The organism is Pseudomonas sp. X10 (genome assembly GCF_054889225.1).
Genome location: NZ_CM142677.1, coordinates 2,453,343 through 2,568,685, shown reverse-complemented (window position 1 = coordinate 2,568,685; position 115,343 = coordinate 2,453,343). Strand labels below are relative to the sequence as shown.

General features: G+C 63.1%; 91 protein-coding genes and 1 pseudogene (2 of these 92 cut by a window edge). 37 read left to right on the top strand and 55 right to left on the bottom strand.

Annotation, left to right across the window (positions count from 1 at the left end; all coding sequences use genetic code 11):
• Positions 1-386, top strand: partial view of a type II secretion system major pseudopilin GspG gene (gspG, locus tag ACYU03_RS11795; protein ID WP_461890906.1) — the 3' portion only. It extends 40 nt beyond the left edge of the window; 386 of the gene's 426 nt are visible here — the last part of the coding sequence; its start codon lies off the left edge, out of view; the stop codon is at positions 384-386.
• A 12-nt stretch (positions 387-398) separates the two neighbouring features.
• Positions 399-1,589: a type II secretion system F family protein gene (locus ACYU03_RS11790; RefSeq protein ID WP_461890904.1), complete on the top strand. Its 1,191-nt coding sequence runs from the start codon at positions 399-401 to the stop codon at positions 1,587-1,589.
• Positions 1,590-1,622: 33 nt separating this feature from the next.
• On the opposite strand, the gene ACYU03_RS11785 is transcribed toward ACYU03_RS11790, so the two are convergent.
• Complete coding sequence (locus tag ACYU03_RS11785) at positions 1,623-2,537, bottom strand: site-specific integrase (RefSeq protein ID WP_461890902.1); 915 nt, start codon at positions 2,535-2,537, stop codon at positions 1,623-1,625.
• A 320-nt stretch (positions 2,538-2,857) separates the two neighbouring features.
• Between ACYU03_RS11785 and ACYU03_RS11780 the strand changes: the two genes are divergently transcribed.
• Positions 2,858-3,505: a DUF1345 domain-containing protein gene (locus ACYU03_RS11780; RefSeq protein ID WP_461891447.1), complete on the top strand. Its 648-nt coding sequence runs from the start codon at positions 2,858-2,860 to the stop codon at positions 3,503-3,505.
• Positions 3,506-3,508: 3 nt separating this feature from the next.
• On the opposite strand, the pseudogene ACYU03_RS11775 reads toward ACYU03_RS11780, so the two are convergent.
• A pseudogene (locus ACYU03_RS11775) lies at positions 3,509-4,687 on the bottom strand (pyridoxal phosphate-dependent aminotransferase); the annotation flags it as partial.
• Between the two features lie 300 nt (positions 4,688-4,987).
• On the opposite strand from ACYU03_RS11775, the gene ACYU03_RS11770 reads away from it, so the two are divergent.
• Positions 4,988-5,248, top strand: coding sequence for a DUF1652 domain-containing protein (locus tag ACYU03_RS11770; RefSeq protein ID WP_461890900.1), 261 nt, complete (start codon positions 4,988-4,990; stop codon positions 5,246-5,248).
• A gap of 168 nt (positions 5,249-5,416) precedes the next feature.
• Here the strand turns inward: ACYU03_RS11770 and ACYU03_RS11765 are convergent, their stop codons facing one another.
• The 27 genes from ACYU03_RS11765 to ACYU03_RS11635 all read right to left on the bottom strand — a co-directional run bounded on the left by ACYU03_RS11765 (position 5,417) and on the right by ACYU03_RS11635 (position 45,650).
• Positions 5,417-6,574: an OmpA family protein gene (locus tag ACYU03_RS11765; protein WP_461890898.1), complete on the bottom strand. Its 1,158-nt coding sequence runs from the start codon at positions 6,572-6,574 to the stop codon at positions 5,417-5,419.
• 25 nt (positions 6,575-6,599) lie between these two features.
• On the bottom strand, positions 6,600-7,025 hold the full coding sequence (tssE, locus tag ACYU03_RS11760; protein ID WP_461890896.1) for a type VI secretion system baseplate subunit TssE: 426 nt from the start codon (positions 7,023-7,025) through the stop codon (positions 6,600-6,602).
• 3 nt (positions 7,026-7,028) lie between these two features.
• The gene (tssJ, locus tag ACYU03_RS11755; RefSeq protein WP_461890894.1) at positions 7,029-7,562 is read right to left on the bottom strand and encodes a type VI secretion system lipoprotein TssJ; all 534 of its coding nucleotides are present in this window, start codon (positions 7,560-7,562) and stop codon (positions 7,029-7,031) included.
• Positions 7,543-8,637: a type VI secretion system baseplate subunit TssG gene (gene tssG / locus ACYU03_RS11750; protein WP_461890892.1), complete on the bottom strand. Its 1,095-nt coding sequence runs from the start codon at positions 8,635-8,637 to the stop codon at positions 7,543-7,545. The genes tssJ and tssG overlap by 20 nt, the downstream gene beginning before the upstream one ends.
• Positions 8,601-10,370: a type VI secretion system baseplate subunit TssF gene (gene tssF / locus ACYU03_RS11745; protein ID WP_461890890.1), complete on the bottom strand. Its 1,770-nt coding sequence runs from the start codon at positions 10,368-10,370 to the stop codon at positions 8,601-8,603. Before tssF ends, tssG begins: the two co-directional genes overlap by 37 nt.
• 23 nt (positions 10,371-10,393) lie before the next feature.
• Positions 10,394-11,980 (bottom strand): type VI secretion system protein TssA, encoded by a 1,587-nt coding sequence (gene tssA / locus ACYU03_RS11740; protein ID WP_461890888.1) that lies wholly within the window; start codon positions 11,978-11,980, stop codon positions 10,394-10,396.
• Complete coding sequence (locus ACYU03_RS11735) at positions 11,977-15,282, bottom strand: ImcF-related family protein (protein ID WP_461890886.1); 3,306 nt, start codon at positions 15,280-15,282, stop codon at positions 11,977-11,979. Before ACYU03_RS11735 ends, tssA begins: the two co-directional genes overlap by 4 nt.
• Positions 15,279-16,490 (bottom strand): hypothetical protein, encoded by a 1,212-nt coding sequence (locus ACYU03_RS11730; protein WP_461890884.1) that lies wholly within the window; start codon positions 16,488-16,490, stop codon positions 15,279-15,281. The genes ACYU03_RS11735 and ACYU03_RS11730 overlap by 4 nt, the downstream gene beginning before the upstream one ends.
• A gap of 67 nt (positions 16,491-16,557) precedes the next feature.
• The gene (locus ACYU03_RS11725) at positions 16,558-17,256 is read right to left on the bottom strand and encodes a DUF3592 domain-containing protein (RefSeq protein ID WP_461890882.1); all 699 of its coding nucleotides are present in this window, start codon (positions 17,254-17,256) and stop codon (positions 16,558-16,560) included.
• Between the two features lie 289 nt (positions 17,257-17,545).
• Positions 17,546-18,478, bottom strand: coding sequence for a formylglycine-generating enzyme family protein (locus ACYU03_RS11720; RefSeq protein WP_461890880.1), 933 nt, complete (start codon positions 18,476-18,478; stop codon positions 17,546-17,548).
• Positions 18,479-18,957: 479 nt separating this feature from the next.
• Entirely contained in the window at positions 18,958-19,890 is a 933-nt protein-coding gene (locus ACYU03_RS11715; RefSeq protein ID WP_461890879.1) for a formylglycine-generating enzyme family protein, read from the bottom strand.
• 109 nt (positions 19,891-19,999) lie between these two features.
• Positions 20,000-22,330 (bottom strand): hypothetical protein, encoded by a 2,331-nt coding sequence (locus ACYU03_RS11710; protein ID WP_461890877.1) that lies wholly within the window; start codon positions 22,328-22,330, stop codon positions 20,000-20,002.
• Positions 22,327-24,843 carry a type VI secretion system Vgr family protein gene (locus ACYU03_RS11705; protein WP_461890875.1) on the bottom strand — a complete coding sequence of 839 codons (2,517 nt, stop codon included), beginning with the start codon at positions 24,841-24,843 and terminating at the stop codon, positions 22,327-22,329. Before ACYU03_RS11705 ends, ACYU03_RS11710 begins: the two co-directional genes overlap by 4 nt.
• A 173-nt stretch (positions 24,844-25,016) precedes the next feature.
• On the bottom strand, positions 25,017-25,517 hold the full coding sequence (locus tag ACYU03_RS11700; RefSeq protein ID WP_461890873.1) for an Hcp family type VI secretion system effector: 501 nt from the start codon (positions 25,515-25,517) through the stop codon (positions 25,017-25,019).
• A 17-nt stretch (positions 25,518-25,534) separates the two neighbouring features.
• Positions 25,535-27,205: an OmpA family protein gene (locus ACYU03_RS11695; protein WP_461890871.1), complete on the bottom strand. Its 1,671-nt coding sequence runs from the start codon at positions 27,203-27,205 to the stop codon at positions 25,535-25,537.
• A gap of 10 nt (positions 27,206-27,215) precedes the next feature.
• Positions 27,216-27,899 (bottom strand): type VI secretion system protein TssL, short form, encoded by a 684-nt coding sequence (gene tssL / locus ACYU03_RS11690; RefSeq protein ID WP_461890869.1) that lies wholly within the window; start codon positions 27,897-27,899, stop codon positions 27,216-27,218.
• Positions 27,896-29,248, bottom strand: a complete 1,353-nt coding sequence (gene tssK, locus ACYU03_RS11685; RefSeq protein ID WP_461890868.1) for a type VI secretion system baseplate subunit TssK — start codon at positions 29,246-29,248, stop codon at positions 27,896-27,898. Before tssK ends, tssL begins: the two co-directional genes overlap by 4 nt.
• 24 nt (positions 29,249-29,272) lie before the next feature.
• A complete protein-coding gene (gene tssC / locus ACYU03_RS11680; protein WP_461890866.1) occupies positions 29,273-30,811 on the bottom strand; it encodes a type VI secretion system contractile sheath large subunit in 1,539 nt (512 codons plus the stop codon).
• A gap of 33 nt (positions 30,812-30,844) precedes the next feature.
• A complete protein-coding gene (tssB, locus tag ACYU03_RS11675; RefSeq protein WP_461890864.1) occupies positions 30,845-31,348 on the bottom strand; it encodes a type VI secretion system contractile sheath small subunit in 504 nt (167 codons plus the stop codon).
• A 311-nt stretch (positions 31,349-31,659) separates the two neighbouring features.
• Entirely contained in the window at positions 31,660-33,147 is a 1,488-nt protein-coding gene (locus ACYU03_RS11670) for an efflux transporter outer membrane subunit (protein ID WP_461890862.1), read from the bottom strand.
• The gene (locus tag ACYU03_RS11665; RefSeq protein WP_461890860.1) at positions 33,144-36,254 is read right to left on the bottom strand and encodes an efflux RND transporter permease subunit; all 3,111 of its coding nucleotides are present in this window, start codon (positions 36,252-36,254) and stop codon (positions 33,144-33,146) included. The genes ACYU03_RS11670 and ACYU03_RS11665 overlap by 4 nt, the downstream gene beginning before the upstream one ends.
• A 115-nt stretch (positions 36,255-36,369) precedes the next feature.
• On the bottom strand, positions 36,370-39,465 hold the full coding sequence (locus ACYU03_RS11660) for an MdtB/MuxB family multidrug efflux RND transporter permease subunit (protein ID WP_461890858.1): 3,096 nt from the start codon (positions 39,463-39,465) through the stop codon (positions 36,370-36,372).
• Positions 39,462-40,733 (bottom strand): MdtA/MuxA family multidrug efflux RND transporter periplasmic adaptor subunit, encoded by a 1,272-nt coding sequence (locus ACYU03_RS11655; RefSeq protein WP_461890856.1) that lies wholly within the window; start codon positions 40,731-40,733, stop codon positions 39,462-39,464. The genes ACYU03_RS11660 and ACYU03_RS11655 overlap by 4 nt, the downstream gene beginning before the upstream one ends.
• 281 nt (positions 40,734-41,014) lie before the next feature.
• On the bottom strand, positions 41,015-41,515 hold the full coding sequence (gene tpx / locus ACYU03_RS11650) for a thiol peroxidase (protein WP_461890854.1): 501 nt from the start codon (positions 41,513-41,515) through the stop codon (positions 41,015-41,017).
• Between the two features lie 158 nt (positions 41,516-41,673).
• Entirely contained in the window at positions 41,674-42,966 is a 1,293-nt protein-coding gene (locus ACYU03_RS11645; protein ID WP_461890852.1) for a serine/threonine transporter, read from the bottom strand.
• 271 nt (positions 42,967-43,237) lie between these two features.
• On the bottom strand, positions 43,238-44,437 hold the full coding sequence (locus ACYU03_RS11640) for an amino acid aminotransferase (RefSeq protein ID WP_461890850.1): 1,200 nt from the start codon (positions 44,435-44,437) through the stop codon (positions 43,238-43,240).
• Between the two features lie 190 nt (positions 44,438-44,627).
• Complete coding sequence (locus tag ACYU03_RS11635) at positions 44,628-45,650, bottom strand: Ldh family oxidoreductase (protein ID WP_461890848.1); 1,023 nt, start codon at positions 45,648-45,650, stop codon at positions 44,628-44,630.
• Between the two features lie 146 nt (positions 45,651-45,796).
• On the opposite strand from ACYU03_RS11635, the gene ACYU03_RS11630 reads away from it, so the two are divergent.
• The 7 genes from ACYU03_RS11630 (at position 45,797) to ACYU03_RS11600 (ending at position 55,115) form a co-directional block, all read left to right on the top strand.
• Positions 45,797-46,669, top strand: coding sequence for a MurR/RpiR family transcriptional regulator (locus tag ACYU03_RS11630; RefSeq protein ID WP_461890846.1), 873 nt, complete (start codon positions 45,797-45,799; stop codon positions 46,667-46,669).
• Positions 46,670-46,695: 26 nt separating this feature from the next.
• Positions 46,696-47,940 carry an NAD(P)/FAD-dependent oxidoreductase gene (locus ACYU03_RS11625; protein WP_461890844.1) on the top strand — a complete coding sequence of 415 codons (1,245 nt, stop codon included), beginning with the start codon at positions 46,696-46,698 and terminating at the stop codon, positions 47,938-47,940.
• 385 nt (positions 47,941-48,325) lie between these two features.
• On the top strand, positions 48,326-49,138 hold the full coding sequence (locus ACYU03_RS11620; protein ID WP_461890842.1) for a gamma-glutamyl-gamma-aminobutyrate hydrolase family protein: 813 nt from the start codon (positions 48,326-48,328) through the stop codon (positions 49,136-49,138).
• Positions 49,139-49,459: 321 nt separating this feature from the next.
• The gene (kdgD, locus tag ACYU03_RS11615) at positions 49,460-50,371 is read left to right on the top strand and encodes a 5-dehydro-4-deoxyglucarate dehydratase (protein ID WP_461890840.1); all 912 of its coding nucleotides are present in this window, start codon (positions 49,460-49,462) and stop codon (positions 50,369-50,371) included.
• An 85-nt stretch (positions 50,372-50,456) separates the two neighbouring features.
• A complete protein-coding gene (locus ACYU03_RS11610; protein WP_461890838.1) occupies positions 50,457-51,830 on the top strand; it encodes an MFS transporter in 1,374 nt (457 codons plus the stop codon).
• 71 nt (positions 51,831-51,901) lie between these two features.
• On the top strand, positions 51,902-53,455 hold the full coding sequence (gene garD / locus ACYU03_RS11605; protein WP_461890836.1) for a galactarate dehydratase: 1,554 nt from the start codon (positions 51,902-51,904) through the stop codon (positions 53,453-53,455).
• Positions 53,456-53,534: 79 nt separating this feature from the next.
• Positions 53,535-55,115 (top strand): aldehyde dehydrogenase (NADP(+)), encoded by a 1,581-nt coding sequence (locus tag ACYU03_RS11600; RefSeq protein ID WP_461890834.1) that lies wholly within the window; start codon positions 53,535-53,537, stop codon positions 55,113-55,115.
• A 253-nt stretch (positions 55,116-55,368) separates the two neighbouring features.
• Here ACYU03_RS11600 and ACYU03_RS11595 read toward each other — a convergent pair whose 3' ends face one another.
• Together ACYU03_RS11595 and ACYU03_RS11590 are read right to left on the bottom strand one after the other, a co-directional pair.
• Positions 55,369-56,118, bottom strand: a complete 750-nt coding sequence (locus ACYU03_RS11595) for a FadR/GntR family transcriptional regulator (RefSeq protein WP_461890832.1) — start codon at positions 56,116-56,118, stop codon at positions 55,369-55,371.
• Between the two features lie 56 nt (positions 56,119-56,174).
• A complete protein-coding gene (locus ACYU03_RS11590) occupies positions 56,175-56,954 on the bottom strand; it encodes an AraC family transcriptional regulator (RefSeq protein ID WP_461890830.1) in 780 nt (259 codons plus the stop codon).
• A gap of 109 nt (positions 56,955-57,063) precedes the next feature.
• Here ACYU03_RS11590 and ACYU03_RS11585 point away from each other — a divergent pair, with 109 nt between their 5' ends.
• Both ACYU03_RS11585 and ACYU03_RS11580 read left to right on the top strand, forming a co-directional pair.
• Entirely contained in the window at positions 57,064-57,876 is an 813-nt protein-coding gene (locus ACYU03_RS11585) for a sulfite exporter TauE/SafE family protein (RefSeq protein WP_461891446.1), read from the top strand.
• Between the two features lie 135 nt (positions 57,877-58,011).
• Complete coding sequence (locus tag ACYU03_RS11580) at positions 58,012-58,341, top strand: hypothetical protein (RefSeq protein ID WP_461890828.1); 330 nt, start codon at positions 58,012-58,014, stop codon at positions 58,339-58,341.
• Between the two features lie 168 nt (positions 58,342-58,509).
• Here ACYU03_RS11580 and ACYU03_RS11575 read toward each other — a convergent pair whose 3' ends face one another.
• The gene (locus ACYU03_RS11575; RefSeq protein WP_461890826.1) at positions 58,510-59,724 is read right to left on the bottom strand and encodes a YeeE/YedE family protein; all 1,215 of its coding nucleotides are present in this window, start codon (positions 59,722-59,724) and stop codon (positions 58,510-58,512) included.
• Between the two features lie 180 nt (positions 59,725-59,904).
• Here ACYU03_RS11575 and ACYU03_RS11570 point away from each other — a divergent pair, with 180 nt between their 5' ends.
• Complete coding sequence (locus tag ACYU03_RS11570; protein ID WP_461890824.1) at positions 59,905-60,597, top strand: class I SAM-dependent methyltransferase; 693 nt, start codon at positions 59,905-59,907, stop codon at positions 60,595-60,597.
• A 49-nt stretch (positions 60,598-60,646) separates the two neighbouring features.
• On the opposite strand, the gene ACYU03_RS11565 is transcribed toward ACYU03_RS11570, so the two are convergent.
• Positions 60,647-61,558: an NHL repeat-containing protein gene (locus ACYU03_RS11565; protein ID WP_461890822.1), complete on the bottom strand. Its 912-nt coding sequence runs from the start codon at positions 61,556-61,558 to the stop codon at positions 60,647-60,649.
• 239 nt (positions 61,559-61,797) lie between these two features.
• On the opposite strand from ACYU03_RS11565, the gene ACYU03_RS11560 reads away from it, so the two are divergent.
• The 9 genes from ACYU03_RS11560 (at position 61,798) to ACYU03_RS11520 (ending at position 75,179) form a co-directional block, all read left to right on the top strand.
• On the top strand, positions 61,798-62,778 hold the full coding sequence (locus ACYU03_RS11560; RefSeq protein WP_461890820.1) for an aliphatic sulfonate ABC transporter substrate-binding protein: 981 nt from the start codon (positions 61,798-61,800) through the stop codon (positions 62,776-62,778).
• Between the two features lie 17 nt (positions 62,779-62,795).
• Entirely contained in the window at positions 62,796-64,175 is a 1,380-nt protein-coding gene (locus ACYU03_RS11555; RefSeq protein ID WP_461890818.1) for an LLM class flavin-dependent oxidoreductase, read from the top strand.
• A 131-nt stretch (positions 64,176-64,306) separates the two neighbouring features.
• Complete coding sequence (locus tag ACYU03_RS11550; protein WP_461890816.1) at positions 64,307-65,143, top strand: bifunctional allantoicase/(S)-ureidoglycine aminohydrolase; 837 nt, start codon at positions 64,307-64,309, stop codon at positions 65,141-65,143.
• A 103-nt stretch (positions 65,144-65,246) separates the two neighbouring features.
• Positions 65,247-65,852, top strand: coding sequence for an START domain-containing protein (locus tag ACYU03_RS11545; RefSeq protein WP_461890814.1), 606 nt, complete (start codon positions 65,247-65,249; stop codon positions 65,850-65,852).
• 177 nt (positions 65,853-66,029) lie between these two features.
• Positions 66,030-67,271 (top strand): multidrug efflux RND transporter periplasmic adaptor subunit MexE, encoded by a 1,242-nt coding sequence (gene mexE / locus ACYU03_RS11540; protein WP_461890812.1) that lies wholly within the window; start codon positions 66,030-66,032, stop codon positions 67,269-67,271.
• 12 nt (positions 67,272-67,283) lie between these two features.
• Positions 67,284-70,463 (top strand): efflux RND transporter permease subunit, encoded by a 3,180-nt coding sequence (locus tag ACYU03_RS11535; protein WP_461890810.1) that lies wholly within the window; start codon positions 67,284-67,286, stop codon positions 70,461-70,463.
• Positions 70,460-71,875: an efflux transporter outer membrane subunit gene (locus ACYU03_RS11530; protein WP_461890808.1), complete on the top strand. Its 1,416-nt coding sequence runs from the start codon at positions 70,460-70,462 to the stop codon at positions 71,873-71,875. The genes ACYU03_RS11535 and ACYU03_RS11530 overlap by 4 nt, the downstream gene beginning before the upstream one ends.
• A 469-nt stretch (positions 71,876-72,344) precedes the next feature.
• Positions 72,345-73,400, top strand: a complete 1,056-nt coding sequence (locus tag ACYU03_RS11525; RefSeq protein WP_461890806.1) for a tetratricopeptide repeat protein — start codon at positions 72,345-72,347, stop codon at positions 73,398-73,400.
• A gap of 105 nt (positions 73,401-73,505) precedes the next feature.
• Positions 73,506-75,179, top strand: a complete 1,674-nt coding sequence (locus ACYU03_RS11520; protein ID WP_461890804.1) for an ATP-binding protein — start codon at positions 73,506-73,508, stop codon at positions 75,177-75,179.
• Here the strand turns inward: ACYU03_RS11520 and ACYU03_RS11515 are convergent.
• Both ACYU03_RS11515 and ACYU03_RS11510 read right to left on the bottom strand, forming a co-directional pair.
• The gene (locus tag ACYU03_RS11515; RefSeq protein WP_461890802.1) at positions 75,130-77,202 is read right to left on the bottom strand and encodes a hybrid sensor histidine kinase/response regulator; all 2,073 of its coding nucleotides are present in this window, start codon (positions 77,200-77,202) and stop codon (positions 75,130-75,132) included. The two genes, ACYU03_RS11520 and ACYU03_RS11515, sit on opposite strands and share 50 nt — an antisense overlap.
• Positions 77,192-77,647: a nucleoside deaminase gene (locus ACYU03_RS11510; RefSeq protein WP_461890800.1), complete on the bottom strand. Its 456-nt coding sequence runs from the start codon at positions 77,645-77,647 to the stop codon at positions 77,192-77,194. Before ACYU03_RS11510 ends, ACYU03_RS11515 begins: the two co-directional genes overlap by 11 nt.
• 154 nt (positions 77,648-77,801) lie before the next feature.
• On the opposite strand from ACYU03_RS11510, the gene ACYU03_RS11505 reads away from it, so the two are divergent.
• Positions 77,802-78,479, top strand: coding sequence for a type 1 glutamine amidotransferase domain-containing protein (locus tag ACYU03_RS11505; protein WP_461890798.1), 678 nt, complete (start codon positions 77,802-77,804; stop codon positions 78,477-78,479).
• A 258-nt stretch (positions 78,480-78,737) separates the two neighbouring features.
• Positions 78,738-79,538, top strand: coding sequence for a CSS-motif domain-containing protein (locus ACYU03_RS11500; RefSeq protein ID WP_461890796.1), 801 nt, complete (start codon positions 78,738-78,740; stop codon positions 79,536-79,538).
• 27 nt (positions 79,539-79,565) lie between these two features.
• On the opposite strand, the gene hppD is transcribed toward ACYU03_RS11500, so the two are convergent.
• Positions 79,566-80,642, bottom strand: a complete 1,077-nt coding sequence (gene hppD / locus ACYU03_RS11495; RefSeq protein ID WP_461890794.1) for a 4-hydroxyphenylpyruvate dioxygenase — start codon at positions 80,640-80,642, stop codon at positions 79,566-79,568.
• A 318-nt stretch (positions 80,643-80,960) separates the two neighbouring features.
• On the opposite strand from hppD, the gene ACYU03_RS11490 reads away from it, so the two are divergent.
• Positions 80,961-82,547 carry an EAL domain-containing protein gene (locus tag ACYU03_RS11490; protein ID WP_461890792.1) on the top strand — a complete coding sequence of 529 codons (1,587 nt, stop codon included), beginning with the start codon at positions 80,961-80,963 and terminating at the stop codon, positions 82,545-82,547.
• A gap of 33 nt (positions 82,548-82,580) precedes the next feature.
• Complete coding sequence (gene rarD, locus ACYU03_RS11485) at positions 82,581-83,465, top strand: EamA family transporter RarD (RefSeq protein WP_461890790.1); 885 nt, start codon at positions 82,581-82,583, stop codon at positions 83,463-83,465.
• Here the strand turns inward: rarD and ACYU03_RS11480 are convergent.
• On the bottom strand, positions 83,431-84,999 hold the full coding sequence (locus ACYU03_RS11480; RefSeq protein ID WP_461890788.1) for a TerC family protein: 1,569 nt from the start codon (positions 84,997-84,999) through the stop codon (positions 83,431-83,433). The two genes, rarD and ACYU03_RS11480, sit on opposite strands and share 35 nt — an antisense overlap.
• 262 nt (positions 85,000-85,261) lie before the next feature.
• Between ACYU03_RS11480 and ACYU03_RS11475 the strand changes: the two genes are divergently transcribed.
• Positions 85,262-85,846, top strand: coding sequence for a LysE family translocator (locus tag ACYU03_RS11475; RefSeq protein WP_461890786.1), 585 nt, complete (start codon positions 85,262-85,264; stop codon positions 85,844-85,846).
• Here ACYU03_RS11475 and ACYU03_RS11470 read toward each other — a convergent pair.
• Positions 85,835-86,620: an AraC family transcriptional regulator gene (locus tag ACYU03_RS11470; protein ID WP_461890784.1), complete on the bottom strand. Its 786-nt coding sequence runs from the start codon at positions 86,618-86,620 to the stop codon at positions 85,835-85,837. The two genes, ACYU03_RS11475 and ACYU03_RS11470, sit on opposite strands and share 12 nt — an antisense overlap.
• A 10-nt stretch (positions 86,621-86,630) precedes the next feature.
• Positions 86,631-87,173 (bottom strand): helix-turn-helix domain-containing protein, encoded by a 543-nt coding sequence (locus tag ACYU03_RS11465; RefSeq protein ID WP_461890782.1) that lies wholly within the window; start codon positions 87,171-87,173, stop codon positions 86,631-86,633.
• 162 nt (positions 87,174-87,335) lie between these two features.
• Between ACYU03_RS11465 and ACYU03_RS11460 the strand changes: the two genes are divergently transcribed.
• Together ACYU03_RS11460 and ACYU03_RS11455 are read left to right on the top strand one after the other, a co-directional pair.
• Positions 87,336-88,118, top strand: coding sequence for an aldolase (locus tag ACYU03_RS11460; protein WP_461890780.1), 783 nt, complete (start codon positions 87,336-87,338; stop codon positions 88,116-88,118).
• Between the two features lie 32 nt (positions 88,119-88,150).
• Entirely contained in the window at positions 88,151-89,044 is an 894-nt protein-coding gene (locus tag ACYU03_RS11455) for a dihydrodipicolinate synthase family protein (RefSeq protein WP_461890778.1), read from the top strand.
• A gap of 75 nt (positions 89,045-89,119) precedes the next feature.
• On the opposite strand, the gene ACYU03_RS11450 is transcribed toward ACYU03_RS11455, so the two are convergent.
• From ACYU03_RS11450 to ACYU03_RS11435, 4 genes are all read right to left on the bottom strand, one after another.
• Positions 89,120-91,345 (bottom strand): TonB-dependent siderophore receptor, encoded by a 2,226-nt coding sequence (locus ACYU03_RS11450; protein ID WP_461890776.1) that lies wholly within the window; start codon positions 91,343-91,345, stop codon positions 89,120-89,122.
• A gap of 375 nt (positions 91,346-91,720) precedes the next feature.
• Positions 91,721-93,127 carry a short-chain fatty acid transporter gene (locus ACYU03_RS11445; protein ID WP_461891445.1) on the bottom strand — a complete coding sequence of 469 codons (1,407 nt, stop codon included), beginning with the start codon at positions 93,125-93,127 and terminating at the stop codon, positions 91,721-91,723.
• A gap of 146 nt (positions 93,128-93,273) precedes the next feature.
• Complete coding sequence (locus ACYU03_RS11440; RefSeq protein ID WP_461890774.1) at positions 93,274-93,930, bottom strand: CoA transferase subunit B; 657 nt, start codon at positions 93,928-93,930, stop codon at positions 93,274-93,276.
• A gap of 36 nt (positions 93,931-93,966) precedes the next feature.
• Positions 93,967-94,665 carry a CoA transferase subunit A gene (locus ACYU03_RS11435; RefSeq protein WP_461890772.1) on the bottom strand — a complete coding sequence of 233 codons (699 nt, stop codon included), beginning with the start codon at positions 94,663-94,665 and terminating at the stop codon, positions 93,967-93,969.
• Between the two features lie 137 nt (positions 94,666-94,802).
• Here ACYU03_RS11435 and ACYU03_RS11430 point away from each other — a divergent pair, with 137 nt between their 5' ends.
• Positions 94,803-95,708, top strand: a complete 906-nt coding sequence (locus ACYU03_RS11430; RefSeq protein WP_461890770.1) for a LysR family transcriptional regulator — start codon at positions 94,803-94,805, stop codon at positions 95,706-95,708.
• The gene (locus ACYU03_RS11425) at positions 95,696-96,517 is read left to right on the top strand and encodes an aldo/keto reductase (RefSeq protein WP_461890768.1); all 822 of its coding nucleotides are present in this window, start codon (positions 95,696-95,698) and stop codon (positions 96,515-96,517) included. The genes ACYU03_RS11430 and ACYU03_RS11425 overlap by 13 nt, the downstream gene beginning before the upstream one ends.
• A 101-nt stretch (positions 96,518-96,618) precedes the next feature.
• On the opposite strand, the gene ACYU03_RS11420 is transcribed toward ACYU03_RS11425, so the two are convergent.
• Positions 96,619-98,352: an ABC transporter ATP-binding protein gene (locus tag ACYU03_RS11420; protein ID WP_461890766.1), complete on the bottom strand. Its 1,734-nt coding sequence runs from the start codon at positions 98,350-98,352 to the stop codon at positions 96,619-96,621.
• A gap of 150 nt (positions 98,353-98,502) precedes the next feature.
• Positions 98,503-99,849, bottom strand: coding sequence for an MFS transporter (locus ACYU03_RS11415; RefSeq protein ID WP_461890764.1), 1,347 nt, complete (start codon positions 99,847-99,849; stop codon positions 98,503-98,505).
• Between the two features lie 280 nt (positions 99,850-100,129).
• Here ACYU03_RS11415 and ACYU03_RS11410 point away from each other — a divergent pair, with 280 nt between their 5' ends.
• Entirely contained in the window at positions 100,130-101,560 is a 1,431-nt protein-coding gene (locus ACYU03_RS11410; protein WP_461890762.1) for an aldehyde dehydrogenase family protein, read from the top strand.
• Positions 101,561-101,693: 133 nt separating this feature from the next.
• The gene (gene gcvA / locus ACYU03_RS11405) at positions 101,694-102,671 is read left to right on the top strand and encodes a transcriptional regulator GcvA (protein WP_461890760.1); all 978 of its coding nucleotides are present in this window, start codon (positions 101,694-101,696) and stop codon (positions 102,669-102,671) included.
• Here gcvA and ACYU03_RS11400 read toward each other — a convergent pair.
• The 9 genes from ACYU03_RS11400 to lexA form a co-directional block, all read right to left on the bottom strand.
• On the bottom strand, positions 102,607-103,812 hold the full coding sequence (locus ACYU03_RS11400; protein ID WP_461890758.1) for a CaiB/BaiF CoA transferase family protein: 1,206 nt from the start codon (positions 103,810-103,812) through the stop codon (positions 102,607-102,609). The genes gcvA and ACYU03_RS11400 overlap by 65 nt on opposite strands.
• Positions 103,813-103,851: 39 nt before the next feature.
• Entirely contained in the window at positions 103,852-104,658 is an 807-nt protein-coding gene (locus tag ACYU03_RS11395) for an enoyl-CoA hydratase/isomerase family protein (RefSeq protein WP_461890756.1), read from the bottom strand.
• 10 nt (positions 104,659-104,668) lie between these two features.
• Complete coding sequence (locus tag ACYU03_RS11390; protein ID WP_461890754.1) at positions 104,669-105,436, bottom strand: SDR family NAD(P)-dependent oxidoreductase; 768 nt, start codon at positions 105,434-105,436, stop codon at positions 104,669-104,671.
• A gap of 1 nt (position 105,437) precedes the next feature.
• Complete coding sequence (locus tag ACYU03_RS11385; RefSeq protein WP_461890752.1) at positions 105,438-106,580, bottom strand: thiolase family protein; 1,143 nt, start codon at positions 106,578-106,580, stop codon at positions 105,438-105,440.
• Positions 106,577-106,927 carry a Zn-ribbon domain-containing OB-fold protein gene (locus ACYU03_RS11380; protein ID WP_461890750.1) on the bottom strand — a complete coding sequence of 117 codons (351 nt, stop codon included), beginning with the start codon at positions 106,925-106,927 and terminating at the stop codon, positions 106,577-106,579. The genes ACYU03_RS11385 and ACYU03_RS11380 overlap by 4 nt, the downstream gene beginning before the upstream one ends.
• 164 nt (positions 106,928-107,091) lie before the next feature.
• Positions 107,092-110,193, bottom strand: a complete 3,102-nt coding sequence (locus ACYU03_RS11375; protein WP_461890748.1) for an error-prone DNA polymerase — start codon at positions 110,191-110,193, stop codon at positions 107,092-107,094.
• On the bottom strand, positions 110,169-111,590 hold the full coding sequence (locus ACYU03_RS11370) for a Y-family DNA polymerase (RefSeq protein ID WP_461890746.1): 1,422 nt from the start codon (positions 111,588-111,590) through the stop codon (positions 110,169-110,171). The genes ACYU03_RS11375 and ACYU03_RS11370 overlap by 25 nt, the downstream gene beginning before the upstream one ends.
• A gap of 6 nt (positions 111,591-111,596) precedes the next feature.
• Positions 111,597-112,217, bottom strand: coding sequence for a translesion DNA synthesis-associated protein ImuA (gene imuA / locus ACYU03_RS11365; protein WP_461890744.1), 621 nt, complete (start codon positions 112,215-112,217; stop codon positions 111,597-111,599).
• Complete coding sequence (gene lexA, locus ACYU03_RS11360; RefSeq protein WP_461890742.1) at positions 112,217-112,834, bottom strand: transcriptional repressor LexA; 618 nt, start codon at positions 112,832-112,834, stop codon at positions 112,217-112,219. The genes imuA and lexA overlap by 1 nt, the downstream gene beginning before the upstream one ends.
• Before the next feature lie 93 nt (positions 112,835-112,927).
• Here lexA and ACYU03_RS11355 point away from each other — a divergent pair, with 93 nt between their 5' ends.
• The 3 genes from ACYU03_RS11355 (at position 112,928) to ACYU03_RS11345 (ending at position 115,086) form a co-directional block, all read left to right on the top strand.
• Positions 112,928-113,584, top strand: coding sequence for an HAD family hydrolase (locus ACYU03_RS11355; RefSeq protein WP_461890740.1), 657 nt, complete (start codon positions 112,928-112,930; stop codon positions 113,582-113,584).
• Positions 113,585-113,677: 93 nt separating this feature from the next.
• On the top strand, positions 113,678-114,403 hold the full coding sequence (locus tag ACYU03_RS11350) for a DUF899 domain-containing protein (RefSeq protein WP_461890738.1): 726 nt from the start codon (positions 113,678-113,680) through the stop codon (positions 114,401-114,403).
• A 71-nt stretch (positions 114,404-114,474) separates the two neighbouring features.
• Complete coding sequence (locus ACYU03_RS11345; RefSeq protein WP_461890736.1) at positions 114,475-115,086, top strand: cell wall hydrolase; 612 nt, start codon at positions 114,475-114,477, stop codon at positions 115,084-115,086.
• Here the strand turns inward: ACYU03_RS11345 and ACYU03_RS11340 are convergent.
• Positions 115,083-115,343 carry the end of a TonB-dependent receptor gene (locus tag ACYU03_RS11340; protein ID WP_461890734.1) on the bottom strand. It continues 1,908 nt past the right edge of the window, so the window shows 261 of its 2,169 coding nt (coding positions 1,909-2,169); its start codon lies off the right edge, out of view; it ends in the stop codon at positions 115,083-115,085. The genes ACYU03_RS11345 and ACYU03_RS11340 overlap by 4 nt on opposite strands.

Here is a 115,343-nt window from a genome sequence, read left to right as displayed (position 1 = left end):
TGGAACTCTTGGTGGTACTGGTGGTATTGGGCCTGCTGGCCGGTATCGTCGCGCCCAAGTACTTCAGCCAGCTCGGCCGCTCCGAAGCCAAGGTGGCACGGGCGCAGATCGAAGGCCTGAGCAAAGCCCTGGACCTGTACCGCCTCGAGGTCGGCCATTACCCCAGCAGCGAGCAAGGCCTGGAGGCTCTGGTCGCCGCACCCAGTGGCGAGTCGCGCTGGTCCGGCCCGTACCTGCAGAAAAACGTGCCCCAGGACCCTTGGGGCCGTCCCTACATCTACCGGCAGCCCGGCGAGAACGGCGGTGAGTACGACCTGCTGTCCATGGGCAAGGACGGCCAGCCCGGTGGCGAAGGGGAAAACGCTGAAATCACCAGTTGGCAATGAGGACGACAGAGCATGCGCTATAGCCTCAAGGCCCTAGGCAAGAGCGGCGTGGTCCTGTTGCAGGTGGAGGCACAGGACAGCGAGCAGGCCCGCCAGCAGGCCGAAGACCAGGGCCTGCGGGTGGTCAGCGTGCGCAGCCATGGCCACGGCTTGGGCGCCCTGCCCTGGCGCCGGCCGGCCAGCTTCGACCTGGTGCTGTTCAGCCAGGAACTGGCAACCTTGCTCAACGCCGGCCTGCCGTTGATCGATGCGCTGGAGAGCCTGGCCGAGAAGGCTCCCGGCGCATCGGCACGCAAGGTGCTCGAGCGCCTGGTGCGCCTGCTCTACGAGGGCAAGTCGCTGTCCCAGGCCTTGGGGCAGCAACCTCTGGTGTTCCCCACCCTGTACGTGGCGCTGGTCCAGTCCAGTGAGCGCACCGGCGCACTGGGCGACGCCCTGGGCCGTTACATCAGCTATCGCCAACGCCTGGACCTGGTCCGGCAGAAGCTGGTCAGCGCCTCGATCTATCCGCTGTTGCTGTTGCTGGTCGGGGGCGGCGTGGTGCTGTTCTTGCTCGGCTACGTGGTGCCGCGCTTCAGCCTGGTGTTCGAAGGCATGGGTACCGAGCTGCCCTGGCTGTCGCGCCTGCTGATGCAGGCTGGCCTGTTCCTCCATGCCCAGCAACTGCCAATGGCGCTGGGCACGGGGCTGCTGGTCGCGGCGTTGGCTCTGCTGCGCCGCCAACCCGCCCTGCGCCGCTGGGCGGGCCGGCAACTGGAGCGCTGGCCGGCCCTGCACCAGCGCCTGGTGATGTATGAACTGGCGCGCTTCTACCGCTCGCTGGGGATACTCCTGCAGGGGGGCATTCCGATCCTCACTGCCATGGGCATGGCCCGGGGGTTGCTCGGGAGCGCAGCGGCGCGGCGCCTTGAACAGGCGAGCACCAGGGTCGGTGAAGGCTTGCCGCTGTCCGACGCGCTGGAGGCCGAGAAGCTGGTGACGCCGGTATCCCTGCGCCTGCTGCGCGCCGGGGAGCAGTCGGGCAACCTGGGCCAGATGCTCGAGCGCAGCGCCGACTTCTATGACGAAGAGATCGGTCGTTGGGTCGAATGGTTCGTGCGCCTGTTCGAGCCGTTGCTGATGACCTTCATCGGCCTGCTGATCGGCCTGATCGTGATCCTGATGTACATGCCGATCTTCGAGTTGGCATCGAGCATTCATTGAGCCGGGCTACCGGCCCTTCCTGGTCGCCCGGCTTCAGTAGTCGAAGCGCTCCACGGCACGGCGCCGTTCGTTATCGTCGCGGCGGTCGTAGCTTGCGGTGGTCTGGATGTTGACGTGGTGTGCCAGTTTCTGCGCGATGGACAGGTCGTGTTCTTCGATGACCCGGGTGATGAAGGCGCGGCGGAAGTCATGGGGCATGATCTTGGCCCCGACCTGGGCGCCGCGCTGGCGGGCGATGTAGTAGATGGCATGCTTGGTGATGCGTGCGCGGGTGATGTGGTTGCCACGGCGGATACGGTTGAACAGAAAGTCATCATCCGGCTCGCCGGCCGGCAGTTGCTCACGGCGAAAGTCCAGCCACGCCTGGAGTTTCTCGAAGGCCCAGGCCGGGGCGTACTTGATCAACTGGCGGTTGCCTTTGCCCAGCACCTGCAGGCTGCGCTCCTGGAAGTCCACTTGGTCCAGGGTCAGGTTGACCGACTCGGACTTGCGCATGCCGGTGCCGTACAACAACGCGATGATCGCCGCATCGCGCAAGCCCTGGGGACGAGGATCGGCGGCACAGGCCTCCATCAGCTCGCGGATCAGACTGCGGCGCAGGTTACGCCCAGGCGGCAAGCGACTGCCGCCAGCCGGCTTGACGGAACGGATCTTGAGCAGTTGCTCGTGGCTGATCAGGCTCAGGCGCCAGGCCTCGTTCATCACCCCGCGCACAGCGTTGACGTAGAGCGACGAGGTGTTCGGCGCATAACCGTCGCTGCGCAGGGCAGCCACCAACGCGGTGACGTGGCCAGGCTCGAGCCGGTGCCAGGGCACATCGGCGATGTCGCAGTCCTCGAAACCCAGACGGTCGGCGGCATCCTGGAGGATGTAGCGCATGGTCAGTTGGCTGGACGGTGCCAGCCGGGCCAAGTACTGCAGCAGGGGGTTTTGCAGTGAATCGGACACAGCGTGAATCCTGTAGCGCAAGCCCTGGTGGCACGCCTGAGCGAGAAGCTCAAAGCGCGTGAAGCCCCATCCAGAAGCTTGTCGTCATGACTATAAAACGGTCGAAGTGACCCTGTAATCATCGAGCCATTATGACTCTTGGCGTAGCCATCATCTTGATCGACAAGGGTTTTGCCGATGGCATGGTTCGTGATGGTACCTCATCCGTCCCCTCGCAATCGATCAAAGGTCTGCCATGCTGGCCACGGGTGGATGGCCGGCATGGTCGAGCCACACGATGGACTACAGTTGTTGCCAATGTCCCCTGGCAACGAGGCAGCATGGCTTTCCACCGCCTGACCCGCACCCACCCACGTTTGAGCCTCGCCGCCCTGGCCGGCCTTGCCGGTGGTTGGCTGATCCCCGCCGGGGACCTTATCCAGCGCATTCTTGCCGGCTGGAACCTCGGCGTCTGGCTTTACCTGGCGCTGGTGCTCTGGCTGACCTGGCACGCGACTCCAGAGCAGGTGCGCAAGGTCGCCCGTGTCGAAGACGAAAACGCCGGCCTGGTGCTCTTCACCGTCAGCATCGCGGCCATTGCCAGCTTGGCGGCGATCACCCTGCAACTGGTGGCCAGTCGTGGACTGGAAGGCAGCGCCCTGGCCTTGCGCTACACCTACACCGGCCTGACCGTGGCGGGCTCATGGCTGCTGATCGGCACCATCTTCAGCTTGCACTATGCTCGCCTGTTCTATACCTCGGACCGACACGAACCCCTGCTGCGTTTCCCTGACGGGGAGCGTAACCCTGACTACTGGGATTTCCACTACTTCGCCTTCACCCTCAGCGTGGCCGTGCAGACCTCGGATATCGGCGTGGCCGGGCGCGGCATGCGCCGGGTGGTGCTGGCCCACTCGCTGGTCGGCTTCCTTTTCAACACGGCGATCCTTGGCTTCACCATCAACATCGCCGCCGGCCTGCTCGGCTGAGGCGCGCTCGGCGAGCACCCGGCTGGCGCAACGGGCAACGCGCCGACAGGCTTCTTCGAGCTGCGCGCTGTCGAGCACCAGGCCCAAGCGCAAGTGGCCACCGGCGCTGGGACCGAAAGCATCCCCCGGCAGCAGCGACACTCCCTCCTCAACCAGCAAACGCTGGGCAAATGCCTGCGCGCCAAGCCCCACCTCGCGGATATCCAGCATGACGAACATCCCGCCCGCCGGGCGATGCACGCGTATCCCCGGGCAATCGGCCAAGGCCGCGCAGACCCGGTCGCGCCGCTCGCGGTAGGCCTCGCGCATCTGCCGCACCTGGGGCAGGTCCTGCTCCAGTGCCAGGCAAGCCGCGCGCATGACGAACTCCGGCAGGCCGAACAGCATGGCCATGGCCAGGTTGCCCAAGTGTCCCACCAGTTCCGGCGGGCCAATGACCCAGCCGACCCGCCAGCCGGACATGGCGTGGGACTTGGACACGCTGTTGATGGTCGCGCAACGCCCAGCCATCCCCGGCAGGCTGGCTGGGCTGACGTGCTCGCCTTCGTACAGCAGTTCGCTGTAGACCTCATCGCAAACCAGCCACAGATCATGCTCCCGACACAGCCCGGCCAATCGCTCCAGGTCACTGCGCGTCAGCGCCGCGCCCGTGGGATTGTGCGGACTGTTGAGCAACAGGCCGCGGGTACGTGGAGTGATCGCCGCAGCCACCGCCCGCGGATCGAGGCGAAAGCCCTGCTCCGGCGTCACCGCCACCGGCACCAAGCGTGCAGCGCAAGCCCCGAATACCGCCCGATAGGTGACATACAGCGGCTCGGCGACGATCACCTCGTCGCCCTCCTCGAACAGGCACTGGGCCACTGCGTACAAGGCACATTGCGCGCCGGCCATGACCACGACCTGGTCGGCCGCCACAGGCTGGCCGCTGTTCAGTTCCTGGCGCCGGGCAATGGCCTCGCGCAGCGCCCGGCTACCACGTACCTCGGCATAGTGGGTCTCGCCCTGGCGCAAGCTGGCGACCGCTGCCTCGATGATGGCCGGTGGTGTATCGAAGTCCGGATCGCCCACGGACAGCAGGAAGATCTCATGCCCTAGCCCGCGCAAGGCCAGGGCCTGGTAGTGGATGTCCCAGGCAGTGGCTGCCTCGCCGGCGATACGCTGGGTGAGCGTGGAATAGCGCATGACTGTCTCCTTGTCCGCCTTGGGCTGCACCGCTGGTCCGAAAGCACCAGGCGCCGACTGCCGGTAAAAGTAGCAGAACGCCAGCGGGCCCTCGGCTTCAGCCGCCGGGGCAAACGTTTGCAGCTCAAACGCCCAGCTGAACGGGATTGGCGAGCGCTTCATGACCTGCGTCACGCCTTAGCGCATCTGTCATGTTTTCCGGGGGACACTGCTGTGACAGGTGCTATCGTTAACATTCCCGCCAGGCTGCGCGACAGCCTGCAGATCACCCTGTGCACGTTGAAGAACATGGAGGCTGGCATGAACAAAATGACGTTCCCTAACGCCTGCCAGGTGATGCGCTGGCACTTTCACCCGCTAGGCTTCGAGGCGAGCATGGATGCCCCCCGCAGCATGGTGGCCAGGCTGTTCGACCGGGCGACCGGCGAAACCCTACTGGCCATTGCCGGCATCCCCTGCTCCACCATCATGGCCGCAACGGATGTCGAGCGCATCATCGAAGCGGTCGAGGCCGAACTGGATGCCTTCGTGCCTTTCTGCACCCTGCGTGACGCGGGCTAACCGGCCTGCACGGCTTCACGGCGTATTTCCTCCCTGATCCACAATGAACTGCTCGGCTAGCGGAAGCTGGCCGGGCAGTTGATGATTTCCGCATTTCGGCCAGCCTGGCAAAAACCGACGATCGTACTCAAACGTTCGCCCCCTATAAGCTATCTCGCCCTCAACGCCTCATGACGTCGCACTACCCGCGGCGTCAATGCCACACGCGCCCGCCTGTGGCACCAACTGAATATCGACACGGCGATTGGCCGCTCTCCCGGGCTCGCTGTCATTGCCTGTGAGCGGTTGCCGCGCGGCATGCCCCTGAACTGCGAAGCAGCTGTCAGGCAGGCCACCCACGCGTTGCATCCAGTCTCGCACGGCAAAGGCACGGGCCCGAGACAATTGCAGGTTCTGCTCAGGATCGCCCGTGATGTCAGCGTGGCCAGCGATGACGATCAGCCAACCAGGCTGGGCCTTGATGTCGATCAGGGCCTTGATCAGGGCGTCGTCGGAACCGGCCTTCAATTCAGCGCTGCCCGCATCGAACAAGGTCAGGCTGTCCAGGCGTATGGGCGTCGGTAGGGGCTTGGCCCGCCAAGGCAGGTTTGCCAAGCCCTCCTCCCCCTTCTGGCCCAGCCACCAGGCACCGACCGTCAGGCTGATAATTGCAGCCAGGATCAATAGGCGATAAGCAAGGTGTCGCGTGGAAGGTCTCGTTGAAACGATGAGTTGAGGCAGGCGCGGAGCTCCCGGCATGAACACTGGCAACCGGGTGGGCTCCAGACCGGTGGACAGCCGTAACGGTGCGGCATCGGCACAAAACTGCGGCGGCTGCGCGCGCTGTATCAAAATAGCCAACTGTTGGCGCAAGACCTGCAAGGCCACGGGTGCCTCTTCACTCCAGCGCTGCAATTGAGCATCCAGGCGGGCCAAATCACTGTCGAGCAATGCCAGTGTGGACAGGCTTTGCGCACCAGCCCCCAGGCGTCGTACCAATGGCACAAGATGTTCGAACAGCCAGACCATGATCTCCAAGCGCACACCCTGCGCCCGTGGCCACAGGCTAGGCCACTGGCAAACCAGCGCCTGGATCAACGCCACCCCCTGCGCCATGCCCGCGAAACCATGACACTGGCTACGTGCAAGAGTAAACGCTGCAGCTGTCTGCAGATCCGCGCCATTCTTGTGAAACAGAACCAGGCACAACTGCTCTGCCTTGGGCCAATCCACATCAGGACAGGCCGGGTGATTCAATTTGCTCAGCTCGTCGCGCAACACCAGGAACTCGCTGAAGCCACGTGGGTCCCCGCCCACTCGTACGTGCATATCCGATACAGCCGTCATCCGCTTCCTTTCCTTTTTCATTCAGCTAGGGTTGCTGCTTCAGGTGATGTACCAAGACCTCACCACCCGCTGCCAACGAGGTGCCCAAGCGCACTCTCAGGCCTGCCTTCAGGTGCAGGTCGAGGGCATAGTCCAGTTGGCCAGGTTGGCGTTGCGCCAGAAGCTGCACCTCCACCTTCGCCAACCGAGGTTCGTACTTGAGCAGGGTGGCGGCCAAGGTCGTCTTCAAGCCGTGGGCCGACGTCGGTAGCGTCTGCAGGATCAGGCTCATATCGGGTAGGCCATAGTCCGGCAGGTGGGCCAAGGTGCCGGCACGGCTGTTGAGCAGGCGGCGGACATTGTCCAGCACCGACAGGAGCAACTGGTCGTCTTCGGCCACTTGTGCAAGCTCCAGGTCGCCGTCGAAGTTCTGCAGGAGCATTTCGTAGAGCGAAGGATCGCGATCGGCCATGGGTCAGTCCCTCAACGGCTGCAACGTCAACTGATTGCCAGCCAGTTCGATGACCCGCGCCTGATCCGGGTCAAGCTCATCGCGGTCAAGGACCAGGCGCCAGCTGTCGCGCTGAATGTCCGGTTCCCGCAGCAAGGCCACCACCGCCACATAACGGGCCTTCTCTTCCAGTGGCGCGCTCAGCCGCGCACCTTCGCCAGGACGCAGCAGCACGGAGCGTTGGTGCAGCAAATCGTCCGCCAATAGACGCTCGCTCTCCTCGAGCAGTTGTTCGTAACCGAGCTGTTCCAGGGTCTGACGCTCGCGCAATTGGTAGACCCTGAGCAATACAGGCAGCGACAAATCGCTCATGTCTCGGCTGCTGGTGTTCATCGTTGCCCGTCCTTTGAAATCCAGGCGCAGTTCGGTCACCTGCTTGTAGAAGAGGGACTTCGCAGCGCTACTGGCACCGTCCGATAAGCGCTGGGTCAGGCCGCAACCGGTCAGCAGCAATGCAAACGCCGTGACCAGCACCTGCTTAGGAAAAGTACGTGACATGCTCTGCCTCTCTTTGTTGTGAAGGACCATGCAGACCTTGATAACGTCCCAAGTTGATGGCCAAACAGGGCGCGCCATAGCCTGCTTCGCGCTGCGGTTGCAGGCCGAGCAGCGCCGTCATGCCAAGCAACAGACGAGGTTCGCCCAGCCTTGGCTGTGGCAAACAGGCCTGCGGCAACGAAAGCCGCAGCTTTGCTGTAAAGCGCCAGCCCAGGTACACCCGGAGCAACACCAGCAGGTCGCGGTGCAGGCGAGCGCCGGGCAACCATTGGGCGGCTTCGTTCGTGTCTTCGGTGAGTAGCACCAACAGCAACTGGCTGTTGCCATCGCGTCCGGTCCGACCCAGTGGCACGCCCAGAGACAGACTCACTGGCTGCGACCTGCACAGGCTGGCGGGTGTATCGAGGCTAATGCGCTGTGGGTAATGAGGGACTACCCGCACCTGTGTAGCAGGCGCCAGCAGTCTCACCAGCGCCGCAATCCCTTCGGCATTGCGGGTCGGTAGCCTCATCACGCTCAACAGCGCGAGAAACCGTGACACCGGGGTGGAAACCCGCTCAGCGGTGCCGGGAATACCCAACCCGATCAACCCCAGCAGGCAGCGGGACGTCGCATCCCGGCCGCCCGCCTCGAACGACGCAGGATACGAATACTTGCGCCAGATCCGGTAGAACTGGGTGAAGATCCGGTGGTTGAAGATGTCGAGAAAGGCTTCCAGTGCCTCATGCCCCTCCCGGCGTTGGGTGATGTCATCCAAGTAGGCTGTTGGCAATGGCGAATCGACACCGTACAACCCCAACAAGCGGGTACGCACAGTGGCCGGCTGTTGCTGCTCATCGTTGAGTTCGATCGCCTTGAGCTCGCCAGCCGGAAACCCCATGCCGGGATCAGGCCGAAAGCGTACTGGGTCATCCGCTGGCGAGGCTGTGCTGCCCAAAGTCGGGTGACCCGGCAGGGTTCGCTCCAGCAACTGGCAGAAGCGGTAGAGGTCGGCTTCGGCCACGCGCCCCTTCAGGGCCTGCAGCAGCCCGCTGGCCTTCAGCCGGGAATACGCTGGCTGTGATTCTCGCTCCATCGCAGGCACTTTCCGGTGGGTTGCAAGACCAGCGTGAGCTGGTTGAACAGGTGGATATCGGCATACAAGGCAAAGAAGCGGCTGAGCATCTCGCCAAACAGGCAGATGTCGCCCTCCCCGCAAAAGCCGTCGGCATCCAGGGTGACTTCGATGTCCACCCCGCGTAGCAGCAGGCCGCACTCGAAGCGCTGGACCAGTTGATGACGGACATCGACAATCGCGGCCAGTCGGCGGCGGTTCAGCTCGCTGCCGGTCCAGTCGTACAGCGCTAAAGTGCCGCGCAGCACTTCCGCACTGTCGAGCATGGGCAGGAAGTTGGAGCCCAGATGGCTGAGTACGCGCCAGTGGAAGCGATCACTGTTGGGCGGGTAGCACGGCAAGGTAGGCGCGCACAGGTTGCGCACCTGCGCCCCAACCTGGGTGGACTGCGCCTGACTGTCGAGCAAGGTACTCTGCAAGGCCTTGCGCGAGAGCTGGCCATTGGTCCCGGTCAAGGACAGTGACAGAGTCTCGTCGCCGCCCTGCTCCCACCAGCCCCGATCGAACCCCTCGCCACCCAGGATCAGCCAGGTGTCATGCAGGCCGTTGGCACCACGCTTGAGCCGGGTATGGAAGTAATGCTCCGGCGCTTCGTCACGCAACATGCCGCCCTTGTGGCGAAAGCTGGAAAAAGGTACGTACTCATGGCGCTTACCGTCGCGCATGGCCGTGACACGGTCCACCGAGTAGATCTCCGTATGGCCATCCTGCAGGCGCATGGGCCGCAACAGGTAGTCCGTACGCAAGCGTTCGAGGGGCAAGGGGTCAGCCTCCAGTGCGAACAGGTTGATGACTGGCACGGCATGCAGGCGAATGTGTTCAGCGGTCGGGATGAAATCGTGTGCCCATGGTTCAGCCAGCACGGCCTCGAGTTCGAACCAGGGGACACCGTCGGGCATCTCCAGATGCTCCAGGCCAGAGAGGGTCACGAACATGAACTTCTCGCGGAACGTGAAGTACTCCAGCAGCAACTGATAGCCGCTGAAAGCACTGTCGCCCTTCGGCCAGAGCCGATCCTCGTCGGCAAAGCCCTTGGCCGTGAAACAGCCGTCCAGGACCTGGCGCTGCGTCCGGCCCGGCAGACGCACGTACAACTGCCGACTCTTGAGGGTCAAAGCTTGATGCAGCGTGCTGGCCAGCGAGGCATCGGCATTGAGGAACAGCGGGATGTGGCGCAAGTCGACCTGGCTCCAGTCAACCATGCGGCCGCAGGCAAAACGAAAACGCAGCAAGGCGCGACCATCGAGCTCATGGTCAAGGTGGACGGACTCGAGAGCCAGTGGCCGTAGGTCCAGATCCTGGGTGCTGGTATAGCGGCAGCGGGTGCGCTCAGGTCCGACCGGCCGCGACAGTACCTCAAAGCCCTTGGCGACCGTTTCACCCTGCTTCATTTGCTCCAGCTCAGGCGTCAACTCGATGACCGACAGCGAGGGAATGGTACGCAAATAGTGGGGCCACAGCAGGCTGACCAAACCTTCGGTCAGTTCCGGGAGGTCGTCGTCGAGCTTCTCGCGTAGCCGCCCCATGAGGAAGGCAAAGCCTTCGAACAGGCGCTCCACGAATGGGTCGTCAGCACCGGGTCGCCCCAGGTTCAGATGCGCGGCACGATCAGGAAAGGCATGCGCAAACTCCTTGCCAGCCTCGCGCAGGTAGCGCATCTCGGCGTCGAAATAACGCAGTGTAAGGTTGTCCATGTTGTGTTCGCTTCCAATCGGGGTCAGTCGCACAGCACTGCGGCACGGACAGGGTCAATGGCCACCAGCGCGGCGAGCAGGCTCTCCATGCGCTGGGTCAGGGCATGCTTGTCCGCGGCATTGCGTTGTGATTTCTGGCGCAATAGCTTGAGCAGCCGCGCCTTGACTTCGAAATCGAGGTCGGGCTCCCAGGCAGACAGGCGCTGGCGGTCAGCACAGGCCTGCAACTCGCCGAGCAGGTGAATGGCCAGTTCGGCCTTGCCGCACTGTTCAGCGACGCGCGCCATCACCAGGCGCAACAGCCAGTGTTGACGCCCTGGTTGAATACCTGGGTGCGCCGCCAGCCACGCCAAGGCCCGCTCCACGCTGCCGCTGTCGGCCTGAACCAGTGCTTCGGCCTCCAGGGCGTGGATCTGTGCGTCAGCACAAGTCGCCGCTACGTGGGGTTCAGGCAACCACTGCGCGGCACTATCCCCACGGACCTGCTCACTGATCCAGGCGCGGGTGACTTCGTCGGCGAACGGCGAGCCGTCGTTCCAGCACAGCGTCTCCAGGCCTGGCAACCGCTCGAGCAAGGCCTCCAGATCGAGCATGATGACTTTTGCCCAACCGTTCTGCGGCGGAGGTAGCTTGTCCAGGGCCTGATGCAAGTACCACTGCAAGTCCAGCCAGAAGTGGTTGACCGCCTCGGCATAAGCTCCGTCGGCCTGCTCGAGCAGTTCGCTCCAGCGCTGCTGCAGGTGCAGGCGCTTGAGGGCGGCACGCAGTTCGCCTCGCGGCGGTGTCAGCCGGGTGTGGCCTTTGACGTCCTGTGGGGGTGGCTGGTGAAGGGTATCCCAGCGCAAGGCCTTCATCAGTCGATGAGCCGCCAGCCAGCCCTGGGGTTGCTCGCGCAGGTAAGTGGCCAGAGTCCGCCCATTGTCCAGCAGGTCACGGCCAGAGGAGATCGTGGCACAGGCAGACGGTGCAACCGAGGCCTTGATCGTTGCCGGACTGCTGTGTTGAGGCACCATGGCATCGACCCCGCCCGATTGCGCCAGCCTGTCCGACAGAGCGCGATACAAGGTGCCCAGGGCTGGCCTCTGGTCCTCTGGCCACGCCAGCAGAGCACGTTCCAACCAGACCAACCCGGCCACGGTGCGCTCGGCCTCGCTTTTCACCACCTCCGGATGGCGCGACAGGCTGTCCAGCACCTTGGCGCCGGCAAGCCACTCCAGGGCCATACGCCGGCTGTTGGGGCGCGAGGGCAACAGGTTATCGGCAAATTGCTCGACCAGGGCCGCCAACAGCGCCAGGCCATCAGCCAAACCCGCTTCGCCATCGCGATGCAGACGCGCCCACAGGTAGTAGGTCGCCACGCGCAGGTCCTTACAACGCTGCTTCAGGAGCGTCTGCGCCAGTTGCATCACCCGCTGCACATCTGCCCCCGAAAGCTTATTGACCTCCTCGCGCATGCACTGGAAGTCATCGTCGTAGCCAGGATCTTCACCGACAGGGTGATCAGCGCTGATCGGCTGCAGCCAGTCCGCCCAGGCGACAGCCTGCTCACGCGCCAGCGCCAGGGCATCACGCGTACCCAGACAGTTGGTAATCAATTGCTCCAGGCTCATTCGAACACCTCATTACGTGCATAGATCTGTCGGCCCTCCTCCAAGAAGATCCGTTGCGGCAGCTCGAAACCGCGCAAGGCCAGCAATGCCAGGGGCCCTTCGCCAAGTTCGGTGCGCAGGTGCCACGTCAAAGCAAGGCCGTCAGGCGCCTCTATCACCAAGCGAAAGTGGCTGTCGCGGTCATCCAGTGGCGTGACCTGCGCCTGCTCCAGCAGGCGAATCAGGCCCCAGGTACCCGAGTAGTCGGCCAGCAGTCGCTCACCGCTGTACAGCCCGCTCCAGGTCAGGTTGATGCCTGGATAGTCGGTGCGGCCGGGCCAACTGAAGCGCTGCCAGCGTTCCTGCTGATTGAAGTAAAGGTGCTGCTCGCCATTGAGGGTCAGACGTGTCTGCACCAAATCGCGCACCGGCTTGGCCCGCAGCTCGAATGCCAGCCCCATGCCGCCGTCGGTGTAGAGCACATCGGCCAGGTGGCTGAGCTGGTTGATTGCCTCAAGAAAATGCGGGTCGACGCGCAGGCCCTGGCCCTGACGAGGATCGTCCACCCAGCGGCTACCCTCCTTGCGCAGCACGCCGCGCAATTCACGGATCAGGAACTGCTCGATGCGCCCCGTATCGGCACGGATCATCTGGCCCAGCATGGGCAGCGACGCATCACTGCCGGTGACAGCGAACGGGTAGCGCCCGACGAAGGCCTCCTGCCAGGGCTGGACAATGCTCCGCTGCCATTGGTTGTCGAGCCCGGCCGCCGAGGGCTGCAGCACGCGTTGCCAGGCCTGTTCCAAAGGCTGTACGAACAACGCCTGGGCGAAGCCATGCCATTGCGCCCCCAGGCTGGCGGCGATCAGGCCACCGTAGGCCTGGGTGCTGGTGAGATCGATGGCCTTGCCCTGGAACACGGTCTGCGCCAGGGATTGGGCCATCTCCCGGGAATCGGGCGCCTGGCTGACCTGCTGCAGTTGCAGGCGCACTTGGGTCACCCGGGTAAGGAAGGCCTGCAGGCTCAGCTTGTCATCAGCGCTACCTGTCTCAGGGCCCTTGCCCAGCAGCGCCAGCAGTGGTGCGAAGACCGTGTCCAGCGGGCCGCTAGCCCCCACTGGCGGTTGCTCGATGGCCGCGACCTTGTCCTGACCGATCAGTTTCTGCGCCGACTGCAGCAACGAGTTGGCCAAGGCCTGGCCGCGATGACCCGCTTGCCCCTGGTAGGCCAGGGTGTTCATCAGGGCGATCAGCGGCGACTGACGGGTATCGCTGACCAGCGTCAGTTGGTCGATGATCCCGACCAGGCTGTCGCTACGCCGCCAGCGCAGGCTGTTGAGAAAGTCCAACCAGGCATTGCCATAGTCGAGGAAGTAGCGCTCGGTGAGGCGTTCGCGCAGCTGTTCCGGCGTCAGTTGCACAGCAATGTCGTCGGGCTGGTCGCTGAGCACCCAGTCGATCTCCTGGCGCCGGGCCTCGGCCACGGCGTCAATGGCCGGACGCACCTGCGCTTCCCAGGCCTGGCGGGTGAACACTCCGGGGACCTCGCGGTCAGTGGTGAACAGCGCCGCAGCATCCGTCTCACCGACCAATTGCGCCAGGCCCAGCGGCGGGTACTGGTTGGCACTCGCGTCGAGCACTTGCTGGTACAGATTGGCTTCGACAGTGCGCTGCCCGATCTGCTCCAGCAAGACCCGGCGGACCTGAGCGACCAAGCGGGCATCGGCCTCGATGTGCCAGTCCGGGTTGATGGCCAACTGCTCAGCGTAGAACTGCCACAAACCCGGCTCATCACCGCCCAACTGGCGAACCAGAAAGGCCGGCTCCACTCGCTCGGGCCGCGCCAGCATCAGGTAGGCCTTGAGCTGGTCATAGCCGGCCTTGGCGCGACGAGGGCGTTCCGGACTGTTCACCGGCAGCTTGGCCAATTCGTTCAAGTCCCGCATCAGGCTTGCCAGCGCCGGGTCGCGCAGCAGTTGCTGGCTGGCCTGCACATAGTGCGGCCACATGGCCTCGCGCAGCTTGGGGTTCTGGTCCAAGCCGAAGCGCTGGTACCACGGAGCGCCTTGCGTCACCCGATGGTCCACCCGCGCCACCTCGCGCGCCCAGAAGTCCAGCGCCTGATGCCGAGAGATATCGCTGTCCACCTGCTTCAGCTCGGCCAGCGCCGATTGCATCTGCAGCACCTGCGCGCGGTTGCTGATGAACGATAGCAACAAGCCTGCCCCCCAGACCGCTGCCAATGTCAGTAGCAACACGCAGATTGCATGCGGGAAGCTCCAGCCCAAGCGCCTGGATGCCCTGTGCCGCCCGCCGAGAATGCCATCCCAGGCTGGCTGCGCTGGCCAATCGTGGGGCTCGCTGTCGACAGCGGACAACGGCAGACTGAACCACAGCCCACGTAGCGTTGCCTCCCGGGCAAGCGTCCTGGACAGTGGTTCCAGCGCCTGCCACGAGTTCGCCGTGCCTCCGGCCTGCAGATCGCGGGATAAGCGCAGCAAGAAATCGTGCGCCAGGTTGCCCTGCAGTTGGGCCAGCCCCGCTTCACGCAAGGGGTGTTGCAGCCCCTCCAGGCAGGCTTGTAGCTTCATGCCATCGAACCTTACGGGCAATTGGCAGCCTACCGCTTGCTCCGGGCGACCAGATTGAGGCCACTGACTGGCGCAGACCTGCCAAAGGTGCACAGGCAACTGCCAGCCGAGTTCACGGGCCAGTCTCTGCAACCCTTGGGCCCCGGCTCTCATCTGCCGCACGTCAGCGCTCTGCGCCTGATCCAGTGCCCAGACCACGCCATCCAAGCCGCGCCAACGGCACAGACGCTTGCAGATGCTGATTGCCACGGCGTCCGCTGCTTGCGCTGAGCCGCCCCAGAGCAGAAGCGTGTTCTCGCTGGCTTGCCAGCGCACACCCGCCAGGGTTGGGGCGATGCCCTGGAGTTGCTCGGGTTGGCCGAGGACGAGGTATACATGCAACCTGCGCCGAAACAGCCGTCGACCATCACGGCGAAGGTACTGGTGCAGCAACTGCACATTCGAGTCATGCAACAGCCCCACCTCGAGCACTGTGTCGCCCTTCGCCTGGTCTGGCCACTTCGCTTGTATTTTCGAAAGCAGCTCCTGCATGCCAAGTTTTTGCGCCACCCAAACACCAAGCCCATCCAGGGACAACAGCACCAGGCACATGGCCAAAAGCGCAGCTGAGTATTTCAACCGGCCTGACTCATGGGGCACTCGCACGATCGGGTTGTCTGTCCAGATCAACAACCCCCCAACAACCAACAGACATACCAGCACGATCCAGCTGCCGATTCGCTTTCCATTCATGACTGAACCTTCATTCGAGACCCACACACCGGCCGGACGACGCAAAGCTGCGCTGATGCATCTCGAAGCATCAGCAACTGTGGCTGCCCTTCATCGCCAGCCTGTTCGGCAGCGCTGATCAGCGCCATGTTGCCAACCGCACAACCGGCCAACCCAAAAGATCCGTCCAGGTCATGGCCACTGCCGCCAGTCGGCGGAAACCCTTGGGTGCTCAAGGCCTGCGCCAATTCATGCGACAGTTCATCAGGCATCTGCGTCTTCCAGCAGAAAAGCCCTCCTCTCTCGCCAGCGAGACAGCCCCAGTTCAGGCAGTCTTCCAAGGCTTGGGCCACCACCCCGATACGCACGGGTCGATGAACCCAAGCCAGCGGCGCCTGTACCTGTTGGTCGGGATGAGCCAGCAATACCGCGGATACCGACTCGGCCTCCCCTGCAACCGGGTCAAGATGAAGACTGATGGCCAGTGCAAGCACCAGCGGCGTGGGCTCAGGCTGGTCAAGCCACTCATCGAGCCACAGCCATCCATCATCCCGCATGGCGCAAAGCCCCTGATCCGAGGCCCACCCACTGGCGTCGACTGCTCGCCAAAGGTTCACCACCTCTTCATCCTCCAGTATCTGGTTGTGCCGGATACGAACCTGCACCGAGCGGTTGCCAGCTATGCCCTGCAACGCTGGGGCGAGCGTGCTCGCCACTCGCTCAAGGCAGCCTTGCAGGCGTTGCTTGTATTCATCCCTGGTGTAGCGCTCTGCGGCGGGTAGCAACCGGCTCAGTGGCAGCACAACGTCCCTGTGCTCCAGGTAGACCGGCTGAAGGCAACGCCTGCCCTCTCGCAATGCCTGGGCCATGCGGCTGCTGCCCAGTGGTGTGCAATAGGCCGCGTCCAGCAAGGCAACAGGCCGTTGGCCGCGTTGCAACCATTGCTGCTCCTGCTGTTCTCGGCAGCGGTTCCAGCTCTGGACATACTGGCAACGCCGCTCATGCGCCTTCAAACGCACCCCGTAGGTGAGCAGCCCCGTCATCACCGGCAAGCCGAGGACGCAGCTCCAGAACCAAGGCGTGCCGTACCATCTGTCCTGTGGCCAGAACAGAACGAGCAGACCAGCCACCATCAACGAACCCAAGAGAATGACCAGCCACCAACGTCCATGACGCGGTGCTGGAGGCATTGCCAACTTGGCAGGCAACGCCCTGAGATCGATGGGCATGTCATTTCCCCCCGTCACGGTTGGAAGCGGGTCCGGCCTTGGTCTCATTCACAACCAAAGCCGTGCCCTACTTCGCGATCTTCGGAAGAAACGAAAGGTCCACATGGTATTGCCGTGGGTTCCCTCTTTTGACGTAGACCCGCAGCTTTCCACCATCAATGAAATCCGAGGGGTCGAACCAGAGGTTATCGCTCTGGAAAATATGCAGTTCGGAGGTGGCCGGATTGAGCCAGCGACACACGATCTGATATGGATGGCGGCCATTGATGGATACACGACGATTGACCTCAACGCCCTGAAACCCTGCCTCTACGACCGCACCAGTGCGGATCAAATGGGTGTTGCGTCGGACTTTCCATTTACCGAATAGAATAATCAGCGAGCCCGCTAACACAAAAGAACCACCGATGGGCCCTAAGATCGTCGCCGCGCCCCAAACTTCGAAGAAGCTGTCTATCCTTGCCTCGTCTGGGTTCGTTGGCGAATAGAGAATCTCGACCACCTCGCCTACTGTGTAGAGAGGCGGATTGGTCGCCACCGAAGAAATGAGTTCAAAGGTCTGCCCCGCACCAGTTTCGAACTGCACTATCGCCTTGTATGCAGTCGAGTCGCTCCCCTGGGTACTCAATAAGTCAATGACATGCCCTTGGGAAGCAAGCGCATCGGAGAGGAAGGACTTGGTCCTCTGATAGGAGGAATAACCCGCCATCAGTATTGCAAGGCCTACAAAAACAAAAAGGTACTTCAGCACACTTGAAATCTTCATCTTTATATCCTTAGACAAAAACGCAGAGCCAATGCCGTCAGCGCGACTATTTGCCAATTGATGCTGCACCAACTAAGGCGTCACGGATCATTCACCACGCAGCTAGCCATATCGGAAGTTCCCCCTAGCCTCTCAGCAACCGCTTTCCGGGCACGGCAAATCACTGTTACGGGGGCAAAATGGGAAATTGTAGCTGGCGAACGCCGCCCCCCCAATGGAGACCGGCCGGTTGTTGGGATCGGGTTAGTGTCTATAACCACCGCCTATCACTCTCCAATCAAACGCATGACTATTGAGCGGTTTTATTAATGCGCTCCGGGCTATTTACTACACAGCGAGCTGTTTTGGAACTTAAGTACGGATCACCAAAGTCGCTATCAATTCCATTAGGACTTCCAAAGAGTCTATGAACATTGACCCCGCCTCCCCAGATGGGATTCGCATACTCCTGCCCACGTAAGACCTTTGTATATTGGCCAAGGTGATCTTTATGGACTGCTTCATCAGGTCCTTGTGGATCAAGAATGGGTGAGGTCTTATAATAGTCTGGATCATACCAATCTTTGATCCACTCCAAGCCATTATCCGACATGGCATAAACCCCCAACGGATTAGGTGGAAAACCATCGACCGGTAGCGGGGTTAGGGAATCTGTTTTCCATCCCATCTCCTTGGCAAACGCCTTCCTGTCCCACCGTGTAGAGATATTGATGCCTTTAGGGCCGTCTCTCCACCCTTCAGTTATCGGGTCTTTGGTAATTCTGTACGTACCATCATCTGTCGCCACTGCCATATATTGTCCACGGCTGCGCGCGGCATATTCCCATTGGGCCTCCGTCGGTAAGGAAAATGGCAAGCTCGTAACTTCCGCTAACCAGGCACAATATTTTTCTGCTTCATACCAGTCCATATGCGCTGGAAGATTGGATGGAACGCTGATTTTCTGCCAATCCTCTTGGTTTCCCGGCACCCCTTCTCGAAGCTCCAAGCCGTTGGACTCCAAATAAAACTGAAATTCCTGATTGGTCACCTTATACCTGGAAATAGAGAAAGATGTCAGAGACACCCGGTGCAATGGCTTGCTATCTTTATTCCTATCATAAGGCAATCCTTCTTTCCCAAACCTCGAACCGAAGTCCCCCATCAAGAACTCACCCCCTTCGACAAACACAAGCTGTTGCTTCACAACATCAGAAAACTCCCTCACTTTATCCAAGCTCACGTGCGATACCGCTTGCGTAGCAACTTTCTCGTCACATCCCGCAACCAAACCCAAGGCCAAGCCAAACACCCAGACTCTTATATTCATAGCACCCAAACAAATTCAAGAAAATTAAACATCCTTCCCTACACACGGACCGAAACTACCACATCGACAATGGTGCACATCAACAATGCTATTCACCCTAATCTTTATATCCTTAGACAAAAAACGCAGAGCCAATGCCATCAGCGCGACTATTTGCCAATTGATGCCACACCAACTAAGACATCACGAATCATTCACCACGCAGCTAGCCATAATCGGAAGTTCCCCTGGCCTCTCAGCAACCGCTTTCCGGGCACGGCAAATCACTGTTACGGTGGCAAAATGGGAAATTGTAGCTGGCGAACGCCGCCCCCCCAGTGGAGACCGGCCGGTTGTTGGGATCGGGTTAGTGTCTATAACCACCGCCTATCACTCTCCAATCAAACGCATGACTATTGAGCGGTTTTATTAATGCGCTCCGGGCTATTTACTACACAGCGAGCTGTTTTGGAACTTAAGTACGGATCACCAAAGTCGCTATCAATTCCATTAGGACTTCCAAACAGTCTATGAACATTGACTCCGCCTCCCCAGATGGGATTCGCATACTCCTGCCCACGTAAGACCTTTGTATATTGGCCAAGGTGATCTTTATGGACTGCCTCATCAGGCCCTTGTGGATCAAGAATGGGTGAGATCTTATAATAGTCTGGATCATACCAATCTTTGATCCACTCCAAGCCATTATCCGACATGGCATAAACCCCCAACGGATTAGGTGGAAATCCATCGACCGGTAGCGGGGTTAGGGAATCTGTTTTCCATCCCATCTCCTTGGCAAACGCCTTCCTATCCCACTCTGTAGATATATTGATGCCTTTAGGGCCGTCTCTCCACTCTTCAGTTATCGGGTCTTTGGTAATTCTGTACGTACCATCATCTGTCGCCACCGCCAGGTATTGTCCACGACTGCGCGCGGCATACTCCCACTGGGCCTCCGTCGGCAAGGAAAATGGCAAGCTCGTAACTTCCGCTAACCAGGCACAATATTTTTCTGCTTCATACCAGTCCATATGCGCAGGAAGATTGGATGGAACGCTGATTTTCTGCCAATTCTCTTGGCTTCCCGGCACCCCCTCTCGAAGTTCCAATCCGTTGGAGTCCAAATAAAACTGAAATTCCTGATTAGTCACCTTATACTTGGAAATAGAGAAAGATGTCAGAGACACCCGATGCAATGGCTTGCTATCTTTATTTCTATCATAAGGCAATCCTTCTTTCCCGAACTTCGAGCCGAAGTCCCCCATCAAAAACTCACCCCCTTCGACAAACACAAGCTGTTGCTTCACAACATCAGAAAACCCCCTCACTTTATCCAAGTTCACGTGCGATACCGCTTGCGTAGCAACTTTCTCGTCACATCCCGCAACCAGACCCAAAACCAAGCCAAACACCCAGACTTTTATATTCATAACACCCAAAAAAATTCAAAAATTAAACACCCATTTCTACACACGGACCGAAACTACCACGCCGGCAATAGTGCACATCAGCAATACTATTCACCCTATAATAAAAAGAATCATTCATTGCCAAGGCATACCCCCAAGCCACCTCTACTTTCAAGCGACCACGGATCGCCAGCAATTCCTCCTTGGCCTTGAGCAAATCATGATCACGATCAAACCCTTCCTTCAGAAAATTCACAAGATGTTGTTCTTGCGCATCTGCAGTAGAAAATTCATTACTTGAGCTAGCAAGAGTTGAGCCATCAGGTGTCATGCGGCACAAAACCTTTCGCCACTCAGCCTTCGTCTGAATACTGGTCAGGACCAGGATTACAGCCTCTTTTCTCTGCTGATAAATATCAGGAATTAAACCTTCACCATAATTCTCCAAGTCCATATGATCCCAAATTCCATGTCGCGTCAGTAAGTAAAGAAGAACCCCTTTCCCCTCTGGAGTAAACCTCAACAAATCGTTATGACTTCTAACCACTCTAGCCGCTAGATCATTTCTACGCCTAGAACCATTCAACCCATCATCCCCCGACTTCCAGAGACTTTCGACAAATTTGGATAAGTCTGCCACAACCTGGCCAACAGATCTGTTGACATCATTATAGGATCCATAAATCCCCCGCCTTGGGAATGCCATTTGCATTACGCAGATTGCGGTATAAGCCTTAAAAGCTCCTGAATCGATCAAATCCAAGAAACTATAATTCAGCCCATATAACTGATAAACCAACCAACTGCCGAACTCCACAATATTGGCGACACTTACCTCTCCAATTAACCCTCCCTTTGCACCCCGTCCCCAGCACAGACTGGCTGCAACATGAAAGCAGAACTTCCCATTGATAAAGGTGCAGTAAAACTTGCCGCCCGCCCCTACGCCGGCCAGACCGCCAACCTCGCTGGTGATGCTGCAGAAGTCGGTAAACTCTCCAGTCGATTTCAATATCGCTGCAGCGGGGCCATTCATGTCGGGCGGCGGCGCAGGTTTAAGCCACTGCAAAGCACCTTTGAGGCGGCCCTCCACCTGTATGCCGGCAAAGGTCTGGCTACTCAAGCTGAGGCCTTCATCTTCAGCCTCCATTTGTTGGTGGAAAGCCGCTCCCCTGGCCTTCCTTTCACTGAAACGGGGCAGGCGTCCGCCAGGCTGGCCCGCGAGTATCTGCTGATCGTCCTTCACCACCACCTGAAGCTGGCCTTCCAGCAAGACCGACGCGCCGATAAAACCCTTCAATTGCGGATTGATATGGGCACGCAACATGCCCATGTCGAATACCTGGCCGCGCTGGTTCGTGTACTTCAGAGACCAGCCAAGGCGATCCGGCACATAGGCTGAAAGCTGGGCGGTTCCGGACGCCAAGGCAAGATTGGTTTGGCCTTCACCCTTGAACAAAACCTGACCCGTGACGGGATCGTACTCAGCATTGACGCCCACGTTGCTGGCGTAGCGCATGAACTGTGCACTGGCGGAGACGTCCACGCTGTCCCCCCATTGATCCTCACCTTGCAGGCTTTCATTCCAACGCTCGGCCCAACTGAACAGTTCGAAGCCAAAGGGTTTCCAGTCCACCGTACCTTCGGTGTTCAAATCCGCTGTTGGATCCTCGAAACCGAACAGCCTGGCCACATCCTTCAGCCCCAGCTTGAGCGTCGGCGACTGCAGGGTCGTCAACTGCTTGCGCAGCTTGCCGGTGTCGATACGCATCTTGCCGTTCTTGTCCCTGCTGTAGATGCTTTCGCTGGCGCCCTGCTTGTCCTTGGCTTTCAGGGAAACCTTGTGCATGCGCTGCTGCTTGACGTCGTAGTAGCGTTTCTTGACATACACATAACGGTGCCCGCTCCGCCCCTTGCCAGATTGATTACTGCGTTTGCGGGTGTCGGCGATTGGCAGGAGTTCGATGACGTCGTCATAGCGCATGCCCTCGGCGGAGAATTGGCCCAAGTGCTCCTGCAAGGCGGTTCTTCGTTGCTCCAGCACTTCCTCCGCGGCCCTGAGCGCTTTCATCTCGGGCTCGACCACCAGCGCCAAGGCCCCTGGGCTGGAATACGCCTTGGCATAGCGCTCCAAGGCACTGGAGTAACCGGCATTGGCGCTGTGGAAAGCACTCATGCGAGTCAGCATTTCTTGCCAGTGGACTTCGAACTCACCGGCCTCGCTGTCGGCGAGGAAAACCAGCTCTTCTGTATCCGGTCGGAAGTAGCATTGCACCGACTGGTGTTCAACCACTGTGACGCTGCCCTGCCTGGACGTCCGTCCCTGCCCCGCGGGCGTCTCTGTTTGCGCCATGGGATCGATCTCCTTGATCATTCGAAAAACACCTTGATGTCTTGTGGCTCCAGGCCGTGGTGGCCTTGGGTGTAGCCGTGCCCATCGGTCACTCCTCGCACCACGCTGCCATCGCCGGTTTCGAGGCGGTACGCCACATGGGGTTTGGGTTGGCCATTCGCCTTGTCAAGTACCTGGAAACAGCCTTGATTCGGGAACCAATACACAGGGTCCTGAGGCGTCATGGCGCTCAGAGCCTTGTCGAGTGACGCTGCGCCTCCACATTCGATATGGTCATTACGGATACGAAGCTCACCGGGCGCACCGATTTCGATGGAGCCGTCCTTGAGCTTGATGTAGGCCCCCCGGCTGACCAATGTGATGCCATGCCGGGCGTTAAGGTGGATCTCACCATCGACGCTGGCCAGGCTCATGTCCTTATCAGCCTGTAAGGTCATCGCATCGGTCTGCGCCTGAATCTCCACTGGGCCGTGGGCGGCGAAGAACTTCAAGCCAAGTTTCTGGGCAAACAGGCTGATGGCCTCGCCTGCCGCAAGACTGAAGCGCCTGAACACGCTGATGTCGGTGCTGTCGCCAGCCGTTGCGGTCAGGTTGCGACCTGTCGAAAGCTGAAGGTTGCCCGCCGTGGTCAATGCCATGCCAGCAGGAGCCGAAGCCACCAGGCCGGCCCCGGCCATACGTGCAAGGACCTGTTTCAGTGCTTGCTGCCCCTCTACATCGGCCGTCAGCGCTCCGGATGCAGCTGCACTCCGAGCGAGTGAGGAAACCAGCGCCAACGCTGAATCGAGCTGAGCCACCGCAGCGCCCATATCGAGCACCTCGCCCTTCCCCTTGGGCTGTGGGTCGGCGCTGATGAACACCCCTTTACCCGCCCGAATCGCCCCCCAAGCATCGGTGCGCAGTTCGAACCCTTCCCCTCGCCTGTGCTTCTTCTCATTAACCAGATGCCCCAGGTTCAGTTGGCTCTTGCCACCCTGTTCGGTGCTCAGCTTGATGTGTTCCTGGCCACGGCTGTCGTCCAGGCGCAGTTTGTTGTTGGCCGGAGTGCGTAGGACGTTACGCTTATAGTTACCCAGGGTTACGTGGTCGGGGTGGCGGCTGTCGTGCAGGGCGTGGGCTATGTACGGGCGGTCAGGGTCACCCTGCTCGAAGGCCACCGCCACTTCGGTACCGGCCAGCAACGGCAGGTGCAGACCATAGGTGTCGCCGGCATAGGGACGGGCCAGGCGCAAGCAGGCACTCTCCTGGCCTGCCGCCCAACTATCGCGGTCGAACAGGAAGTTGACCCGGTAGCGGCCTTCGCCATCGATATGGGCATAGGGGTCGCCTTTGCGCGTACTGGTCACCCGCGCGGGCAGTGTGCCGGCGATGCGCGGCTTGGGCGGCACGGCCGGACGGAAGCACACGTCTTCCGAGTAAGGCATGGCCTCGAAGCTCACCTCGAGGCTGCGGTCACGAGCGGCACGGGTCTTCACGGCAGTGATCACGACCCGCGGTAGAAAAGCCTGGGGCGCGCCGCCGGTAATATTCAGCACTTGGCCGGCAGCCAGGCTGGCGCTGCTGCTCTGGCCACTGAGGCGGACCTGCTGGTTGAGATAGCGATCATGGCGCAGGCGGGCATGGAAGTAGCCGCTTTCGCAGGTCAACTGCTCATGCCGGGCCAGGGCATCACCAAGCTGAGTGTAAGGCTCGGCATAGTGATAGGCCTCGCCATAGGTGAGCATCGAACCACAGGTCTGGTCGACCTCGCCATCGAGGTGGCGGTAGGCATCCCGATGGTGATAGGCACGCACACTCACCGCCTGCTCCACCACCTGGTGGCGCGACTGCAACTGCCACACACCGTCCTGGCCCGTACTGCTCAAGCCGGACTGTGGACGATAGGGCAAGCTGACACCGAATTCGAGACCACGCTGGCCGTCATGGAACGCCACCACATCGATACTCAGCTTCTCGCTGCAGGTGAAGCGGTAGCAGATGCCGACCTCGGCCAACAGCCGGGCGATAAAGGCCAGGTCGCTCTCACCGTACTGCATTACCTGCTCCCGCCGTGGGTAATCGTGACCAAGATCAAAGGAGAAGTCCTGGCCTTGAAAACCGTGGCGCTCGCGCAGGATGTGCTCGACGATCTCCGGCACCGACTTGTTCTGATAGATCCGGTACTGGCAACCCCGCCCAAGCAGGGCCAAGCGAGGTTGCAGGGTGAGCGCGTAACGTGCCTCGTCTACCGATCCGGCTAAGCGTTGAAACCCAGTGACGACGCCCCGCAAGACGCGCAGCCGCGCCTGCTCGGGGACAGGCAGGCCGGGGATCGCCACCGACGACGACCCAAGCAGGCTGAAACACGCGGGCCGGTTGAGGACTAGGGCAACGTCAATATCAAGATCGCTGCTGGTGAATTCGATCCGACAGGTGAAGGGCTCACTCAGCGCCTCTTGGTGTTCGAAGGCCAGCACATCGAGAGGTGCCTTGACACCAATGACCTGGAGTCGGTGCTGACGGTGATCGAAAAATAGCTGTGGTGATTCGGACATATCAGGCAGCCGCGCTCATCGCATGCGCGCAATAGGGAGCGAACCGCCAAAGAAGGCAGGAAGCGTTGGATTCCATGGGCAGATCCTTTTGCGAGATCGGGAAAAGCACCGTGCCAGGCCAAGCATCCATCAACGAATGCTCGACCCAGTACCGGGGCTGCTAGGTACAGCGATCAGGCAGCAGGTGCTGCCTTGCGCTCATCCCAGGAGTCCGCGTGAATGATGTTGCCGTCCGTGTAGCCCCACGTGATCTTCTCGTAGCGCAACTCGACCTCCTCCAAGTGGTTGTGCTTTTCCTTGGCCGGGTCCTTTATGTCGTGCATCAGCGCGGACACCTTGACTACCTTGACGTTCTCCAGCTTGGTGTTGAAGTACTCCACTTCCTGCCCAGCATCATCGATCTTGTAGAACTTGAATTCGGCTGACTTGAGGGTCTGCCCGGTGGTCACCGCCTTGTACAGATAGGGAGTGGATGCATCGATCTCCTTGGTGATCAGGTACGGGGCATGAACACGCGTGCCAGTCAGCTTTCCAGTGCTGTTATCGGTCGGGATATTGAGGCCATGGTCCAGGGCAACCACTTCAATGCTCCCCTCGCGGTCCTTCACATTCACCGAACCGTTGATAGGTGAATCACCGTCATTTTTCAGCCAGAGGTAAACCGGAATTGCCATGTGAAACTCCTTTTTAGTTACATGAGGGCCGCGGCATGTGGCCCAGGTTGTGCACCCTCTCCCACGACAGGCGACTCACAGGCTCCTGCTGCGGGTATCAGGCGGATATCAACGCGCCGGTTGGCCTTGCGCCCGGCTTCACTGTCATTGCTGGCAACGGGCTGACTGGCGCCAAACCCCTGCACCGCGAAACAACTGTCCGGGATGTCGCCCATGCGGCGCATCCAGTCATGCACCGCTGCTGCCCTCGCCCGGGACAGCGCCAGATTGCGTTGAGGCTGGCCGCTGGCATCGGTATGCCCAGCGATAACGATCAGCCACCCTGGCCGTGCCTTGATACCGGCCAGGGCATTGACCAGCACCTTGGTCGCTGCCGGCTTGAGTTCGGCACTGCCCACCGCGAACAACGACAGGCTGTCTAGGCGGATCGAGCCAGGTATCGATGCCCGCGCGGGCACTTGCAACGATTGGCGGTGCCCGGCAATGGCTGCATGCACCAGGCCGCGCAGCGCTTCGCCGCGATACAGGCCAAACCCCAGTGCTAGTGGCTCGCCCTGGCGGTAGTAGTTGTCCAGCCGCAAAGCATCCTCATGCAGTGCCTGCAAGGCAGGCTCAAGCATCGACAGCGGCCCTACCGATGAGGCTCGGGCGTGGCGCTGAAGGTCGTCGCTGACCTGACGCACCAACAGGGTGTTCTGCCAGGCGGAGCTGGCCAATGCCACGACGCCGGCGAGTCCGAACAACCACAAGGCAATGCTGCTCGTGCGCCCGTCTGATCTGGGCCGGGTCCGAGGCAGCAGGTGCAAAAGCGGGTCGGGAAATGGCAATTGCGCCATGCTTGATTGCCGTGGCGCCCCGCACAGCGACACCCTCTCCAGCAGCCATTGCTGCCACAGGTTGCTCGGTAGGCCGGCCATCGAGGGCACAGGCTTGATGACCCAGGCCAGCACCGGGCAAGCCAGGTAGGGCAAGACCTGCTCGTTCAGCCAGGCCGAGGCAGCATCCAGTCGCACGCAGGCTTGTAACCGGGTTGCGCGCTGCACAGTCCCCACGCCATCCTGCTGCCAGTGCGCCAAGTCGCACCCCCTACTGGCCTCATGCACCAGCGGTCGTGACGCACCCGGTTGCCAACTGAACCAAGCCCCCTCGCTCTGCGGCATGTCCAGGTAGCTGAGCAGCATCAGCGGCAAAACGCGACGCCCGAGTAGGGACAAGCGTTGGCGCATCGCCCGCAGTTGACCGGCCAGCACCGCAGCGTCTTCATGCACGCCTGGGTTGATGACCAACATCACGCTGAAACGACTGCGCCACAGCGGACGCGCCGCTTCCAACCCGGTAAGGATCGGTTCGAGCCGGTCGATCGAAGCAACGCGCACGTAGCAGGCCCGATCCGTCACTCGCAAGGTCAACTGTTCATCGGATGCTTGGCCAAACAATGCCTCCAGGCCATCCCCACAAACCAGCACGATGGGTTGCGCATAGTCGTCAGCGGGCAAGGAGGCACCGCTCGCCAATCGAAGGCCGCCAATACCTCGCTCTGCTGTCCGCTGCCAGGCAAGCAAGACCACAATCGTGACCGCCAGTACGAGCATGGCACGCAGCCAAACAGGGCCCGGCATCACAACCAGCAGTACCAGGGCCAGGCTTGCCGCCCAAAGCCAAAGGGCGCGGATTTGCTTCAGCGTCACCTGAGCCTCCTCATGACAGCCCTCGCGCAAGCGAAGCCACCAGGGAGTCCAACCGATGGTCCAACATCCACCAGGTACCGATCAGCAACAGCATCACCACCCCGGCGTGGACCCAGGGTGAACGCAGACCACGCATAAGGGCTGAGCCTGTTCCGACGCTTGCCTGGGTGAGCATCGGTCGGGCTGGACTCAGTGGCGCGACCCGCGCCTGCAGGTCCTCCAGCAGTTGCACGCGCTCGGGATCGTCGATCTGGCTGTAGCGCCCACGGAAACCGAGCGCCAGCACACGCTGGAATGCGGTGAGGACATGAAGATCCGGGGAAGCCTCTCGCAGCACTTCGCGCAACTCTTCATAAAAGAATTCGCCCGCCTGGTAATGATTGAAAAACCTGGCCTGCAGGGGTTGGCCCACCCAGCCGGCATGGACCTGCCCCTTGGCGCAGTTCAGGACTGTCTCGTCCAGCAACGCACACAGGGCATGGCTAACCAGGTCGACGCTGCGCGAACCGAGACCTGCCTGCCCGAGCGCTTGGCGGAGCGTTTCGACCTGCTGGACGCAACGCACCCACAGTGCACTGTCTTCGACAGCCGTCGCCCCGTATTGAAGCTCGACAACCAGCAGGTAGCTGTTCTGCAACAAACTGTCGATCAGCGTAGCGGCTGCCAGTTGCTGTTCCGTGGCTGTCCGGCTCATGCGCGCAACACCGCGAACAGTTCGAGCTTCACATCAGCCAGCGTGCCCGGCACATAGACGGCACAGACCCCTTCAGCGAGCATCGCCCGTGCCTTGGCATGAGAGAGGTCGAGGGCAAAGTATTGGTTCTCCAGACGCAATGGCACAGCCGCCGGTACGTGCGCAAGCGATTGCAGGGGGACACCATCGAGCGCAGCGTTGACCAGACGGTCGACTTCGTCGGGTGTGCCGACCTTGCACAGGCGTGGGAACTGGCTTTGCACTTGCGCAGCAGGCAAGGCGCAGCGCACGGACAAATAAAAGTCGACCCCGTCGCTGTCACGCAAACGCATATCGTCCAGCGTGACCTGCCAGCGATGGGCACCGACGGCTTCCAGGCGCAAGGCGATCACACGCGAAGGCAAGCTGGCCTCGAGCAGGCTGGAAATGAGCCGCATCAAAGGCGGGAATACGGTTTCCAGCCGTTCGTGGTGATAGGCCGGGATCAGCTCGACGTCGTGCTCCAGGGAAAAGGTCAGCAGGCTCCCCGCCAACCGAACCAGTTCCAGATACACCTGTTCGGGGTGCCTGGCCGGATGGGCCCTGAGGTCTGCCAGCACCGGTTGGTAGGTGTTCATGGCGTTGAGCAACCAGAACAACGACACATCGGCCACCGCGAAGTCCGCCATGCGCTGGTTGCTTTCGCGACGCATGCTCATTAGGCGCTGCCGCCTGCTCGACAACTGGGTGAGCAGGTTGTCCAGTTGCATCAGTAGGCCCCCATGGGCGGAAAAGCTCAGCAGGGGTGGCACGTAGCCAGGATCCAGGCTCCAACGGCCCTGTCCGTCCCGCATCAGGCGGGCGAGCGGACAAGTTTGGTAGTCAGCATTGTCATCACTGGCCAAACGCAGGCTGAGCACATGCTCCAGCACGCCGATGGACTCACGTTCATCACCATACAGGTCCTGAACCTCTCGCCAAGCCTGGCGATACCGCATGGGCCGCTCGGCCCGGCCTTCGGCGAACTGGCAATTGCTGCCATTGGCCTGCTCCAGCGGCAGCGCCAGCACCACGGTCGCTTGCTGCTCTTGCGCCGGCAGACGCCACAAGTCCAGCGCTGGCGGCAAAGGGTCTACATAGGCACTGTCGACCAGCGTGCCGTCTGGCAGACGCAGGCGCAGTTGGCTGGCCTTGAGCTTGCCCAGGCGCAACGCCTCTAGGTCGAAGGCCACGGCCAGAACGCCCCAAGGGTGCATCAGGGACAAATGGGCAAGGCAGTCGTTGGTCCAGGCCTCCCAGCGCGCCTGCTGCTGGAATTGCTGGGGTGACAGCAAGGCGCCCGCAGCCCACAGGGGGCGGTCGATCATCATGGTGTCGATTCCTTACGAGTGGACTCAGGTCTTGGCCTTGGGCATCTGCGAAACCAGCGACAGGTTGATGTCCATGCCTTCCACCTGGAAGTGCGGCACGGCGAACAGCCTGATGCGAAAGAAACCGGGGTTGTCGTCTATGTCTTCGACGACCACCTTGGCCTCACGCAGCGGATGCGAAGCCTGCAGGTCATCGCCCGGGTCAGTCATTTCCGTAACCAGGCCACTCACCCACTTATTCAGTTCCAACTCCAGCAGGCGTCGATCCTTGGTCGTACCGATGTTCTCGCGCTGGATCAACTTGAGGTAATGGGCGATGCGCGACAGCAGGAAGACGTAGGGCAGTCGGGCGTTGATCCGGCTGTTGGCAGTGGCATCGGCGGTGTCGTACAAGGCTGGCTTCTGGGCCGAATTGGCCGAGAAGAAACAGGCGTAGTCACGGTTCTTGTAGTACGACAGAGGGATGAAACCGAGATTGGCGAACTCGAATTCGCGCGTCTCGGGGATCATCACCTCCGAAGGGATCTTGACCTGGTTGCCAGTGCCCAGGTCATAGAAGTGGATCGGCAGGTCGGTCACTGCGCCCCCCGCTTGCGGCCCGCGAATCTGTACGCACCAACCGTTGTTGATAAAGCTCTTGACCATGTTCGCGGCGAAGGCGAAGGCGGCATTGGTCCACAAGTACTTGCCGTGGTCCGGGCCCCTGACGTTCTCGATGTAGTTGAAGCTGCGTACTGGCACAGTATCGGGTCCATATGGCAGGCGCCCCAAGACCCGCGGCATGGTCAGTCCGATGTAGCGCGCATCATCGCTGTCGCGAAAAGACTTCCACTTGATGTATTCGGCACGGTCGAAATAGTTGCCGATGTCCTTGATGGCCGCGACCTCCTCCATCGAGGCCTTACCGAAGAAGGCGGGGCCAACTGCGCCAATGAAGGGCATGTGCGCCGCTGCCGCCACCTTGGCGATGTTGCGCAGCAAGGCGATATCTTGTGGGCTGCGGTCGAACTCGTAGTTGGAAATGGCTGCAGCGATCGGCTCTCCGCCCGGGGTGTCGTACTCCCGGGTATAGGTGTGCAGATACAAACCGCTCTGGGCGATTTCCGGCGCATCCTCGAAATCCTGGACCAGATGATCCTTGCTGACATCCAGCAGTTCGATGCGCACGTTCTGGCGAAAATCGGTCTGGTCGACCAAGGATTTGACACCACGCCAGGTCGACTCGACACGCTGAAACTCGGGATGGTGCATCACCGCGTCCAATTGCCTGCTGATCTGTGCATCCAGTGCCGCGATGTGCTGGTCCAGCAGAACTTTGTCCAGCCGTTCGACCTTCTGTGCGGATTGCTCCAGCAACCTCAGAAAGACACTCACGGCGGCGGTCACACGCTCATCGGCGGACACCTCGGAGAGTGCCTCGGGATGCTGGAAGACCTCGATCCCTCCCATCTGCGAAATGGGGCTGAGGTTGATCTTGCCGAACAACTCAGCGTAAACCCCGTGGCTTCCTTCAGACAGCACTGTAGCGCCGTGCGGAGGCACGGAAGTGTGTTCTACGGACATGAAATTAACTTCCTTGAAATGAACTGAAACTAGTTAGCGGTCTATTCGAGCAGGTAAAGCCGCCAGTTCTGTGCGCAACTCATTACTGAGTATTTCATCCTTCAGAATGTGTTCCAGCTCTCGTCGGAAAGTTGAGTTATCCAGCAAGTTTGACTTGAGATCGCGCAGTAGATTACGCATTGCCAGCAAGGCGCGAAGCTGTGGTATCTGGCGTGCCACCTGCTCGGGCTCGAAGTCTCTCATTCCCTCGAAACAGAGCTCGACAGCCATATCGGCTTCAGCGCTGGCAAGCGCGTCTGGCACCGACAGCCTGAGGCTCGGCGCATATTCAGCCAGGACACTGTCAAAGTTGTTCTTGTTGATGTCGACCTTCTCTCGCCCGGACAAAGAGCGCTGCTCCCTGCCATTGCTGTAGTCGCCCATCAACATCAGTTTCAGGGGTAGTTCGACACTCTTCTGCGCCCCACCTGTATGCAGGTCGAGCTTAATGTTGACCCGTGCCTTGGGCACCTCATTCTGAAAACTACTTGAAGCCATGTTCCCTCCAGTCCCGTCCATGGATTCGCCAAAAAAGTTGGCCAACGGATAATGGAGTGGCTCCCTGGGTATTTCCACCCCTGGAATACAGTTGAGAAATGCCCTACTGGCATGTAAGAACGAACTTACAAGCGAATATTTCCTAGATAGAGTAGGAACTTTTAACGTACTGACCCAGATCAATCAAACTTCAAGTTTTTTAGAGCAAGACAAACCTGACAGCCGATGCGGCTTATTTAAGAGATCTGCCGTTTGCTTTGGGATCGCTGCGCGCCCCCTGCATTGCACAAGGGGCAACGGCGACACACGTATCACTCAGCCTCGGCAAACGCCCCCTGCGCATCCCAGCCACCACCCAGCGCGGTGATCAGTTGCACACTGGCCAGCAAGCGGCCCTGCAGCAGGGTCAGCGCGCTGCGCTCGTTGCTCAGCGCGGTGGTCTGTACGTTGACCACGTCCAGGTAGCCGATCAGGCCGGCCTTGTACTGGTTCTCGGTCAGGCGTAAGGAGTCGCGCGCAGCAGCCAGGGCCTCGTCACGCACCACGGCTTCGTCGGCATATACCTTCAGTTGGACCAGGTAGTCCTCCACTTCCTTGAAACCGGTCAACACGGTCTGCCGGTACTGGGCCACGGTCTGGTCGTAGACGGCGACGGTGCGGTCGACTTCGGCGCTGCGCCGGCCACCGTCGAACAGGGTCATGGCCAGTTGCGGTCCGACCGACCAGAAGCGGTTGGGCAGGCTGATCCAGTCGTTGAAGCTACTGCTGCTGTAACCCCCGCTCATGCTCAGGGACAGGTCAGGGAAGTAGGCGGCGCGGGCGACACCGATACTGGCGTTGGCGGCCATGACCTTGCGCTCGGCCGAGGCGATGTCGGGGCGTCGCTCCAGCAGTTGCGAGGGCAGCGCCACGGGCACTTGCGGCAACGCCGGGATGTCGTCGCTGGCGGCCAGGGCGAAATCGGCCGGGGCTCTGCCCAGTAGCACGGCAATGGCATTCTCGTACTGGGCACGCTGCCAGGCCAGGTCGATCAGGTCGGCCTGGGTGCTTTTCAGTTGGGTCAGCGCCTGGGCCACCGCGTCACGTCCAGAAACGCCAGCGCGGTATTGGTTCTGAGTCATCTTCAGTGAACGTTCATAGGCCGCCACCGTGGCTTCCAGCAGGCGCTTCTGCTCATCGATGACCCGCAGTTGCAGGTAGTTCTGCACCAACTCCGACTGCAGGCTCAGGCGGATCGCCGCCAGGTCGGCCAGGCTGGCTTCGGCGCTCGCCTCATCCGACGCCAGGCCTTCACGCAGCTTGCCCCAGAGATCGAGCTCCCAGCTCACGCCCAGTTGCGCGTTGTAGGTGTCGCGTATACCGCTGCTGTTGTTGCTCAGGCTGGAGCTGCTGCTACCGGTGCCCTGGGCTGAGCGGGTCTTGCCGACGGAAAGGTCGAGGCTGGGGAACAACGCGCCGCGGCTGCTGCGCACCAGGGCCTGGGCCTGGCGGTACTGGGCCTCGTACTGGGCGACGGTCTGGTTGTTGCTGTTGAGCGCTTCGACCAGCGCGTTGAGTCCACTGTCGCCATACAACTCCCACCAGGCGCCACGGGCCATGGCGTCGGAAGGGTTGGCCTGGGTCCAGCCTTCGGCCTGTTTGAAGTGCGCCGGGGTACTCAGCTCGGGGCGGTGGTAATCCGGGCTCAGGGTACAGGCGCTGAGCATCACCAGGCACAGGCCGGCGCCGAGCAAGCGCGAACCGCGCCCTCGAGGCAAGCGCTGCAGGGCGCGGTGAAGAGGAGTCTGGGCAAAGGTCATAGCGGGGTTTCCAGGGCAGCGTCGGTGCGCACGCCGCGCCAACGGTTGAAACGGTGGCGCAGGCGGTCCAGGTACAGGTAGACCACCGGCGTGGTGTAAAGGGTCAGGACTTGGCTGAATACCAGGCCGCCGATGATGGTCAGGCCCAGCGGGCGGCGCATTTCCGCGCCCTCGGCGCTGCTCAGCAGCAGTGGCAAGGCGCCGAGGATGGCCGCCAGGGTCGTCATCAGGATCGGCCGCAGGCGCAGCAGGCAGGCGCGACGGATCGACTCCTCGGGGCTCAGGCCGTCATTTCGCTCGAACTGCAGGGCCAGGTCGATCATCAGGATGGCGTTTTTCTTCACCACACCGATCAGCAGGAACAGGCCCAGCAACGAGATCAGGCTGAACTCCCCCCCTGTCGCATAGAGGGCGAGCAAGGCGCCGACACCGGCTGACGGCAGGGTCGAAAGGATGGTCAGCGGATGGATGTAGCTTTCATAGAGGACCCCAAGGACCAGGTACACCAGCAGCAAGGCGCCGAGGATCATCAGCGGTTGGCCCTCCTGGGTCTTGGCGAAGGCGTCGGCGGTGCCGCCAAGCTTGGCGATCACCGACTCCGGCAGGCCGACTTTGGCCACTGCGCGCTCCACGGCCATCAGCGCCTGGTCAGGGCTGTAACCTTCGGCGACGTCGAAGGCGATGTCTTCGGAGGCGAACTGTCCCTCATGGCTGACCCGGTCATCGGCCAGGCTGTTCTCGTAATGGGCGAAGGACGACAGCGGCACCCGCGCGCCATCGACGGTGATCACCTGCACCTGCTCCAGAGTGCTGGGGTCCCAGGCGTATTTAGGGTTGATCTCCATGACCACCTGGTACTGGTTGAGGCTGTCATAGATGGTCGAGATCTGGCGCTGGCTGTAGGCGTTGTTCAGCACGGCGGTGACCATGTCCATGTCGATGCCCAGGCGCTTGGCCTGGTCGCGATCGACCACTAGGGTGATCTGCTGGGTACCTCTGCCCTCTCTGGCATCGATGGCGGTCAACTCCGGCAGCGCACGCACAGCCGCTACCACCTTCGGGTACCACTCGCGCAACGCCGCCAGGTCGCCGCTCTGCAGGGTGTAGAGGTACTGTGAGCTGCTCTGCTCGCGGCCGCCGCCGCCGAGCTGCAAGTCTTGGTCGGCCATCAGGAACAAGCGCCCGCCCGGCACCTTGGGCAACTCCTTGCGCAAGCGCTCGATCACCTGCTGCGCCGAGAGCTTGCGCTCCTTGATCGGCTTCAGGCGCACCAGCACCATGGCGTTGTTGGTGCCGCTGTTGCCGCCGATGAAGCCGGCAACGCTCTGCACCGCTGGGTCGGCCAGCAAGGCGCGGCGGTAGATCTCCATCTTCGGCTGCATGACGGTGAAGGACAGGCCGTCATCGCCACGGATGAAGCCCATCAATTGGCCGGTATCCTGCTGCGGCATCAGGGTCTTGGGCACCGCCACGTACAGGCCGATGTTGACGGCGATGGTCACCAGCAAGCTGATCAGGGTCAGGCGTTTATGGCGCAGGGCCCAGCCCAGGGTACGGTCGTAGCCGGCGACCATGCGTTTGTTGACCTGCTCGCTCCAGCGTTGCAGTCCGGTCTGGCGGGTGACTTGGTGCGGCTTGAGCCAGCGCGCGCAGAGCATCGGGGTCAGGGTCAGGGAGACCACCAACGAGACGACGATAGCCGCCGCCAGGGTGATGGAGAACTCCTGGAACAATGCCTTGACGATACCGCCCATGAACAGGATGGAAACGAACACCGCCACCAGCGAGACGTTCATCGACAGCAGGGTGAAGCCCACTTCCCTGGCCCCCAGGAAGGCCGCCCGCATCGGCGGCTGGCCCTCCTCGATGTGCCGGGAGATGTTCTCCAGGACCACGATGGCGTCATCCACCACCAGGCCGGTGGCCAGGATCAGAGCCATCAGCGACAGGTTGTTCAACGAGAAGCCGCACAGGTACATCACCGCGAAGGTGCCGACCAGCGACACCGGCACCGCCAGGCTCGGGATCAGCGAGGCACGCAGGTTGCCGAGGAACAGGTAGACCACCAGGATCACCAGGAACACAGCGATCAGCAGGGTGTGCTCGGCTTCCTGGAGAGTCGCCTTGATCACCGGTGAGCGGTCCATGGCCACGTCCAGCTTGACGCTGGCCGGCATCAGCGACTGTAGGGCCGGCAACTGTGCCTTGATCTGCTCGACGGTCTCAATGATGTTGGCGCCAGTCTGGCGGTTGACCACCAGCAGCACCGCGTCCTGGTCGTTGAAGAAACCACTGTTGTAGCGGTTCTCCACGCCGTCGGTGACCTTGGCCACATGGCTCAGTCGCAGCACCGAGCCATCCTGGTAGCGGATCACCAGTGGTTCGTAGTCCTTGGCCGTCTCCAACTGATCGTTGGCCCGTACCTGCCAGTTGCGCTCGGCATCCTCGACGAAGCCCATGGGCCGGCGCTGGTTGGCATTGGCCACGGCCGTGCGCACGTCATCCAGGGCGACCCCGTACTGGTTGAGCAACTGCGGTTCGAGCTCGATGCGCACCGCCGGAAGCGAACTGCCACCGATCTGCACCTCCCCTACCCCCGACACCTGGGACAGGCTCTGCGACAGGATGGTCGAAGCCAGGTCGTAGAGCTGGCCCTTCTGCAGCACGTCGGAAGTCAGCGACAGCACCATGATCGGTGCCTGGGAAGGGTTGATCTTGTTGTAGGTGGGCATGCTGCGCATGCCGCTGGGCAACAGATTGCGCGTGGCGTTGATCGCGGCCTGCACCTCCCGGGCAGCGCCATCGATATCGCGCCCCAGCTCGAAGCCCAGGATCACTCGGGTCGAGCCCTGGCTGGAGCGGCTGGTCAGGGTGGTGACCCCTGAGATGCTGCCCAGCTGGCGCTCCAGCGGCGTGGCCACGGTGGCGGCCATGACCTCGGGACTGGCGCCCGGCAGGTTGGCCTGGACCACGATCACCGGGAAATCCATCTGCGGCAGCGGCGCCACCGGCAGCAGGCCAAAGCTGACACCGCCGAGCAGCATGATCGCCAGGCTCAGCAGCATGGTCGCCACAGGACGGCGGATGAACGGACCGGACAGGTTCACAGGAAGCTCCTAGCTGCAAGCTTCGAGCTGCAAGTAGGTGTGAGTTCAGCCGTTGATTTCGCATACAGCTCGATCCGCTTGAAGCCTGTGGCTTGAAGCTTGTAGCTAACCCCATTCACGCCACTTCTCCTGCCAGGCCGCGCTTGCCGAAGCGGCGTGCAAGCCGGTCGAAATAGAGGTAGATCACCGGCGTGGTGAACAGTGTCAGCACCTGGCTGACCAACAGCCCGCCAACCATCACCAGGCCCAGGGGCTGGCGCAGCTCGGCGCCGGAACCGGTGGCGAGCATCAGCGGCACGGCGCCGAACAACGCCGCCAGGGTGGTCATCAGGATCGGCCGGAAGCGCAGCAGCGCCGCCTGGTAGATCGCCGCCTGTGGGTCCATGCCCTGGTTGCGCTCGGCCTCGAGGGCGAAGTCGATCATCATGATCGCGTTCTTCTTGACGATACCGATCAGCAGGATGATGCCGATGATGGCGATCATGCCCAGGTCGTTGCCACTGAGGATCAGCGCCAGCAAAGCGCCGACAGCCGCCGACGGCAAGGTCGAGAGAATGGTCACCGGGTGGATGTAGCTCTCGTAGAGCACGCCCAGGACGATGTACATGGTCACCACCGCCGCCAGGATCAGCAGCAAGGTGCTCGACAGCGAAGCCTGGAAGGCTTCGGCGGCGCCCTGGAAGCGGGTCTGCACGCCAATCGGCATGCCGATGTCCTGCTGCACCTGCTCGATCGCCTTGACCCCTTCACCCAGGGCCACGCCGGGCGCCAGGTTGAACGACATCATCACCGCCGGGAACTGGCCGATATGGGAGATCGCCAGTTGCGCCTGGCGCTGCTCGATGCGCGCCAGGCTCGACAGCCGCACCTGGCCGCCATCGCTGGTCTTGACGTGGATCTGCTCCAGCACCTGGGGGCCGAGAGTGGCCGCAGCCGCGGCCTGCAGCACCACGCGGTACTGGCTGGCCTGGGTGTAGATGGTGGAGATCTGCCGCTGGCCGAAGGCGTCATACAGGGCATTGGTGATCTGCGAGACATTGATGCCCAGGCGGCTGGCAGCGTCGCGGTCGATCAACAGGTACACCTGCAGGCCCTTGTCCTGCAGGTCGCTGGCCACGTCGGTCAGTTCGGGACGCTGCTGCAGGGCCTGAACCAGCTTGCCGCTCCACTGCGACAACAACTCGGCGTCCGGGGACGACAGGCTGAACTGATACTGGGTGCGACTGACCCTGTCCTCGATGCTCAGGTCCTGCACCGGCTGCATGAACAGACGGATGCCGACCAGCTTGTCCAACTGCGGCTGCAGGCGGGTGATTACTTGCATGGCGGTGACATCCCGCTCGCCATGGGGCTTGAGGTTGATCAGCAGGCGGCCGCTGTTGAGGGTTGCGTTGTCGCCGTCCACGCCGATATAGGACGACAGGCTCTGCACTGCCGGGTCCTGCAGGATCACCTTGCTCAGGGCCTGCTGGCGCTCGCTCATGGCGGTGAAGGAGGTCGACTGCGGCGCTTCGGAAATGCCCTGGATCACGCCGGTGTCCTGCACCGGGAAGAAGCCCTTGGGCACCGCCAGGTAGAGCAGCACGGTCAGTACCAGGCTGGCCACTGCCACCAGCAGGGTCAGCGGTTGGTGGCGCAATACCCACTGCAGGCCACGGCCATAGTGCTCGATCAGCCAGTCTATCCAGGCACCGCTGGCCCGGTAGAAGCGGCCCTGCTCTTCTTCCTTCGGCTCGCGCTTGAGCAGCCGCGCGCACATCATCGGAGTGAGGGTCAGGGACACCACCAGGGAAATCAGGATGGCCACTGCTAGGGTGATGGCGAACTCGCGGAACAACCGGCCGACCACATCGGCCATGAACAGCAGCGGGATCAGCACCGCGATCAGCGAGAAAGTCAGCGACACCAGGGTGAAGCCAATCTGCTTGGCACCCTTTAGCGCCGCCTGCATCGGTGTCTCCCCTTCCTCGATGTGCCGGGAGATGTTCTCCAGCATGACGATGGCGTCATCGACCACGAAGCCGGTGGCGATGGTCAGGGCCATGAGGGTCAGGTTGTTGATCGAGAAGCCGGCCAGGTACATCACCCCGAAGGTGCCGATCAGCGACAGCGGCACCGCGATCGAAGGAATGATGGTGGCGCTGAAGCGGCGCAGGAAGACGAAGGTAACCATCACCACCAGGACAATGGCGATCAACAGTTCGTGCTGCACGTCCTTCACGGCGGCGCGGATGGTCTGGGTCCGGTCGGTGAGCACCATGACATCGAGGCCGGCCGGCAGGTTGTCGGTGACCGATGGCAGCATCTGCTTGATCCGATCGACCACTTCGATGACGTTGGCCCCTGGTTGGCGCTGGATGTTCAGCAGCACGGCCTGGTTCTCGTTGGCCCAAGCCGCCAGGCGCTCGTTCTCGGCGCCATCGACGATCTCGGCGACGTCCTTCAGACGCAGTGGCGCGCCGTTGTTGTAGGCCAGGATAAGGTTGGCGTATTCCTCGGGAGAGCGCAGTTGGTCATTGGCGTCGAGCATCGACACCCGGGTCGGGCCATCGAAGTTGCCCTTGGGCTGGTTGACGTTGGAGGCACCGATCAGGCTACGCACGTCTTCCAGGTTGAGCCCGGCGGACGCCAGGGCATCGGGGTTGACCTTGATGCGCACGGCCTGGCGCTGGCCGCCGGCGATGCTGACCATGCCCACGCCACTGGTCTGGGCGATCTTCTGCGCCACGCGGGTATCGACCAGGTCGTTGAGCTTGGGCAACGGCATGGTCTTCGAGGTGATCGCCAGCGTCAGTACCGGCGTGTCGGCCGGGTTGACCTTGTTGTACACCGGCGGTGCCGGCAGGTCGCTGGGCAGCAGGTTAGTGGCCGCGTTGATCGCCGCCTGCACCTGCTGTTCGGCGACGTCCATGTTCATGTCCAGGCTGAAACGCAAGGTCAGCACCGAGGCGCCACCAGAGCTGGTCGAGGCCATCTGGGTCAGGCCTGGCATCTGGCCAAACTGGCGCTCCAGCGGCGCAGTGACCGCGCTGGTCATCACCTGAGGGCTGGCGCCGGGGTATAGGGTCATGACCCGGATGGTCGGGTAGTCGACCTGGGGCAAGGCCGCGACCGGCAGCAGCGTGTAGGCGATCAAGCCGGCCAGGACAATGGCCAGCATGCTCAGGGTCGTCGCTACCGGACGAAGGATGAACAGCCGCGAGAGGTTCATGCGCCCGCCTTGCGCTGCTCACCGGCACTGGCCGAGGCGTCTTTGGCATCCTGGCCTTGCAGGTGCTGGCCCGGGGTGGTCGGGACCTGCGAGCTGTCCTCCACCACCTCCACCAGGCTGCCCTCCCTCAGGCGGTCAGTGCCTTCGAGCACCACCCGGTCGCCAGCGGCCAGGCCTTCAAGGATCACGCTGTGCTCGCCATCGCTGGCGCCCACCTTGAGCTTGTGGATGTTGACCTTGTTCTCGCTGTTGACCACATAGGCAAACGTACCATCGTTGCCAAACTGGATCGCCGCGGAGGGCGCCAGGACCACCTGCTTGAGGGTGTCGGCCAACAGGCGCACGTTGACGAACTGATTGGGGAACAGCGCCTGGTCCTTGTTCTCGAAGTGGGCCTTGAACTTCAAGGTGCCGGTGGTGGTGTCGATCTGGTTGTCCAGGCTGCCCAGCACACCGGTGGCCTGCAGCTTGCTGTCGCCACGGTCCCAGGCTTCTACTGGCAAGGCGGCACCGGCGCGGTAGCGCTCCAGCACGGTCGGCAGCTCGGTTTCCGGCAAGGTGAAGGCGACGTTGATCGGTTCGGTCTGGGTGATCACCACCAGCGCGGCGGTGTCATTGGCTGCCACCAGGTTGCCGATGTCCAGTTGGCGCAGGCCCAGGCGGCCGCTGATCGGCGCGCGGATCTGGGTGAACTCCAGGTTCAGCCGCGCATCGTTCACCGCCGCCTGGTTGGTCTTGACGGTGCCCTGGTATTGCCCGACCAGCGCTTCAGCAGTGTCGAGGGTCTGCTTGGCGATGCTGTCTTCGGCATACAGGCCTTTATAGCGGGCCACGTCGACCTGGGCGTTCTTCAACTGCGCCTGGTTCTGCGCCAGCGTGCCCTCGGCCTGCTGCAAGGCGATGCGGTAGGGGCGTGGGTCGATCTCGGCCAGCAGGTCGCCGGCCTTGACCCGCTGGCCCTCCTGGAAGTTCACCTTGACCAGCTCGCCTGCCACGCGGCTGCGCACGTTCACCGTATTGGTCGCGGTCACGGTACCCAGTGCCTTGAAGTACAACGGGAAGTCGCCGACCCTGGTCGGCTCTACACGGACCGGCACCGGGTCGCTGGACATACCGAAACCCGGGCGCCCGCCCTTGCCGCCCCGGCCTGCCGGCTCCTTTTGCACGGTCGTGGCAGGCCACAACCACCAGGCCAAAGCGACCACCAGCAGCAGGATCAGCAGGCCGACAAGCCAGCGACGGGGGGAGCGGGAAACAGAAGCTTGCATGGGTTGAACGAACCTTGTTCGAGAATGACGTCTTCGGGAGGGTGAACGATAAGCACTCGTTCTGTTTTAGCAAAGGGCCTTTACCGGGACTTTACCTTCAACTGACGTTGCTAAAACGATGAACTGTAAATGAAAACGGCCTGGCGCAGGGGCCAGGCCGTTGAAACTTCGTGCTGATTGTCGATTACGGCGCGCCTTGGCTTGCCTGAAATCGGCGGGCGCCAGCATCCGTTAGCGCCTACCCCACTCGTGCAATCGACAACAGACAAGCCGCACCGCTGTTACTTCAGCACCGCCAGCGCCGCGTCATAGTTCGGCTCTTCGGCGATTTCACCGACCAGCTCGCTGTGCAGGACCTTGTCGTTCTCGTCCAGCACCACCACGGCGCGGGCGGCCAGGCCAGCCAGCGGACCGTCGGCGATGGCGACGCCGTAGTTCTCCAGGAACTCGCGGCCGCGCAGGGTCGACAGGTTCTTCACGTTCTCCAGGCCTTCGGCACCGCAGAAGCGCGCCTGGGCGAACGGCAGGTCGGCGGAGATGCACAGCACCACAGTGTTGGCCAGGTCATTGGCCTGGGCGTTGAACTTGCGCACGGAGGTGGCGCAGGTCGGAGTGTCGACGCTCGGGAAGATGTTCAGCACTTTGCGCTTGCCGGCAAAGTCCTTGAGCGACTTATCGGCCAGGCCATCACCGACCAGGGAGAACGCCGGGGCCTGGGCACCTGCCTGTGGCAGTTGACCGTTGACCTGGACCGGGTTGCCTTTGAGAGTCACTTGAGCCATGAACGGAATCCTTATGCGGAATTGAAAAGGACCCTGAGTTAAGCATGAAAGCGCCCAACTACCTACGGGCTGCGAAAAATTGTTGTATTGCCGGACAAATATTGTGGACAAAAAAATGCCCGGGTGGCGACAGCCGGCCCGGGCACCTTTACATGGCCTCAGCCCAGCAGCGCGTCAACCACCGAGTAGACCACCGAGGACATGGCCACCAGGCCCACCACTGCGACGAACACGTTAGACATGGCCCCACTGTACTTGCGCATGGCCGGTACACGACGGATAGCGTACATCGGCATCAGGAACAGGATGGCCGCGATCACCGGGCCGCCGAGCGACTCGATCATGCCCAGGATGCTCGGGTTGAGGGTGGCGACGATCCAGCACACCACCAACATCAACGCTGCGACCACGCGGTCCAGTGCCTTGGCCCCCGGACGCAGGCCGGTCTTGGCGATGATGCCCTTGAGCCCTTCGCTGGCACCGATGTAATGGCCGAGGAAGGACTTGGCGATGGCGACGAAGGCGATCAGCGGCGCCGCAAAAGCGATGCTCGGGTTGCTGAAGTGGTTGGCCAGGTACGACAGGATCGACAGGTTCTGTGCCTTGGCTTCGGCCAACTGGGCGCTGCTCAGGGTCAGCACGCAACTGAAGACGAAGAACAGCACCATGGCGACCATCAGCAGGTGGGCGCGGGCCAGAATCTGGCCGCTGCGCTCGTCGGCATTGGCACCGTAGCGGCGCTTCTGATCGACGGCGAAGGCCGAGATGATCGGCGAGTGGTTGAAGGAAAACACCATCACCGGGATCGCCAGCCACAGGGTATGCAGGAAGGCCGAGCCGGATGGGACCTGGCTGGCGCTATCGAGGATACCGCCGTTCCAGTGCGGGATCAGGTACAGGGCCAGCAGCGCCAAGGCGACGATGAACGGATAGACCAGCAGGCTCATGACCTTGACCGTGGCTTGCTCACCGCAGCGCACGATGGCCAGCAGGCCAAGGATCAGCACGAACGACAGCACCGCGCGGGGCGGCGGCGTCATGTGCAACTGGTGCTCCATGAAACTACCGACCGTGTTGGTCAGGGCCACGCTGTAGATCAGCAGGATGGGGAAGATGGCGAAGAAGTACAACACGGTGATCAAGGCGCCGGCCGTGATGCCGAAATGCTCCTCGACCACATCGGTGATGTCGCCGCCATCGCGCCCGGAAAGAACGAAACGGGTCAGCCCGCGGTGGGCGTAGTAGGTCATCGGGAAGGCCAGCAAGGCCAGGATCAGCAACGGCCAGAAACCGCCAAGGCCGGCGTTGATCGGCAGGAACAAGGTACCGGCGCCGATGGCCGTGCCGAACAGGCCCAGCATCCAGGTGGTGTCATGACGGGACCAACTGCCAAGGGCGGCAGCTGGGGTCGATTCGAAGCGCTGTTCAGCGCTTGGGGCCTGCTCATTCATCCGGGTGCAACTCCACTCGCAAGACTGCAACAGGCTGAGAGTGGCGAAACAGACGCTTCGCGCACCTCAACCGAAAAAAGAGGGGCGCGATTGTGCGCTGATTGGTTGCACTTGCAAAGCCCCGTCCGAGGGACGGTTGCACCTGGGTTGCATCCGTGTAGGAGTCAGCGCCATCTGACGATGCAAGGTGCAACCTTGCCAGAGGCGCGGCGCGATCGCCCCATCGCCAGCTGACGCGGGCTCCTACACAGGCCTGGTGTACGGGCCCGCGTCAGCGTGCCTGCACCGCAGCAAACGCCTTGGCCACTTGCTGCAGGTTGTCCGGACGCAGGCCGGCCATGCACACCCGACCGCTGTCGATCAGGTAGACGCCGAACTCGTCGCGCAGACGACGGACCTGCTCAACGCTGAAACCGGTGTAGCTGAACATGCCTCGTTGACGCAGGAAGAACTGGAAGTCCTGGCCCGGCAGTAGCTCGGCCAATGCATCGACCAGCCCCTGGCGCATGTCGAGGATACGCTGGCGCATCTGCTCTACTTCCGCGACCCACTGGGCGTTCAGGCCATCGTCCCCGAGCACGCCAGCCACCAGTTGGGCGCCGAAGTTGGGCGGGCTGGAGTAGTTGCGGCGCACGGTGGCCTTGAGCTGGCCGAGTACGCTCTGGGCGGTGTCGGTATCGTCGCAGACCACCGACAAGCCCCCTACCCGCTCACCGTACAGGGAGAAGATTTTCGAGAAGGAGTTGCTGACCAGGCACGGCACACCGGCACGGGCCATTTCGCGGATGGCGTAGGCGTCCTCGACCAGGCCCTCGCCGAAGCCCTGGTAGGCGATGTCGAGGAACGGGATCAGGTTGCGTGCCTTGACCACTTCCACCACTTGCTGCCATTGCCCTTGGTCCAGGTCGACGCCGGTGGGGTTGTGGCAGCACGGGTGCAGCAGCACGATGCTGTTGGCCGCCAGGCCCTGCAGGGTGGCGAGCATACCGGTGAAGTCCAGGCCACGGCTGGCCGTGTCGAAATAAGGATAGGTATGGACCTTGAACCCGGCGCCTTCGAAGATCGCACGGTGGTTGTCCCAGGTTGGGTCGCTGACCCAGACCTCGGCCTGCGGGAAGTAGCGCTTGAGGAAGTCGGCGCCGACCTTCAGCGCGCCGGAACCGCCGACGGTCTGCACCGTGGCGACACGGCCTTCGCTCACCGCCGGATGCCCGGCCCCGAACAGCAGCGCCTGGATCGCCTGGCGGTAGCTGGCCAGGCCTTCCATCGGCAGGTACAGCGAGGCCTCGTGAGGCTTGTCGGCCAAGCGGCGCTCGGCCTCGCCCACCGCTGCCAACTGCGGCACCACGCCAGCAGCATCGTAGTACAGGCCGATACTCAGGTTGACCTTGTCGGCGCGGGGATCGGCCTTGAAGGTCTCCATCAGCGAGAGGATCGGATCGCCGGCATAGGCATCGACATGTTTGAACACAGCGCACAGCTCCTTGAGTCAGGACAGTTCGGGGAAATGCTGCCCTGAGGATACCTGCAGCAGCGGCGAAGGAACATCTCCAGTGTGCAAGGGAGTCAGTGCAGGCGTGCATAACCAGGCGCAACCGGATACAGCGCCGAGCCGGGGATCAGTGCACCCCCTGCGGGGGGCGTGCCCACGAATGGCTGGCTTAGCCAAGCAAATTCCGCAACTCCTGCAGCTCCTGCTCCGTCACCGCCACCCCTTCGCGGTCCGCTACCGCCCGCTCGCGGTAACGCCGCTCACCCGGCATGCGTTGCAAGCCTGCCGCCTGCATCTGCTCCACCAACTCGCGGCTGCGCAGGGCGAAGCGCTCGCCTTGGGCCTTGCCCGGATCGATGACGATGATCAGTTGCCCGGTCCAAGGAGTCTTGGCGCCCGGATGCTTCGACCAGTCGAACTCCCAAGAGAAATGCCCGCCGGTCAATGCCGCCGCCAGCAGTTCGACCATCATCGACAGCGCCGAACCTTTGTGCCCGCCGAACGGCAGCAATGCGCCACCGTCCAGGATGGCCTTGGGATCACAGGTCGGCTTGCCCTCGGCGTCCACCCCTACACCTTCCGGCAATTGCTCGCCCTGGCGCGCGGCGATCTGCACATCGCCGTGGGCCATGGCGCTGGTGGCCATGTCGAACACGATCGGGTCGCTGCCAGCACAGGGGGCGGCAAAGGCGATGGGGTTGGTGCCGAACAACGGCTTGCGCGCGCCATGGGGCACCACGCAGGTCATGCTGTTAACCACGCTCAGGGCCACCAGGCCTTCATCGGCGAAGGGCTCGACGTCTGGCCAAAGCGCGGCGAAATGGTGGGAGTTGTGGATCGCCAGCACGGCAATCCCCGCCGCCCGCGCTTTCTCCACCAACAGCGCACGTGCCGCTGCCAGGGCCGGCTGGGCAAAGCCGCCAGCGGCATCGACCCGGATGAAGCCCGGCGCCACATCCTCGACCTGCGGCTGGGCCTGGCCATCGACCCAGCCACTGGCCAGGGTCGAGACATACCCGGGAATACGAAACACACCATGGCTGTGGGCCCCGTCGCGCTGAGCACTGGCACAGTTGTGGGCGAGCACGGCGGCCACTGCCTCGGTGCAACCGTGACGCTGGAAGATGCGCTGCAGCAACGTCTGCAGTTCGGCAAAAGGCACATGCACGGTACTGGCGGAAGGTGCGGACATCTGAAGCTCCCTTGTTGGAATTGGTCTGGGCAACAGCGTTTGCAACGACAAGACTTTCCCTCGATGACAGCTAACTGTCAAACATTGACCTGATAACAGAAAACATTCATCTTCATTCGCAAGCCTCATCCAGTCCGGAGCCGCCTGTGAGCCAACCGATCAAGCAACGCCTGGAACACAGCCTGCACAGCGCCACGGCCTCGGGCCGCAAGATCGCCACCTACATGCTCGCCAACCTGCATGAGCTGCCCTTCCAGACCTCGGCCAGCATCGCCGCCAAGATCGGTGTCAGCGAATCCAGTGTCGGACGCTTCTGCCGCTCGCTGGGCTATGCCCATTTCAAGGCGCTGAAACACGACCTACAGAACGACTTGGGTGACGGCCCCTGGCTGGTCGGCGATCGACTGCAAGAATTCCGCCAGAACCGCGAAGACTCGGACAGCTCCCGCAGCCTAGAACTGGAGGTGGCAGCCTTGGTGCGGGTCTACGAATACAGCCGCAGCGACGCCTGGCACCGGGTCGCGCAGCGTCTGGCACAAAAGTCACGGGTGTTCATCGCCGGCTTCCAGACCGAGCGCGGTATCGCCATGTGCATGACCCACCTGCTGCAATACCTGCGTGAGGGCGTGCACCGGGTCGACGGCAGCGCCGGGCATTTCAGCGACGTGCTGCTCAGCCGTGCCGAGGACTGTGCCTTGGTGGTGTTCGAGGCCCGGCGTTACTCGCGCCATGCCCTCCACTTGTGCCGCAAGGCCCGTGAAGCGGGCATCCCGGTGACACTGGTTACCGACACCTTCTGTGACTGGGCCGATGCCAACGCCGACGAGGTGTTCCGCATCCCCACCGAATTCAATCTGTTCTGGGAATCCACCGCGACCATGCTGTCGTGGGTGCACCTGATGGTCAACGAGGTCTGCAAGAAGCTCGGACCGGATGTTGAGAAACGCTTGGAAGCAACTGCCGCGCTACACAACGAGTTCGTCGGCTACACGTCGGCGCCGGCGGGCAAACAACAATAGCTAAGGCCTATATAGGAAGACGCTGCATGCATTGCCAAACCATTGTCCTGGGCGCCGGCATCGTTGGCGTCAGTACTGCGCTGCACCTGCAGGCGCGTGGGCGCCAGGTGATCCTGGTCGATCGTAACGAACCGGGCAGCGGCACCAGCCACGGCAACGCCGGGCTGATCGAGCGTTCCAGCGTGATTCCCTATGCTTTCCCCCGCGAGTTCGGCGCGCTGTTGCGCTACGGCCTGAACCGTCAGCCCGACGTACGCTACAGCCTGCTCCACCTGCCCAAGGTCGCGCCTTGGCTGCTGCGCTACTGGCAGCACTCGGCGCCCACGCCCCTGGCCACAGCGACTGCGGCCATGCTGCCGTTGGTGCAGCGCTGCGTAGAGGAACATGACGCGCTGATCGACGCCGCCGGCCTCGGCGACATGGTGCAAGCCAAGGGCTGGATCGAGGTGTACCGCGACAGCGCCCTGTTCGAGCGGGCCAAGGCGGATGCCAAGGGCCTGGGCCGCTATGGCCTGCAGTATGAAATCCTCGAACGTGGGCAACTGCAGGCCCGTGAACAGCAACTGGGTGGCGCGGTGGTCGGCGGCATTCACTGGCTCGACCCCAAGACAGTGAACAACCCAGGCGGCCTAACCCGGGGTTATGCGGCACTGTTCATCAAACGCGGTGGCCAGTTCATCCATGGCGACGCACGCAGTCTGCGCCAGGTCGCCGGCCAATGGCAGGTGAACACCCGCCGCGGCCCGGTCACCGCCCCGGAGGTGGTGGCCTGCCTCGGCCCGCAATCGGCCGACATCTATGCGCCGCTGGGCTACCGCATCCCCCTGGGCATCAAGCGTGGCTACCACATGCACTACGGCACCCGTGGCGGTGCCGAGCTGGGCCATTCGATCTGCGACAGCCAGGGCGGCTATGTACTGGCGCCCATGGCTCGTGGCGTGCGCCTGACCACCGGCATCGAGTTCGCCGCCAGCGACGCGCCCGGCAACGAAATCCAACTGCAACGCTGCGAAGCCCTGGCCCGCACGCTGTTCCCCGGCCTCGGCGAACGCCTGGACGACACGCCATGGCTGGGCCGCCGCCCCTGCCTGCCAGACATGCGCCCGGTGATCGGCCCGGCCAGCCGCCACAAGGGGTTGTGGTTCAACTTCGGCCATGCCCACCACGGCCTGACCCTGGGCCCGGTGAGTGGCCGCCTGCTGGCCGAGATGCTCACTGGCGAGCAGCCCTTCACCGACCCTACGCCCTACAGCGCGCAACGCTTCGAGTGATGACATTGCGGGAGAACAACAAGATGACGGCCTCACTCAGCCTTGCCAGTGTCATGCCCCTGTCCGCCCGCCGCCTCCCGCCGATCATTGCACCGCTGCAAAGACCCAACTGCATCGTTAAATATAATTGACCTACACTCCCGCCGGACCCTTGCCAATACAGGGCCAAGAGCACCTGAAGTCCCGGAAAACCGGAACCCCCCTCCCCAAACCCGCCGCAGGTCGTTTGACATATCGAACGGCTCTGGCAAGCTATGAATCAGGTTTCGACCGGAAACGGCCCCCTGCCGGGGCTTCCGGCAGTGCTCGAAACCCCAGGCAGCGCAGAGCCTTGAGCCGCGAGCCTGCACAACAATGACAGGCCGAGCCTGTCCCAAGGTGACATATGCCCAACAGCAACATTGGCAATAAGAATCAGACCCTGCGCAAACCCATCGTCCTGATGACCATGGGCACCCAGGAGCGCAAGGGCCATGACTATCAGGTCATGACCCACAAATACATCACGCCTCTGGTCGACTTCGCCGACTGCGTCCCTGTCCTGGTCCCCACCTGCTGCGGCACCGATGATCTGGAAACCTATCTGGACATGGCCGACGGTGTGTACCTGACCGGCGCCGGCAGCAATATCGACCCGGCCCTGTACGGCCAAGAGAACGAAACCCCCGGCAAGGCCCAGGACAAGGACCGCGACCTGTTCGACATCCCTCTGGTGCAACTGGCCATCGCCCGCGGCCTGCCGATCTTCGGCATCTGCCGTGGCATGCAGGAAATCAACGTCGCCCTGGGCGGCGATATCTACCAGAAGGTCTATGCCGAGCCCGGCTTCAACGATCACCGGGAAAACCCGGAAGATCCGGTCGAGGTCCAGTACCAGGCGGTGCACAGCGTCAAGATCAAGTCAGGCAGCTGGCTGCGCGAAACCCTTGGCACTGACGAGATCCGTGTCAACTCGTTGCACGGCCAGGGCCTGAAGAACCTGGGCGAAGGCCTGGAGCCAATCGCTCAAGCCGAAGACGGCCTGGTCGAGGCGATTCACGCGCCAGCCCTGTCGCCCTTCCTCTTCGCCGTGCAGTGGCACCCAGAGTGGCAAGCGGCCAAGAACCCAGACTCGATCAAGATGTTCAAGGCCTTCGGCGACGCCTGCCGCCAGCAGGTGCGCAAGGCCCAGGCGAGCAAGCAACGCCAGAGCGCCTGATAGCTTCAAGCTTTGATCGCGGGGCAAGCCCGCTCCCACAGACCCTCTGCTGGTCTCAGATGTTGCTGCTGTGGGAGCGGGTTTGTCCCGCGATCGTTTCCCGCCTCCCGGCTTGAGACATACGATAACTCCTCGCCTTTTCGCAAAACCCCATTCCAGAGCCGTTACTCCCCCTGAGCCACCTCGACTAGACGGGTGCGTTCGTCTGCCTGTGAGAAAAATCCTGCATTTGGGGGGTAGTCATTGCACAAGTTGTACGATAACTTACCTCCACCTTGGTTCCACCCTATCTTTTCCAAGCGCTACAGGATGCTCACAACAATGAATCCACAAGAACTGCAATCCATCCTTTCCCACGGCCTGCTGTCGTTCCCGGTCACCGACTTCAACGCCCAGGGCGACTTCAACCCAGCCGGCTACCGCAAGCGCCTGGAGTGGCTCGGCCCTTACGGCGCCAGCGCCCTGTTCGCCGCGGGTGGCACCGGCGAGTTCTTTTCCCTGGCGGCCAGTGAATACAGCCAGGTGATCAAGACCGCCGTCGACACTTGCGCCGGCTCGGTACCGATCCTCGCCGGTGTCGGCGGCGCCACCCGCCAAGCCATCGAGTACGCCCAGGAAGCCGAACGCCTGGGCGCCAAGGGTTTGCTGCTGCTCCCGCACTACCTGACCGAAGCCAGCCAGGACGGCGTCGCCGCCCACGTCGAGGCGGTGTGCAAGTCGGTGAACATCGGGGTGGTCGTGTACAACCGCAACGTCTGCCGCCTGAACGCTACGCAGCTAGAAATGCTGGCCGAGCGCTGCCCGAACCTGATCGGCTACAAGGACGGCCTAGGCGACATCGAGTTGATGGTGTCTATTCGTCGGCGCCTGGGTGATCGCTTCAGCTACCTGGGTGGTCTGCCGACCGCCGAAGTGTATGCTGCGGCCTACAAGGCCTTGGGCGTGCCGGTCTACTCCTCGGCGGTGTTCAACTTCATCCCGAAGACCGCGATGGACTTCTACAACGCCGTGGCCCAGGACGACCATGCCACCGTGGCCAGGCTGATCGATGATTTCTTCCTGCCCTACCTGGACATCCGCAACCGCAAGGCCGGCTACGCCGTGAGCATCGTCAAGGCCGGGGCGAAGATCGCCGGCTTCGATGCAGGTCCAGTGCGCACTCCACTGACCGACCTGAGCGCCGAAGAGTACGAGATGCTCGCCGCTCTGATGGACAAGCAAGGCGCCCAGTAACCACCGCTGCAGCCGAAGCGGCCCGCGCTGCTTCGGCCACGGACATACAAGCCCGCACAACAATAATTAGTGGGAGTTCACCAGCATGCAAGCGACGAAAAAGACGCATGTACGCTATCTGATCCTGTTCATGCTGTTCATCGTGACCACGATCAACTATGCCGACCGCGCCACCATCTCCATCGCCGGCTCCAGCCTGCAGAAAGACCTGGGCATCGACGCGGTGACCCTCGGCTACATCTTCTCCGCCTTCGGCTGGGCCTATGTGCTCGGCCAGATCCCCGGAGGCTGGCTGCTCGACCGCTTCGGTTCGAAGAAGGTCTATGCCTTCAGTATCTTCACCTGGTCGTTGTTCACTGTCCTGCAAGGGTTCGTCGGCTACCTGCCGCTGGCCAACGCCATCATTGCACTGTTCATGCTGCGCTTCCTGGTCGGCTTCGCCGAAGCACCGTCCTTCCCCGGCAATGCGCGCATCGTCGCGGCCTGGTTCCCCACCGCCGAGCGCGGGACCGCTTCGGCCATCTTCAACTCGGCGCAATACTTCGCCACCGTGCTGTTCGCGCCGCTGATGGGCTGGATCGTCCATGCCTGGGGTTGGGAGCATGTGTTCATCGTCATGGGCGTCATGGGCATCGCCTTCTCCCTGGCCTGGCTGAAGCTGATCTACAACCCCAAGGAACACCCGATGATCGGCGCCGAGGAGCTCGAGCACATCGAGAAGAACGGCGGCCTGGTGGACATGGACAAACCCCGAGGAGCCGGCGACAGCGGACCGAAGTGGGGCTACATCAAGCAGTTGCTGACCAGCCGCATGATGATTGGCGTCTACCTGGGCCAGTACTGCATCAATGCCATTACCTACTTCTTCCTTACCTGGTTCCCGGTGTACCTGGTGCAGGAACGCGGCATGTCGATCCTCAAGGCCGGCTTCATCGCCTCCCTGCCAGCGATCTGCGGGTTCATTGGTGGCGTGCTGGGTGGTGTGTTGTCTGACCACCTGCTGCGCCGTGGCAACTCGCTGACCTTCGCCCGCAAGGCGCCGATCGTGGTCGGGCTGTTGCTGTCCACTTCGATGGTGATCTGCAACTACGTGGACGCCGAGTGGATGGTGGTCGGCATCATGGCCCTGGCGTTCTTCGGCAAAGGCCTCGGTGCCTTGGGCTGGGCAGTGGTGTCAGACACCTCGCCCAAGCAAATCGCCGGCCTCTCGGGCGGTATGTTCAACACCTTCGGCAACATCGCCTCGATCACCACACCAATCATCATCGGCTACATCATCAGCGCCACCGGCTCGTTCAAGTGGGCGCTGGTGTACGTGGGTGCCAATGCTCTGGTGGCGGTGTTCAGCTATCTGGTGATCGTCGGTCCGATCAAACGCATCGAGCTGCGTGACAGCGTGAAGGATGAAGCAGCCCCAGCACAGGCCGCCAGCAGTGAACTGGCCGGCTCGCGCCACTGAAAGAATGCCGGCGCCCCGCTGTGGCGCCGGTTGCTGAACAAAGCCTGAGAGAAGACAAGAAGGGCCCAACCATGCAGTTGATCGAACACACCGACTCGCCCCGCTACGTCCGCCTGCACGACAACGACAATGTCGTGGTCGTGGTCAACGACCAGGGGCTGGGTGAAGGCAGCCGCTTCGCCGACGGCCTGACCTTGGTCGAAAGCGTGCCGCAGAGCCACAAGGTCGCGTTGGTGGACATCGCCAAGGGTGAGCCAGTGCGGCGTTACGGCCAGGTCATCGGCCATGCCTTGGAAGACCTGCGCCAGGGCAGTTGGGTCAAGGAAAACCAGCTGGCCATGCCCGCCGCCCCGGAACTGGACAGCCTGCCACGCTGCGATGCGATCCCCGAGGCGCTGCCAGCGCTGGAGGGCTACACCTTCGAAGGCTACCGCAATGCCGACGGCACCGTTGGCACCCGCAACATCCTCGGCATCACCACCACGGTACAGTGCGTCACCGGCGTGCTCGACCATGCGGTCAAGCGCATCCGTGACGAGCTGCTGCCCAAGTATCCCAACGTCGATGATGTGGTCGCCCTCACCCACAGCTACGGATGCGGCGTGGCGATCAACGCACGCGACGCGTACATCCCGATCCGCACCGTGCGCAACCTGGCACGCAACCCCAACCTGGGTGGCGAGGCCCTGGTCATCAGCCTGGGCTGCGAGAAGCTGCAAGCCGGCCAGGTGATGCACGACAACGACCCCTCCGTGGACCTGAGCGAACCCTGGCTGTACCGCCTGCAGGATGCCAGCCTCGGCTTCAGCGAAATGATCGAGCAGGTCATGGCCCTAGCCGAAGCCCGCCTGCAGAAGCTCGATCAGCGCCGCCGCGAGACGGTTCCTGCCAGCGAGCTGATCCTTGGCATGCAGTGCGGCGGCAGTGACGCCTTCTCCGGCATCACCGCCAACCCGGCCCTGGGCTATGCCGCCGACCTGCTGGTGCGCGCCGGCGCGACAGTGATGTTCTCGGAAGTCACCGAAGTCCGCGACGCCATCTACATGCTTACCTCCCGCGCCCAGACTCCGGAGGTGGCACAGGCCCTGATACGGGAGATGGACTGGTACGACCAGTACCTGCAACGCGGCGAAGCCGACCGCAGCGCCAACACCACCCCGGGCAACAAGAAGGGTGGCCTGTCCAACATCGTCGAAAAATCCCTGGGCTCGATCGTCAAGTCTGGCAGCGGCGCGATCCAGGGCGTGCTTGGCCCAGGCGAGCGGGTCAGCCACAAGGGCCTGATCTTCTGTGCGACCCCGGCCAGCGACTTCGTCTGCGGCACTCTGCAACTGGCCGCCGGGATGAACCTGCATGTATTCACTACCGGCCGGGGCACGCCCTATGGCCTGGCCATGGCGCCGGTGGTCAAGGTCTGTACCCGCAGCGAGCTGGCCGAGCGTTGGCCCGACCTGATCGACATCGATGCCGGGCGCATCGCCACGGGCCGCTCGACCATCGAGGCGCTGGGTTGGGAACTGTTCCACTACTACCTCGACGTCGCCAGCGGCCGCCAGAAGACCTGGGCAGAAAAGCACAGGCTGCACAACGACATCACCCTCTTCAACCCGGCGCCCATTACCTGAATGCACATGCTCCACTCCCGTGAGCTCAGTGCCTGCAAGGGCGCACCACATGTTTTCTCACTTCAAACAGGAACATCCCATGCCTGAGATCCTCGGCCACAACTTCATCGCCGGCCAGCGCAGCGCCGCCGGCACACAACGCCTGCAGAGCCTGGACGCCACCAGCGGCGAGGCTCTGCCCTACAGCTTCATCCAGGCCACCGAGGCTGAAGTAGACCTCGCCGCCCAAGCCGCTGCCGCCGCCTTTGCCGAATTCCGCCAACTGGCACCGGCCCGCCGCGCCGAGTTCCTCGACGCCATCGCCGCAGAACTGGATGAACTGGACGATGCCTTCGTCGCCATCGTCTGTCGCGAAACCGCCCTGCCCCCGGCCCGCATCCAGGGTGAGCGCGGCCGAACCAGTGGCCAGATGCGCCTGTTCGCCCAGGTGCTGCGCCGTGGCGACTTCCTCGGCGCCCGTATCGACCTGGCGCAGCCTGAACGCCAACCACTGCCACGGGTGGACATTCGCCAGATGCGTATCGGCGTCGGTCCGGTGGCGGTGTTCGGCGCCAGCAACTTCCCCCTGGCCTTCTCCACCGCTGGCGGTGACACCGCCGCCGCCCTGGCCGCTGGGTGTCCGGTGGTGTTCAAGGCACACAGTGGCCACATGGCCACCGCCGACTTGGTAGCCAGCGCCATCATCCGTGCCGCCGAGCGCACCGGCATGCCCAAGGGCGTATTCAACATGGTGTTCGGCGGTGGCGTCGGCGAGTGGCTGGTCAAGCACCCGGCGATCCAGGCCGTAGGCTTCACCGGTTCGCTCAAAGGCGGCGACGCGCTGTGCCGCATGGCCGCCGAGCGCCCACAGCCGATCCCAGTGTTCGCCGAGATGTCGAGCATCAACCCGGTGATCGTCCTGCCAACGGCCCTGGCCAGGCGCGGCGACGTCATCGCCCGCGAACTGGCCGGCTCGGTATGCCTGGGCGCCGGCCAGTTCTGCACCAACCCTGGCTTGGTGATCGGCCTGCAATCACCGGAGTACAGCCAACTGCTGACCGACCTCGGTCAGAGCCTGGACCAGCAGGCCGGACAGACCATGCTCAACGCTGGCGGACTGCGCAGCTATGCAAGCGGCCTGGAGCACTTGCACGCGCACGCCGGTATCCAGCACTTGGCCGGCCAGGCACAGCAAGGCAACCAGGCTTGCGCCCAGCTGTTCAAGGCCGATGCCCGCCTGCTGGTGGAAGCCGATCCACTGCTGCAGGAAGAAGTCTTCGGCCCAACCACCGTGGCGGTCGAAGTGGTCGATCAGGACCAATTGCGCGCCGCCTTGCAGGGCCTGCGTGGGCAATTGACCGCGACGCTGATCGGCGAGCCCGAGGACCTCGAGGCCTTCGCCTGGCTGGTGCCACTGCTGGAAGAGAAGGTCGGCCGGATCCTGGTCAACGGCTACCCCACCGGTGTGGAAGTGTGCGACGCCATGGTCCATGGCGGCCCCTACCCGGCGACCTCCGATGCCCGGGGCACTTCGGTCGGCACCTTGGCCATCGATCGTTTCCTGCGCCCGGTGTGCTACCAGAACTACCCACAAGCGCTGCTGCCCGAGGCGCTGCGCGATAGCAATCCGCTGGAACTGCGGCGGTTGGTGAATGGGCAGTGGAGCGACGGCGCGATCTGATCGCCCCGAGCAATGGAAAAGCCCCGCGATTGCGGTAATGGGGCTGCTTTGCAGCCCATCGCGACACAAGGCCGCTCCCACAAGGGGCTGGGGCCGATACATACGTAAATGCGTGGTTTGCAAGCTCTCTGTGGGAGCGGCCTTGTGTCGCGATGGGGCGCGCAGCGACCCCAACTGAAGTCAAGTGAACAGCATTACCGCGATTGCGGGGCTTTTCATGGCTAGCCCACTCAACTCCCCGCAAGCAAGAACCTCAGCTCTCCTGCGCCTCTGCCGCTTCATGGGCCTGGCGCAGCCGTTCCCGGCTGTTGGCCAGGTGCATGCGCATGGCCATCTTCGCCCCTTCGCTGTCACGCCGGGCAATGGCTTCGTAGATTGCCTCGTGCTCATGACTCAAACGGCTCATGTAGTGCGCCTGGTCGTCATGGGCCAGGCGCGCCGAATTGAGCCGGGTGCGCGGGATGATGCTGGTGCCCAGGTGGTTGAGGATGTCGGCGAAGTAATGGTTGCCACTGGCTTGGGCGATCTGCAGGTGGAACTGGAAGTCCGCCGCCACCGCATCGCAAGCATGGGCCGCACCCTCGTTCAGCTCATCCAGGGCCTGGCGCATGCCTGCCAGTTGCTCGGCGCTGCGCCGTTCGGCGGCCAGCCCGGCTGACTCGATCTCCAGGGCGATACGCAGCTCCAACACCGCCAGCACTTCACGCAGGGTGACGATGGTCGCCGGATCGATGCGGAACCCGCCCGACACCGGCGCGTCCAGCACGAAGGTGCCGATACCATGGCGCGTCTCCACCTGGCCGGCAGCCTGCAGCCGGGAAATCGCCTCACGCACCACGGTGCGGCTGACACCCTCCTCGGCCATGATCTGCGACTCGGTCGGCAGCTTGTCGCCACGCTTGAGCTGGCCACTGCGAATCCGTTCGGTCAGCACCGCGACCAGTTCCTGAGCCAGGCTGCGTGGCTTGCGCCGGGCCCGGGGTTGTACCTGCTGCTCTGTCATGCCCTGCACATTCGATTGGAAAGACAGCCGCCATAATAGCGCAATCAGTTGTACGATCACATACATCTACCACGGGCTTGCCCGAATCCCGACGGCGCCTGACCCATAGCCTTGCGGAACATACTGGAGAACGCGCTCGGGTTGTCATAGCCCAGGTCCAAGGCAATGCGGGTCACCGACTCCCCAGCCGAGAGCCTGGTCACCGCAGCCAACAGGCAGGCTTGCTGGCGCCAGGCGCCGAATGACAGGCCGGTCTGCTGGCGGAAGTGACGATTGAAGGTACGCAGGCTCTTGTTCTGGCACTGCGCCCAGTCCTGTGCCGTAACGAGGATGCTCGGCATCCGCAGGAACGCCTGGCACAAGCCCGCCAGCGCCGGATCAGCGGGAATCGGCGCGAACAGCGGCAGGCTGCGGGCACGGCGCAGCTCGTGAAGGATCAGTTCCAGGAGCAGCCCGTCACGCCCCTGCTCGTCATGCAACAGCGGCACTTCGGCGCTGGCCAGCAACAACTGGTGCAGCAACGGCTCGACTAGCAGGGCCTCGCATTGCTCCCCGGGGCGCGGTACGGCGGCGGGCTCGATATACAGGCTACGGGTGCTGACGCCGTGCATGCGCACCTGATGCCGCTTGCCTGGTGGAATCCACACGCCGTTGTACGGCGGGATGACCCAGGCGCCGTCGTCGGTTTCCACCTCCATCAGGCCGCTCATGCCATAGAGGAACTGCGCGCGCCGGTGGCGATGGCTAGCCAGCAGCGTACCCGGCGGGTAATCGGTGCCGATGGCCAGGACGTCCCGGGACAGATGATCGACCTGGGCCAAAGGAATATTGAGCATGAATACCTACTTGGCCGAAATTCAACGATTGTTGACCGAGGCACGCAAGTCAGCCACTGGTCAGCGGCTTAAGGTGCAACTTTCCCCTGTCTGCTGCAAGGTCTTTCCCATGCTCTATGTCCTGCTCGGTTGCTTCGGCGTGCTTGCCGGTATCACCACGGTGCTGTTCGGTTTCGGTGGCGGCTTCTTCGCTGTACCGGTCCTCTATACCCTGCTGATCGCCAGCCATGGCTCAACGTCCAGCATCGGACAGTCCGCCATGCAGGTGGCCGTGGCCACCTCGACCAGCGTGATGGTGTTCAGCGCCAGCCTGGCGACCCTGCGCCACCATCGCGCGGGCACCCTGCGCTGGGACTTGGTGAGTCCACTGCTGGGCTATATCGCCCTGGGCGCCTCGTTCGGCGCCATAGCGGCCATAAACCTTGAGGGGCACTGGCTGCGCTGGGCATTCATCGCCTATCTGGCATTGACCATTGTCGATGCGCTGTTGCGTCCGGGTTTCGTCCAGGAAGCGCCAAGCCTGGTCCAACCTATGGGGCGCGCAGGCAGCGCCTTGGCCGGAACGGCCATTGGTTGCCTGGCCGCACTGCTGGGTGTCGGCGGCAGCGTGATGACAGTACCGCTGATGCGCCGGCGCGGCGCCAGCATGACCACGGCCACCGCCATGGCCAATCCCCTGACCCTGCCCATGGCGCTGTCCGGCACCTTGGTCTATGCCTTGCTCGCCGGCCAAGGCCACGCGCTGGGCAGTGGTTATGCCGGCTATGTCGACCTGCCGGCTTTCGGCCTCCTGGCGCTTGGCTCCTGGCTCGGCATCCGCCTGGCCGCCCCCTTGATCGGACGGATTCCCGATGCCGTGCATGCCAAGGCTTACCTGGCGTTGTTGGCTGGCGTGCTGTTGGTGATGCTCATCGTGCGCTGAGAGTGCCTCGGCGCCCCACATCCGCGCCTGGACTGTGTGCGCTGAACTGAAGGCAATCTGACGGCAAATTGCTGGCCCCCTAAGTGCCTAAGCGAAGGCAAACTCTCTTTTCCTTCAGACGCTTAGGACAGCAACATGCGGGGAATTCTAGTAATGATGGCCGGCTGCCTGCTGGCCACGGCCGCCATCGGCGTCCAGGCCAAGGCCTTGAACAAGAACGATCGCTACGTCTGCAACTGGGGCTCGCAGATCGCTGCCGACGCACAGCACTCCAAGCTGTCCGGGGTGACCCTGTACGCCGCGCGCAAGAAGCTGCAAGTACGTAAATTCCCCAAACCGTGGATGCGCATGACCGCGTTTGGCATCACCGAGCAAACCTACAACAGCCGCTCGCGGCTAAAGCCGGCCGCGATCAAGCAGACGTATTACGAACAGTGCGTGCAGCATGCACTGGCAAAAAGATAAAAACCTTAAATTTCAATTAGTTGAAAAATAAAAAATAGAAAACAGATGAAGAAATCGCCAAATCAGAACAATTAAGCTGATTTTCTTTAAAATCAACAAGTTGAAATAACATCATGATGTAAAAATGAAAAGGCCGCCCCACGGCGGCCCTTTCCTTCTTCGATCGTTTCAGCATCCACTCAACGCAGGCGCACGCCGCTCACCGGCGAAGAACAGCGGCCGCAAGCGTACACCGATCAGGTTGCCGGCATAGGCGGCCACCAGCCACAACCAGCCGTGCACGCTGCCCGAAGCGATACCACTGAAGTACGCGCCGATGTTGCAGCCATAGGCCAGGCGCGAGCCATAGCCCAGCAGCAGGCCACCGATCACCGCGGCTACCAGCGAACGCAGGGGAATGTTCAGGCTCGGGGCGAAGCGCCCTGCCAGGCCGGCGGCGAGCAAGGCGCCGAGGACGATGCCGATGTCCATCACCGTGGTGATGTCCTGCCACAGCGGGGCAGCCAGGGCCTTGGCATTGGCCGGTGCCTGCCAGAAGGCCCAGGCGCTGACATCGACACCCAGGCCGGTCAGGGTCTTGGCGCCCCACAGGGCGAACGCCGAGGTGATGCCCCAAGGGCGGCCAGCCAGGGCCAGGGTGGCGTAGTTGAGCAGTGCCAGGGCGACCGCGCCCCACACCAATGGCCAGGGACCACGCAGGAAGCGGCGCAGGCCCTGGTGCTCGCTGCTGACCGGCGCTTCCAACTGGCCGTGACGACGCTTCTCCAACACCACGGTCAGCCAGGCGATCAGGCCGAACACCAGCAGGCTCACCAGCAGCGCTGGAACGACACCGAAAGCCTGGACGATGGAGGTGGCCGGGAACGACGGCAGAGCGAACCACCAATCGGCATGATGGGTCGCGGTCACCGAGCCGATGATGAAGAACAGCAGGGTCACCAGCATCCGCGCATTGCCGCCACCAACGGTGAACAGCGTGCCCGAGGCACAGCCTCCGCCCAACTGCATGCCAATGCCGAAGATGAATGCGCCAAACACCACCGATACCCCGGCCGGAGCCACCAGGCCGGTGACCGGCTGGCCGAACAGGCTGCCGGCGGACAACGCCGGGAAGAACAACAGCACCGCCAGGGCCAGCATAACCATCTGCGCACGCAGGCCAGCGCCACGGCGTTCGGTGATGAACACCCGCCAGGCCGAGGTGAAGCCAAAAGCGGCGTGGTAGAGCGTCAGGCCCAGCGCGGCGCCGACAATCAGCAGCAGCACCTGCTTGGCGCCAACGTTGCTGTTCAGGAACCAGGCGCCAACCAGGAGCAGCGCGAGCGCGAACAACGGCGCGCCGAGGCGACGCGGTTCGGGTGTAGCAGTAGCGGAAAGACCCATTGGAATACTCGGATACGGTGGAACGGCCCGCGAGTATAGCCTGTGCTGACGGGGCGAAAAACGCCGTGGTAGTGGGGTCAATCGCTGGCGCCAGGCATAGTGGCCGCAAGAGCTAAGGTACACAGGAGGCCAGGCTGGCCTATGATTGCATCCTGTCTCTCCACCTGCGGACACTCGCCCATGCCCTGCCCCGATGACCCCGAGGATGCCCTGCTGCACAGTTGGCAGCAGAACGCCGCCGCCTGGATCTCAGCGGTACGTGGTGGCGTCATCGAAAGCCGTCAGCAGGTCACCGACCAGGCCATCCTCCTGGCCGTACTCGGGCGTCAACCGCAGCGGGTGCTGGACCTGGGCTGTGGAGAAGGCTGGCTGCTGCGCGCCCTGGCCAGCCGTGGCGTGGCGGCGGTCGGAGTAGATGGTGATGCGACCCTGGTCGCGGCGGCGCGGGAGGCTAGTCCGGCGCCGGTACACCTGGCCAGCTACGCGCAACTGGTCGAGTCGGCAGTGCAGGTCGGTACGGGCTATGACGTGATCTGCGCCAACTTCGCCCTGCTCCAGCAAGACATCGTATCGTTGCTGTCAGCGCTCAACGCCCTGCTCACGCCCGGCGGCGCGCTGGTGATCCAGACCCTGCATCCCTGGAGCGCCGCCGCCGGCGACTACCAGGACGGCTGGCGCGAGGAAAGCTTCGCCACCTTCAGCGGCCAGTGGCACCCCATGCCCTGGTACTTCCGTACCCTCTCCAGCTGGCTGGCCGGGCTCGACCTGGCTGGCTACAAGCTCACCGGCCTGCAGGAGCCGCAGCACCCACAGAGTCCGCAGCCACAATCCCTGCTGCTGGTCGCAGAGCCGCAGCCCCAGGTCACCCCGTGAGCCTGTACAGCCCCAAGGCCATCCCCGCGGCCAGCAGCGACAAGGCTGATCAGGCTCCGGGCTTGCGGGCCGGGACGACAGCCTGGGCCGTGACCCGGTCATCGGCAAGCGGCGCCAGGTGCAGCACACGGTCGCGGCCGCCCTCGGCAAGCAGGTAGCCGCCCTTTCCATCCGGGACGATCGCCTGGGGCGCCTTGAGGAAGGACAGCACGGTATGCTGGCGCCCCTCGGCATCGACGCGCAGCAAACGGGCGCGGTGGGTGGAGTCTTCGCTGATCCACAGGCCGCGCTGGTCACAGAGCAGGAAGGTCGGGTTGCGCAAGCCATCGATCACCACCGGGTCCTGGCCATCGGCACTCAAGGCGCGGATCTGGCCGCTGGCCTTCTCGGTGTAGAGCAGGCGGCCATCGCTGCAGCGGGTCAGGCCTTCGGTCTCGGTCAACCCTGAACGCAGCACTTCGAGACGGCCGTCGTCCCAGCCGTAACGCATCAGGCGACCATTGCCCTTACGGTCTTCGATGGCGTAGAGGTGATCGCCATCATTCCACAGCCCCTGCACGTTCTCGCCCTCGAACAGCGCCGTAATCTGCCCGTCACGCAGCAAGCTCACCGGTGCCTTGCCGCCTTCCTGGCTGAAGACCCAACCCCCTTGGGCAGCGACCATGCCGTCAGGCTTGGACAGGCCATCGACCAGCACGACCCGGTCGCCCTGTGCAGTGATCTTCAGGATACTGCCCTTGCCGTCGTTCAACTCGCGGCTGACCAGCAGGCTGCCATCGGCCAGCGGCAGCAACGAGGCAGCCTTGGCAACCGAGCGGTGCAGCACCTGGTAATCCCAGCCCGTGGCGGCCTGCACCGGGTAGAAACTCTGCCAGGAGAAAAAGCCCAAGGCACCGACCACCAAGGCCGTGCTTGCCTTCAGTACCCACCGTACACCGCGCTTGCGCAAGATCTGGACCATTCTCTCGTCCCTTTGAAGAAGGCCGCGATCCTAGCAAGTCAATGTGAAAAAAATGTCGAGGGGCAAGCGCATCCGGCGGAGTTGCTGCCGACAGCGGCGACGGTGAACGAACGGCATGAAAATAAAAGGATATAAAAAGAACAAAACATTCTAACCAAATGGAATTAAGAAATTGAAACCAGCAAGCCGCCTCCTTAGGCTGAGTGGATGTTTTCCTACGCACCTCTAAGGAGATGACCGTGCCTGCCCGTCCCTTTTCCTCCCTGCGCCGCCTGCTACTCGGCGGTTTGCTGGCCAGCGTCGCCAGTGCCTTGCTGCCCCTGTCCAGCGCCCAGGCAGACAGCGACAAGACGCTGCGCATCGGCTACCAAAAGTTCAACAGCATCAACATCCTCAAGGGTAGCGGTGCCCTGGAAAAAGCGCTTGCCCCCCAGGGAGTCAAGGTCAGTTGGCATGAGTTCGCCGCGGGCCCGCAGTTGCTGGAGGCGTTGAGCACCGGCGCCATCGACCTCGGCCATGCCGCCGACGCGCCGTCGGTGTTCGCCCAGGCCGCCGGCAAGCCTGTGGTTTACCTGGCGGCCGAACAACCCTACCCACGCGGTATCGGCCTGGTGGTGCGTGAGCAGGACCACATCGCCGACATCAAGGCCCTCAAGGGCCAGCGCGTGGCCACCGGCCGAGGTTGGAACGCCCAGTACTTGCTGGCTGCCGCCCTGCAGGACGCAGGCCTGAGCTACCAGGACATCACCCCGGCCTACGTCAACAATGCCGCCGACGCCGTGGCCGCCTTGCAGTCGGGCAGCGTCCAGGCAGCCACCCTGTGGGACCCCTTCCTCGCCGCCGCCGAGCAACAAGCTGGCCTGAAGAACCTGCGTGATGGCAGTGGCCTGTCCAACAACCGCACCTTCTATCTGTCCACCGCAGCCTTTGCCGACCAGCACCGCGACCTGCTCAAGACCTTCTTCAGCGAGCTGTCCAAAGTCAGCCAGTGGGCCAATGCCAAGCCTGCCGAGGTCGCCACCCTGCTCGCGCCGCAACTGGGCATCAACGCCGGCGTGCTGGAAGTGGCCAGCGAACGGCGCAACTACAATGCCGTGGCCATCACTCCGGAAATCGTCGCCGAGCAGCAGAAGCTGGCTGACACCTTCCAGGGCCTGGGCCTGATCCCGCATAAGCTGCAAGTGGCCGACGCGGTCTACCCGGCTTCCGTGCTGCCTTGACGCCGGGGAGGCCGAGCATGTCCCGCCCTATCCGCTTCAACGCCTTCAGCATGAACGCCGCCAGTCACCAATCGCCTGGGCTATGGCGCCATCCACGCAATACCAGCGTGCGCTTCAACCACCTGGACTACTGGACCGATCTGGCCCGGTTGCTGGAGCGCGGGCTGTTCGACGCGCTGTTCATCGCCGATGTGCTGGGGATCTACGACGTTTACCAGGGCAGCCCCGATGCCGCACTGCGTGGCGGCGTCCAGGTGCCGGTCAACGACCCGTTGCTGCTGGTCCCGGCCATGGCCGGGGTGACCGAACACCTGGGTTTCGGCGTGACCTTCTCGCTGACCTACGAACACCCCTACCCCTTCGCCCGACGCATGTCGACCCTTGACCACCTGAGCAACGGTCGAGTCGGCTGGAACATCGTCACCGGCTACCTCGACAGCGCCGCGCGCAACCTGGGCCTGGCCCAACAGCTCGGCCACGACCAGCGCTACGACCTGGCCGAGGAATACCTGGAGGTGCTCTACAAGCTCTGGGAGAAGAGCTGGGACGACGATGCCGTGCTGCTGGAACGCGACACTGGGCGCTATATAGAGCCATCTCGGGTGCACCCCATCGGCCACGCCGGCGAGCACTTCCAGGTGCCGGGCATGCACTTGTGCCAGCCTTCGCCCCAGCGTACCCCGGTGTTGTTCCAGGCGGGGGCTTCGGCGCGCGGCCAGCAGTTCGCCGCGCAGCATGCCGAATGCGTGTTCATCAGCGGCCCGACGCCGACCGTGCTGCGTCGCTACGCCGACGGCATCCGCCAGGCCAGCGAAGCCGCCGGGCGGGGTCGCGACGAGGTGCTGATCTACGCCCAAGCCCTGCTGATCGTCGGCCGTACAAGTGCAGAAGCCCAGGCACGCTTCGACGAATACCGCCGCTACGTCGACCTGGACGCCGCCCTGGCGCTGCTCTCCGGCTGGACCGGCATCGACTTCGCTGGCCTCGACCCAGACGCGCCGATCGAGTACGTGGAAAACGACGCCGGCCGCGCCGCCCTGGCCGCCTTCACCGCCGCGGACCCGAACCGCCGCTGGAGCGTACGCGAAGCGGCCGAGTTCATCGGTCTTGGCGGACGCGGCCCGGTGCTGGTCGGCTCGGCCAACGAAATCGCCGACCAGTTGGAGGACTGGCTCGACCGCACTGGCATCGACGGCTTCAACCTCACTTACGCGGTACAACCAGACGACCTGCAAGCGGTGGTCGAACTGCTGGTGCCGGAGCTGCAGCGCCGTGGCCGCTACCCCTTGGCCTACGCGGACGGCAGCCTGCGCCACAAGCTGTTCGGCCAGGGTGACCGGTTGCCGGAAAGGCATGCCGGGAGACAGGTGAGACTCGCGGAGGATGGTATTCAGTAAGTAAATACCGGGTATTTCAACATTTAATTTGTGGATAGTGCGGACTGTTCTATATCGTGTCCTTCATCCCCCCCGCCGCACCGGCCGGTGCGGCCCCGGCACGGGGACACAACAACAAGTCGAGACTGTCCATGTCGAATTCTTCCTACTTTGCCCCTCACGGTGGGCACCCAGCTCAAACCGAGCTGCTGACAGACCGTGCCATGTTCACCGAAGCCTATGCCGTCATCCCCAAAGGCGTGATGCGTGACATCGTCACCAGCCACCTGCCGTTCTGGGACAAGATGCGCATGTGGGTCATCGCCCGCCCGCTGACCGGTTTCGCCGAAACCTTCTCGCAGTACATCGTCGAAGTCGCCCCCGAAGGCGGCAGCGAACGCCCTGAACTGGACTCGAACGCCGAAGCCGTGCTGTTCGTGGTCGAGGGCGAGATCGACATCACCCTCGAGGGCAAGCACCATACCCTGGCGCCAGGCGGCTACGCCTTCATCGCGCCGGGCGCCGAGTGGAGCCTGCGCAACAACAGCAAGGCCAACGTCACCTTCCACTGGCTGCGCAAGCACTACCAGAAGGTCGAAGGCTTGGCCGCTCCGGAATCCTTCGTCACCCATCGCGACAAGGCTCAGGTCATCGAGATGCCGGGTACCGAAGGCCGCTGGGTCACCACCCGTTTCGTCGACATGGCCGACATGCGCCATGACATGCACGTCAATATCGTGACCTTCCTGCCAGGCGGCGTTATCCCGTTCGCCGAGACCCATGTCATGGAGCACGGCCTGTACGTGCTGGAAGGCAAGGCGGTGTATCGCCTGAACCAGGACTGGGTCGAGGTCGAGGCCGGCGACTTCATGTGGCTGCGCGCCTTCTGCCCGCAGGCCTGCTATGCCGGCGGCCCAGGCCCGTTCAGCTACCTGCTGTACAAGGATGTCAACCGCCACGCGCACCTGACCCTCAACCCACAGCGTTGAGTCCAGGTCGCCACCTGCGAGCCCGCCTTTATGGCGGGCTTTCTGTTTCTGCCGTCCGCTCCTATGCTTGAACCCCAAGCCCCTGCCTGCGGTGGTCCGGATCATGAACCTGCGTTGCCTGCTGGCCGTCCTGCCGTTGCTGTTGCCACTGCCGCCGCTACTGGCCGACGACTGGCGCCTGGCTTATGAAGAACAAGGCATCCGCATCTACCTGAGCCCGGTGCAGGGCTCGGCCTACCAGCAATTTCGCGGCGTGGCGGTGATCAAAGCCAGCGTGCGCACCCTCAGCGACCTGCAGGAAAACCTGCGCGTAGCCTGCAAATGGCTGTACGCCTGTGCCGACATGCGTCTGCTGGAAGTCGATGGCGACAGCACCTGGGTCTATCTGACCACCGCGCTACCTTGGCCGGCCAGTCCACGCGACATGGTGCTGAGGGTGCGCACCGAACGCCTGGATGACGGCAGCCTGGTGCGGACCCTGAGCGCCGAACCCGGCAGGGTGCCCACCAGCCCGGGGCTGATCCGTGTACGCCGCTTGCAGGGCGAGTGGGTCCTGCGCCCGCTGGGCGAACGCGAGACCGAAGTAACCTACCAATTGCAGGCCGACCCGGCCGGCGATGTACCCGGCTGGCTGGCCAACCGCTTCGTCGTCGATGCTCCGCTGGTGAGTTTGCGCACCTTGCGCGCCGTGGCGCAGCGGCAACCCTGACAGAGCCGCCGTGTAGACGCCTAGCGGCCTGTGTCCGAGGGAAACATGCGTGCTCCGAGATAGAGCAGCCCTTCCTATCATTCCCAGTGATAATAACCTTCGGCTCGTTCGATTCGTTCCCGCCGCGCGTGCCCGCCAGAATCCGCCCACTATCTCTTTATATTGGCGGAGTTCTCCATGGAACACTCACTCAAACCCTTGCGCTATCCCCTGGCTGCCTTGGCAGTGCTGGTGATCAGCGCCTGCGGCCGGGGCCCGGATGCCGTGCAGGCTCCCGCCGCCCCCAAGGTCAGCGTAGCCAAGGTCATCGAGCAACCGATCAACGAATGGGATGAGTTCACCGGCCGCCTGGAGGCGCCGGAGACCGTCGAGGTGCGCCCGCGGGTGTCCGGGCAGATCGACCAGGTGGCCTTCACCGAAGGCGCCCAAGTGAAGAAAGGCGACCTGCTGTTCCAAATCGACCCACGCCCCTTCCAGGCCGAGGTCCGCCGCCTGGAAGCGCAGTTACAGCAAGCTCGCGCCACCGCCATCCGCAGCGAGAACGAGGCTCGCCGCGGCGAACGCCTGCGCAACAGCAACGCGATCTCCGCGGAACTGGCCGAATCGCGCAGCAGCGCTGCCGCCGAAGCCCGCGCCGGCGTCGCCGCGATCCAGGCACAACTGGACCTGGCCCGCCTGAACCTGAGCTTCACCCGCGTCACCGCACCGATCAGCGGTCGCGTCAGCCGCGCCGAGTTCACTGCCGGCAACATCGTCACTGCCGATGTCACGCCGCTGACCAGCGTGGTTTCGACCGACAAGGTCTACGCCTACTTCGACGCCGACGAACGCGTCTACCTCAAGTACACGCAACTGGCCCGCGACGGTCAGCGCGGCCAGACCACCCCGGTGTATTTGGGCCTGTCCAACGAGGAAGGCAACCCGCACCTGGGCCAGATGAACTTCGTCGACAACCAGGTCAACCCGCGCACCGGTACCATCCGTGGCCGTGCCGTGTTCGACAACCGTGACGGCCAGTTCACCCCTGGCCTGTACGCCCGCCTGAAACTGGTCGGCAGCGCCACCTACTCGGCCATGCTGATCAACGACGAAGCCGTGGGCACCGACCTTGGCAAGAAGTTCGTGCTGGTCATGGACGAGGACAACAAGGCCGCCTACCGCGCAGTAGAGCTGGGGCCGAAGCTGGAAGGCCTGCGCATCGTGCGCAACGGCCTGCACAAGGATGACCGCATCGTGGTCAAGGGTCTGCAGCGCGTGCGCCCAGGCTCGCCAGTCACGCCAGAAGAAACGCCGATGGCCAGCGATGCGACACTGGCCACCCTCGCCCGCCAACGCCAGGCCCTGGAAGCCAGCAACCCGGCGCCGGTCGCGGCCAGCCCCAGCGTGAAACTCGCCAGTGCCACAGCACCGCGCGGTTAAGGGACAGAACAGATGAATTTCTCCAGATTCTTTATTACCCGGCCAATCTTCGCTGCCGTGCTTTCGCTGGTGACGCTGATCGCCGGCAGCATCGCCCTGTTCCAACTGCCGATCAGCGAATACCCGGAGGTGGTGCCGCCAACCGTGGTGGTGCGCGCCAACTTCCCCGGCGCCAACCCCAAGGTCATCGGCGAGACCGTCGCCTCGCCCTTGGAGCAGGCCATCACCGGTGTGGAAGGCATGCTCTACATGTCTTCCCAGTCCACCTCCGATGGCAAGCTGACCCTGACCATCACCTTCGCCCTGGGCACCGACCTGGACAACGCCCAGGTACAGGTGCAGAACCGGGTCACCCGGACCCAGCCCAAGCTGCCGGAAGAAGTGACGCGTCTCGGTATTACCGTCGACAAGGCTTCGCCTGACCTGACCATGGTCGTGCACCTGACCTCGCCGGACAACCGCTACGACATGCTCTACCTGTCCAACTACGCCATTCTCAACATCAAGGATGAGCTGGCGCGCCTGGGCGGTGTCGGTGACGTGCAACTGTTCGGCATGGGCGATTACTCGCTGCGCGTCTGGCTCGATCCGAACAAGACCGCTTCGCGCAACCTCACCGCCAGCGACGTGGTCACCGCCATTCGCGAACAGAACCGTCAGGTCGCCGCCGGCCAGTTGGGCGCTCCGCCCGCTCCTGGTTCGACCAGCTTCCAGCTGTCGATCAACACCCAGGGCCGCCTGGTCAACGAAGAAGAGTTCGAGAACATCATCATCCGCGCAGGCGCCGACGGCGAGATCACCCGCCTGAAGGACATCGCCAGGGTCGAACTCGGCTCCAGCCAATACGCCCTGCGCTCGCTGCTGAACAACCAGCCGGCGGTGGCCATCCCGATCTTCCAGCGCCCAGGCTCCAACGCCATCGAGATCTCCGACGAAGTACGGGCGAAGATGGCCGAACTGAAGAAGGACTTCCCCGAGGGCATGGACTACAGCATCGTCTATGACCCGACCGTGTTCGTCCGTGGCTCCATCGAAGCAGTGGTGCACACCCTGTTCGAAGCGCTGATACTGGTCGTGCTGGTGGTGATCCTGTTCCTGCAGACCTGGCGTGCCTCGATCATCCCACTGATGGCCGTGCCGGTTTCGCTGATCGGCACCTTCGCGGTGATGCACCTGTTCGGCTTCTCGCTCAACGCGTTATCGCTGTTCGGCCTGGTGCTGGCCATCGGCATCGTGGTGGACGATGCCATCGTCGTGGTGGAGAACGTCGAGCGCAACATCGCCCTGGGCCTCAAGCCGATGGAGGCGACGCAGAAGGCCATGAGCGAAGTGACCGGGCCGATCATCGCCACCGCCCTGGTGCTGTGCGCGGTGTTCGTGCCGGCAGCGTTCATCTCCGGGCTCACCGGGCAGTTCTACAAGCAGTTCGCCCTGACCATCGCCATCTCCACAGTGATCTCGGCCTTCAACTCGCTGACCCTGTCGCCCGCGCTGGCCGCCGTACTGCTCAAGGAACACCATGCGCCCAAGGACCGCTTCTCGCGCTTGCTGGAGCGCCTATTCGGCCGTTGGCTGTTCACCCCGTTCAACCGCTTCTTCGAGCGCGCCAGCCACGGTTACGTGGGCGGCGTGCGACGAGTCATCCGTGGCAGCGGCATCGCCCTGTTCGTCTACGCCGGCCTGATCGGCCTGACCTACCTGGGCTTTTCCTCGACTCCGACCGGTTTCGTACCGGCCCAGGACAAACAGTACCTGGTGGCCTTCGCCCAACTGCCGGACGCGGCCAGCCTGGACCGTACCGAAGCGGTGATCAAGAGGATGAGCGAGATCGCCCTCAAGCAGCCGGGCGTGGCTGACTCGGTGGCCTTCCCTGGACTGTCGATCAACGGTTTCACCAACAGCCCGAACAGCGGCATCGTTTTCACCCCGCTCAAGCCGTTCGACGAACGCAAGGACCCAAGCCAATCGGCCCAGGCCATCGCGGCAGCGCTCAACGCCCAGTACGCCGACATCCAGGACGCCTACATCGCGATCTTCCCGCCTCCGCCGGTACAAGGCCTGGGCACCATCGGCGGCTTCCGCCTGCAGATCGAGGACCGTGGCAACCTGGGCTACGAGGCGCTGTACAAGGAAACCCAGAACATCATCGCCAAGAGCCAGAACGTGCCAGAGCTTGCCGGGCTGTTCACCAGCTACCAGGTCAACGTGCCCCAGGTCGATGCCGCCATCGACCGGGAAAAGGCCAAGACCCACGGCGTGGCCATCAACGACATCTTCGAGACGCTGCAAATCTACCTGGGCTCGTTGTACACCAACGACTTCAACCGCTTTGGCCGCACCTACCAGGTCAACGTCCAGGCTGAACAGCAGTTCCGCCTCGATGCCGAACAGATCGGCCAACTGAAGGTGCGCAACAACCTGGGCGAGATGATCCCCCTGGCGACCTTCCTCAAGGTCAGCGACACCTCCGGCCCCGACCGGGTCATGCACTACAACGGCTTTATCACTGCCGAGATCAACGGCGCCGCGGCTCCGGGTTACAGCTCAGGCCAGGCCGAACAGGCCATCGAGAAGCTGCTGAAAGAGGAACTGCCCAACGGCATGACCTTCGAGTGGACCGACCTGACCTACCAGCAGATCCTGGCCGGCAACACCGCGCTGTTCGTCTTCCCGCTCTGCGTGCTGCTGGCCTTCCTGGTGCTGGCCGCCCAGTACGAAAGCTGGAGCCTGCCGCTGGCGGTGATCCTGATCGTGCCGATGACCCTGCTGTCGGCCATCACCGGGGTGATCCTGTCCGGGAGTGACAACAACATCTTCACCCAGATCGGCCTGATCGTACTGGTGGGGCTGGCGTGCAAGAACGCGATCCTGATCGTCGAATTCGCCAAGGACAAGCAGGCCGAAGGCCTCGACCCGCTGGCCGCAGTGCTGGAAGCCTGCCGCCTGCGTCTGCGGCCGATCCTGATGACCTCGATCGCCTTCATCATGGGCGTGGTGCCGCTGGTGCTCTCCTCCGGCGCGGGTGCGGAAATGCGCCATGCCATGGGTGTAGCGGTGTTCTCGGGAATGATCGGCGTGACGGTGTTCGGCCTGTTCCTGACCCCGGTGTTCTTCTTCCTGATCCGTCGTTTCGTGGAGCGCAGGCAGGCCCGCAAGGCCGCCTTGGCACAGCCGCTGGAGAGCCATGCATGAACCTGCTCAAACCCTTGACCCCGAGCCTGCTGGCGCTGGCCCTGGCGGCCTGTGCGGTCGGCCCTGACTACAAGGCGCCGGATACCGCGCCAGCCAGCCTGGCCGCCGCGCAAGCGGCCAAGGTCTACGACCGCAGCCGTTTCGAGAGCAGTTGGTGGCGACAGTTCGATGACCCAGTGCTGAACCAACTGGTGCAAGCGTCGCTGGAAGGCAACCGTGACCTGCGCGTGGCCTTCGCCCGCCTCAAGGCGGCGCGGGCCATCCGCGAAGATATCGACAACGATGCCTTGCCCACCGTCACCAGCCGCGCCAGCAGTGAGATCGGCAAAGGCCAGGTGCCGGGGCAGACCGAGCGCCGGGTCAATAGCGAACGCTACGACCTGGGCCTGGACATGGCCTGGGAGCTGGACTTGTTCGGCCGTATCCAGCGCCAACTGGAAGCCAGCGAGGCCCAGGAAGCCGCGGCCGAGGCCGACCTGCAACAACTGCAGGTCAGCCTGATCGCCGAGCTGGTCGATGCCTATGGCCAACTGCGTGGCGCGCAACTGCGCGAGAAGATCGCCCTGGCCAACCTCAAGACCCAGCAAGACTCACGCAGCATCACCGAGACCCTGCGTGACGGCGGCATCGGCAACGACCTCGACGTGGTCCGCGCCGATGCCCGGCTGGCGGCGGTCGAAGCCACTGTCCCGCAGTTGCAGGCCGAACAGGAACGCGCGCGCAACCGCATCGCCACCCTGCTGGGCCAGCGCCCGGACAGCCTGAGCGTCGATCTCTCACCCGCGCAATTGCCAGCCATAGCCAAGGCCTTGCCGATTGGCGACCCAGGCGAGCTGCTGCGCCGCCGCCCGGACATCCGCAGCGCCGAACGCCAACTGGCCGCTGCCACTGCCAACGTCGGCGTGGCCACTGCCGACCTGTTCCCACGGGTCAGCCTCAGTGGCTTCCTCGGTTTCACCGCGGCGCGAGGCTCGCAACTGGGTTCTTCGGCAGCCAACGCTTGGGCACTGGGGCCCAGCATCACCTGGGCCGCCTTCGATCTCGGCAGCGTGCGGGCCCGCTTGCGCGGCGCCAAGGCCGATGCCGAAGGGGCCCTGGCCAACTATGAGCAGCAGGTCCTGCTGGCCCTGGAAGAGTCGGCCAATGCCTTCAGCGACTACGGCAAACGCCAGCAACGCCTGCTGGCCCTGATGCGCCAGAGCGACGCCAGCCGCAAGGCCGCCGACCTGGCCTCGGTGCGTTACCGCGAAGGCACGGTGGACTACCTGGTGCTGCTCGATGCCGAGCGTGAACGCCTGAGCGCCGAAGACGCCCAGGCCCTGGGCGAGGTCGAGCTGTACCGTGGCATCGTCGCCATCTACAAGGCCCTTGGCGGTGGCTGGCAGCCGCAGACCCTGGCCAGCGCGAACTGACTGATTCAACGACTCCTTTGGTTGGCCCTCCCCCAACCTGTTTGCCCCGCTGGCGCGAGCCCGCGGGGCTTTTTTTGGATTGCTGTGGGAAGCAGAGGGTTTGCGACTGCGTGAGGGCAAGCAGGTGCATGCCTTGAGTCTTTTGGTGCCCAGGAGAACCCGCGCCGCCCGCGAGTAGCCTTGGTGCTGGGCGAAAGATTGTATAGGGGCTTGTTGCGCCCACCTCAATATCTCTGTCGTACAAATACAGGCTAAAACTTCGGTCCATCAGGCCATGGTACGTTGCAATTGATGTGGGAGCGGCCTTGTGTCGCGATGCGCCGCGCGGGCGGCGCGGGATCTTGAGGTCACCGAAGAACTCTCGACATGCACAGCGAAGCACCGCAGACATCCACTCGACCCCGCCAAACAATTGCATTTACCGCCCGCCTGTCCCAAGCTCTGCCTTCCATGCGCCGCGGAATTCCTCATGCCCAGACAACGCCACTACCTGGTCGCCACTTTGCTTCTGGTTACCGTATTGGGTCTGATCGGCTATCTGTGGCGTGATGAAACCCCGGCACCTTCAGCGCTGCCCAAACACAGCTACAGCAAGGCGCTGCACCAAGCACACAACGGCCTGCCCGGCGCGGCACGCGTACTGTATCAACAGTTGCAACGCGAGGATCTGGCGCCGATTCGCCGCGCGGCGCTCTATGCCGAGCTGCCCAACTACCCCTCGCCCCTGGCCCTGAAACTGGCCAGCCAGGACCTCAAGCACGAAGACCCGCTGGTACGCCGCGCGGCTATCGCCAGCGTCCAGCGCATGCTGCCGGACGCCCAGCGCAGCCTGGTGCTCGGTCCGCTGCTCGACGACCCAGAGCAAAGCGTACGCTTCGCGGTGGTCGACGCGCTGCTCGGCCTCGGCCCAGAGGCCATCGGCCTGTACTTCGGCCCCCTGCAGGACGCCCTGGAGCAATACCAGCACGCGTTGCAGCAACAGCCAGAGGATGCTGGCGCCCAGCTCCACCTGGCGCGCTTGTACCTGCATGAAAACGATTTTGCGCAAGCAGCGCAGGCCTTGGAGCAGAGCCTCAGGGTGGAGCCCGACAGCCTGGACGCCCTGGCCACCCAGGTGCGCTTGCTGGAGCGCCAGGGCCAGCATGACGCCTCGCGCCAGGTGCTGGCCAAGGCCCTGGCCTTGCAGCCCGACTCAGCCTTTCTACAACACGAACTGGGCCTTTGGCTGATGCGCCATGACCAGCACGAGTATGCCTTGTTGGCCCTCTCCCGGGCGGTCGAACTGGAGCCGGAGAACACCATTTACCGCTATGACCTGTCCATTACCCTGCACCAACTGGAGCAACTCGAAGCAGCGCAGAAGCAGTTGGAAACCCTGCTGAGCCAGCAACCGGCCAACCGCCGGGCACGAGTCCTGCTGATCGAGTACTGGAAGGAGACCGGGCAGTTACAGAATGTGCAGGTCCTGCTGGCGCAACTGGAACAGCAGAACCCTGACGACCCCCTGGTTCAACAGGGTCTGTAGAGACCCGGTGCAACCGTGTTGAACCCTCGAGGCTGGCCTGTGGTCCAGTGATTAGGACAGCAGGCAGGCCGCTCACGGCCTGCCCACGATCACAGGAGAGTCATCTTGGCCGGTTCGTTGTCACTTGACGAGCGCGCCCTGATCCTGGCACCGGCGCAGTTGCGGGGCGAAACCTCGAAGCTGTTAACCACGGCAGGTATCGGGTGCCTCGCCGTGACAGATTTTTCCCATCTGGGGCAACTGCTGAAGGAAGGTGCCGGCCTGGTGGTCATTGCCGAGCAGGCCTTGCCAGACGATGATCCAGCGCCGTTGCACAACTTCATCGGCCAGCAAGCAGCCTGGTCGGACCTGCCCGTGCTGCTCCTGGCCGCCCCCCACAGCCCAGCGCATGCCAAGCCCGATGAGCGCTTCGCCAGTTTTGGCAACCTGTTCCTGCTACCCAGCCCCTTTCTCCCCGAACAACTGCTATCCCTGGCCCGGGCCGCCTTGCGCGGACGACGCCGCCAATATCAAGAGCGCGACCAGGCATTACGCCTGCAACAGCTCATGGAGGAACAGGACCGCCGCCTGCGGGCTGAACAGCAGGCCTTGCACCAGACGCGCAAGATGGAAGCCATCGGCCAGTTGGCCGGAGGCGTGGCGCATGACTTCAACAACTTGCTCACCAGTATCGGCGGTAGCCTCGAGCTAATGGATAAACGCCTGGCTCGCGGCCAGACCGAAGGGCTCGGCAACCTGCTGCGTCTGGGGCAGGATGCCGTAGGGCGCGCGGCACGCCTGACCCACCGGCTGCTGGCCTTCTCCAGCCGGCAGTCACTGGAGAGCCAAGCCGTCGACCTGCATACCCTGCTGGACGTGCAACGGCTGAGCGAAGCCCTCGCCCCCCAGATCGACCTAAAGGTCCATATGGCGCCAGGCCTGTGGCAAGCCGAGGTCGACAACCAGCAGTTACAGGAAGCCCTGGACAACCTGCTGCACAATGCCTGCGAGGCCATGCCCAACGGTGGCGAGCTGCATATCAAGGCCAGTAACCAGCAGATCGACGACGCTAGCTTCTCAGGAGAAGGACTCGTCAGCGGCGATTACCTGCGCCTGAGCATCCGCGATAACGGCCAGGGCATGTCGCAAAGCACACTGGAGCGGGCCTTCGAGCCGTTCTTCACCACCAAGCCCGTAGGCCAGGGTATCGGCCTGGGCCTTTCGATGGTCTATGGCTTCAGCAAACAGTCTCGCGGCCATGTCAGCCTGCGCAGCCAGATTGGCCGTGGCACCCAGGTGGACCTGTACCTACCCCGCTACTGTGGCGAGTCCAGCGCGCAGACAGTCGCTATGCCGCCCGTAAACGCCCCGGCCAGCCGTGACGTGCTAATCGTGGAGGATGACCCTCAAGTGCGTCAGGTACTGTGCCAGGCCTTGACTGAAGAAGGTTATGAGTGCGGCCTCGCTGGTGATGCCTCCGAAGCGCTGCAGATCTTGCGCTCGACACGGCCAGTCGCCTTGCTGATCAGCGATGTCGGGCTCCCAGGCATGAGCGGGCGGCAATTGGCGGAGATCGCACGCAAGCTTCGCCCACAGTTGCAGATTCTCTTCATCACCGGTTATGCCGAAGCGGCCATGGTCCGCAGCGGCTTTCTCGACCCCGGCATGCAACTGATCTGCAAGCCGTTCGAACTGAAACAACTGCAGCGCCTGGTGGCCCAGATCCTCGGCGAGCCAGGATCAGCCAAAGTCAAGGCTCCAGCATCGCCTGCACCTGCCATACCAACGTCTCGAGACTGAAGGGCTTGGACAACAGCGCGGTGCCAGGCTCATCGAGCATGCGTTGCTCGATCGGCGTCTCGGTGTGGCCGCTGATGAACAGGACCTTCTGGTGCGCCTGCAGCAAGCGTACGGCATTGGCCACCTGGCGCCCACTGAAGCCGCCCGGCAGGCAGATATCGGTGATTACCAGGTCGAAATGGCCACGGGTGCGGTAGAGGCGCAGCGCACTGTTGGCATCCGCCGCATCGTGCACATCGTAGCCATGGTCGAGCAGGATCTCCTTCATCAAGGCGCGCAGGTTGGCTTCGCTGTCGATGAGCAGCACCCGGCCACCCTGCACCTGCGCCGACCTGGCCATCATGGGCATGGCGACCGGCAAATTGGGCTGCTCGCCTTCATAACGCGGGAACAGCATGGTGACCCGGGTTCCCTGGTCAATGGTCGAGTCTATCCATGCCCGCCCACCGGACTGGCGGACGAAGCCATACACCATCGGTAGTCCAAGCCCCGAAGCCTGCCCCTTGGGCTTGGTACTGAAGAAAGGCTCGAACGCCCGGGCCAGGTCTTCAGCCGACATGCCATGGCCATTGTCTTCGACAACGACTGCGACATAGTCACCAGCAGGTAGACCCTCTTCGTTATCCGGTGTGACAGTGAGACGCTCATTGGCGCAGCGAATAGTTACCAACGCGTCGAGACCGCAGGCATCGCGGGCATTGGCACAGAGGTTTAACACGGTATGCTCTAGTTGGCTGGCATCCAGATTCACCAACCATGGCGCCACGTCCAATTGCCATTGCAGGCGCACGTGCGCGCCAAGGGTATGGCGGACCAACGGCTCCAGATCCATCAACACGTGGTTGAGCTCCAGCGGCCGAGGTGCCAGGGGCTGGCAGCTGGAAAATGCCAACAAGCGCTGGTTCAGCGCCACGGCACGCCGGGCGGAGTCCTGCGCCACCTGGACATAGCTATCCAGTTGGTCCGTGCGCCCTTGGGCAATCCGACGGTCGAGCAGTTCCAGGCTACCCATGATGCCCGCCAGCAGATTGTTGTACTCATGGACCATCCCGTACACCATCTGGCCGACGGCGCCTATCCTCTGGGTCCGGTGCAACAGGGTTTCGGCCTGGCGTATCGTTTCCTCCCGTTCCTGAGTGATATCGCGGCCAACGGCTGTCAGCACCTCATCGTCGGCCGTCGCGTCCCAGCGAAACCAACGGTAGTGGCCATCGTGGTGGCGCAAGCGCGTCTCCACTTGTTCAATCTTGCCTCCCCGCAGTATTCGCAGGATCTCCAGCTGGACCTCCGCCCGGTCCGCCGGATGGATCAGCTCCATGACCAGCCTGCCCGTGATCTGCTGCTCCTTCCACCCCAGCGCCTGGCACAGGATGTGGTTGGCCGCGCGCAAACGCAGGTCATGCCCGACCACGACCATCACTTCACGCGACAACTCCCGGAGGTGCTCACGTTCAGACATGAACAGGTCGATCTGCCGCTCGAAATTCAGGGCCAGTTCTCGCCACTGGCGTAAAGTCTCGATACTGGCTGTGGTTTCGACCACGGTGTACAGAAACCCCGTCACCACACCATCATCGTCGCGGACCGGAGTACAGGAAAAGGTGAGGTAGACCTGTTCTCGCACCCCATTGCGATTGATCGTCAAGGGCGCGTCCTCGATGAAGCTCGCCTCACCCTGGAGGGCCTTGAACACCTTGGGGCCCAGGGTCTCCCAGGCATCGCTCCAGAGCTGGTCGAAGCGACAGCCCAGGCTGGCCGACTGCTGCCCGATGATCTTCAGGTAGGCGTCATTGTGGATCACGCTCATTTCCGGCCCCCACACCAGGCAGCTGGGAAACCGCGAGAACAGCATCATGTCTACGGCAATACGCAGGTAGGCAGGCCATTGAGCCAAAGGCCCGAGTGGCGTGCGGCTCCATTCGAAGCTGCGCACCCGGTCATTCATCTGCCCTTCGAGCACCTGGGTAGGCGACAAGTGCACCACTTGGGTAGCCGTTGCCTGCTCCCGATGGTCAACGTCCAATGTCTTCGTTCCACAAATCCGGCTGGCTGGCAATGAAGTCACGCATCATCTGCTCGCAATCATGCGATTGCAGCACGCTGACCTCCACGCCCCGCGAGCGCAGAAGCTCCTCCTCGCCCATGAACGTCCTGTTCTCCCCTACCACCACCTGTCGAATGCCATAGAGCAGAATAGCGCCGCTGCACATGGCGCAAGGCGACAGGGTGGTGTACAAGACCGCTTCCCGGTACACTTCGGCACTCTGCCGTCCGGCGTTTTCCAAGGCATCCATCTCACCGTGGAGAATGGCACTGCCGGACTGCACCCGGCGGTTGTGTCCCCGACCGATGATCCGCCCTTGGTGCACCAGTACCGAGCCAATCGGAATGCCCCCCTCGGTCAGCCCCTGGCGCGCCTCATCGATAGCCGCCTGCATGAAATCAGGCGCAGCAGCGTTCGTGTCCATGATTCCCCCCATGCAACCGATGGTTTTCTTATTCGAGCAGGCTAGCATACTGCCGGTACGCCATGGCATCCCGGCAATCGACGGCTATGCTCAGTAGGTTTTCCTCAGGCGCCCTGGACGACCAGGCCCATTTCGATTAAAGGGGAGCGCAGTCATGAGCAAGAAGATCCTGGTGGTGCTGACCAACACGGCCAAGTATCCAACCTTGAAGCGTGCCACGGGCCTGTGGTTGGGCGAAGCGGTGCACTTCATCGACGAGGTGGAAAAGGCTGGCTACTCGGTGGACTACGTCAGCCCCAACGGCGGCTACGTTCCCATCGATCCGCACAGCCTGCAAATGGCCGAGGATATCGACTGGCAGTGGTATGGCAACAAAGCCTTCATGAACCGGCTGGGCACCACCCTGGCCCCAGGGCAGGTCAAGGCCTCCGACTATTGCGCCATCTACTATGCCGGTGGGCACGGCGTGATCTGGGACTTTCCGGACAACCACGCCCTCCAGGACCTGGCACGCGACATCTTCGAAGCCGGTGGCGTGGTCGCCTCGGTCTGCCATGGCGCTGTTGGCCTGCTCAATATCAAGCTGAGCGACAACAGCTTGCTGGTCCGGGGGCGCCAGGTGACCGGTTTTTCCAACATCGAAGAGAAGCTGGCAGAACTTGATAAAGACGTGCCCTTCTTGACCGAAAACGAGCTGGTTGCCCGTGGCGGCATTTATAGCAAGGCGGAAGAGCCCTGGGCCGCCTATACCGTAGTGGATGGACGCCTGGTGACAGGACAGAACCCGAAGTCCGGACGCTTGGTGGCCGAGCGGGTCTTGGCCACCTTGTAGAGCCAGGCCCTGTTGATGTTTCATTCCAGGTCGTGCCGGTGACCGCGTCCTGCGCCCAGTCAGGGTGGCATTTCTATCTACAACGCGGCCTGGAGTGAAACCTCAACAGCCCCCAACGACAACTCTTACAAAACACTATTTGGTTGGCCCCCTTACGGTAGCCCCAGGGACTACAGCCACTGGCCATCTCACTGCTTAGGCTAGGCCCTCTCGCTTCTGATGCCAGAAGCAATAGCGCTCAACCGGGTGGTGATACCAATGTCTAAAATTTCTCATGCTGGGCGCAGCCTGCTGGATATCCTGCTGCCCCTTGCCGTAGGCCTGGCACCGGTTGCTTGTGGCCTGCTGGTCATAATGCTCCAACTGGACAGGAAGCTCGACGACAACGCACGCATCTCTCTGCAGGAAGCCCACTATGCTATCGACCGGGTCCTCGCCACCCTGCAGGAAGTCAGTGCCAGGGCCCTGTACATGGCTGGCCGCCCCTGTGATGAAGTCATCCAGCCGTTACGCGTCCTGGCCATGAGCCAACCGAACGTACGGTCCCTGGTACTTACTGAGAACAACACGGCTTACTGCAGTACTGTGCTGGGTGGTTTCAACAAGATGATCGCACCAGAGGACTACTTGAAAGGCCGCTTGCACCTGATCTTCGACTCGCTCTCCTCGCCCGGCATACCGGTGTTGGCCCTGAGGATGCTGGACGGTGCGAAAGGAGTGCTGGCAACAGCCAATAGCCAGGCGCTCCAGGCTGAATTGCTGGGCTTCCAGGATGGCCTGGTGCTGGTGATGGAGTTCGACGACGATTTCATCTGGGCTCATGGCGACAGCCAGAGCGGGGACAGGCCGGATCAGAGCGAACATGCCCTGAGCACCACATCGTTCGCCTATGGCTACACGATACGCGCAGGCTATCCGCGGGGGCACGCCTTTCAGGAGCTTCGCCAGTCGATGTTCTTGACTATCCCCTCCCTAGCACTGGTCGGGCTGCTGACCTCTGCCTTTGCCTACTGGGGCCTGTTCAGAAAAAAACGCCCTGCAAGCACCAACGACCACTGAGGCGATCAGTGGCCGTTGGCGATTTGCTTACTCGACGCTCAATACGCCGCGTCGTACCTGGTCACGCTCGATCGACTCGAACAGCGCCTTGAAGTTGCCCTCGCCGAAGCCATCGTCGCCCTTGCGCTGGATGAATTCGAAGAACACCGGACCCATCAGGGTTTCCGAGAAGATCTGCAACAGCAAGCGCTTGTCGTTGGCATCCGAAGCACCATCGAGCAGGATGCCTCGGGCCTGCAGTTCGCCGACCGGTTCACCATGCCCAGGCAGGCGGCCTTCGAGCATCTCGTAGTAGGTGTCCGGCGGTGCCGTCATGAAGCGCATGCCCAGGGCCTTGAGCGCATCCCAGCTCTTGATCAGGTCGTCGGTGAGAAACGCCACATGCTGGATGCCCTCGCCGTTGAACTGCATCAGGAACTCTTCGATCTGACCAGCGCCTTTGGAGGATTCCTCGTTCAGCGGGATGCGGATCATACCATCAGGCGCGGTCATGGCCTTGGAGGTCAGGCCGGTATATTCACCCTTGATGTCGAAGTAACGGATTTCGCGGAAATTGAACAGCTTCTCGTAGAAGCCAGCCCAGTAGGACATGCGCCCGCGATAGACGTTGTGAGTGAGGTGGTCGATGATCTTCAGCCCCGCGCCGACCGGGTTACGGTCCACGCCTTCGAGGTAGTTGAAGTCGATGTCATAGATCGAGCTGCCTTCTTCGAAGCGGTCGATCAGGTACAGCGGCGCGCCGCCAATCCCTTTGATCGCCGGCAGGCGCAGTTCCATCGGACCGGTCTCGATTTCCACCGGCTGGGCGCCCAGCTCCAGGGCACGGGCGTAGGCTTCGTGGGCGTTGCGCACGCGGAAAGCCATGCCGCACACCGATGGGCCATGCTCTGCGGCGAAATAGGAGGCGATGCTCTTCGGTTCGTTGTTCAGGATCAGGTTGATGCCCCCCTGGCGATAGAGGTGCACATCCTTGGAACGGTGGGTCGCCACCTTGGTGAAGCCCATCATCTGGAAGATCGGCTCCAGGGTGCCTGGTGTCGGCGAGGCGAGCTCGATGAATTCGAAGCCCATCAGCCCCATCGGGTTGTCAAAGATATCAGCCATGTTCGTGTCCTCATCAAAAGCAGTAGAAAAACGGTCAACGCTTGCTATCGATGTCGAACAGAGGTGGCGCGCAGGAGATTCCCCTCACACTGCGTGCGAGGTAGTCACCATAGATCAGCTTGAACCCAAGACACTTCATATGAACCCATTCTCGGCGGGCTGATTTCCCGGAAGCGGGAAACCTTATTATTGTATTCGTAAAACGATTCTACATTGCGTAAACCATTTTGTCGCACACAAGTTCATCCGCAACATGCGACAAACGGCTATCCTCTGCCCCTACAGCTATTTTTCAGTACTCTTACAAGGTTAGTCAGTATGCCCCTCTCGGTAAAACGCCCTGGCCGCTGGAGCTGGCGCGCCCTCTTGCCCTGGGGTGTCGGCGTACTGCCGTTAGTCTGTGGCCTGGCCATCATGCACTGGCAGACCGGCCGCGAACTACAGGCCAGCAGCCACGCCACCGCACAGCAAGTGGTGGCGCATGTCGAGCATATCCTCGACAACATCTCCGGTGCCGCCGAGGCTCTCCTGCCCCTGGCAGGCCGCCCCTGCAAGGACGCCACCCTGGCGTTGCGAGCCCAGGTCACCCGTGTTTCCTTCGTGCGCTCGACCAACCTGTTCGAACACAACACCCTTTATTGCTCTTCCTTATTCGGAGACTACGACGAGCCGGTGGACGCCAGCGACTACACCGATGGCCGGCTGTGGCTGATGAACGGCAATTCGGTCACCCCTGGGCATCCGCTGCTGGTGTACCGTGCCAACCAGGGTGACCGGGGAGCGATCACCACGGTCGATGGCGATCACCTGCTCACCGCCCTGCGCCTGATCGGCCCGGAAAACGAACTGCGCCTGCAGGTCGGCAAGCACTGGATGGGCAAGGATGGCCTGGTCCACGATGGCGCCCCGCCGCCGTCGGCCAGTGCCGCCACTTTCCTGCGCTCGAGCCGTTATTCCTTCTCCGTCCATGGCGGCTATGGCCCGGGCAAGCTTAACGAACGGATGCGCAGCCACTACCCGGCCCTGCTCAGCCTGCTGCTGGGACTGGGGGTCCTGGCTGGGGTGGCGTGTCGCTGGCAGATCCGCCGCGCCTTGTCGCCTCGTGCCGAACTGCAGCGCGCGCTGGAGGCCGACGAGCTCCTGCCCTACTTCCAGCCGGTGGTACGCAAGGACGATTACCGCTGGGCTGGCGTCGAAGTGCTGATGCGCTGGCAACACCCGCGCGATGGCCTGGTGCGGCCGGACCTGTTCATCCCCTACGCCGAACACACCGGGCAGATCGTCGCCATGACCCGCGCACTGATGACGCACACCGCCCAAGACCTGGCACCCTACTCAGCCTTGCTCGAGGACGGCTTTCACATCGGCATCAACATTACCGCCGACCACTGCCGCGACCTGGCCCTGCTCGATGACTGCCGCACCTTCCTCCAGCACTTTCCGCCTGGCAGGGTGGTACTGACCCTGGAACTGACCGAACGCAAGTTGATCGAAGCCACGCCGATCACTCTGGAACTGTTCGAGAAACTGCATGCCATGGGGGTGATGATCGCCCTGGACGACTTCGGCACCGGCCAGTCGAGCCTCAACTACCTGCGCCAGTTCAAGGTCGATTACCTGAAGATCGACCAGAGCTTCGTCGCCATGATCGGCGGTGACGCCCTGTCCCAGCACATCCTCGACAGCATCATCGAACTGTCGGCCAAGCTGGAACTGGGCATCGTCGCCGAAGGGGTGGAGACCGAGGTCCAGCGTGATTACCTGGCGCGTCATGAGGTGGATTTCCAGCAAGGCTATCTGTTCGCCCGGCCAATGCCGGTAGATGCCTTCCTGCAGGCGCTGGCCGCCCAGCCCAGCGTCTCGAGGTTGCCGCAAGACTCGCCCCCTGAGATCATGCCCGGTTGATCCAACCGCCCCCCCCCTGCAACCGAGGCATACGTGTCAAAAGGCATTCTTTCATCGGTCATGGCGTCCTGTCTGTTCGCCGTGATGTACTTCTATACCTCCCTGCTGGCCCCGCTGGATGGCGAAGAGATCTTTGGCTGGCGCACCTTGTTGACCCTGCCCTGCCTCACGCTGTTCATGCTGCTAAGCAAAGACTGGCCGCTGGTCACCGCCCTACTGGGGCGGGTGCGGAAAAATCCGCTGCTGTTGCTGGGTATGCTCGGGACATCCTGGCTGATCGGTATCCAACTCTGGCTGTTCCTCTGGGCGCCACTACATGGCCGTAGCCTGGAGGTGTCGCTGGGCTACTTCCTGCTACCGCTGACCATGGTCCTGACCGGCCGCCTGGTGTACGGCGAGCGCCTGTCGCACCTGCAGAAAGTGGCCGTGCTGTGCGCAGCCTCCGGGGTCGGCCACGAACTCTACCAGCACGGCAGCTTCGCCTGGGAAACCCTGGTGGTCGCCATCGGCTACCCGATCTACTTCGTGTTGCGCCGCAAATGCCGCAACGACCATCTCGGCGGGCTGTGGAGCGATATGTTCCTGCTGCTGCCAGCAGCCCTCTACTTCGTCCTCAAGGGGCCGTTGTCAGCGGCCGACCTGGCCGAGCACCCCGGACTCTACGGGTTGATCCCGCTGCTCGGGGTGATCAGCGCCCTGGCGCTGGTCTGCTACGTCCTGGCCAGCCGCCTGCTGCCATTCAGCCTGTTCGGCTTGCTCAGCTATGTCGAACCAGTACTGCTGGTCGGCGTGGCCCTGCTGCTGGGTGAGACCATCGGCCCGGACCAGTGGCTGACCTACCTGCCGATCTGGGCCGCAGTGCTGGTGCTGGTGCTCGAAGGGATCAAGCACCTGCTGCGCCAGCGCCGTCCAGTGTAAGCCGCACCTGGCGCACACGACGCTCCTCCACTGCCACCACGGTCATCCGCCAGCCGTTCCAGGCCAGGCTGTCGCCGACCATCGGCAGGCGGTCGAGCAGGCTCATCACCAAGCCTGCCAGGGTCTGGTAGTCCTCGGTGGGAGCCGCGATGAAGCCAGTATGCGCCTGCACCTGGCGGAGGTTGAGGGCACCGCTGACGACAAAGCCACCAGCCTCTTCGACTATCCCAGGGCCTTCCACCTCACTGGCGTCCGGCAGCTCACCGGCAATCGACTCAAGAATGTCAGTCATGGTCAGCACTCCGGTGAAGTCGCCGAATTCGTTGACCACGAAGGCGATGTGCGTCGACTGGCCACGCATCTGCTCCAAGGCGTTGAGGATGCTAAAGCTCTCCAGCAGGTTCAACGGGACCCGGGCCAGGCTCTCCAGCTCCGGCGTGTTGCCGGCCAGCAGCTCCTTGAGCAGTTCCTTCTTGTGCACGAAACCCAACGGCTCTTCGATGTGGCCGTCACGGATCAGCGGCAGGCGCGAGTAAGGCGAATTCATCAGCGTCTGGGCAATGGCCTCGGGGCCCTGACTGAGCTCGATGGCGTCGACCTCGGCACGCACCGTCATCACCGTGCGAATCGGCCGCTCGGCCAGGTTCAGCACACCGCTGATCATCACCCGCTCGCGACGGTCGAACAGCACCTGCTCCTCTGCGCCCTCGACCAGATCGGCGATTTCCTCACCCACCTCGCCGGCCTCCACCTTGCGCCCACCCAGCAGACGCAGTACGGCATGGGCAGTACGCTCACGCAGTGGCCGGTGCTGCTGCAGGCTGCGCTTGCGACGGGCACGGGCCAGCTGGTTGAACAGCTCGATCAGGATCGAGAAACCGATGGCCGCATACAGGTAGCCTTTCGGGATGTGGAAGCCCAGGCCTTCGGCAGTCAGGCTGAAACCGATCATCATCAAAAAGCCCAGGCACAGCATGATCACCGTCGGGTGGGCATTGACGAAGCGGGTCAACGGCTTGCTGGCAACGATCATGATGCCGATGGAGAAGACCACCGCGATCATCATCACCGACAAGTGCTCGACCATGCCCACGGCAGTGATCACCGCATCCAGGGAGAACACCGCGTCGAGCACGACAATCTGCGCCACGATGGGCCAGAACGCAGCATGGCGCACGGCACCGCTGGCCTGGACGACATGCCCCTCAAGGCGCTCGTGCAGCTCCATAGTGGCCTTGAACAGGAGGAATACTCCGCCAAACAGCATGATCAGGTCACGCCCGGAGAAGCTCTTGCCGAACAGCTCGAACAGCGGCGCGGTCAGGGTGACCATCCAGGAGATGCTGGCCAGCAGGCCCAAGCGCATGACCAGCGCCAGCGTCAGGCCGATCACCCGGGCGCGGTCGCGCTGGTGCGGTGGCAGCTTGTCGGCAAGGATGGCGATGAACACCAGATTATCGATACCCAGCACCAGTTCAAGGACGATCAACGTGGCAAGGCCCAGCCAAGCCGTGGGGTCGGCTAGCCATTCCATGGGCGGGTACTCATGCGCAAGGTGTCACAGGGACAAGGGAAGAGGAAAGAAGGCCAGGACGGCCAGCTACTGGGGGGCTCCGCGAAGGTGCTCATAGGTACCTGAAATCAATTTTGGGATAGAGATCCTACAAGCACAGCAGGTTTTTCTTACAGTGAGAAAATATTACAAAAGCTGTAACAGATTTCGCTCGGGTACTTTTCTTCAATACCCCTGTCCAGGTGGCCGCTAGGATGGCGTGAACTCCAACAAGGAAGACAACATGAGCCTCTCACTCTCCATGGCCGCCTTTGCGCTGGCGGCGTCCATCTCACCCGGGCCGGTCAATATCGTCGCCCTCGGCAGCGGTGCCCGCCATGGCCTACGAGCCAGTCTGGCGCATGCCTGCGGCGCCACCCTGGGCTTCTGTGCGTTGCTGGTGCTGGTCGGCCTCGGCCTGCACGAGTTGCTGTCGCGTTGGCCGTTGACGGGACAGTTACTGCACTGGGGCGGGGTGCTGTTCCTACTGTATATGGCCTGGAAACTGGCCAGTGACAACGGTGAGTTGGGCGCCGAGCGCAAGCACAGGGCGCCCTCGGCATTGCATGGCGCGGCCATGCAATGGCTTAGCCCAAAAGCCTGGTTGGCAGGCGTTGCCGGCGTCGGCGCCTATACCGGCGGCGAGCAGCAATTACTCTGGCTGTTCACTTGGATCTACGCACCGATCTGCTTCCTCTCCGTCGCCAGCTGGGCCTGGGCCGGCAGCGTGATACGCCACTACCTTAGCAATGCGCGCCATATGCGATTGTTCAACCGCTGCCTGGCCGCGCTGCTGGCAGCCAGCGCGCTGTACCTACTACTGGGCTGAGCGATAGTGCCCAGGCGTAGCGGCCAAGTGCTGCTTGAAGGCCCGCTGCAAGTGGGCCTGGTCGGCGAAACCAGCCTCCACGGCTACCTCAGCGATCAACCGGCCACGGCGCAACTGCGCACGGGCGTACTGCACACGCTGGTCGAGCAGATAGCCATGGGGTGTCAGGCCGAACTGCCGGCCAAAAGCACGAATCAGGTAGGAACGTGACAACCCGGCCGCACCGCAGATCTCCTCCAAGCTCAGGGCATCGGTGCAATGGGCACGGATGAAGGCGGCAGCCACCTCCAAGCGTGGATTGCCCGGCCCTTCCGACATAGGCACCGCGCCCAACTGATCGGGCAGTGCGTGGAAAAATCTGGCCAGCATCGCCTCCTTCGCACAGGCCTCATGGTCGATGTCGAACAGCGCGGCGAACACCTGCAACAACTGGCTGTACAAGAGCGGTGAAGTGCTACAAGTGGCATGGGGCAACTCGAAGCCTTGCTCGCTCAGCCATGACAGGTCGACGAACAGCATCAGGTAGGACCAGGGCTCGCCAGCAATAGGATTGCAGGTGTGCACTACCCCGGGATTCATCAACACCACAGTACCGGCTTCCACCTCTCGGTGTATCCCGCCTGTGACGTACGTACTGCGCCCACCGGTGATGGCACCGATTGAAAAGCTCTCATGGGAATGAGGCGCATAACAGACCTGGCGTCCATCCCCTACCCGCCTTGCCTCCACAAAGGGAAGCGCTGGATCGCGCCAGAACCGCGAAACCTCGATCATCCCCCAGCCCTCACCCGTCGCTGTCGTGCACCACCACCAGCAACTGGGCCTGCTGCGGCCCGATCGAACGCAGGCGGTGAGGTGTCTGGGCGTTGAAATACAGGGCGTCGCCTTTTTCCAGCAGCACCCGCTCACTCATGAAATCGACCTCCACTTGCCCCTCATGGACGAAGAGGAATTCTTCACCCTGGTGCTCCTTGAAGGTCGAGTCGCTGAAATCGCTCGGCGGCTGGATGATGAATGGCAGCAGGCTGCGCTGGCCGACCTGGGTAGTCAGCACCGCATAACCCGGGCCTTGCGCATCCCCCACCAACGCCTGACGCTCCCCTTGGCGCACCAGGCTGTAGCGCTCTTGGCCTGGCTGGTCCTCGGCGAACAGTTCCTCGACATTGACGTTCAAGGCCCGGGCCAGCTTCAGCGCCGCGGCAATCGAAGGCGTGTTCAAACCGCGCTCGACCTTGGACAGGTAACTCTTGGTCATGCCGGCCTTCTCTGCCAGCACCTCCAGGGTGACCCCCAGTTTTTTTCTCAATAGTTTCAAACGGATAGACATGTGACGCGGATTTCCCCGGGCAGCGGGCGGATTTCTCCTTGCTTATGACACTTTGTGTCATATAGGATCTATTGTGTCATTCACCTGGCCGCCCTTCCACCGACCAAAGCAGCAGGGCGGGCAAGCACTGACATCCCATCACGCCACCGAGGACGTCCCCCAATGGCCAAGACCCTGACACACAGCAAAGACCAGCTGGTCCATCAGGCCCTGACGCAGATGCAAGGCTCGCTTGCCGATAATACGTGGACTGTACGGGAAAAGCTGGCCCTGACCTGCCGAATTCTCTTCGACCACGGCCACGACTCCGGCCTGGCCGGGCAGATCAGCGCCCGTGGCCCGCAGCCGGGCACCTTCTACACCCAACAACTGGGCCTGGGTTTCGACGAGATCAGCGCCAGCAATCTATTGCTGGTCAACGAAGACCTGGAAGTCCTCGAAGGCCAGGGCATGCCAAACCCAGCCAACCGCTTCCACAGCTGGGTATACCGTGCCCGCCCGGATGCGAATTGCATCATCCATACCCACCCGACCCACGTCGCCGCCCTGTCGATGCTGGAAGTACCGCTGCAGGTGTCGCATATGGACCTCTGCCCGCTGTACGACGACTGTGCCTTTCTCGAAGCCTGGCCAGGCGTACCGGTGGGTAATGAAGAAGGCGAGATCATTAGCCAGGCCCTGGGCGACAAGCGGGCCATCCTGCTGTCCCACCATGGCCAGCTGTCCACCGGTTCCAGCATCGAGCAAGCCTGCGTCTTCGCCCAACTGATCGAACGCGCCGCACGCCTGCAACTGCTGGCCATGTCCGCCGGGCAAATCAAGCCGATCGCACCCGAATTGGGCCGCGAAGCCCACGACTGGATCGACCGCCCCAAGCGCCACGCCGCTGCCTTCAACTACTTTGCCCGGCAGAGCCTGCGCAGCCACACCGACTGCCTGAACTGACCTTTTATAGCCTTGCTTGCGGAGTTACCCTCATGTCCACGATCTTTCACGGCATCATCGGCTACACCATCACCCCTTTCAGCGCTGGCGGCGAGCAGCTCGACCTGGCCGCCCTGGGCCAGTCCATCGACCGCCTGATCGAAGGCGGCGTCCAGGCCATCGCCCCCCTGGGCAGCACTGGCGAAGGCGCCTACCTCAGCGACAGCGAGTGGCAGCAGGTGGCCGAGTTCAGCTTGGCGCATATCGCCCGGCGCGTGCCGAGCATCGTCAGCGTCTCCGACCTGACCACCGCCAGCGCCGTGCGCCGCGCCCGCTTCGCCCAGGCCAAGGGCGCCGACGCGGTGATGGTGCTGCCGGCCGCTTACTGGAAGCTCAGCGAAGCCGAGATCATCCAGCACTACCGCGCCATCGGCAGCGCCATCGACATCCCGATCATGCTCTACAACAACCCTGCCACCAGTGGCACTGACCTGCCGGTGGAGCTAATCCTGCGGATCGTGCGCGAAGTGGACAACGTGACCATGGTCAAGGAGAGCACCGGCGACATCCAGCGCATGCACAAGCTGCACCTGCTCGGCGAAGGCCAGGTGCCCTTCTACAATGGCTGCAACCCCCTGGCCCTGGAAGCATTCGTCGCCGGTGCCAGCGGCTGGTGCACCGCCGCCGCCAACCTCATTCCCGACCTCAACCAGCAGTTGTACCAGGCGGTGCTGTCCGGCGACCTCGAGCAGGCCAAGGCACTGTTCTACCGACAACTGCCGTTGCTGGACTTCATCCTCAAAGGCGGCCTGCCAGCCACGGTCAAGGCGGGACTGGAGCTGACCGGCTTGCCGGTGGGCGAGCCGCGCAGGCCGGTGTTTGCGCTGGATGAAGCGGGACGTGGACAGTTGCAGGCGTTGTTGAACGAACTGCGTCAAGGCCGCTGACCGCAGCGCTGGACAGGTGCCAACCAGTACCCCTTTGGGCCGCATAGCGTCCCCAAGGGGTATCCCGCTATCCGGCTAGAGCCTCCAGTCCAAGCTCACCATCAAGGTGCGCGGCTCACCGTAGTACACGCCGTTATAGAACCCCACATTGTTGTAGTAGTGCTTGTCGAACAGGTTCTTCACGTTCACCGACGCCGACAGGTGCTCATCGAACTGGTAGCGGCCCATCAGCCCGACCACCGCGAAGGCGTCCTGGGTCATGCGCTCAGCAACCGTCACAATGTCTCCTTCGCTATCACGCCCCACCGGGCGCTTGCCCACGCCATAGGTATCGCTCTGCCAGTCCAGGGTGCCACCGACGGTCAGTGCTGGCCGCACCTTGTAGGTGGTGGAGAGACGCACCAGGTTCAGCGGTTGCTCGGTGCTCTTGCGCTGCTTATCGGCGGTGGCGGCATGGGTATAGCTATAGCCCAGGCTGAGGTTCCAGTCCGGCATCACTTCACCCGCGATCTCTGCCTCGAAGCCTTCGACCACAATGCCCTTGCCGCCAGACTTGTAGTACTGCTCGCCGTTCGGCCCCCGCGGGACCGAGTCGTCGATCTCGGGGACGTTATCCTGCTTGCTACGGAACACAGCCGTGCTCAGGTTGGCCCGGTCCTCGAACAGACTGCCCTTGAGGCCTATTTCATAGACCTTGCCGACTATCGGTTCCAGATATTTCTTGTCCACATCCTGCACAGTCTGTGGCTTGAAGATATCGGTGTAGCTGGCATAGACGGTGTACTGCTCGGTCAGGTCATAGAGCACCCCCGCGTATGGCGTCCACTGATCGTTGTGAGTCTGGCCGCCCGGCGTATGCTTGGTGACCGCCAGGTTGCCGTCGTACTGCCAGGAATGGCTCTTCACTTTCCAACTGCCATAGCGGCTGCCCAAAACCAGGTGCAAGTCATCGGTCAGGTTCAGGCGCGTGGCAATGTAGCCAGCCTTCTGCTCGGTGCGGTCGCGCGAGGCATCCAGGCCGGTGGTGGTGTCGTAGAACTTGGGAATCGAGCCCATGTACTTCCAGTCAGGAATCGAGGCGTAGTCCTCAGGCAGGGCGCCACTGATGATGTAGGGCGAACGGTTGCGCCGCTCCGACTCGCCATAGCCGATCATGAAGTCGTGACTACGTCCGAGCAGCTCATATGGGCCTGCCAGATTGAAGTCGATAGCGCTCATCTTCTCTTCCCCGGCAAAGTGGCTGTACCACGCGTGCATACCGCTGCGATCGGCTTCGGGAAAGCCATTGCCGCCGTAGTACACCTTGCCGTCCGTGTCGCTTTGCCGATAGGTATAGGCGGCCTTGAGCAACCAATCGTTGCCCAGTTGCTGGTCAAGGGTGACGAAGGCGGTCTTGTCCTTCAATGGCCAGGAAGACCAGGGCGCCGCCAGGTTGGTCGAGCGTGGCAGGTTGGCCTTGCTGCCATCGGCATTCCAGTACGGCACCGTGCCCCAGGATGAACCCTGCACATGCCTGTTCTGGTAGTCGTAGCCCACCGCCAGCACCGTGCTGTCGCTCAGGTCGGCCTCGAGGATACCGTAGGCCACTTCACGCTGGGACTGGTACTTGTCCATGAACGACTTGCTGTCGCGGTAGGCCAGCACCGTGCGCCCGCGCAAACGGCCATCGAAGCCCAGCGGGCCACCGACATCCAGGTAGCTGTAGTAGTTGTCGTAGCTGCCGGCACTGAGGCCGGTCTTCACCGCCAGCTCATGGGTCGGGCGCTTGCGCACCATGGCGATGGTGCCGGACGGGTCCCCTGCCCCCGTAGTCAGGCCAGTGGCCCCGCGCACGACCTCGATGCGGTCGTAGATAATAGTGTCCGAGTCCGACTTGAGCCCCGAGAAGGTATTGAGCATCCCATCGATCTGGAAGTTATTGATCGCATAACCACGCGAGTAATAGGTCGGCCGCTCCGAGTCGTTGCGTTGCACAGTAACCCCGGTCACATGGGCCAAGGCTTCGGAAAGCGTGTTGAGCTGGAAGTCGTCGAGCTGCTGGCGGGTCAGCACCGACACCGACTGCGGCGTTTCCTTGATCGACAGGTTCAGACGCGTAGCAGCGCTCATGCTGCCGGTGGTATAGGCGCCCGTGTGCTCGGTGGTGCTGCCCAATCCCTGGGCGAGGATCTCGGTGGAGCCCAGTTCCAGTGCCTTGTCCTCAGACCTCGGTTCGGTCTCCTCAGCCAGGGACAGTGGGCTGATGACAGTGGCACAAAGACCCAGGGTAAGGGTCATGGAACGGCTGATAGGTGCGAACATCGCTGCCTTTTCCTTGTTCTTGCGGTGAATTCCGTTTCTGCCGTGGAAGGCATCCATTTGATAACGAATATCGAATAGGAATAGTTATCGGAAATTCCAAAACAAGAAAAAGTCAGATCTATAGCAGCCCTCTGCATGCCTTATTCTTGCGGCTGACACTATCCGTAGGAGCCAGCGTCAGCCGGCGGGGCCTTGCCGGAAACAGCGCCACTACGCGTCCATCGCCAGCTGACGCTGGCTCCTACCTCGAGACTGCAGCACCAGAAAGCCTGATGCGAGACAAAGGCTGCGGTTGTGGCCTGTCGCGGCTCCACTGGCCTTGAGTGACTGGCATAGGTCGCATTGACCACCTTTGCACGGTGCCAGTATTGATCTCTACGGCATCACTGGCGCCGTGTACTGCAACGTCGTCCCCAACGCCCACAGCAGGACCAGCACCAGCGGCACGTGCACCAGCAACTGCACGAAGGAGAAGCCGATCAGGTCGCGTGCCTTGAGGCCCAGCACGCCCAGCAAGGGCAGCATGTAGAACGGGTTGATCAGGTTCGGCAGCGCCTCGGCGGCGTTGTAGATCTGTACGGCCCAGCCCAGGTGGTACTGCAGGTCGTTGGCCACCAGCATCACGTAGGGTGCTTCGATGATCCACTTGCCGCCACCGGAGGGGATGAAGAAGCCCAGCACGGCCGAGTACACGCCCATGAGCACGGCGTAGGTGTCATGGGAGGCGATCTGCACGAAGAAGGTGGAGATGTGGTGGGCCAGTGTCTGGGCGTCGCCACCCTTGACCTGGGTGAGGATGGCGGCGATCGAGCCATACAGCGGGAATTGGATCAACACCCCGGTGGTGGTCGGCACGGCGCGTGCCACTGCATCGAGGAAGCTGCGCGGGCGCCAGTGCAGCAAGGCACCGAGCATAATGAACAAGAAATTGTAGGTATTGAGGCCAGAAATCGCGGTGATGGCCGGCTTGGTGGAGAACTCATGGTAGAGCCAGCCCGCTGCCAGCACCACCAGCAGCAGGGTCAGGACCGGGCTGTATTCCAGCCACTCGCCCGGACGCGTGCGCTGAGGCGGTGGCGGCGCGCTGAAGCTCGGGTCGACGCCGCAATCTTCGGCGGAGCGGGCGCTGTTCGGCCCTGGCGCGGTGGCGTAGGCAACGATCAGCGAGATGACCACCAGTGCCGCCAACATGACGCCGGACTGCCAGAGGAAGATGGTTTCAGTGAAGGGGATCACACCGGTGATCGCCAGGATCGACGGCGGCAGGCTGGCCGGGTTGGCCTGCAACTGAGCTGCCGAGGACGACAGGCCCAGCGCCCATACGGCGCCCAGCCCCAGGTAGGCGGCGGCACCGGCGGCGCGGTAGTCCATCTTCAGGTCCTGGCGACGGGCCAAGGCGCGCACCAGCAGCCCGCCGAACACCAGCGACAAGCCCCAGTTGAGCAAGGACGCCAGCATCGAAATCAGCGCCACCCAGCACACGGCCGAGCGGCCATTCTTGGGCAGGCGCGCCAGGCGGTCGATCAGGCGTACGGCAGGTGGCGAACTGGCCACCACGTAACCGCCGATGACCACGAAGGCCATCTGCATGGTGAAGGGAATCAGGCTCCAGAAGCCATCGCCGAAGGCCGTGGCGGTGTCGGTAGGCTTGGCGCCCATGGCCAGGGCACCGAGGCTGACCAGGACCACGGCCAGGGCGGCGAACACCCAGGAGTCGGGGAACCAGCGTTCGGCCCAGTTCGAGCAACGCAGGGCAAAGCGGGCGGAGCGGCTGTCTTGCATATCAGCGGCCACAGGATTTTCCTTTTATTGGTTTTTTATGGAACGACACAGGCCCCATCGCGGGGCAAGCCTGCTTCCACGAAGGATGCGTGGTCCGTCGTGAGAGCAGGCTTGCCCCGCGATGGGGCCTTCGGAAACGACGTCTGTCAGAACGTCATTTCTTTCACATCGTCCGGCACGATCAGCTTGCCGGCGGTCTTTTCGATGATTTCTTCAACGCTGACCCCTGGCGCCGTCTCGCGCAGGATGAAGGCGCCATCCTCAATCTCCAGGTAGGCCAGGTCAGTCAACACCTTGCGGATGCAGCCGGCACCAGTCAGTGGCAGGCTGCAGCGGGGCAGCAGCTTGGATTCGCCATCCTTGGAGGCGTGGGTCATGGTGACGATGATGTTGTCGGCACCGGCTACCAGGTCCATCGCTCCGCCCATGCCCTTGACCAGCTTGCCGGGGATCATCCAGGAAGCGATGTTGCCCTCCACGTCCACCTCGAAGGCTCCCAGCACAGTGAGGTCGACATGGCCGCCACGGATCATGGCGAAGGACTCTGCCGAGTTGAAGATCGAGGCGCCACGGCGGGCGGTGACGGTCTGTTTGCCGGCATTGATCATGTCGGCGTCCAGTTGCCCCTCGGTGGGGAATTCACCCATGCCGAGCAGGCCATTTTCCGATTGCAACATTACGTCCATGTCAGCCGGGACGTAGTTGGCCACCAGGGTCGGGATACCAATGCCGAGGTTGACGTAGTAGCCGTCCTTGAGTTCACGGGCGACGCGTTGCGCCATTTGTTCGCGGGTAAGTGCCATGGTCTGGGTCTCTTTGTTGTTCTGTGCGAAGGCCGTTCAGGCTTTGACGGTGCGCTTTTCGATGCGCTTTTCGAAAGTGCCGACGATGACCCGGTCGACATAGATGCCCGGGGTGTGGATCTCGCTGGGCAGCAGCACGCCAGGCTCGACGATCTCCTCGACCTCGACCACGGTGATCTTGCCGGCGGTGGCGGCCAGCGGGTTGAAGTTCTGCGCAGTGTTGCGGTACACCACGTTGCCGTAGTGGTCGGCCTTCCAGCCCTTGACGATGGCGAAGTCACCGGTGATGGCTTCTTCGAGGATGTAGTGGCGGCCGTTGAACTCGCGCACTTCCTTGCCTTCGGCGACTGGCGTACCGTAACCGGTGGCAGTGAAGAAGGCTGGAATGCCGGCACCACCGGCGCGCATCTTCTCAGCCAGAGTGCCCTGGGGGGTCAGTTCCACTTCCAGCTCGCCACTGAGCAGTTGGCGTTCGAACTCGGCATTCTCGCCGACGTAGGAGGCGACCATCTTGCGGATCTGCCGGTCTTCGAGCAGCACACCCAGGCCGAAACCATCGACGCCACAGTTGTTCGAGACCACGGTCAGGCCCTTGACGCCACGGCGCTTGATCTCGGCAATCAGGTTTTCGGGGATACCGCAGAGACCGAAACCACCGGCCAGTACCGTCATGTTATCGGTCAGGCCATCGAGGGCCTCTTCATAGGTTGCTACGCGCTTGTCCAGTCCGGCCATGCTGATCCGCCTTTTGTAGTTGTGAACCGACGAGGCTGTCGGTGAGCGTCTGGCGCATCTTCACCCGTACCAACTAATTTGTTAATTTTGTTTTAATCATCGATTGATAATTTTTTCAAAACAGTGACCAGCCCCTTATGAACATCAAGCAACTGCGCGCCTTCGTCACCGTGGCCAAGTACCAGAGCTTCGCCCAGGCCGGCGAGCACTTGCACCTGTCTCAGCCGGCCCTGAGCCTGACCATCAAGGCGCTGGAGGAGAATCTCGGCGGCGCCCTGCTCGCCCGCACCACCCGTAGCGTCAGCCTGACCCCGGAAGGCGAAGTGCTGCTGCCCCTGGCCCGGCGCCTGCTGGCCGACTGGGACGACACCGAAGAACTGCTGCGCCAGCGCTTCACCCTGCAACTGGGGCGCGTGGCCATCGCCGCCATGCCGGCGTTCGCGGGCAACCTGCTGCCGGCCTCTCTCAAGGTGTTTCGCCAGCGCTACCCCCGGGTCAATGTCACGGTGCACGACGTGATCAACGAACAGGTACTGGAGCTGGTGCGTCACCGCCGCGTTGAACTGGGCATCGGCTTCGAGCCAGACAGTGGCGATGCCCTACACTTCCAACCGCTGTACCTGGACCGCTTTGTCGCCGTGGTCCCGGCCGACTCGGCACTGGCCCGACAGCCCCAGGTGACTTGGCACGAACTGCTGGGCGAAGAGTTCATCGCCCTGCAACGGCCGTCGGCGGTACGGCTGTTGCTGGAGCAGAACCTGGCCGCCGAGCACGGCAAGCTGACGGTAGCCTTCGAAAGCCACCAGCTCTCGACTATCGGCCGCATGGTTGCCAACGGCCTGGGGGTCAGCGCCGTCCCAGCCCTGTGCATCGGCCAGATGCAGGAACTCGGCGCGCGCTGCGTGCCATTGGTCGAACCCAGCGTGGAGCGGCGTATCGGCGTCATCTCGCTGACCGACCATAAACTCTCGACCGCAGCCCAGGCGCTGCTCGACGTGCTGCTTGAACATACCCGTCCTCAGGAGGTGACATGCGTACCGTGAAACTCGCAGGTTCCAGCGTTCCAGCCATTGGCCAGGGCACCTGGTACATGGGCGAAGACGCCCGCAACAAGGCCCGTGAAGTAGCCGCCCTGCAACAGGGCATCGAACAGGGCCTGACCCTGATCGACACGGCCGAGATGTATGCAGAAGGCGGCGCCGAAGAAGTGGTCGGCGAAGCGATTGCCGGTCGTCGCGACCAGGTGTTCCTGGTCAGCAAGGTCTACCCACACAATGCCAGCCGTAAGAGCACTCCTGCCGCCTGTGAGCGCAGCCTCCGGCGCCTGGGCACCGACTGCATCGACCTGTACCTGCTGCACTGGCGGGGCCAGTACCCACTGGAGGAAACGGTCGAAGCCTTCGAGCGCCTGCGCGAGGCCGGCAAGATCCGCCGCTGGGGCGTGTCCAACTTCGATGTCGATGACCTTCGCGAACTGCACAACCCCGACTGCGCCACCAACCAGGTGCTGTACAACCCGGCCCAGCGCAGCATCGAGTTCGACCTGCTGCCCTGGAGCCAAGCGCGTCAACTGCCGACCATGGCCTACTGCCCCCTGGCCCAGGCCGGTCGCCTGCTCACGCACCCGGTGCTGGCGCAGATCGCCGAGCGCCACGGGGCCACGCCGGCCCAGGTGAGCCTGGCCTGGGTGACGCGCAACGACGGGGTGATCGCCATTCCCAAAGCCGTGGAGCCGGAGCATGTGCGGCTCAACGCGGCAGCGGCCGGGCTAGTGCTCAGCAGCGAAGACCTGCGGGCCATCGACAAGGCGTTTCCGCCACCGACGCGCAAGCAGGGCTTGGCGATGGTCTGAACCCGGCGCGTGCTACAGGCTACCCGTCAACAGCAGCTTGGTGGGCCAGTCAGCACCGACCAACCACACTCAAAGCGGCCATCAGGATTGCCGTCGGATCGTCACGCCACCTGATCGGCAGCGCTGTCCTCCACCCTGCCCTGCGCTATCCACACTACCCGGTCGGCGGCCAACATGGCCGCCTGCCGGTGGGCGATGATGATCCGGGTCTGCTCCGGGCGCAGTGTTGCGATACCCGCAAGCACCCTGGCCTCCGTGGCACCGTCGAGGGCCGAGGTGGCCTCGTCCAGCACCAGGATCGGTGCATCCGCCAGCAAGGCCCGGGCCAGCGCCAAGCGCTGGCGTTGACCACCGGAAAGCAACGCCCCATGGCTGCCGACCTGGGTATCGTAACCCTGGGGCAGTTGCAGGATGAACTCATGGGCGCAAGCGGCGGTGGCGGCGCGGACGATCTGCTCCTGGGTGGCGCCAGGATGGGAATAAGCGATGTTGTCCCGGACTGACCGGCTGAGCAACGTCGCCTCCTGCCCTACCACAGCCACTTGGCGGCGCAGGCTGGCCAGAGGCAGGTCGGCAATGTCCTGGCCATCGACCAGAATCCGCCCGCCTTGGAGGCTGTAGAACCGCTGCAGCAAACGGGCCAGCGTGGACTTACCAGAGCCGCTGCTACCGGCGATAGCCACGCTCTCCCCTGGCCGCACGTGCAGGCTCAAACCCTGAAGCACTCGGCGTCCAGTCGAGGGATAGCTGAACTCGACCGCCTCGAAACGTACATCGCCCTTGAAGCTAGCCTGGGCATTGACCCGACCAGGTTCCTCAAGGGGCAGCGCCGTCAATTGCAGGGCGTCGGCGGCATCCTCTAGCCCCTTCTGGGCCACCCGCAGGTTCTCGCCAAAACTGCGCAGGTAACCGGCCATGAGCAGAAAGGTGGTCACCGCAAAAGCCACATCGCCCGCCCCCGTCGCGCCACGCGACCAGGCCAGCAGCGCGACACCGCTCAAACCAGCCAGAAGTACCAGCAGCAACAGGTTCTGCAGCAGGCCGAGATCGACGAAGCGCCGCCACGCGGTTGTCGAGGCCGCCCCCCAGGCACGGGCCATATCGGCCATCAAGGTGCGCTCCTGCTCCTCTCCCGTGAAGCTCTTTACTGTACTGGCAGCCGCCAGCACGTCGGCCGCCAGGCCGCTGAGCAAGCCATCGGAAAGGTTCGACTGCAGATGGGCGGGGCGAATCCAGTGCATGCCCAGCAACAGGTTGCTGCAGACGAATGCCAGGGCCATCACCAGGGCGAAGACACCCGCCAAAGGCTCGCGCCATCCGGTCATGATCACCAGGCCGAGCAGCACCATCAGCGCAGGCCCCAGGTGGATGGTCACCGCATCGGTCACCGCGTCATACCCCGCCATGGCCCGGCGCAAACGGCGCACGGTATCCCCTGTCGACTGCATGGCATGCCAGTCCGCCGGGGCATGCAGCACGTGCTCGAAGCTGCGTAACAAGACGGTCTGCATGTTACGTGAGGCCAAGGGAATCCATAACCGGTGCGCGAAGTTCCGGCTCAGGGCGAACCCTGCAAACGCCACGATCAACAGCCCCCAGCTTTGCCAGACATGGGGCGCGTCGACCTGTGCCGAAACCTTGTCGATGAGCCGGGCTGCCGCCCATGGCAACAGCAGATCGAAGCCCGTGGCCGCCAGCGTCAGGGCAATGCCCAGGGCGAAGGTCCTGCGCTGGCTCAACCAAAGGCCGGCAACGAAACCCAGCACCTGGCGATAGGCGCGTGGCGGTTGCATGTGGCGGATAGTCGGTGGCACGGCGCGGGTTGTCTGGCTCATGGTGTTCTCCGGGTATTCTCCAGTCAGAGGGGCCGGCAATCCGGCAGCGGGGTCAGATTAATTTCCCTTATGGATCTGAGTTACCCGATAAGTGCTGCCTTTTTGCCTGATCCTGTCACCTTGACGGGACGGCTTCCCGCAGAGCTCAGCTCAGCGCAGCGGCCGGCCCATCATCTCTGGCATGCGGATGTAGGTGATGCAGCTCACCAGGCTGATCAGCACCAGGTAGATCCAGAACAGATGACCGAAGCCCCAACCCGCCATAGCCGTCATGATGTAGGGCGAGGTGCCGCCGAACAGGGTCACCGACAGGGCATAAGGCAGGGCAATGCCCGTCACCCGGACTTCCGTAGGGAACTGCTCGGCCATGGTCACTGCCGAGGCCGCGCCAAAACCGGTCAGGATCACCATGGAGATGGTCTGCAACAGGGCCACCTCGGCCAGGCTGATGCCCTGGTACAGCAAGCCGAAACTCGGCCAGGCCCAGAGCATGGCCCCCACGGCAAAAGCGATCAGCACCGGACGGCGGCCGTAGCGGTCGGCCAGCTTGCCCACCAACGGCATCAGCAACAGCGAGACGCTCACGGCGATGGAACCGGCCAGCAGGGTCTCGCGTATCGACATGCCGGTGATCAAGTGGACCTGGCTGGGATAGCTGACCATCCACACGTAATTGAGCAGGTTGCCGGACATGGCCACACCGATCACCCGCAGCACGTCCTTGCGATGGGTGCTGAAGATGTCCCGCAGCGGCCGCTTTGCCACGGCCTTTTTTCCTGCCTGGGACTTGAATACCTCGGTCTCGCGCACCGACAGGCGAATCCAGAGAGTGATCAGGCCCAGCAGCGCGGCAATGACGAACGCCACGCGCCAGCCCCAGGTTTCCAAGGCCGTGTCACTGCCCAAGGACGCCAGGGTAAAGCCCAGCAGGAAGGACACCAGCGTCCCGGCATTGATCGCGAACCACTGCCATGATCCGGCGAAGGCCCGTCGGCTGGGGGCTGCCGATTCGATGAGAAAGGCCGACGCGGAACCGAACTCGCCACCGGCGGAAAAGCCCTGGGTCAGCCGTGCGAGCACCAGGATGATCGGGGCGGCGATGCCGATGCTTTCGTAGTTGGGGCACAGGCCTATCACCAGTGAGGCCAAGGACATCAGCAGGATCGACAGGGTCAGGCCTTTCTTGCGGCCGTAGCGGTCGGCGAACACACCGAGCACCGCGCCGCCGATGGGACGCATCAGAAAACCCACGGCGAACACCGCCAGTACCGACAGTAGCGAGCTCAGCTTGTCGTCCGAGGGGAAGAACTGGCGGGCGAGGATCGAAGAAAAGGTCGCGTAGATCACCCAGTCGGTGTACTCGACGATAGTGCCCAGCGTGGCGGCGACGATCGCCTTGCGTTCGGTGCGGGTCAGGACCCGTCCGCTATCGCCCGCGAGGGCAGTGGAGTTGGCTTGGGGCATGGGAGGGTATACCGCGCTATTGTCATTGTTCATCGTCTGGCTCCCTTGAGCACATGTTCTTTTTGTAAGGAAACGATGGCACCCGGGCCGCACGCGGTGAAGCGAGTTTTGCGCGTTACTGGCTTGAGGAAAAATCAAGGCTGGCAATAGGTTCCACACCGCATGGCGTGAGATTTTCTCAAGCCAAGACCGCTGAAAAATCCGTTGATGGGCGGCGCCCCGCAGGCGAATGATGCCCCTCATCAGCCGTCGCTCCCGCTGCCTGTGACGACCGGGAGTGCAGGCGCCTGTGTGCGATACGAGGAGTCTTGCAATGTTGAAAGTAGAGAGTTTCATCGGCGGGCGGTCATTGCCGCCCAGCGGCCTACAGTATGTCGACAAGATCGACCCGCGCACGGCGCAAAAGATGGGCGAAGTCGCCAATAGCAGCGCCGAAGACGTGGCGCTGGCCATCGACACTGCCCATGCCGCCTTCCCTGCCTGGCGCGATATGCGCCCCGCCGAGCGCGGCCGGATCCTGCTAGACATCGCACGGATCGTGCGCCGCAGCGAAGACCGCCTTGGCGTGCTGGAAAGCGCCGAGACCGGCAAACCTGGCCAGGAAATGGCCAGCCTGATGGACCTGACGGCCCAATACTTCGAGTTCTACGCAGGCCTGGTCAATGTGATGGACGGCGAGATCATCAACCAAGGCCCCGACTACCACGTCTACACGCGGCGCGACCCGTTCGGCGTAACGGGCGCCATCCTGCCTTGGAACGCCCCCTTGCACCAGGCCGCCCGGGCCATCGCCCCCGCCCTGGCCACCGGCAACACCATGGTCGCCAAACCCTCGGAGCACACCTCGGCATCTCTGGTTGAACTGGCCCGGATCGCCGTGGAAGCGGGCCTGCCCGTCGGCGTGTTCAACGTGGTGGTCGGCAAGGGCAGCGTAATCGGCCCTGTCATGGCCCGCCACCCGCTGATGCGCAAGATCTCCTTCACCGGCGGCCTGACCGCCGGCCAGGAACTGGGGCGCATCGCCGCTGAACGTATCCTGCCGCTGACCCTCGAACTGGGCGGCAAGTCGGCCAACATCGTCTTCGACGACGCCGACCTGCAGTCAGCCGCCAAGGGCGCCACCCGGGCCTTCACCTGGAACAGTGGCCAATGGTGCTGTGCCGGCACCCGCCTGCTGGTGCAGGAGAATGTCCATGACCGCTTCGTCGAGCTGCTGGTAGAGCAGGTGGCCGCCTTGAAGGTCGGGCCAGACTTCGACTGCACCTCCGGCCCCATCACCACCCTTGCCCAGTTCGAGAAGATCCAGAGCTACTTCGCCACTGCCAAGGAAGACGGCCTGGTGCCCGCCATTGGCGGCAAGGTGGCCGAAGGCGAACACCTGGGCCAGGGCTGGTATATCGAACCGACCGTCTACACGGGCGTGCACAATGACATGACCCTGGCGCGCGAGGAGATCTTCGGCCCTATTCTCTGCGTAATCCCGTTCAAGGATGAGGCCGATGCGCTGCGCCTGGCCAATGACAGCGAGTTCGGGCTCGGTGCCGGTATCTGGAGCCGCGATATCGGGCGTGTGCATCGGGTCGCTGCCGGGTTGGAAGCCGGGCGCATCGTGGTCAACGAGTACAGCGGCGGCTTCGTACAGACCCCCTGCGGCGGCTTCAAGCAAAGTGGCTACGGCCGGGAGCAGGGGATCGACGCCCTCTCCCACTACACGCAGCTCAAGTCGGTGATCATCCGCCTCTGACAGAGCGCTCCGTGGTCCTTCCCTCCCCCCGCGTTGGCATTCTGCCGCGCGGGGTTCGCCGTGTGTACACGGCCCCTCCCGCACCTATGGTTTAGAATGTCGCTCGTGCGTTCCCTCAAGAAGAAGATCCCCCATGAAGGACAAGCTTCCACCGCTCAATGCTGTCCGGGCCTTTGAGGCCGTAGCTCGTCACCTGAGCATCACCCTCGCCGCCGATGAGCTCAACGTCACGCCTGGCGCGGTGTCCCGGCAGATCCGCAGCCTCGAAGAGTTCATGGAGCAGCCGCTGTTCACCCGTGGCCACCGCCAGATCACCTTGACCCCTGCCGGCAAGCAGTACTTCGATGCCGTGGCGCGCATCATCGAGCAACTGCGCAGCGCTACCCGCAGTATCAAACGACCGCCGAAGCGGCGGCAGATCAAGGTACGTGCCTACACCACCTTCGCCATGCAGTGGCTGATCCCGCGGCTGGCCGGATTCCACCAGGAGAATCCCAAGATCGAGGTGCTCCTGACCGCCTCGCTGGACCCCGTGGACTTCCAGCGCGACGACCTGGATGCGGCGATCCGCCTGGGTGCGGGCGATTGGCCCAACTGCAACTGCCATGTGCTCAGCGACAACCTGCTGGCTCCGGTCTGCGCCCCTTCCCTGCTCGCCTCGCCGCCTGGCCTGCATGAACCGGCCGATGTGGTCGAGTACACCATGCTGCACTCGATCGCCCGTCCCGACGACTGGGCCCATTGGCTGCAGGCGGTCGGAGTGATCGACCGGGTGGATGCCAGGGCAGGCATGAGCTACCAGAGTTCATCCATGGCCTATGCGGCCGCCGTCGGCGGCCAGGGCATCGCCATGGCGCAATTGTTTCTGGTGGAAAAGGAACTGCGGGAAGGCACGCTGGTGCGCCCCTTCCCACAGACGGTCGACAAGGGCGCCTACACCTACTACCTTCTGATCCCGGCTCATAGGCCAGAGTCAGACGACATGAAGGTGTTTCGCCAGTGGTTGCTGGAGCAAGCGCGCCTGACCCGCAGCGAAAACGGACGCCTCAGCTCGGATGAGCCTGCTGCAGAACACCCTGGGCCAGCCAGCAGCCAACCTGCTCCTCGCTGAAGCCAAAGGCTTGCAGCACGCTGTGATTGTGTTCTCCCAAGGCCGGTGCCGGCAGATAGGGTTCAGCGGCGGCCTCTTCACTATTCACCGGAAACCCCACCACCCGCAGGGTGCCATGCCGAGGGTGCTCGACCTTGGCCAGCAAGCCATTGGCTACCAGTTGCGGGTGCTCCAACAGGTCGTCGTAACCTGCCACCCGAGCGCAGAGGATATCCGCTTCACCCAGACGCTGGAGCCACTCGGCGGTGGTGCGGGTGGCGAACACCGCGTTGAGTTCAGCCTGCATCCGCACCCGATTGTCGACCCGCAGCGCCGACGTCAGGTAACGGGGATCTTCGATCCAGTCGGGCCGCTCCAGCACCTGGCACAGGCGCGGCCAGCGGTTGCCGTTATACGCTGCGACCATGATCCAGCCATCCGCCGTGCTGAAGGCTTCGTTGGGCGCGGCATAAGGTGCGGCGCTGCCGATGGGGGTCGGCAACCTGCCGTCGCGGAGGAAGCTGTTGATCGACGACTGTTGTAGGGCCAGGGCCGAGTTCATCAGGCTGACGTCCAGGTGCCCGCCCTGGCCATCCCGCTGACGCGCCTGCAGCTTGGCCAGGATGGCCATGCCCGCCATATAGCCGGTGACCACGTCCACCACAGGCGCCTGGACCTTGCAGGGCGGCTGCCCCGGCAGTCCAATCAGACTCATCAGGCCCGAATCGGCCTGAAGAATGCCATCGACCCCGGCGCGGCCAGCGTAGGGCCCCTGCTGGCCATAGGCGGAAATGGAGCAGTAGATCAGCGCGGGGTTCACCCGCGCCAACGCCTCGTAGCCCAGCCCGAGACGAGTCATGACGCCTGGGCGCATGCTTTCGACCAGGACATCGGCTTCGGCCACCATGCGCTCGATGATGGCGAGGCTGTCCGGGTGTTTGAGGTCCAGGCAGATGCCCTGCTTGCCACGGTTGAAACCGTGGTACAGGGCGCTGTCCGTCCCCACCCAGGCCGGCCCCAGCCCTCGTCCCAGCTCACCTTGCGGTGGCTCTATCTTGATAACCCTGGCGCCCATGTCCGCCAGGAACATGGTGCAGGTAGGGCCGGCGGCGATCTGGGTGAAGTCCAGGACTGTCAGCCCTTTCAAGGCGTCACGCAACATGGCGGCAACCTCCCGGCAGTGGATGTTCGAGCGACATGGTCAGCACCCCTGGTACCTGGGGGCCCGTTTCTCGGCAAAGGCATTGCGGCCTTCGCGGCGGTCCTCGGTATCGCGCAGCACGCCCCAGTAAAGCTCGGTGAGGCGCTGGGCATCGCGGTCGGACAGATGCGCAGTCTGGGTCGACAGGGCTTGTAGGGCCTGTATCGCCAAGGGTGCAGCAGCAGCGATGCGCTCGGCCAGAGCGAACGCCCGATCGTGCAAGGCCGCCGGGGTCTCCAGCACTTCAGAGACCAGGCCGATACTGACCGCCTGTCGGGCGTCGATACGCTCCCCGGTCAGGGCCATTTGCATGGCATAGGCCGAAGGCACCGCCTTGAGCAGGCGGTGCAGGCCATTGACCGCTGGCACCGAACCGACTGCCGCCTCGGGCAGGCCGAAACTGGCATTGGCCGAGGCGATGCGCAGGCTGCATTGCAGGGCCAGCTCCAGGCCGCCGCCGAGGCAATGGCCGTTCACAGCCGCGATCAGCGGCTTGCGCAGCTCAAGGTCAGTCAAGTCCATGAGGCGGATGTACAACCCCGCGTCGGCGGCCTGCTCGTTGGCCAGGAACAAGCCCTGGGCATAGGAGGCCTCGCTGGTGCGGGTCGCCTTCAGGTCGGCCCCGACGCAAAAGGCCCGTTCGCCGCCGCCGGCAAGGATAGCGACACGCACCTCTGGGCGGTCACGGACCTCCGCCAGGTGCCTGCGCAAGGTTCTCAATGCATCGAGGTTCAAGGCGTTGAGCGCTTCGGGGCGGTCAAGGACGACCCGCGCCACCGCGCCTTGGATTTCCAGGGAAACAGCCATTTCGAGCTCCTTACACGCTGGCCGATGACAGGCTTCGCCCGCCACAGACGTAGAGGGTCTGGCCGGTGACATAGCCGCTGGCCGGGCTCAGGAAAAACGCCACGGCATTGGCGATATCGTCAGGCGTGCCGATGCGCTTGACCGGCACCGTATCTTTCAGCCGGGCCTGGACCTGTTCATCGAAGTTGCGGAACAGGGGCGTATCGACGATCCCCGGCGCCACGGTGTTGACCGTGATGCCCTTGGCGGCGAACTCGAGGGCCAGGCTGCGGGTCAAACTCACGACGCCGCCCTTGGCAGCGGAGTAGTTGGCCTGGCCGAAACCGCCGAGCCAGGCCCGAGATGACAGGTTGACGATGCGGCCGAAACGACGCTCGAGCATCAGTGGCAAGGCTGCGCGGCAACACAGGAACTGCGCACGCAGGTTGGTGTTCACCACCAGGTCCCAGTCTTCTTCGCTCATGCTGAGGAAACGCTTGTCGCGCACCACCCCGGCGTTATTGACGAGGAAGTCGAGAGCAGCATGGGCCTCAGCGACCTTCGCGAAGGCACTGTTGACCGCCTCGGCCTCGGTCAGGTCCAGGGCGATGCCTTCAACGCTCAGCCCTTCACCGCGCAGTTGCCGGAGCGCTTCCTCCAGTGCCGCCTCGTCCCGGTCGAACAAGTAGGTGGTGACCCCCGCCTGGGCCAGCCGGGCAGCGATACCCAGGCCTATACCCCGTGCGGCACCGGTGACAACGGCCACCTGGCCGCGATGGAAACCTTGTTGGCCAGTCATGTCACACCCCCAGTACGTGAACAGAGGACGCCGCATGGTCGACACCGGCAATGCCACCACCGGTGCATTGGGCCACGCCAATACATGGCGCATCGGCCTGACGCCGGCCGGCGCGACCTTGCAACTGCCACATCAGCTCGACCATCTGGGCAACACCGGTCGCGCCTAATGGGTGCCCCTTGGCCAGCAGGCCGCCGCTGGGGTTGACCGGCACGCGGCCACCCAAGCGGGTCGCACCGGACTTCAGCAAGGCAAGCGCCTCGCCCGGGGCTGCCAACCCGAGGGCCTCGTAGTAGAGAAGCTCGGCGATGGTGAAAGCATCGTGTAGTTCCACCACGCCGACGTCACGGGGATCGACACCGGCCTGCTCATAGGCCAGGCGCGCAGCGCGGGCGGTGATCTCGGCATCGAGGATGTCGTCCCGAGGCTCCTCGCACAGGCCCGACACCACAATCGAACCCAGCACTCGCACGTCCTTGTGAGGGCCAGGGCGCTTGCCCAATACCAGTGCCGCCGCGCCATCCACCTGGGATGGACAGCACTGCAGCAAGGTCAGGGGGTCGGCGATCATCCGCGAAGACAAGACCTCTTCAAGGGTCACTTCGCTCTGCTGCTGGGCGAATTCATTGAGCGAACCGTGGAACCGGTTCTTCACGGCCACGGCGGCGAGGTCCGCCGGCTGGCCGTCGCGCTCCTGCAGGAAGCGGGTGGCGCGCATGGCATAGACCGCCGGCAAGACCATGCCGGCACGAGCGAACAGATCGGTCTTTCCGTCGTTGCGCTGCATCGGGATGGTGCCGCCACCCAGTTGCGTAAGCTGCTCGATACCGAACACCAACACGGTGTCGTACTGGTTGGCCAGCAGGGCGTGGCGAGCCAGGTGAACGGCGGTGGCTCCACTGGCACAGGCGTTCTCGATGTTGTAGACCGGGATGCCCGCCAGGCCCAGGTCGCGCAGGATGACCTGGCCGAGGATCATGCCGCCAAGCACATTGGCGCAGTAAATCGCCTGGATATCCTTCAGCGCGACACCGGCGTCGGCTACAGCGGCGAGAATGGCCTGTTGGGCCAGTTCCGGGGCCATCACGCCCGGATGCTTGCCGAAGCGGGTCATGGCCCCACCCATTACGTGCATCTGGCTCATTGCCCAGCCTCCATCAGTTCGAACGAGTAGCCATAGGTGTCATCGGGGACAATCCGGCAGCGGTCACCGATCTGCGGCCGGCGGGTACCATTGATCCGGCCGAACAGGCGTGCAGGACCGTCGAGGTCCAGATAGCCCAGGGCGAATGGCGGCAGGCCGCTTTTCGGCGCGGGGTGGATGACGGTGAAGCTGTAGACGATGCCTTCTGCGGCCAGTTGCGCAGGCTCGTATTCAGGGCTCAGCGGCGAGTGGGCTGGCAGCGGTGGAAACACCAGAGCACCGGTCTGACGGTGACAGGATGCAAGCAGCCTTGGCGGAGCCGTTTCGCTCCACAGGGACGTGTTCATGGTTCGACCTCCGTTTGCAGTTGCCGCGGACGCGGCGCCATGGCCCTATGTTCTGCAGGCGGGAGGACGTCGACAAACGATATAAAAAGGGTATTCGGTTGATAAAAACTGAAGTGTACCGACCCCATCGTAGGGCCTGCCGCAGTTGCAGGTGCGGCGGTGACTCAATGAAAATCCCGGCTGCGCACATCCAGCCCCTGCAACAGCACGCTGATGTCCTCCAGCCGCCGTGCGATCAGGTGGCGCACACCACTCTCGTACTCCAGCCGACCAAACACCTTGAGCAGTCGCGAGCCCACCAGCGCCCGGCGCTGGCGCTCGGCCAGGTCGCGCCAGACCACCACGTTGACCATGCCGAACTCGTCTTCAAGGGTGATGAAGGTCACGCCAGTGGTGGTCTGCGGCCTTTGCCGCCCCACCACCAGCCCGGCCACGCTGACGTGGTCGCCATGGCTGACATCAGCCAAGGCCTGTGAACTGCGACAGCCATGGGCCGTCAGGCGCTGGCGCAGCAGGGCCAATGGGTGGGGGCCAAGGGTGGTGCCGAGGGTGGCATAGTCGGCGATCAGGTCTTCAGCGACCGTGGGCGGCGGCAGGTCCACGGCACATTCGGGCGTGGCCTCGACCTGGGCGAACAGCGGCAATTGCGCCTGCACCGCCGCCACCTGCCAGCGGGCCTGGTGGCGGTCACGAGCCAGGGCGCGCAAGGCGCCGGCGTCGGCCAGGCGCTCGCGGGCACGGCTGTCGAGCCCGGCCCGCAGGCACAGGTCCTCGACATCGCGCCATGGACGTTGCGCCCTCGCCTGCTCCAGGCGCCAGGCATCGGCCTCGGCAAAGCCACGGATCTGCCGCAACCCCAGGCGAATGGCCAGGTGACTCTCGTCCTGAGACTCCAGGCTGCAATCCCAGCCGCTGTGGCAAACGTCCACCGGACGTACCTCGATGCCTTGGCGCCGCGCCTCCTGCAACAACTGGTCTGGGCTATAGAACCCCATGGGCCAGCTGTTGACCAGGGCACAGGTGAAGATCGCCGGCTCATGGCACTTGAGCCAGCTGCTGGCGTAGGTCAGCAAGGCGAAGCTGGCCGCATGGGACTCGGGAAAGCCATAGTTACCGAAGCCCTTGATCTGCTCGAAGATGCGCTCGGCGAAGGCCTGCTCGTAACCGTTGCGCAACATGCCCTCGATCAGGCGCTTGCGGTGCGGCTCCAGGCCGCCGTGGCGTTTCCAGGCCGCCATGCTGCGGCGCAGCTGGTCGGCCTCGCCCGGCGTGTAGTCGGCGGCGACCATGGCCAGCTCCATCACCTGCTCCTGGAACAGCGGCACGCCCAGGGTGCGCTCGAACACGGCTTTCAGCTGTGGCGATGGGTAGGTAATCGGCTCTTCTCCCAGGCGTCGGCGCAGATACGGGTGGACCATATCGCCCTGGATCGGCCCAGGCCGCACGATCGCCACCTCGATCACCAGGTCGTAGAACTTCTGCGGCTTGAGCCTGGGCAGCATGGCCATCTGCGCCCGTGACTCGATCTGGAACACGCCGATAGTCTCGGCGCGGCTGATCATGTCGTAGGTCGGCTTGTCATCGCCGGGAATGTCCGCCAGGGTCAGGCGGTAGCCACGGTGGCGTTCAACCAGGTCGAAGCAGCGGCGCAAGGCGCTGAGCATGCCCAGGGCGAGGAGATCGACCTTGAGCAGGCCGACCAGGTCCAGGTCGTCCTTGTCCCACTGGATCACCGTGCGCTCCGCCATGGCGGCGTTTTCCACCGGCACCAGTTGCTCCAACGGCTGCTCGGAAATCACGAAGCCGCCGGGGTGCTGCGACAGGTGCCGGGGAAAGCCGATCAACTCGCCAGCCAGCACCAGGATCCGCCGCAATGAAGGGCTCTGTGCCTGAAAGCCCGACTCCTCCAGCTGTTCAGCCGATGGGATGCGGTCGCTCCAGCGCCCACAGCACTTGGCCAGGGCGTCGACCTGATCAGCCGGCAAGCCCAACACCCGGGCGATGTCACGTACCGCGCCAGCGGCGTGGTAGGTGCTGACCACCGCCGTCAGTGCCGCGCGATGGCGACCATAGCGGCGGAACACGTACTGGATCACTTCCTCACGCCGGTCGTGCTCGAAATCCACGTCGATGTCCGGCGGTTCGTTGCGCTCGCGGGACAGGAAGCGCTCGAACAGCAGCGTGTATTTCATCGGGTCGAGTTCGGTGATGCCCAGCACGAAGCACACCACCGAGTTGGCTGCCGACCCGCGCCCCTGGCAGAGAATGTGCTGGCTGCGGGCAAAGCTGACGATGTCATGAACCGTGAGGAAATAGCTTTCGTAGCCCAGCTCGGCAATCAGCTTCAGCTCACGCTCCAGGGTATCGCGTACCTTCTGGCTCGGTCCGGCCGGCCAGCGCAGGGGCAGGCGGCGTTCGCAGAGCTGACGCAGCCAACTGGCCGGAGAGTGACCTTCGGGCACCAACTCCCGTGGGTATTGGTATTGCAACTGGTCCAGGTCGAAGCGACAGCGCTCGGCGATGGCCAGGGTCTCGGCCAGCAGGTCGGATGGGTAGAGCTCGGCCAATTCCGTCAGCGTACGCAGGTGCCGCTCGCCATTGGCGAACAGGTACTGCCCAGCGTCTGCCACGGTGCAATGCTGGCGGATGGCGGTCATGCAGTCCTGCAGGGCCCGGCGCCGGCGCACATGCATATGCACATCGCCACAGGCCACCGCCGGGATCTCCAGCTGTGCGGCCAGGATGCGCAACCGATGCAGCCGGGCGCCATCGTCATTGCCCCGGTGCAGGTGCACAGCCAGCCAGAGCCGCTCGCCGAAATGCTGCCGCAGCCACTGTCCTGGAGCCCTGTCCGCAGGGTCGTCCGGCACCCAGAGAGCCAACAGGCCCTGGTGGTGGGCTTCGAGGTCCTCGGGCAGCAACTGGTAATCGCCCTTTTTCGCCCGGCGCCGGGCGCGGGTGACCAGGGCGCAGAGGTTCTGGTAGCCCAACTGGTCCTGCACCAGCAGGACCAGCTTCGGCCCCTGGTGCACGCGCACTTCACTGCCGACGATGAGCCTGACCCGTTGCGCCTTGGCCGCCTGCCAGGCACGGACGATGCCGGCCAAGGTGCACTCGTCGGTGACCGCCAAGGCCTGGTACCCCAGTTTATGGGCCCGCTGGAACAGTTCGTCGGCACTGGAGGCTCCGCGCTGGAAACTGAAGTTCGACAGGCAGTGCAGTTCGGCATAGGTCGGTGCATTCATGCGAACCAGCCCTGCAGCCACAGCGGCCCGGCCTCTTCGGCCAGGTCGCGGTAAGCCCAGCCCAGTTGGCCCGAGGGCATCTCGATACGGTAGTAATCACGGCGCACGTCGCCACCATCCCACCAGCCCGATTCGATCCGCTCAGGCTTGCCGAGCAGGCGCTGGCCGGCTATCGGCAAGGCCTGGGGTTGCTGCAGCAGCCAGCCCGGACGGCTGCCGGGCGCCACCGGCAATGGGCCCGGCGCTCCCTCCGTGCCAGGCTGCCATGCCCATTCGGGACGATGATCGGCGCATGCCTGCAGCCCCTTCACCGCCTCGTCGCCTAACCGGGCACGCAGCCGCTCGCGCAATTGGGCCCAAGGCTGGGCCTGCTGCGAGCGGGCTTCGAACAGCGCCTGATGCTGCGGCACGAAGGCCGGCAGATCCTCGGCCACTAGTCGCAGATTGCGCACCGGCGCTGGGATGCGCAGCGGTTCGAGGCGCCCACAGGCCAGTTCGAAAAGCATCCCCGCCTCGCGCTCGGCGGCCAACAGGCCGACCACAAGACGGGTGTCCGGCCCTTCGGCATGCTCCAGGTGCAGGCAGAAACGCTGCACGCCACAGTCACGCCCGGCGAGGAAGGCCGCCAGGTCGCTGATCAAGCGGCGCAAGGGGAATAGCAGGGCCTGGTGTGACTCGACATCGAAGTTCAATTCCAGCCGCGCATCGAAACGGTCTGGCGGCTGATAGAAGGCCAGGCCCAAGGTACGTTGGCCCAGCAGTTGGTCCAGGTGCAGTTGCACCTGAGCGGCAAACCGCCGGGCCAGGGCCTCGCGCGGCAAGGCCAGGACCTGGCCCAGTTGCCGCAATCCCATACGGGCGAAGGCATTGGCCGCCTCCACCGGCAAGCCGACCCGGTCGACCGGCATCCGCGCAAGGACCGCCGTGGTTTCGTCACGGCCAGTCAAAGCCAGGCCGTCATGGCCATTGGTGAGCATGCGCGCCGCCACCGGATTGCTGGCCAGGACGATGCGATGGCGTAGTCCAAGGCCACGCAACTCTTCACGCAGGCGCGCCTCGAACGACGGCCAGGGGCCGAACAGTTGCAGACTCGAACCCACTTCGAGCAGCAAGGCCCGTGGGTAATGCAGGCTGACCTGAGCGCTGAAACGGTAGGCCCAGGCCGCCAGCAATTGCTGCATCTGGTCGATCGCCACAGGGTCGGCCTCGACGCAGGCGAAACTGTCGGCCAGGGCGCGGGCGGTGTTGAGCGTTTGCCCGGCACGCAGACCCAGGCCCGCCGCCGCCGGGTTGACGGCCTGCAACACCCGCCGCTGGGCCGGCCCACCCAGCAGCACCAGCGGCGCCTCAGGATCGTCACGGCCGCGCAAGACGGTGTCGAGCGCCAGTTGCGGCAGGAGGATACAAGCCCAGGCCATGCCGCATCAGCCCCGCCCGGAGCAGGCAATGGGCGCGCTCGGTGGCAGGCCGCCACGGCACTTGAGCACCCGCCACTGGGCCGGACGGGTATCGATGGCAATGCGCAGCGCTGCTGGCGACGGGTTCAGGGCCGCCTGTTGCCCACGGCAGGCGAAAGCCAGGGCTTGGCCCGTCTCGGCGGCCACCTGCAGGCGGCGCAGGGCGCGATCATCGGCACGCTCCGGCCAGCACAGTACCGCTGCGCAACTGCCCGAGCGCAGGCACTGCTCGGCCGCCCACAAGGCCTCGGCCGGGGCCGCGTCGACCTGGGCCAGCCAGCGCAGGTCCACCCCCGCCGCCTGCCAGGCCGGAGCATAGGGAATGAACGGCGGCGCCACCAGCACCACGCGCCCGCCGCCTGCGCTCAGGCGTGCCAGGCTTGGCCAGAGCAACTGCAGCTCACCGCAGCCTGGCGCGGCCAGCAGTAACTCGGTGAGCGATGCCACCGGCCAACCGCCGTCGGGCAGGCAAGCGTCCAATGCCGCGTGCCCGCTTGGCTGCAGGCCGACCGGACGCGCCTGGACCGGGCGCCCACGCCATACCCGACGCTGATCGATCAGCCCGTCAAGGTCGACCACCGCGCCCATCAGTCACGCCTCAGCAGGCCGCAGAACACCCCTTCGATGACGAAGTCCCGGTCCGGCCCGACCTCTATCGGTGCGTAGGCCGGGTTGCGTGGCAGCAGGCGATAGCGCCCGCCGGCCCTCTGCAGGCGCTTGATGGTTACCTCGCCGTCGAGGCGGGCAACGACGATCTGGCCATCACCGGCCTCGCCCTGCTGGCGGATGCCGACCAGGTCGCCATCGAAGATGCCGTCGTCGACCATCGAGTCGCCGCACACCTTGAGCAGGTAGTCCGGGGTACGGCGGAAAAGGCTGGGGTCGAGCAGCAACTGCTCGTGAATGTCGAGGTCCGGGCCGATCGGCGCGCCGGCCGCCACCCGGCCTAGCACCGGGACCTCGAGGATCTCCGGGCGGCGCAGTGGCTCGGCCAGGCGGATGCCCCGCGCCTGGTTCGGCGTGACCTCGATGAAGCCGGCCTCGCACAAGGCCTGGATGTGCTTGCGGGCGACACTGCGCGAGGCGAAACCGAAGCGGCTGGCGATATCGGCCAGGCTCGGCGGCTGGCCGTGTTCGGCAATGCGCTCACGGATGAATTCGAGGATGGCGCGGCGTTTGGGGGATAATGTGCTCATGGAGTACATTTGTACTCTTTTTGGCAACCCCTGACCAGCCCCCTGCGTCGCCAGCTTTTTCGGTATCATCGCCGGGCCTTTTCGTTAGCCCACGGACGCCCCATGCTGACCGCCCTGCTGTTCGACCTCGATGGAACCCTGACCGATACCGACACCCTGCACCTGCAAGCCTTCCGCCAACTGCTGCGGGAGCATGGCCGCGACCTCACCCAGGACGAGTTCGGGGCACAGGTCAGCGGCCGGGCCAACCATGAGCTGTTCGCCGAGCTGTTCCCCCGTGCGCCCCTGGAACAGCGCCTGGCCCTGGCAGACCGCAAGGAGGCCCTGTTCCGGGCACTGTCGCCTGCCCTGCAGCCCATGCCCGGCCTGCTGCGCCTGCTGGAACATGCCAAGGCGCGGTCGATCGGCATGTGCGTGGTGACCAATGCGCCTCGCAACAATGCCGAGCACATGCTGGCAGCGATGGGCCTGGACGGGCATTTCGAGCATGTGCTGGTGGCCGAGGAACTGGCCCGCGCGAAACCCGATCCCCTGCCCTACCTGACCGCTCTGCAACGCCTGCAGGCCAGCGCCGCCCAGGCCTTGGCCTTCGAGGACTCGGTCCCAGGCGTGAGCGCTGCCAGCGGTGCCGACATCTTCACCGTTGGCCTTGCCACCAGCCTGCCAGCCGAGCGCCTGCTGGCCGCTGGCGCGCAACTGGTGATCGATGATTTCGACGACCCGCGCCTGTGGGCGCTGATCGAGCGGATGGAGGGCTGAGCGGGTATCCGTTCGTCGCAAAACCTCCTGGCCTGTCGAATCCGTCATCGTCTCAATCGACCAGTCGCACACACCTGATGTGGAGCGACTGTGATGAACAACGACATCAACCCCAAGGTGGTCTCGCGCAGCCAATGGCTCGCCGCCCGCCGCCAGTTGTGGCTGCATGAAAAGGCCTTCACCCACCAGCGCGATGAGCTCAGCGCGGCGCGCCGGGCCCTGCCCTGGGTCAAGGTCGAACAAGACTATCGCTTCGAGGGCCCCGAAGGTGAGTTGGGCCTGGACGATCTGTTCGCCGGGCGCAGCCAACTGCTGGTCTATCACTTCATGTTCGCCGAAGGCTGGAGCGAAGGCTGCCCGGGCTGCTCCTTCCTGGCCGATCACTTCGATGGCGCCAACCTGCACCTGGCGCACCATGACGTCACCCTGGTCGCCGTGTCACGCGCCCCTTACGCCGAATTCCAGGCCTTCAGGCAACGCATGGGCTGGCGCTTCCCCTGGTTCTCATCCCACGGCAGTAGCTTCAATCGCGACTTTGGCGTGAGTGTCGCCACCGATGGCAGTGACCAGTACAACTACGAGCCTTACAGCGCAGATGAAAGCGAACTGCCCGGCCTCAGCGTGTTCTACCGCGACAGCGACGCCAACCTGTACCACACCTACTCGACCTATGCCCGTGGCCTGGACATCCTGGTCGGTGCCTACAACTTCCTCGACTTGATGCCCAAGGGGCGCAATGAGGACGGGACCATGGATTGGGTGCGGCACCATGATCGCTATGAAGGCGCACCGGGCAAGCCGCATTGCTGTCATGAGTGAGCGACCAGGGGCCGCTGTGCCGGAATTGTCCAGCTAGAATGAGACACAGCCCACACGCGGAAGACCCGGCCATGCGCTTGACGTGGATGGTTATCGGCTTGACCCCGGCCCTGCTCGCAGGCCCTCTCCACGCAGCCAACACCGCGACGGCCGAAATCGCCGAAGACAAAGCCAGGGTGCTGGAAGGCAAAGTCGCCGACGAGGCCCCGCCCCCGAAACAGAGCGAGACCCTGACTCCTGGCGAGGTCCAGGCCATCGACCCAGCCGGCCAGGCGGCCCTGGACGACAGCATCACGTGCCTGGCGCGCACCCTGTACTGGGAGGCCAAGGGCACCGACGCCAAGGACATGGAGGGCGTGGCCAACGTGGTGCTCAACCGCGTGGGCCACGATGGTTTTCCGAACACCATCTGCGGCGTGGTCAAGCAAGGCATCGAAACCCGAAGCTGCCAGTTCTCCTGGTGGTGCGATGGCCGCCCCGACCAGGTCGAGGAAGAACAGCGCTACACCATCGCCAAGGAAGTCGCGCGCAAGGCGCTCAACCAGCAGCTCCCCGACCGCACCCAAGGCGCGCTGTACTTTCACGACCGCAACGTCCGCCCCGACTGGACCAAGGGCTACATCAAGACCGTCGAGACCCGGCACTTTCTGTTCTACAAACCGAGCCAGGCCCTGGCGCGCTAGAAGTCGATGGTCCCGGAAAACTTGACCAGGCGCGGGTCGCCCTGGGTCAGGTAGCCGCCGTTGGCCGAGGCCCAGTAGTTCTTGTCACTGACATTCTCCACGTTCATGCGCAGGGTGAGGTCCTTCTCCTGCAGCTTGAAGCGATAGCGCGCACCGACGTCGAAGCGGTTCCAGGTCGGCAGGCTGAGGGTATTGGCCGGGTCGGCGTACTGCCCGCCGGTGCGTAACATACGTGCGTTGAGCGCCAGGCCCTCCAG

What these genes read in the sequence shown, in the direction of transcription:
- ACYU03_RS11790 (WP_461890904.1), top strand. Translation starts at nt 399, where the DNA reads ATGCGCTATAGCCTCAAGGCCCTAGGCAAGAGCGGCGTGGTCCTGTTG.
- ACYU03_RS11780 (WP_461891447.1), top strand. Translation starts at nt 2,858, where the DNA reads ATGGCTTTCCACCGCCTGACCCGCACCCACCCACGTTTGAGCCTCGCC.
- ACYU03_RS11770 (WP_461890900.1), top strand. Translation starts at nt 4,988, where the DNA reads ATGAACAAAATGACGTTCCCTAACGCCTGCCAGGTGATGCGCTGGCAC.
- ACYU03_RS11765 (WP_461890898.1), bottom strand. Translation starts at nt 6,574, where the DNA reads ATGACGGCTGTATCGGATATGCACGTACGAGTGGGCGGGGACCCACGT.
- tssE (WP_461890896.1), bottom strand. Translation starts at nt 7,025, where the DNA reads ATGGCCGATCGCGATCCTTCGCTCTACGAAATGCTCCTGCAGAACTTC.
- tssJ (WP_461890894.1), bottom strand. Translation starts at nt 7,562, where the DNA reads ATGTCACGTACTTTTCCTAAGCAGGTGCTGGTCACGGCGTTTGCATTG.
- tssG (WP_461890892.1), bottom strand. Translation starts at nt 8,637, where the DNA reads ATGGAGCGAGAATCACAGCCAGCGTATTCCCGGCTGAAGGCCAGCGGG.
- tssF (WP_461890890.1), bottom strand. Translation starts at nt 10,370, where the DNA reads ATGGACAACCTTACACTGCGTTATTTCGACGCCGAGATGCGCTACCTG.
- tssA (WP_461890888.1), bottom strand. Translation starts at nt 11,980, where the DNA reads ATGAGCCTGGAGCAATTGATTACCAACTGTCTGGGTACGCGTGATGCC.
- ACYU03_RS11735 (WP_461890886.1), bottom strand. Translation starts at nt 15,282, where the DNA reads ATGAATGGAAAGCGAATCGGCAGCTGGATCGTGCTGGTATGTCTGTTG.
- ACYU03_RS11730 (WP_461890884.1), bottom strand. Translation starts at nt 16,490, where the DNA reads ATGCCCATCGATCTCAGGGCGTTGCCTGCCAAGTTGGCAATGCCTCCA.
- ACYU03_RS11725 (WP_461890882.1), bottom strand. Translation starts at nt 17,256, where the DNA reads ATGAAGATTTCAAGTGTGCTGAAGTACCTTTTTGTTTTTGTAGGCCTT.
- ACYU03_RS11710 (WP_461890877.1), bottom strand. Translation starts at nt 22,330, where the DNA reads ATGATCAAGGAGATCGATCCCATGGCGCAAACAGAGACGCCCGCGGGG.
- ACYU03_RS11705 (WP_461890875.1), bottom strand. Translation starts at nt 24,843, where the DNA reads ATGTCCGAATCACCACAGCTATTTTTCGATCACCGTCAGCACCGACTC.
- ACYU03_RS11700 (WP_461890873.1), bottom strand. Translation starts at nt 25,517, where the DNA reads ATGGCAATTCCGGTTTACCTCTGGCTGAAAAATGACGGTGATTCACCT.
- tssL (WP_461890869.1), bottom strand. Translation starts at nt 27,899, where the DNA reads ATGAGCCGGACAGCCACGGAACAGCAACTGGCAGCCGCTACGCTGATC.
- tssK (WP_461890868.1), bottom strand. Translation starts at nt 29,248, where the DNA reads ATGATGATCGACCGCCCCCTGTGGGCTGCGGGCGCCTTGCTGTCACCC.
- tssC (WP_461890866.1), bottom strand. Translation starts at nt 30,811, where the DNA reads ATGTCCGTAGAACACACTTCCGTGCCTCCGCACGGCGCTACAGTGCTG.
- tssB (WP_461890864.1), bottom strand. Translation starts at nt 31,348, where the DNA reads ATGGCTTCAAGTAGTTTTCAGAATGAGGTGCCCAAGGCACGGGTCAAC.
- ACYU03_RS11670 (WP_461890862.1), bottom strand. Translation starts at nt 33,147, where the DNA reads ATGACCTTTGCCCAGACTCCTCTTCACCGCGCCCTGCAGCGCTTGCCT.
- ACYU03_RS11660 (WP_461890858.1), bottom strand. Translation starts at nt 39,465, where the DNA reads ATGAACCTCTCGCGGCTGTTCATCCTTCGTCCGGTAGCGACGACCCTG.
- ACYU03_RS11655 (WP_461890856.1), bottom strand. Translation starts at nt 40,733, where the DNA reads ATGCAAGCTTCTGTTTCCCGCTCCCCCCGTCGCTGGCTTGTCGGCCTG.
- tpx (WP_461890854.1), bottom strand. Translation starts at nt 41,515, where the DNA reads ATGGCTCAAGTGACTCTCAAAGGCAACCCGGTCCAGGTCAACGGTCAA.
- ACYU03_RS11645 (WP_461890852.1), bottom strand. Translation starts at nt 42,966, where the DNA reads ATGAATGAGCAGGCCCCAAGCGCTGAACAGCGCTTCGAATCGACCCCA.
- ACYU03_RS11635 (WP_461890848.1), bottom strand. Translation starts at nt 45,650, where the DNA reads ATGTCCGCACCTTCCGCCAGTACCGTGCATGTGCCTTTTGCCGAACTG.
- ACYU03_RS11625 (WP_461890844.1), top strand. Translation starts at nt 46,696, where the DNA reads ATGCATTGCCAAACCATTGTCCTGGGCGCCGGCATCGTTGGCGTCAGT.
- ACYU03_RS11620 (WP_461890842.1), top strand. Translation starts at nt 48,326, where the DNA reads ATGCCCAACAGCAACATTGGCAATAAGAATCAGACCCTGCGCAAACCC.
- kdgD (WP_461890840.1), top strand. Translation starts at nt 49,460, where the DNA reads ATGAATCCACAAGAACTGCAATCCATCCTTTCCCACGGCCTGCTGTCG.
- ACYU03_RS11610 (WP_461890838.1), top strand. Translation starts at nt 50,457, where the DNA reads ATGCAAGCGACGAAAAAGACGCATGTACGCTATCTGATCCTGTTCATG.
- garD (WP_461890836.1), top strand. Translation starts at nt 51,902, where the DNA reads ATGCAGTTGATCGAACACACCGACTCGCCCCGCTACGTCCGCCTGCAC.
- ACYU03_RS11600 (WP_461890834.1), top strand. Translation starts at nt 53,535, where the DNA reads ATGCCTGAGATCCTCGGCCACAACTTCATCGCCGGCCAGCGCAGCGCC.
- ACYU03_RS11595 (WP_461890832.1), bottom strand. Translation starts at nt 56,118, where the DNA reads ATGACAGAGCAGCAGGTACAACCCCGGGCCCGGCGCAAGCCACGCAGC.
- ACYU03_RS11590 (WP_461890830.1), bottom strand. Translation starts at nt 56,954, where the DNA reads ATGCTCAATATTCCTTTGGCCCAGGTCGATCATCTGTCCCGGGACGTC.
- ACYU03_RS11585 (WP_461891446.1), top strand. Translation starts at nt 57,064, where the DNA reads ATGCTCTATGTCCTGCTCGGTTGCTTCGGCGTGCTTGCCGGTATCACC.
- ACYU03_RS11580 (WP_461890828.1), top strand. Translation starts at nt 58,012, where the DNA reads ATGCGGGGAATTCTAGTAATGATGGCCGGCTGCCTGCTGGCCACGGCC.
- ACYU03_RS11575 (WP_461890826.1), bottom strand. Translation starts at nt 59,724, where the DNA reads ATGGGTCTTTCCGCTACTGCTACACCCGAACCGCGTCGCCTCGGCGCG.
- ACYU03_RS11570 (WP_461890824.1), top strand. Translation starts at nt 59,905, where the DNA reads ATGCCCTGCCCCGATGACCCCGAGGATGCCCTGCTGCACAGTTGGCAG.
- ACYU03_RS11565 (WP_461890822.1), bottom strand. Translation starts at nt 61,558, where the DNA reads ATGGTCCAGATCTTGCGCAAGCGCGGTGTACGGTGGGTACTGAAGGCA.
- ACYU03_RS11555 (WP_461890818.1), top strand. Translation starts at nt 62,796, where the DNA reads ATGTCCCGCCCTATCCGCTTCAACGCCTTCAGCATGAACGCCGCCAGT.
- ACYU03_RS11550 (WP_461890816.1), top strand. Translation starts at nt 64,307, where the DNA reads ATGTCGAATTCTTCCTACTTTGCCCCTCACGGTGGGCACCCAGCTCAA.
- ACYU03_RS11545 (WP_461890814.1), top strand. Translation starts at nt 65,247, where the DNA reads ATGAACCTGCGTTGCCTGCTGGCCGTCCTGCCGTTGCTGTTGCCACTG.
- mexE (WP_461890812.1), top strand. Translation starts at nt 66,030, where the DNA reads ATGGAACACTCACTCAAACCCTTGCGCTATCCCCTGGCTGCCTTGGCA.
- ACYU03_RS11535 (WP_461890810.1), top strand. Translation starts at nt 67,284, where the DNA reads ATGAATTTCTCCAGATTCTTTATTACCCGGCCAATCTTCGCTGCCGTG.
- ACYU03_RS11530 (WP_461890808.1), top strand. Translation starts at nt 70,460, where the DNA reads ATGAACCTGCTCAAACCCTTGACCCCGAGCCTGCTGGCGCTGGCCCTG.
- ACYU03_RS11525 (WP_461890806.1), top strand. Translation starts at nt 72,345, where the DNA reads ATGCCCAGACAACGCCACTACCTGGTCGCCACTTTGCTTCTGGTTACC.
- ACYU03_RS11510 (WP_461890800.1), bottom strand. Translation starts at nt 77,647, where the DNA reads ATGGACACGAACGCTGCTGCGCCTGATTTCATGCAGGCGGCTATCGAT.
- ACYU03_RS11505 (WP_461890798.1), top strand. Translation starts at nt 77,802, where the DNA reads ATGAGCAAGAAGATCCTGGTGGTGCTGACCAACACGGCCAAGTATCCA.
- ACYU03_RS11500 (WP_461890796.1), top strand. Translation starts at nt 78,738, where the DNA reads ATGTCTAAAATTTCTCATGCTGGGCGCAGCCTGCTGGATATCCTGCTG.
- hppD (WP_461890794.1), bottom strand. Translation starts at nt 80,642, where the DNA reads ATGGCTGATATCTTTGACAACCCGATGGGGCTGATGGGCTTCGAATTC.
- ACYU03_RS11490 (WP_461890792.1), top strand. Translation starts at nt 80,961, where the DNA reads ATGCCCCTCTCGGTAAAACGCCCTGGCCGCTGGAGCTGGCGCGCCCTC.
- ACYU03_RS11480 (WP_461890788.1), bottom strand. Translation starts at nt 84,999, where the DNA reads ATGGAATGGCTAGCCGACCCCACGGCTTGGCTGGGCCTTGCCACGTTG.
- ACYU03_RS11475 (WP_461890786.1), top strand. Translation starts at nt 85,262, where the DNA reads ATGAGCCTCTCACTCTCCATGGCCGCCTTTGCGCTGGCGGCGTCCATC.
- ACYU03_RS11470 (WP_461890784.1), bottom strand. Translation starts at nt 86,620, where the DNA reads ATGATCGAGGTTTCGCGGTTCTGGCGCGATCCAGCGCTTCCCTTTGTG.
- ACYU03_RS11465 (WP_461890782.1), bottom strand. Translation starts at nt 87,173, where the DNA reads ATGTCTATCCGTTTGAAACTATTGAGAAAAAAACTGGGGGTCACCCTG.
- ACYU03_RS11460 (WP_461890780.1), top strand. Translation starts at nt 87,336, where the DNA reads ATGGCCAAGACCCTGACACACAGCAAAGACCAGCTGGTCCATCAGGCC.
- ACYU03_RS11455 (WP_461890778.1), top strand. Translation starts at nt 88,151, where the DNA reads ATGTCCACGATCTTTCACGGCATCATCGGCTACACCATCACCCCTTTC.
- ACYU03_RS11450 (WP_461890776.1), bottom strand. Translation starts at nt 91,345, where the DNA reads ATGTTCGCACCTATCAGCCGTTCCATGACCCTTACCCTGGGTCTTTGT.
- ACYU03_RS11445 (WP_461891445.1), bottom strand. Translation starts at nt 93,127, where the DNA reads ATGCAAGACAGCCGCTCCGCCCGCTTTGCCCTGCGTTGCTCGAACTGG.
- ACYU03_RS11440 (WP_461890774.1), bottom strand. Translation starts at nt 93,930, where the DNA reads ATGGCACTTACCCGCGAACAAATGGCGCAACGCGTCGCCCGTGAACTC.
- ACYU03_RS11435 (WP_461890772.1), bottom strand. Translation starts at nt 94,665, where the DNA reads ATGGCCGGACTGGACAAGCGCGTAGCAACCTATGAAGAGGCCCTCGAT.
- ACYU03_RS11430 (WP_461890770.1), top strand. Translation starts at nt 94,803, where the DNA reads ATGAACATCAAGCAACTGCGCGCCTTCGTCACCGTGGCCAAGTACCAG.
- ACYU03_RS11425 (WP_461890768.1), top strand. Translation starts at nt 95,696, where the DNA reads ATGCGTACCGTGAAACTCGCAGGTTCCAGCGTTCCAGCCATTGGCCAG.
- ACYU03_RS11420 (WP_461890766.1), bottom strand. Translation starts at nt 98,352, where the DNA reads ATGAGCCAGACAACCCGCGCCGTGCCACCGACTATCCGCCACATGCAA.
- ACYU03_RS11415 (WP_461890764.1), bottom strand. Translation starts at nt 99,849, where the DNA reads ATGAACAATGACAATAGCGCGGTATACCCTCCCATGCCCCAAGCCAAC.
- ACYU03_RS11410 (WP_461890762.1), top strand. Translation starts at nt 100,130, where the DNA reads ATGTTGAAAGTAGAGAGTTTCATCGGCGGGCGGTCATTGCCGCCCAGC.
- gcvA (WP_461890760.1), top strand. Translation starts at nt 101,694, where the DNA reads ATGAAGGACAAGCTTCCACCGCTCAATGCTGTCCGGGCCTTTGAGGCC.
- ACYU03_RS11400 (WP_461890758.1), bottom strand. Translation starts at nt 103,812, where the DNA reads ATGTTGCGTGACGCCTTGAAAGGGCTGACAGTCCTGGACTTCACCCAG.
- ACYU03_RS11395 (WP_461890756.1), bottom strand. Translation starts at nt 104,658, where the DNA reads ATGGCTGTTTCCCTGGAAATCCAAGGCGCGGTGGCGCGGGTCGTCCTT.
- ACYU03_RS11390 (WP_461890754.1), bottom strand. Translation starts at nt 105,436, where the DNA reads ATGACTGGCCAACAAGGTTTCCATCGCGGCCAGGTGGCCGTTGTCACC.
- ACYU03_RS11385 (WP_461890752.1), bottom strand. Translation starts at nt 106,580, where the DNA reads ATGAGCCAGATGCACGTAATGGGTGGGGCCATGACCCGCTTCGGCAAG.
- ACYU03_RS11380 (WP_461890750.1), bottom strand. Translation starts at nt 106,927, where the DNA reads ATGAACACGTCCCTGTGGAGCGAAACGGCTCCGCCAAGGCTGCTTGCA.
- ACYU03_RS11370 (WP_461890746.1), bottom strand. Translation starts at nt 111,590, where the DNA reads ATGGCCTGGGCTTGTATCCTCCTGCCGCAACTGGCGCTCGACACCGTC.
- imuA (WP_461890744.1), bottom strand. Translation starts at nt 112,217, where the DNA reads ATGGGCGCGGTGGTCGACCTTGACGGGCTGATCGATCAGCGTCGGGTA.
- lexA (WP_461890742.1), bottom strand. Translation starts at nt 112,834, where the DNA reads ATGTACTCCATGAGCACATTATCCCCCAAACGCCGCGCCATCCTCGAA.
- ACYU03_RS11355 (WP_461890740.1), top strand. Translation starts at nt 112,928, where the DNA reads ATGCTGACCGCCCTGCTGTTCGACCTCGATGGAACCCTGACCGATACC.
- ACYU03_RS11350 (WP_461890738.1), top strand. Translation starts at nt 113,678, where the DNA reads ATGAACAACGACATCAACCCCAAGGTGGTCTCGCGCAGCCAATGGCTC.
- ACYU03_RS11345 (WP_461890736.1), top strand. Translation starts at nt 114,475, where the DNA reads ATGCGCTTGACGTGGATGGTTATCGGCTTGACCCCGGCCCTGCTCGCA.